This is a genomic window from Mesorhizobium sp. M0601, assembly GCF_040320845.1.
Lineage (GTDB): Bacteria > Pseudomonadota > Alphaproteobacteria > Rhizobiales > Rhizobiaceae > Mesorhizobium.
On sequence record NZ_JAMYQK010000006.1, the window covers coordinates 112,831 to 218,223 of the forward strand.

The 105,393-nt window shown below is 62.7% G+C and carries 90 protein-coding genes and 2 pseudogenes (1 of these 92 only partly in view); 47 read left to right on the forward strand and 45 right to left on the reverse strand.

What is annotated here, in order from left to right; translation table 11 throughout:
* The 4 genes from NKI41_RS08900 to NKI41_RS08915 form a co-directional block, all read right to left on the reverse strand.
* Window positions 1-1,061, reverse strand: partial view of a nickel/cobalt transporter gene (locus tag NKI41_RS08900; RefSeq protein ID WP_352682650.1) — the 5' portion only. 85 nt of this gene lie to the left of the window's left edge; 1,061 of the gene's 1,146 nt are visible here — the first part of the coding sequence; the start codon lies at window positions 1,059-1,061; its stop codon lies beyond the left edge, outside the window.
* On the reverse strand, window positions 1,058-1,726 hold the full coding sequence (locus NKI41_RS08905) for a DUF1007 family protein (protein ID WP_352469555.1): 669 nt from the start codon (window positions 1,724-1,726) through the stop codon (window positions 1,058-1,060). Before NKI41_RS08905 ends, NKI41_RS08900 begins: the two co-directional genes overlap by 4 nt.
* Before the next feature lie 86 nt (window positions 1,727-1,812).
* Window positions 1,813-2,712, reverse strand: coding sequence for a LysR family transcriptional regulator (locus NKI41_RS08910; protein ID WP_352469556.1), 900 nt, complete (start codon window positions 2,710-2,712; stop codon window positions 1,813-1,815).
* Between the two features lies 1 nt (window position 2,713).
* On the reverse strand, window positions 2,714-3,913 hold the full coding sequence (locus tag NKI41_RS08915; protein ID WP_352682544.1) for an amidase: 1,200 nt from the start codon (window positions 3,911-3,913) through the stop codon (window positions 2,714-2,716).
* Window positions 3,914-4,476: 563 nt separating this feature from the next.
* On the opposite strand from NKI41_RS08915, the gene odc2 reads away from it, so the two are divergent.
* Entirely contained in the window at window positions 4,477-5,610 is a 1,134-nt protein-coding gene (odc2, locus tag NKI41_RS08920; protein ID WP_352612858.1) for an ornithine/lysine decarboxylase, read from the forward strand.
* Between the two features lie 208 nt (window positions 5,611-5,818).
* Window positions 5,819-6,421, forward strand: coding sequence for a GNAT family N-acetyltransferase (locus NKI41_RS08925; protein WP_352682652.1), 603 nt, complete (start codon window positions 5,819-5,821; stop codon window positions 6,419-6,421).
* 286 nt (window positions 6,422-6,707) lie between these two features.
* Here the strand turns inward: NKI41_RS08925 and NKI41_RS08930 are convergent, their stop codons facing one another.
* Window positions 6,708-6,992 carry an SCP2 sterol-binding domain-containing protein gene (locus tag NKI41_RS08930; RefSeq protein WP_352612856.1) on the reverse strand — a complete coding sequence of 95 codons (285 nt, stop codon included), beginning with the start codon at window positions 6,990-6,992 and terminating at the stop codon, window positions 6,708-6,710.
* A 202-nt stretch (window positions 6,993-7,194) separates the two neighbouring features.
* Between NKI41_RS08930 and NKI41_RS08935 the strand changes: the two are divergent.
* Window positions 7,195-7,395 (forward strand): annotated as a pseudogene (locus tag NKI41_RS08935) (chloride channel protein); the annotation flags it as partial.
* 249 nt (window positions 7,396-7,644) lie between these two features.
* On the opposite strand, the pseudogene NKI41_RS08940 reads toward NKI41_RS08935, so the two are convergent.
* Window positions 7,645-7,983, reverse strand: a pseudogene (locus NKI41_RS08940) (nucleoside recognition domain-containing protein); the annotation flags it as partial.
* Between the two features lie 51 nt (window positions 7,984-8,034).
* Here NKI41_RS08940 and NKI41_RS08945 point away from each other — a divergent pair.
* Window positions 8,035-8,490 (forward strand): hypothetical protein, encoded by a 456-nt coding sequence (locus NKI41_RS08945; protein ID WP_352682546.1) that lies wholly within the window; start codon window positions 8,035-8,037, stop codon window positions 8,488-8,490.
* 82 nt (window positions 8,491-8,572) lie between these two features.
* Window positions 8,573-9,025, forward strand: coding sequence for an Lrp/AsnC family transcriptional regulator (locus NKI41_RS08950; protein WP_352682548.1), 453 nt, complete (start codon window positions 8,573-8,575; stop codon window positions 9,023-9,025).
* Window positions 9,026-9,110: 85 nt separating this feature from the next.
* On the opposite strand, the gene NKI41_RS08955 is transcribed toward NKI41_RS08950, so the two are convergent.
* From NKI41_RS08955 to NKI41_RS08980, 6 genes are all read right to left on the reverse strand, one after another.
* Window positions 9,111-9,356: a MoaD/ThiS family protein gene (locus tag NKI41_RS08955; RefSeq protein ID WP_023675441.1), complete on the reverse strand. Its 246-nt coding sequence runs from the start codon at window positions 9,354-9,356 to the stop codon at window positions 9,111-9,113.
* Complete coding sequence (locus NKI41_RS08960; protein WP_352682654.1) at window positions 9,356-11,620, reverse strand: xanthine dehydrogenase family protein molybdopterin-binding subunit; 2,265 nt, start codon at window positions 11,618-11,620, stop codon at window positions 9,356-9,358. The genes NKI41_RS08955 and NKI41_RS08960 overlap by 1 nt, the downstream gene beginning before the upstream one ends.
* Window positions 11,621-11,622: 2 nt before the next feature.
* On the reverse strand, window positions 11,623-12,099 hold the full coding sequence (locus NKI41_RS08965; protein WP_352682550.1) for a (2Fe-2S)-binding protein: 477 nt from the start codon (window positions 12,097-12,099) through the stop codon (window positions 11,623-11,625).
* Window positions 12,099-12,959, reverse strand: coding sequence for an FAD binding domain-containing protein (locus NKI41_RS08970; RefSeq protein WP_352682552.1), 861 nt, complete (start codon window positions 12,957-12,959; stop codon window positions 12,099-12,101). Before NKI41_RS08970 ends, NKI41_RS08965 begins: the two co-directional genes overlap by 1 nt.
* A 137-nt stretch (window positions 12,960-13,096) precedes the next feature.
* On the reverse strand, window positions 13,097-14,740 hold the full coding sequence (locus NKI41_RS08975; RefSeq protein ID WP_352682554.1) for an MFS transporter: 1,644 nt from the start codon (window positions 14,738-14,740) through the stop codon (window positions 13,097-13,099).
* 206 nt (window positions 14,741-14,946) lie between these two features.
* A complete protein-coding gene (locus NKI41_RS08980; RefSeq protein ID WP_352682557.1) occupies window positions 14,947-15,978 on the reverse strand; it encodes a histone deacetylase family protein in 1,032 nt (343 codons plus the stop codon).
* A 141-nt stretch (window positions 15,979-16,119) separates the two neighbouring features.
* Here NKI41_RS08980 and NKI41_RS08985 point away from each other — a divergent pair, with 141 nt between their 5' ends.
* The 15 genes from NKI41_RS08985 to amaB all read left to right on the forward strand — a co-directional run bounded on the left by NKI41_RS08985 (window position 16,120) and on the right by amaB (window position 38,786).
* Window positions 16,120-17,787, forward strand: coding sequence for an amidohydrolase (locus NKI41_RS08985; RefSeq protein WP_352682559.1), 1,668 nt, complete (start codon window positions 16,120-16,122; stop codon window positions 17,785-17,787).
* Between the two features lie 139 nt (window positions 17,788-17,926).
* A complete protein-coding gene (locus NKI41_RS08990; protein WP_352682561.1) occupies window positions 17,927-19,021 on the forward strand; it encodes an ABC transporter ATP-binding protein in 1,095 nt (364 codons plus the stop codon).
* Entirely contained in the window at window positions 19,021-19,941 is a 921-nt protein-coding gene (locus NKI41_RS08995) for an ABC transporter permease (RefSeq protein ID WP_352682563.1), read from the forward strand. The genes NKI41_RS08990 and NKI41_RS08995 overlap by 1 nt, the downstream gene beginning before the upstream one ends.
* Window positions 19,934-20,734 (forward strand): ABC transporter permease, encoded by an 801-nt coding sequence (locus tag NKI41_RS09000; RefSeq protein ID WP_352469567.1) that lies wholly within the window; start codon window positions 19,934-19,936, stop codon window positions 20,732-20,734. Before NKI41_RS08995 ends, NKI41_RS09000 begins: the two co-directional genes overlap by 8 nt.
* A gap of 23 nt (window positions 20,735-20,757) precedes the next feature.
* A complete protein-coding gene (locus NKI41_RS09005; protein ID WP_352682565.1) occupies window positions 20,758-21,792 on the forward strand; it encodes an ABC transporter substrate-binding protein in 1,035 nt (344 codons plus the stop codon).
* A gap of 150 nt (window positions 21,793-21,942) precedes the next feature.
* Window positions 21,943-23,124, forward strand: a complete 1,182-nt coding sequence (locus NKI41_RS09010) for a serine hydrolase domain-containing protein (protein WP_352682567.1) — start codon at window positions 21,943-21,945, stop codon at window positions 23,122-23,124.
* 119 nt (window positions 23,125-23,243) lie between these two features.
* Window positions 23,244-25,556 carry a Tex family protein gene (locus NKI41_RS09015; RefSeq protein WP_352682569.1) on the forward strand — a complete coding sequence of 771 codons (2,313 nt, stop codon included), beginning with the start codon at window positions 23,244-23,246 and terminating at the stop codon, window positions 25,554-25,556.
* Between the two features lie 241 nt (window positions 25,557-25,797).
* Window positions 25,798-27,003: an acyl-CoA dehydrogenase gene (locus NKI41_RS09020; RefSeq protein WP_352682571.1), complete on the forward strand. Its 1,206-nt coding sequence runs from the start codon at window positions 25,798-25,800 to the stop codon at window positions 27,001-27,003.
* 443 nt (window positions 27,004-27,446) lie between these two features.
* Complete coding sequence (locus NKI41_RS09025) at window positions 27,447-30,809, forward strand: transglutaminase family protein (RefSeq protein WP_352682572.1); 3,363 nt, start codon at window positions 27,447-27,449, stop codon at window positions 30,807-30,809.
* Window positions 30,810-30,815: 6 nt separating this feature from the next.
* Window positions 30,816-33,227 carry a circularly permuted type 2 ATP-grasp protein gene (locus NKI41_RS09030; protein ID WP_352682574.1) on the forward strand — a complete coding sequence of 804 codons (2,412 nt, stop codon included), beginning with the start codon at window positions 30,816-30,818 and terminating at the stop codon, window positions 33,225-33,227.
* A gap of 7 nt (window positions 33,228-33,234) precedes the next feature.
* Window positions 33,235-34,119 carry a transglutaminase family protein gene (locus NKI41_RS09035; protein WP_352448166.1) on the forward strand — a complete coding sequence of 295 codons (885 nt, stop codon included), beginning with the start codon at window positions 33,235-33,237 and terminating at the stop codon, window positions 34,117-34,119.
* A gap of 118 nt (window positions 34,120-34,237) precedes the next feature.
* On the forward strand, window positions 34,238-35,356 hold the full coding sequence (locus tag NKI41_RS09040) for a DNA topoisomerase IB (protein WP_352682576.1): 1,119 nt from the start codon (window positions 34,238-34,240) through the stop codon (window positions 35,354-35,356).
* An 86-nt stretch (window positions 35,357-35,442) separates the two neighbouring features.
* Window positions 35,443-35,817 (forward strand): YciI family protein, encoded by a 375-nt coding sequence (locus NKI41_RS09045; RefSeq protein WP_254817007.1) that lies wholly within the window; start codon window positions 35,443-35,445, stop codon window positions 35,815-35,817.
* The gene (locus NKI41_RS09050; protein ID WP_352448164.1) at window positions 35,814-37,088 is read left to right on the forward strand and encodes an RNA polymerase sigma factor; all 1,275 of its coding nucleotides are present in this window, start codon (window positions 35,814-35,816) and stop codon (window positions 37,086-37,088) included. The genes NKI41_RS09045 and NKI41_RS09050 overlap by 4 nt, the downstream gene beginning before the upstream one ends.
* A gap of 183 nt (window positions 37,089-37,271) precedes the next feature.
* Window positions 37,272-38,786 (forward strand): L-piperidine-6-carboxylate dehydrogenase, encoded by a 1,515-nt coding sequence (gene amaB, locus NKI41_RS09055; RefSeq protein ID WP_352682656.1) that lies wholly within the window; start codon window positions 37,272-37,274, stop codon window positions 38,784-38,786.
* Window positions 38,787-38,845: 59 nt separating this feature from the next.
* Here amaB and NKI41_RS09060 read toward each other — a convergent pair whose 3' ends face one another.
* Entirely contained in the window at window positions 38,846-39,709 is an 864-nt protein-coding gene (locus NKI41_RS09060) for a hypothetical protein (RefSeq protein ID WP_352682578.1), read from the reverse strand.
* Between the two features lie 721 nt (window positions 39,710-40,430).
* On the opposite strand from NKI41_RS09060, the gene NKI41_RS09065 reads away from it, so the two are divergent.
* Together NKI41_RS09065 and NKI41_RS09070 are read left to right on the forward strand one after the other, a co-directional pair.
* Window positions 40,431-41,243: a nucleotidyltransferase family protein gene (locus NKI41_RS09065; protein ID WP_352539322.1), complete on the forward strand. Its 813-nt coding sequence runs from the start codon at window positions 40,431-40,433 to the stop codon at window positions 41,241-41,243.
* Window positions 41,236-41,988: a metallophosphoesterase family protein gene (locus NKI41_RS09070; protein WP_352469581.1), complete on the forward strand. Its 753-nt coding sequence runs from the start codon at window positions 41,236-41,238 to the stop codon at window positions 41,986-41,988. The genes NKI41_RS09065 and NKI41_RS09070 overlap by 8 nt, the downstream gene beginning before the upstream one ends.
* A gap of 320 nt (window positions 41,989-42,308) precedes the next feature.
* Here NKI41_RS09070 and NKI41_RS09075 read toward each other — a convergent pair whose 3' ends face one another.
* A complete protein-coding gene (locus tag NKI41_RS09075; RefSeq protein WP_352539321.1) occupies window positions 42,309-43,922 on the reverse strand; it encodes a DHA2 family efflux MFS transporter permease subunit in 1,614 nt (537 codons plus the stop codon).
* A complete protein-coding gene (locus NKI41_RS09080) occupies window positions 43,919-45,094 on the reverse strand; it encodes an HlyD family secretion protein (RefSeq protein WP_352682580.1) in 1,176 nt (391 codons plus the stop codon). Before NKI41_RS09080 ends, NKI41_RS09075 begins: the two co-directional genes overlap by 4 nt.
* 268 nt (window positions 45,095-45,362) lie before the next feature.
* On the opposite strand from NKI41_RS09080, the gene NKI41_RS09085 reads away from it, so the two are divergent.
* Window positions 45,363-45,794: a hypothetical protein gene (locus NKI41_RS09085; RefSeq protein ID WP_023675469.1), complete on the forward strand. Its 432-nt coding sequence runs from the start codon at window positions 45,363-45,365 to the stop codon at window positions 45,792-45,794.
* A gap of 286 nt (window positions 45,795-46,080) precedes the next feature.
* On the opposite strand, the gene NKI41_RS09090 is transcribed toward NKI41_RS09085, so the two are convergent.
* The 3 genes from NKI41_RS09090 to NKI41_RS09100 form a co-directional block, all read right to left on the reverse strand.
* On the reverse strand, window positions 46,081-47,271 hold the full coding sequence (locus NKI41_RS09090; protein WP_352501918.1) for an NADH-quinone oxidoreductase subunit D: 1,191 nt from the start codon (window positions 47,269-47,271) through the stop codon (window positions 46,081-46,083).
* 66 nt (window positions 47,272-47,337) lie between these two features.
* Window positions 47,338-47,763: a hypothetical protein gene (locus tag NKI41_RS09095; protein ID WP_352682582.1), complete on the reverse strand. Its 426-nt coding sequence runs from the start codon at window positions 47,761-47,763 to the stop codon at window positions 47,338-47,340.
* Window positions 47,764-47,910: 147 nt separating this feature from the next.
* On the reverse strand, window positions 47,911-48,585 hold the full coding sequence (locus tag NKI41_RS09100; RefSeq protein WP_352682584.1) for a DUF2161 domain-containing phosphodiesterase: 675 nt from the start codon (window positions 48,583-48,585) through the stop codon (window positions 47,911-47,913).
* Between the two features lie 341 nt (window positions 48,586-48,926).
* On the opposite strand from NKI41_RS09100, the gene NKI41_RS09105 reads away from it, so the two are divergent.
* From NKI41_RS09105 to apnL, 7 genes are all read left to right on the forward strand, one after another.
* The gene (locus NKI41_RS09105) at window positions 48,927-49,754 is read left to right on the forward strand and encodes a phosphogluconate dehydrogenase C-terminal domain-containing protein (RefSeq protein ID WP_352469587.1); all 828 of its coding nucleotides are present in this window, start codon (window positions 48,927-48,929) and stop codon (window positions 49,752-49,754) included.
* Between the two features lie 265 nt (window positions 49,755-50,019).
* Window positions 50,020-50,961: a D-ribose ABC transporter substrate-binding protein gene (locus tag NKI41_RS09110; protein WP_352682586.1), complete on the forward strand. Its 942-nt coding sequence runs from the start codon at window positions 50,020-50,022 to the stop codon at window positions 50,959-50,961.
* A 113-nt stretch (window positions 50,962-51,074) separates the two neighbouring features.
* Complete coding sequence (locus NKI41_RS09115) at window positions 51,075-51,728, forward strand: DUF2291 family protein (RefSeq protein WP_352682588.1); 654 nt, start codon at window positions 51,075-51,077, stop codon at window positions 51,726-51,728.
* The gene (locus NKI41_RS09120) at window positions 51,725-53,269 is read left to right on the forward strand and encodes a sugar ABC transporter ATP-binding protein (RefSeq protein ID WP_352469590.1); all 1,545 of its coding nucleotides are present in this window, start codon (window positions 51,725-51,727) and stop codon (window positions 53,267-53,269) included. The genes NKI41_RS09115 and NKI41_RS09120 overlap by 4 nt, the downstream gene beginning before the upstream one ends.
* Window positions 53,266-54,330: an ABC transporter permease gene (locus NKI41_RS09125; protein WP_352682590.1), complete on the forward strand. Its 1,065-nt coding sequence runs from the start codon at window positions 53,266-53,268 to the stop codon at window positions 54,328-54,330. The genes NKI41_RS09120 and NKI41_RS09125 overlap by 4 nt, the downstream gene beginning before the upstream one ends.
* Window position 54,331: 1 nt before the next feature.
* The gene (locus NKI41_RS09130; protein WP_352682593.1) at window positions 54,332-55,366 is read left to right on the forward strand and encodes a Gfo/Idh/MocA family protein; all 1,035 of its coding nucleotides are present in this window, start codon (window positions 54,332-54,334) and stop codon (window positions 55,364-55,366) included.
* Window positions 55,363-57,270 (forward strand): D-apionate lactonase, encoded by a 1,908-nt coding sequence (gene apnL / locus NKI41_RS09135; RefSeq protein ID WP_352682595.1) that lies wholly within the window; start codon window positions 55,363-55,365, stop codon window positions 57,268-57,270. The genes NKI41_RS09130 and apnL overlap by 4 nt, the downstream gene beginning before the upstream one ends.
* 76 nt (window positions 57,271-57,346) lie before the next feature.
* Here apnL and NKI41_RS09140 read toward each other — a convergent pair whose 3' ends face one another.
* Together NKI41_RS09140 and NKI41_RS09145 are read right to left on the reverse strand one after the other, a co-directional pair.
* Window positions 57,347-58,315 (reverse strand): GlxA family transcriptional regulator, encoded by a 969-nt coding sequence (locus NKI41_RS09140; RefSeq protein WP_352469593.1) that lies wholly within the window; start codon window positions 58,313-58,315, stop codon window positions 57,347-57,349.
* Window positions 58,316-58,623: 308 nt separating this feature from the next.
* Window positions 58,624-59,337 carry a transcriptional regulator NanR gene (locus tag NKI41_RS09145; protein WP_352682597.1) on the reverse strand — a complete coding sequence of 238 codons (714 nt, stop codon included), beginning with the start codon at window positions 59,335-59,337 and terminating at the stop codon, window positions 58,624-58,626.
* Window positions 59,338-59,518: 181 nt separating this feature from the next.
* On the opposite strand from NKI41_RS09145, the gene oiaX reads away from it, so the two are divergent.
* On the forward strand, window positions 59,519-60,781 hold the full coding sequence (gene oiaX / locus NKI41_RS09150) for a 3-oxo-isoapionate-4-phosphate decarboxylase OiaX (RefSeq protein ID WP_352539313.1): 1,263 nt from the start codon (window positions 59,519-59,521) through the stop codon (window positions 60,779-60,781).
* 4 nt (window positions 60,782-60,785) lie between these two features.
* Window positions 60,786-62,120, forward strand: a complete 1,335-nt coding sequence (locus NKI41_RS09155; protein WP_352682599.1) for a four-carbon acid sugar kinase family protein — start codon at window positions 60,786-60,788, stop codon at window positions 62,118-62,120.
* Window positions 62,121-62,229: 109 nt separating this feature from the next.
* On the opposite strand, the gene NKI41_RS09160 is transcribed toward NKI41_RS09155, so the two are convergent.
* The gene (locus tag NKI41_RS09160; protein WP_352682601.1) at window positions 62,230-62,727 is read right to left on the reverse strand and encodes a hypothetical protein; all 498 of its coding nucleotides are present in this window, start codon (window positions 62,725-62,727) and stop codon (window positions 62,230-62,232) included.
* Between the two features lie 278 nt (window positions 62,728-63,005).
* Between NKI41_RS09160 and NKI41_RS09165 the strand changes: the two genes are divergently transcribed.
* The 3 genes from NKI41_RS09165 to NKI41_RS09175 all read left to right on the forward strand — a co-directional run bounded on the left by NKI41_RS09165 (window position 63,006) and on the right by NKI41_RS09175 (window position 66,785).
* Window positions 63,006-64,523, forward strand: a complete 1,518-nt coding sequence (locus NKI41_RS09165) for a S10 family peptidase (protein ID WP_352469598.1) — start codon at window positions 63,006-63,008, stop codon at window positions 64,521-64,523.
* A 148-nt stretch (window positions 64,524-64,671) separates the two neighbouring features.
* On the forward strand, window positions 64,672-66,114 hold the full coding sequence (locus NKI41_RS09170; protein WP_352682603.1) for a sensor histidine kinase: 1,443 nt from the start codon (window positions 64,672-64,674) through the stop codon (window positions 66,112-66,114).
* Window positions 66,111-66,785 (forward strand): LuxR C-terminal-related transcriptional regulator, encoded by a 675-nt coding sequence (locus NKI41_RS09175; protein ID WP_352682605.1) that lies wholly within the window; start codon window positions 66,111-66,113, stop codon window positions 66,783-66,785. The genes NKI41_RS09170 and NKI41_RS09175 overlap by 4 nt, the downstream gene beginning before the upstream one ends.
* A gap of 39 nt (window positions 66,786-66,824) precedes the next feature.
* Here NKI41_RS09175 and NKI41_RS09180 read toward each other — a convergent pair whose 3' ends face one another.
* The gene (locus NKI41_RS09180; RefSeq protein WP_352682607.1) at window positions 66,825-67,283 is read right to left on the reverse strand and encodes a hypothetical protein; all 459 of its coding nucleotides are present in this window, start codon (window positions 67,281-67,283) and stop codon (window positions 66,825-66,827) included.
* An 894-nt stretch (window positions 67,284-68,177) separates the two neighbouring features.
* On the opposite strand from NKI41_RS09180, the gene NKI41_RS09185 reads away from it, so the two are divergent.
* The 5 genes from NKI41_RS09185 (at window position 68,178) to NKI41_RS09205 (ending at window position 73,615) form a co-directional block, all read left to right on the forward strand.
* On the forward strand, window positions 68,178-69,182 hold the full coding sequence (locus NKI41_RS09185) for a LacI family DNA-binding transcriptional regulator (protein ID WP_352469815.1): 1,005 nt from the start codon (window positions 68,178-68,180) through the stop codon (window positions 69,180-69,182).
* Window positions 69,183-69,255: 73 nt separating this feature from the next.
* On the forward strand, window positions 69,256-70,611 hold the full coding sequence (locus tag NKI41_RS09190) for an ABC transporter substrate-binding protein (RefSeq protein WP_352682609.1): 1,356 nt from the start codon (window positions 69,256-69,258) through the stop codon (window positions 70,609-70,611).
* A 21-nt stretch (window positions 70,612-70,632) separates the two neighbouring features.
* A complete protein-coding gene (locus NKI41_RS09195) occupies window positions 70,633-71,559 on the forward strand; it encodes a carbohydrate ABC transporter permease (RefSeq protein WP_031211400.1) in 927 nt (308 codons plus the stop codon).
* A complete protein-coding gene (locus tag NKI41_RS09200; protein ID WP_352682611.1) occupies window positions 71,552-72,394 on the forward strand; it encodes a carbohydrate ABC transporter permease in 843 nt (280 codons plus the stop codon). The genes NKI41_RS09195 and NKI41_RS09200 overlap by 8 nt, the downstream gene beginning before the upstream one ends.
* A 24-nt stretch (window positions 72,395-72,418) precedes the next feature.
* Window positions 72,419-73,615, forward strand: coding sequence for a glycoside hydrolase family 172 protein (locus tag NKI41_RS09205; RefSeq protein ID WP_352448135.1), 1,197 nt, complete (start codon window positions 72,419-72,421; stop codon window positions 73,613-73,615).
* A gap of 76 nt (window positions 73,616-73,691) precedes the next feature.
* On the opposite strand, the gene NKI41_RS09210 is transcribed toward NKI41_RS09205, so the two are convergent.
* Complete coding sequence (locus NKI41_RS09210; protein ID WP_352469607.1) at window positions 73,692-74,117, reverse strand: VOC family protein; 426 nt, start codon at window positions 74,115-74,117, stop codon at window positions 73,692-73,694.
* A 693-nt stretch (window positions 74,118-74,810) separates the two neighbouring features.
* Between NKI41_RS09210 and NKI41_RS09215 the strand changes: the two genes are divergently transcribed.
* The gene (locus tag NKI41_RS09215; RefSeq protein WP_352448133.1) at window positions 74,811-75,251 is read left to right on the forward strand and encodes a DUF2267 domain-containing protein; all 441 of its coding nucleotides are present in this window, start codon (window positions 74,811-74,813) and stop codon (window positions 75,249-75,251) included.
* Window positions 75,252-75,263: 12 nt separating this feature from the next.
* Here the strand turns inward: NKI41_RS09215 and NKI41_RS09220 are convergent, their stop codons facing one another.
* The 12 genes from NKI41_RS09220 to NKI41_RS09275 form a co-directional block, all read right to left on the reverse strand.
* Window positions 75,264-76,259 carry a LacI family DNA-binding transcriptional regulator gene (locus NKI41_RS09220; protein WP_352682613.1) on the reverse strand — a complete coding sequence of 332 codons (996 nt, stop codon included), beginning with the start codon at window positions 76,257-76,259 and terminating at the stop codon, window positions 75,264-75,266.
* Window positions 76,260-76,327: 68 nt separating this feature from the next.
* Window positions 76,328-77,662: a sulfatase family protein gene (locus tag NKI41_RS09225; RefSeq protein WP_352682615.1), complete on the reverse strand. Its 1,335-nt coding sequence runs from the start codon at window positions 77,660-77,662 to the stop codon at window positions 76,328-76,330.
* A 22-nt stretch (window positions 77,663-77,684) separates the two neighbouring features.
* Window positions 77,685-78,500 (reverse strand): carbohydrate ABC transporter permease, encoded by an 816-nt coding sequence (locus NKI41_RS09230; protein WP_352682617.1) that lies wholly within the window; start codon window positions 78,498-78,500, stop codon window positions 77,685-77,687.
* A gap of 7 nt (window positions 78,501-78,507) precedes the next feature.
* Entirely contained in the window at window positions 78,508-79,461 is a 954-nt protein-coding gene (locus NKI41_RS09235) for a carbohydrate ABC transporter permease (protein WP_352682619.1), read from the reverse strand.
* A gap of 3 nt (window positions 79,462-79,464) precedes the next feature.
* Window positions 79,465-80,712, reverse strand: a complete 1,248-nt coding sequence (locus NKI41_RS09240) for an ABC transporter substrate-binding protein (RefSeq protein ID WP_352682621.1) — start codon at window positions 80,710-80,712, stop codon at window positions 79,465-79,467.
* A 201-nt stretch (window positions 80,713-80,913) separates the two neighbouring features.
* A complete protein-coding gene (locus NKI41_RS09245) occupies window positions 80,914-81,726 on the reverse strand; it encodes an SDR family NAD(P)-dependent oxidoreductase (protein WP_352448128.1) in 813 nt (270 codons plus the stop codon).
* Window positions 81,723-82,724, reverse strand: a complete 1,002-nt coding sequence (locus tag NKI41_RS09250; RefSeq protein ID WP_352682622.1) for a sugar phosphate isomerase/epimerase family protein — start codon at window positions 82,722-82,724, stop codon at window positions 81,723-81,725. Before NKI41_RS09250 ends, NKI41_RS09245 begins: the two co-directional genes overlap by 4 nt.
* A 37-nt stretch (window positions 82,725-82,761) precedes the next feature.
* Window positions 82,762-83,535, reverse strand: a complete 774-nt coding sequence (locus NKI41_RS09255) for an SDR family NAD(P)-dependent oxidoreductase (protein WP_352682624.1) — start codon at window positions 83,533-83,535, stop codon at window positions 82,762-82,764.
* Window positions 83,536-83,539: 4 nt separating this feature from the next.
* Window positions 83,540-84,637 (reverse strand): ABC transporter ATP-binding protein, encoded by a 1,098-nt coding sequence (locus NKI41_RS09260; RefSeq protein WP_352682625.1) that lies wholly within the window; start codon window positions 84,635-84,637, stop codon window positions 83,540-83,542.
* 10 nt (window positions 84,638-84,647) lie between these two features.
* Window positions 84,648-85,550, reverse strand: coding sequence for a carbohydrate ABC transporter permease (locus NKI41_RS09265; protein WP_292660005.1), 903 nt, complete (start codon window positions 85,548-85,550; stop codon window positions 84,648-84,650).
* Window positions 85,543-86,481 (reverse strand): carbohydrate ABC transporter permease, encoded by a 939-nt coding sequence (locus NKI41_RS09270; RefSeq protein ID WP_352682626.1) that lies wholly within the window; start codon window positions 86,479-86,481, stop codon window positions 85,543-85,545. Before NKI41_RS09270 ends, NKI41_RS09265 begins: the two co-directional genes overlap by 8 nt.
* A gap of 57 nt (window positions 86,482-86,538) precedes the next feature.
* On the reverse strand, window positions 86,539-87,804 hold the full coding sequence (locus tag NKI41_RS09275; RefSeq protein ID WP_023675509.1) for an ABC transporter substrate-binding protein: 1,266 nt from the start codon (window positions 87,802-87,804) through the stop codon (window positions 86,539-86,541).
* Between the two features lie 143 nt (window positions 87,805-87,947).
* On the opposite strand from NKI41_RS09275, the gene NKI41_RS09280 reads away from it, so the two are divergent.
* Window positions 87,948-89,144, forward strand: a complete 1,197-nt coding sequence (locus NKI41_RS09280) for an ROK family transcriptional regulator (RefSeq protein WP_352682628.1) — start codon at window positions 87,948-87,950, stop codon at window positions 89,142-89,144.
* A 68-nt stretch (window positions 89,145-89,212) separates the two neighbouring features.
* On the opposite strand, the gene NKI41_RS09285 is transcribed toward NKI41_RS09280, so the two are convergent.
* Complete coding sequence (locus NKI41_RS09285) at window positions 89,213-90,172, reverse strand: DMT family transporter (protein WP_031211408.1); 960 nt, start codon at window positions 90,170-90,172, stop codon at window positions 89,213-89,215.
* Window positions 90,173-90,570: 398 nt separating this feature from the next.
* On the opposite strand from NKI41_RS09285, the gene NKI41_RS09290 reads away from it, so the two are divergent.
* The gene (locus NKI41_RS09290) at window positions 90,571-91,902 is read left to right on the forward strand and encodes a PQQ-dependent sugar dehydrogenase (protein ID WP_352682630.1); all 1,332 of its coding nucleotides are present in this window, start codon (window positions 90,571-90,573) and stop codon (window positions 91,900-91,902) included.
* A gap of 127 nt (window positions 91,903-92,029) precedes the next feature.
* Here NKI41_RS09290 and NKI41_RS09295 read toward each other — a convergent pair whose 3' ends face one another.
* The 8 genes from NKI41_RS09295 to NKI41_RS09330 form a co-directional block, all read right to left on the reverse strand.
* Entirely contained in the window at window positions 92,030-93,538 is a 1,509-nt protein-coding gene (locus NKI41_RS09295; protein ID WP_352682632.1) for an aldehyde dehydrogenase family protein, read from the reverse strand.
* A gap of 161 nt (window positions 93,539-93,699) precedes the next feature.
* Window positions 93,700-94,044, reverse strand: coding sequence for a cupin domain-containing protein (locus NKI41_RS09300; protein WP_352469622.1), 345 nt, complete (start codon window positions 94,042-94,044; stop codon window positions 93,700-93,702).
* A gap of 23 nt (window positions 94,045-94,067) precedes the next feature.
* Window positions 94,068-94,415: a cupin domain-containing protein gene (locus tag NKI41_RS09305; RefSeq protein WP_352682634.1), complete on the reverse strand. Its 348-nt coding sequence runs from the start codon at window positions 94,413-94,415 to the stop codon at window positions 94,068-94,070.
* The gene (locus tag NKI41_RS09310; protein WP_352682636.1) at window positions 94,412-95,686 is read right to left on the reverse strand and encodes a glycosyltransferase; all 1,275 of its coding nucleotides are present in this window, start codon (window positions 95,684-95,686) and stop codon (window positions 94,412-94,414) included. The genes NKI41_RS09305 and NKI41_RS09310 overlap by 4 nt, the downstream gene beginning before the upstream one ends.
* Window positions 95,687-95,703: 17 nt before the next feature.
* Complete coding sequence (locus NKI41_RS09315; protein WP_352452933.1) at window positions 95,704-96,777, reverse strand: ABC transporter ATP-binding protein; 1,074 nt, start codon at window positions 96,775-96,777, stop codon at window positions 95,704-95,706.
* The gene (locus NKI41_RS09320; protein WP_352682638.1) at window positions 96,774-97,568 is read right to left on the reverse strand and encodes an ABC transporter permease; all 795 of its coding nucleotides are present in this window, start codon (window positions 97,566-97,568) and stop codon (window positions 96,774-96,776) included. Before NKI41_RS09320 ends, NKI41_RS09315 begins: the two co-directional genes overlap by 4 nt.
* On the reverse strand, window positions 97,561-98,403 hold the full coding sequence (locus tag NKI41_RS09325; RefSeq protein WP_352539482.1) for an ABC transporter permease: 843 nt from the start codon (window positions 98,401-98,403) through the stop codon (window positions 97,561-97,563). The genes NKI41_RS09320 and NKI41_RS09325 overlap by 8 nt, the downstream gene beginning before the upstream one ends.
* 106 nt (window positions 98,404-98,509) lie before the next feature.
* Window positions 98,510-99,574, reverse strand: a complete 1,065-nt coding sequence (locus NKI41_RS09330; protein ID WP_352682640.1) for a polyamine ABC transporter substrate-binding protein — start codon at window positions 99,572-99,574, stop codon at window positions 98,510-98,512.
* Window positions 99,575-99,805: 231 nt separating this feature from the next.
* Between NKI41_RS09330 and NKI41_RS09335 the strand changes: the two genes are divergently transcribed.
* Genes NKI41_RS09335 through NKI41_RS09350 form a run of 4 tightly spaced genes read left to right on the forward strand, consistent with a single transcriptional unit; the run spans window position 99,806 to window position 104,727 of the window.
* Window positions 99,806-100,744, forward strand: coding sequence for a GntR family transcriptional regulator (locus NKI41_RS09335; RefSeq protein WP_352682642.1), 939 nt, complete (start codon window positions 99,806-99,808; stop codon window positions 100,742-100,744).
* A 5-nt stretch (window positions 100,745-100,749) separates the two neighbouring features.
* Window positions 100,750-102,045, forward strand: a complete 1,296-nt coding sequence (locus NKI41_RS09340; protein ID WP_352682658.1) for a nucleotide disphospho-sugar-binding domain-containing protein — start codon at window positions 100,750-100,752, stop codon at window positions 102,043-102,045.
* Window positions 102,038-103,423 (forward strand): glutamine synthetase family protein, encoded by a 1,386-nt coding sequence (locus NKI41_RS09345; RefSeq protein WP_352682644.1) that lies wholly within the window; start codon window positions 102,038-102,040, stop codon window positions 103,421-103,423. Before NKI41_RS09340 ends, NKI41_RS09345 begins: the two co-directional genes overlap by 8 nt.
* Entirely contained in the window at window positions 103,423-104,727 is a 1,305-nt protein-coding gene (locus tag NKI41_RS09350) for an NAD(P)/FAD-dependent oxidoreductase (RefSeq protein ID WP_352682646.1), read from the forward strand. The genes NKI41_RS09345 and NKI41_RS09350 overlap by 1 nt, the downstream gene beginning before the upstream one ends.
* A gap of 174 nt (window positions 104,728-104,901) precedes the next feature.
* On the opposite strand, the gene NKI41_RS09355 is transcribed toward NKI41_RS09350, so the two are convergent.
* Window positions 104,902-105,159 (reverse strand): hypothetical protein, encoded by a 258-nt coding sequence (locus tag NKI41_RS09355; protein ID WP_352682648.1) that lies wholly within the window; start codon window positions 105,157-105,159, stop codon window positions 104,902-104,904.
* Window positions 105,160-105,393 lie beyond the last annotated feature (234 nt).

A 105,393-nucleotide genomic window follows, 5' to 3' on the forward strand; every position in this document is an offset into this window, starting at 1 on the left:
ATGCGGTTGCCCATGCGGCCGTCGCCGGCGAAATACACCGCCCAGTTCTTCGCGGTCACCGCAAGAGTCGCCAGAGCCGAGACGGTGATTGCGGTGCCGAGGGCCATGGCCAGCACCGACAGGATGCCGCCGAACCATAGCCCGTTCAGCAGGGCGAAGCTCAGCACGATCAGCGCGCCGGAACAGGGGCGGATGCCGACGGCAGCGACAGCCGACCAGGCCGTGCGCCAATCGAAGCGATCACCGGAAAGCAGCGCCGGGTCGGGCGCATGCGAGTGCCCGCAGGTCTCGCAGACCTCGCCCGCCGCATGGCTGTGGTGATCGTGCGCAGCATGGGCGTGGTCGTGGGCGCCGTGGTCATGCGCATGATCGTGGTGGTCATGCGCATCAAGCGCGTGGGAATGTGCCGCATGGGCATGCGCGGAATGTGAATGGCCGGCATGTGAATGGCCGGCATGGGCAGCCGAGAGGCTGTAGCCCGGATTTGCGCCGAACACGCGAAGGATGGCCGGGCCGGCCTTGCGCCACAGCAGCCAGGCGCCGAACAGAGTGACGAAGACATAGCTCATGATTTCGAGGAACCATGCGGCGTCTGTCATCGAGACAGCAGTGCCGCGCAGCAAGAAATAGGCGACCAGCATCACCACGATCGCGGTCAGCGCCTGCAGCAGGGCCGAGACGAAGGACAGCATGATGCCGCGCCGGAGCGCCACTTCATTGGCCACCATGTAGGAAGAGATCACCGCCTTGCCGTGACCGGGGCCGGCGGCGTGGAAAATGCCATAGGCAAAGGACAGGCCGATGAGCAGCCACAACTTGCTGCCGTCCTGGCGCATCGCCTTCATCGCGCCGGCAAGCGCATGATAGAATTCCTGCTGGCGCAGATTGATCCACATCAGGATGTGGGCGAACGGGCCGGTGGCGGTTGGAGCCATGCCGTCATTGGTGCCGATGCCGAGTGAACTCTGGGCGTGGGCGGAGCCGAGAAAGTGCGTCATCACAAAGGCGACGGCCAGAAGACCGAATGCCAAACGCAGGGACGGTTTGGTCACTGGATCTATCCTTCCGGCTGACAGGTCAGTTCAAGTTTGGTGGCAAAGATCTTGCTCATGTCGGTGCCTGTCGGATCATTGAAGAAGGCCTCGGTCAGGGTCTTCTGGTTCTGGGCGATCGCCTCGTCCGGGTTCGGGCGGACAACCTTGCTGGTGCAGGTCGGCGGCAACCCATCGACCTGCAGATTGGCATCCTCGGTGAAATCGATCGCGGTGTAGAAGGTCGGGTCGTAGACGCCGATATCTATCTTGCCGCTCAGTTTGATCGGTACCTTCGGTTCAGATTCAAACAGGATGATCAACTGGTCATTGTCGAAATTGGCCATCAAATGCGGCGGCGGGGTCATTGCCACGTCCTTGCCGTCGACGGTGACGAGCTGGAAATAGTTGAATTCGGCAAGCGAGGCATGGACGGTGTCGGCGACATCCTTCAGCTCCTTGTCGTCGAGTTTCAGGTCGGAATTCTTGTCGAACTCCATCATCACCGTGCTCGAAAATAAATCGTCGAAGCGCCAGACATGGCGCAATGCCTTCACAGTTTGGTGATCCGGGCCGAGGACCACTTCGAGGCGGGCTTCGGCGAAGACGTGGGGATGCACCTCAGCCGGTCCGACGGCGGCAAACGTCGCGGTCAAGGCCGAAGCCAGCATGATTGCTTGCCGTTTCAGGTGCATTCTCGGTCGCGATTCAATCGACTTCGGTGAATTGCCGACAGTTACCAGAAAGCGGGCGAAAATGGGACCGCAACGCGGCTGAAAGCTCATGCGTTGTCCAGCGTCTTGAACCACTGCACCAGGAAGTCGACGAAAACGCGAACTTTTGCAGGCAGATAGCGCCGGTGCGGATAGACGGCAAAAATGCCGCCGCCGGGCAGAATGCGGTCATCCAGCGCAGTCAGCAGCTTGCCGCTTTCGATGTCGGGCGCGGCGATGAAATCCGGCAGGACGGAAAATCCCAATCCAGCCACGGCAGCGGCCCTTGCCGCCATCGGGCTGTTGACCTCGATCGGGCCGGAAACCGAAACGCTCACCGTATCGCCGCTGTCGCCTTTGAACGGCCAGTTGGTGAGCCAGCGCCCATTGGTGTCGATGATGCAAGGCACGCGGGCAAGGTCTTGCGGCCTGACCGGCATGCCGTGCCTGGCGATCAGTTCAGGAGACGCGCAAAGCCGTACCGAAAATGGCGCCAGGCGTCTGGCGATCAGTGAGGAATTTTCCAGCCGCGAAATGCGCACTGCCAGATCGAAACCCTCTTCGACCAGATCGACGAAGCGGTCGTCGAGATGAATGTCGAGCACGATGTCGGGATGCTGCTTGGCGAAGTCGATCAGCGATTGGCCGATCGGCGCGTCGGCAAAGGTGCGCGGCGCCGACAGCTTGATCCTGCCGCGCACGTCGCCGGAGGATTCGCGCACCGCATCGGCAAGGCTGTCGACCTCGCGCACGATCTCCGAGGCGCGCCGGTAATAGGTGTGGCCGGCCTCGGTCAGGGAAAACTGCCTGGTGGTGCGGTTGAGCAGCAGCGCGCCGAGCTCGTCCTCCAGCTCGCGCACATATTTCGACAATAGCGCCTTCGAGCGGCCGATCTTGCGCGCCGCCGCCGAAAATCCTTCGGCCTCGACCACGTCGATGAAGGCGCGCATGCGGGTCAGCGTATCCATGTCATGCGCCTCCTTGGTGGGCCGAAAGGATGCGGGCGGCCAGCGCAATCAGCTGCCGGTCGCTGTTCTTCGGACCGAGCAGCGAAAGGCCGAACGGCGCCCCGCCGGTCTTGCCGAGCGGCAGCGTGATTTGCGGAAAGCCGGACAGGCCGGAAAGGCAGAGCAGTCTCAGCGCCCGCTCGCGATAGGTCTGCAAATCGTCGAATGACGCGGCCTTGAGCGGCGCGGCACCAGGAGCGGTCGGAAGCACAAGAACGCCGTCGTCGCCAAGCAGGCCGGCCAGTTCGAGGCGAAACGAAACGCGACGTTCCGTTTCACATTGCGCGGTTGCCGCGTCGATTGTCGCGCCGTGCTCGAAACGCTCCTTGACACCGGGTCCCAGCATGCGGTCGCCGCCGGCGATCCAGGCGCCGTGACTTTGCCAGGCTTCATAGCCTTGCAGCTTGCGGAAGCACCAATAGAGATCGTCGGTCGAATGCGACAGCGGGCCGACGCTGCGCGGTGCGCCCAGCACCGAAGCGACACTGCGGAGCATGGCGCGATATTCGTCGGCCTCGTGCGGGCCGAGCACGAGGCCGTCCAGCGCAGCGAGAGTGACGGGGCGTCTCAGTTCATGGGAATGCGGATCGTCGCCGAGCAGCACCGTGCCGACCTTTTCGTAGATGACGATGTCGCTTGCGAACCAACCGAATGTGTCCAGCGAAGGCGCCAGCGGCATGGCGCCGTCGAGCGGGATACGGCCATGCGTCGTCCTGAGGCCGATCAGGCCGCAGAAGCTTGCCGGCGCTCGGATCGAGCCGCCGGTGTCCGATCCGGTTGCAATGTCGGCCAGCCCGCCGGCGACTGCCGCGGCAGAACCGGAGGACGAGCCGCCGGTGACGCGGTCGGGTGCTGCCGGGTTGATGGGCGACGGGAAATGCGCGTTCAGCCCCAGCAGGGAAAATGCGAGCTCGTCGGTCTGCGTCTTGCCGACGAAGCGGGCGCCCGAATCAAGCAGCGCCTGGACGGCCGGCGCGGTCGCCATGGCCGGTGAAGCGTCCCGGTATTTCTGCGGATTGCCGCAGCCGGTGCGGTAGCCGGCGACGTCGAAGATGTCCTTTACGGCAAGCCGCAAGCCGGCAAGCGGGCCGGATTGCGCATTGGTAACAGGGACTTGATCAAGATCGAGAAAAGCGTTCAGCGGGCCGCGAGTGCCTGTCATGCGTTCGATATCCGGATGTGCTTGCCGCAGCATTGTTCTTCTGGTTGCCGCAGCATTGTTCGATGCCACAAATTTTACAACCTGCCATACGATTTTTATTGATTGTGAAATCTTTCGATCTTATATCGCGCTTGCCCAAAGTCGCACGTGCCTGTGGGTGTCCGCCGATCCTCGAATGGTGAGGGTAATCGGTAAGGTAACTGGAGCCAACCCCTCCAGTCGGTTTAGCGGCCAACCGCCAACCGAGGACACCTTGAAGCAACGACGGTGCGGGCCTTTCTGGTGTTCTGCCGGTCGTCCAAAGACCGGGGTTACTGAAGAGGCACACCTTCATTGCCGGCAGTGCGGACGGGTCTCCCATCCAAGCCAAGGCAGACAAAGCGAACCGAGGCCGGGCAAGGCCAAGGTTCACCGCCGCGAGACGGCGCTTCATGGTTCCGGGGTCTCCACCGGCTGGTTCCATGGATTTGACGTCCCGCCTTTGTCCACCGCGTGTTCGCGAGGTCGAGAGCCCGCGTCCGCAAGCCTTTGTGCGCGCCGCAAGGCGCTGATGGAGAGACCCGATGGCTACTCAGCGCATCCTTGACTTTCTCGCCACCCGACGTCCGAACGGCCCGTGCCTGGTCGTCGACCTCGATGTCGTGCGCGACAATTTCCGCGCCTTCGAGAAGGCGCTTCCCGATTCGAAAATCTACTATGCGGTGAAAGCAAATCCGGCGCCGGAAATCCTGCGCCTGCTTGCTGCGATGGGCTCGTCCTTCGACACCGCTTCCGTTGCCGAAGTCGAGATGGCGATGGACGCCGGTGCGCCGGCGGACCGCATCTCCTTCGGCAACACCATCAAGAAGGAGCGCGACATCCAGCGCGCCTACCAGCTCGGCATCAAGCTGTTTGCGGTGGACTGCGTCGAGGAGGTCGAGAAGATCGCTCGCGTCGCTCCCGGCGCCCGCGTGTTCTGCCGCGTCCTGACCGACGGCGAGGGCGCCGAATGGCCGCTGTCGCGCAAGTTCGGCTGTGTGCCGGCGATGGCGGTCGACGTGCTGCGCCATGCCAGGGCGCTCGGTCTCGATGCTTATGGCGTGTCGTTCCATGTCGGCTCGCAGCAGACCGACCTGACCGCCTGGGACCGCGCGCTGGCCGACGCCAAGAAGGTGTTCGCGACGCTGGCCGACGAAGGCATCGTGCTGAAGATGGTCAATATGGGCGGCGGCTTCCCGACCCGCTATCTCAGGGATGTGCCGGTGGCGCAGGCCTACGGCCAGGCGATCTTCTCGGCGCTCAGGAAGCATTTCGGCAACGCGATCCCCGAGACGATCATCGAGCCGGGCCGCGGCATGGTCGGCAATGCCGGCGTCATCAAGTCGGAAGTCGTGCTGATCTCGAAGAAAGCCGATAACGACAATGTGCGCTGGGTGTTCCTCGACATCGGCAAGTTCGGCGGTCTCGCCGAGACGATGGACGAGGCGATCCGCTACCCGATCGTCACCGCGCATGACGGCAGCGAGACCGCGCCTTGCGTGCTCGCCGGCCCGACCTGCGATTCGGCCGACGTGATGTACGAAAAGACGCCGTACCCGCTGCCCCTGTCGCTGACCATCGGCGACGAGGTGCTGATCGAGGGCACCGGCGCCTACACGACGACCTACGCCTCGGTCGCCTTCAACGGCTTCGAGCCTCTCCGATCCTACGTGATCTGAGGGCTCGCAAGAGTTGCTCAGATCATCCCCGGTGGGCGCCTGTCGCCCGCCCGGGCTCGCCTGTGGAACAATCCGCTTGTGCAGGATCGCGGAAATGAACATTGCAGATCTCATTGTTGAAGGCGTGGGAATCTCCCCCCTCGAGGGGGAGATGGCCGCGAAGCGGCCAGAGGGGGTCGGTTCGACTGGACTCGGCCTCCTGCCGCAGATGGAGGCCGGCGCTTCACGCGCGACAACCCCCTCTGTCGCCTTCGGCGACATCTCCCCCTCGAGGGCGGAGATTGCGGTCGTCGCCGAAACCGCCGCCGACGTCCCGGCGCGCGAGGCTTTGCTCGATCGCGCCATGGGGCCGAAGCGCCGGAAGAAGTCGTCGGAAAAGCTGCGGCGCGGCCGCCGGCCTTCGGAGGGCCTGGCCTTTGTCGCGCGCGACGCGTCGGGCACTGTTGCCGGCACGGTGCGGCTGTGGGACGTGGTGCTGGGCGAGGGCGGCAAGGCAGCGCTGCTGCTCGGCCCGCTTGCGGTCGACCCGGCGCTGAAAAATGCCGGCATCGGCTCGGCGCTGATGCGCCATGCGGTCACTGAGGCCGAGCGGCTTGGCCATGCGGCGATCCTGCTGGTCGGCGACGCGCCCTATTACGAGCGCTTCGGGTTTTCGGCCGCAAAGACCGGCTCGCTGGCCATGCCGGGGCCTTACGAGCGGCACCGCCTGCTGGCGCGGGAACTGGTCGTCGGCGCGCTCGACGGCGCGCAAGGCACGCTGAAGCCGGCCGGGCGCAAGCTGAAGGCACAGAGGCTGCCCCTCGCTGCCTAGAGGGGGCGTGATGCTCAGAGGACCGAGCCGGAGTGGGAGGGCGGTTTCGCCTCCATTGCCCGTTCCGGACGCCGGCGCTGCCCCTCACCTGCCTGCCGGCATCCTCTCCCCGCATAGTGACGGGGAGAGGGGCGCTCTCATCGACGATTTCGCCACTCGCCAGCATTGCAAGAAGGGCGCCGACGTTGCGGCCAGCCCCTTCTCCCCGTCACTATACGGGGAGAAGTGCCCGGCAGGGCGATGAGGGGCGGCGCCGAGGTCGACCATTGGCGCTTTGCTTGGCCGATCAGCCGATCAGCTGGTTGAGCGCCATGGCGACGCTCATGTCGCCTTCGACCTTTATCTTGCCGGACATGAAGGCCATGGTCGGGTTGAGGTCGCCTGATATCAGCGAGTCCAGATCGTCGAGCGACAGCTTTATGGTGCAATCGGCCGGCGCATCGGTGGTCGAGACATCGGCGCCGTCGATGACGATGACGCCGTCGCTGCCGGTGTCGAATTTCACGGAGCGATCGAACCCGGCACTCGCCACGCGCGACCTGATGTTGTCGGCAATCTCCTGAACGCTCATGGCGGTTCTCCTCGTCTGCTTGCGTTTGTCGCGCGCCGGCGCTTCGATCTGGCCGAAGCCGCTTGCCTGGTTTTACAGCCACGGCCGCCGGCGCATATAGCTTCGGGTTGACGTTTACGTCAACGCAGTTCCCCGAGGTGAAGATGGGCTTTATCGCCGCAGCATCACGCGGGCATGGTTGCCGGTGCTGTTCTTCGCCAAATTCAGGGATGCTGTGCTGGTGCCGAGCATGAACGTGCAATCGGCGGCCGAGACCTTCCAGCGCGCCGGCGCCGAGGAATTGGCGGTGGTCGAGGATTTCACCGACCGCGAGGTGGTCGGTCTGCTGACCGAAGGCCACCTGATGCGGCGCTATGCCGAAGAACTCGACAAGGCGCGGCGCGATCTGTCGGGCGAGGGGTAGCCGCGTCCTGTCCCGATAGCGATGCGACACACATGCTGCGTAAGGAGGGCACGTCAACGGCCCGCTAATCGCCGGCTCCGAAATCCGATTGCGCGGACTGTCTTCTTCCTTGTGGAAGAGTGTCTTGAAGAAAAGAGCGTCGGGAACCGCCTTGATTACTTTTGCGATCACGGCGGTCGCGAGCACGGCAAACGCTAGGCGACCGAGAAGCACGCTCGTGACATCGGCGCCAAGTGTGACAACGACCAACGTATCCTCAATGAGGCTATGGGCAAAACCCATGAACACGCAGGCAAGGAATATCTGACGCGGCTCCGCGCTAGGCGTGCGCGCCTCGCGGATCAGCAGTCCTGCGCCATAGGAAATCCCGAGAAACAGGCCAACAGCGGCGAAAGGTACCGTCTGCTTTTCGATGCCGGCGAGCCGAAAGAGCGGTGCAAGCCCTCTGTTCATCCACTCCAAAATGCCCGACATCTTGAGAAGCTCGATCACCCAGCTCAGCGCAAGCAGAACAACGAGCATGATGCCCAGGGTTTTGAGCGTACCCAGGAGAAAGCCGCCCCAGTCGGTGCTTTCATTTGTCGGCATCCACGCCGGCTTCACCGGTCCTGACAGCCATCCGGTCACGGCGAATATCTGATGCAGAAGGACAGCAAAGACCAAACCCCCGCCAATACGAAGCGCCGCGGTGACCAGGAAGCTCGGCCCGGCCCTCTTAATGATCCGTTGCTCGATCGGAATAGCATGTGCAAACAGCAAGAGAGCCGAAAGAACCGTCATGTCGGCAGTGCTGAGCGCCGAAACCGGAACCAAGGTGAATACGATCACAAGCGCGCCCCAGATCCCGACCAGCAATCCCGTCAGCCAGGCAAAGGCGAGTTCAGGTGGCAACCCCACCTGCAACATGAGCGGGGAGAAGAACGGAGAAATCGCCTGGATGACGCCAAGGTCCTGCAGCAGCCGCGTGGCAATCGCAACCGGAACGATCACGCGAACCAGTTCCCAATAGATTTCAAGCGTCTCCAATGTCTTGCGATAGAAGGCGGCGCAAATTGCCATCATGCTGCTCCATCATCCCTGGAGCCATCTGAGTAGCGTGAGACGCTTCGCATTTGTGGTCAAAGTTTGCGATTCCGTGCAATAAAATTGCAACGCACCGACGCTGAGCGCGACCGACATGGACAAGATCGACAGAAGGCTTCTCAACCTGCTCCAGGATGATGCCTCACGAACTAACGCCAAACTGGCGGGGTTAATCGGGCTTTCCCCTTCGAGCTGCCTGCGCCGCATACGACGACTGAAGAAAAGCGGTGTCATCAGCCGCGTCGTCGCGCTTCTCGCACCGGCAAAGGCTGGCCGGGGCTTGAAGGCGATCGTCACCGTCGAACTGGAGCGTCATGGTGAGCAGTATATGCGGGACTTTCTCGAGTTGGCCGCCCAGGAACCGGCCGTCACTCAGGCCCACAGTGTAAGCGGCGAAACCGACGCCGTCCTCATGCTCCGCCTGACGGATATGGAAGAGTTCGATGCGCTGTGCGAGCGACTGTTCCGAGACCGAAGCAACGTCGCGCGGTACCACACGATGTTCGTGATCCGAACGGCCAAAGAAGTGACCGCAATTCCACTGTAGATGTTAGGTTGCGATAGACTTGCTAGGCCGCGAATTCATAAACGAGCATTGGCCGCACGGAGCGCGGCTTGAGCTCGAGCCCAAATCATCCCCCGGCAAGGCGCGGCAGCAGGAAAATCTCCGCCCCTTCCGGCAGTTCCTTCGACCAGGTGTCGCGGTAGATCGTCCCGTCGATGGCGACGGCGATGCCGCGATCGATGTAGGGCTCGAGGCCGGGATACTGCTCAGCCAGTTTCCTGAACAGCTCCCGAATATCCTTCGCCTCGATTTCGACCTTGCTCTTGCCTCCGGCGATCGCGCCGAGCGACCCCCAGAGCGTTACTTCGACCATCAGCCTCCCCGTTCCGCCTCGATCGCCGCCAGGATGCGCGGCGGCGACATCGGGATATGGGTCATGCGCACGCCCGCGGCGTTCGACACCGCATTGGCGATCGCCGCCAGCGGCGGCACGATCGAGGTCTCGCCGACGCCGCGCACCCCGTAGGGATGGTTGGGATTGGGGATCTCGAGGATCTGCGTGTCGATCATCGGCAGGTCCGAGCAGACCGGGATCCGGTAATCGAGGAAGCCAGGGTTCTGCAGCCGCCCGTCCTTGCCGTAGATATACTCCTCGTTGAGCGCCCAGCCGATGCCTTGTGCGGCACCGCCCTGGTATTGCCCCTCGACATAGGTCGGATGCACCGCCTTGCCGGCGTCCTGAACGACGGTATAGCGCAGCACCCTGGTGGAGCCGGTCTCGGGATCGACCTCGATATCGCAGATATGGGTGGCGAAGGAGACGCCGGCGCCGTCGGCGACGAGCTCGCTATGGCCTGCAATCGGTCCCCCCGTCTTCCCTGACGCGGCTGCGATCTCCTTCAGCGACAATGCTGCAAGGTTGCCGTATTTCTCGCCCTTGGCAATCGCGTGACCTTTTTCCCAGACCACGTCGTCGACGGGTATGTCCCACATCTGCGCGGCGCGTTCTCGCAGGATCTTGATGGCGTTGCGGGCGGCCGAGATCGTCGCCATGGAGGAGGAGAAGGTGCCGCGGCTGCCGTCCGTCATGTCGTTGTAGCCGAGGCTGGAGGTATCGGCGACCACCGCCTTGACCTGCTCATAGGGAATGCCGAGCTCCTCCGCCGCGACCAGCGAAAGCGACGCGCGGGAACCACCCACATCGACCGTGCCGACGGCAAGCGAGACCGAGCCGTCCATGCCGATGTTGAGGTCGGTGCAGGTCTGGCCACCGAAATTGAACCAGAAGCCGCAGGCCATTCCGCGGCCCTGGTTCTTGCCGAGCGGCGCCTTCATGTGCGGATGATTCTTCACCGCCTCCAGCGTCGGCCCGATGCCGATCGGGCCATATACCGGTCCATAGGACGATCTGGTGCCTTCCTGCGCCGCGTTTCTGATCCGGAACTCGACCGGGTCCATGCCGATCTCCTTGGCCAGCTCGTCGACCGCACTTTCCACCGCAAACGCCGCCATCGGAGCCGACGGCGCGCGATAGGCCGCGGTCTTGGGCCGGTTGACCAGCACTTCGTAGCCGACCGTCCTGACGTTCTCGAGCTTGTAGCAGGCAAAGGCCGTCATGGCGCCGATCTCGGCCCACGTGCCGGCATAGGGGCCGCAGCTATAGCGCAGCGTCGCCTCGGCCGCCGTGATGGTGCCGTCCTTGCGGGCGCCGATCCGAACGTCGATCGAGGTGGCGCTGGTCGGGCCGGAGGCGCGGAACACCTCGTCGCGCGTCATGACCAGCTTGACCGGCCGCCCGGCCTTGCGTGACAGCGCCAGTGCCACCGGCTCGGCCCAGACATGGGTCTTGCCGCCGAAACCGCCGCCGATCTCCGAGGAGGTGACGCGCAGCTTCGAGGCTTCCATGCCAAGCAGTTGGGCGCAGTGTTGGCGGTAGACAAAATGGCCTTGCGTACAGACCCACAGGTCGGCGGTGCCGTCGGAGCTGACATTGGCCACGCAGGCATGCGGCTCGATATAACCCTGGTGCGTCTGCTCGGTCTTGAAGGAGCGCTCGACGACGAAGTCGGCCTGGCCGAAACCTACGTGGATGTCGCCATGGCCGTACTGGGTGCGCTTGGTGACATTGGAAGGCTTGCGGGGCTTTTGCTCGAGGCCCTCGGTGAAGATGGCGTCGTTGACCAGAGGTGCGGAGTGCTTCATCGCCTCGTCGACGTCGGTGACATGCGGCAACACCTCATAGTCGACCTCGATCAGCTTCAGTGCCTGCCTCGCCGTGCGGGCATCGACCGCAGCCACCGCGGCCACGGCATGGCCGTCATAGAGCGCTTTCTTGCGCGCCATGCAGTTGTCGAGGATGTCGTACATGGCGGCATCGCCGTCGGTGAGGTCGGGCAGGTCGGCCGCGGTGATCACGGCCTTGACGCCGGCGAGCTTCTCCGCCTTCGACGTGTCGATCTTCCTGATCGTAGCATGCGCATGGGGGCTTCTGAGAACGCGCCCGACCAGTTGCCCGGCCATGTTGAAGTCGGCGCCATAACGTGCGCGGCCCGTCACCTTGTCGACGCCGTCGGGACGGATGGGACGCGTGCCGACAGAGGTGAAATTGCGTCCGGAGTAACGCGGATCGAAATTCATCGTCATGCTCCCTTCATCACGCAGGCCGCGTCCTGAACGGCACGCACGATCTTGTCATAGCCGGTGCAGCGGCAGAGGTTCCCGGCGAGGCCGAAGCGGATCTCCTCCTCGGTCGGATCGGGGTTCTTGGCCAAAAGGTCCTTCGCCGCTATCAAAAAGCCCGGCGTGCAGACGCCGCATTGAAGTGCGGCGTGCTCCAGGAATTTCTGCTGCAGCGGATGCAGCCTGTCGCCATGCGCCATGCCCTCGATGGTTTCGACGTGCCGGCCCTCGGCTTCCGCGCCGAGCACCAGGCACGAGCACACCAGCCGATCGTCGAGGATGATGCTGCAGGCCCCGCAGTCGCCGGTGCCGCAGCCTTCCTTGGCGCCCGTCAGCCCCAGGCGATCGCGCAGGACATCAAGCAGCGTCTCGTCCGGCTGGCAAAGGAACTCGACATTGTCGCCGTTGATTGTCGTTGATACTGCCACACCAGCCATCATTTGCCTCCTGCGCGTGCATAGGCGGTCGTGGCGGCCCGCTTGGCCAGCACACCCGCGACTTTCCGTCTGAATTCGATGGTGCCGCGCTTGTCGTCGATCGGGCGGCAGGCACCCGAGCAGACCTTGGCGAGCCTCTCCAGCGTGGCTTCGTCCAGCTTGGAGCCGATGAGAACCTCGGCGGCCTCCTCGACCAGAATTACCGTCGGCGCCACGGCGCCCAACGCCAGACGGGCGGATTTGACGCGACCCTGCTCATCGAGCGTCAAGTTCACGCCGGCGCTTACCACCGCTATGTCCATCTCCGTGCGCGGAATGAAACGCAGATAGGCATCGCCCGAACGCGGCAGACGGCTGTCGAGCAGGATTGCCTCGATGATCTCGCCCTTGGCCAGCGACGTCTTGCCCGGCCCAGTCGGCACCGCTTGCACGGCAATCGTGCGCCTGGTTCCCGGGCCGACGATCACAGCCTTGGCGCCAGCGGCCACCAGCGCCGGCACGCTGTCGGCGGCCGGCGAGGCGTTGCACAGATTGCCGACGATGGTGCAGCGTCCCTGCACCTGCTTCGAGCCGATCAGCTTGGCCGCTTCGACGACGCCGGGCCATGCCTTCTGCAGGGCCGTGTTCTCGCCCAGCACGGCGCAGGGGACCGCCGCGCCGATGCTGAAGCCCTCGGCTGTTTCCCTGATCTCGCCAAGCCCGTCGATCGCCTTGATGTCGACGATCAGGTCGGGTTCGATAAAGCCGCCTTTCATTCGCACCAAGAGGTCGCTGCCTCCGGCGAGGATGGCGGCCGTGCCGGCTGAACCGGCCAACAGGCCGGCGGCGTCTTCAATTGAAAGCGGACGTATGTAACGCATCGTCTCCCCTTAGTGGTCATAGTCACACCAACTGATATAACCGTCTCTCCACAATGGCCATCCTGTTCGTGCATTCGCGGATTGGGCCAGGCGCCGCAATTTCATTTTGCTCGTCCAACTGGACGCACCGCCAGCCGCTAATGCTCGATCGGACCCTTCGGCATGACCAGCGCGGTGCCGGCTGTCGTCGGGCGCTCGATCATGCGGCGGACGCGCGGTGGCTCGTTGCCGCTGTGCAGCGCCCTTATGCGCTCGCCGATGACGGCGTCGGCGTAGGTGGCGCGCCGATTGTGGCGGATATATTCGACCCAAGTCGGCGTGTGGTAGTGCTCGATCCATATCGACGGATTTTCGAGATCGCGGGCCAAGGTCCAGTTGCGGGCGCCGTCACGGCGGCGGATGCGGCCGCGCTCGGCCATGGTGGCGAGGAATTCCGGTACGTCCTCGTTGCGGATGACATATTCGATCATGATGGCGATTGGACCGCTGCGCGGCTTGAGATCAAGCGCCAGATGCGGCTCCTGAAAACGGTTGAGCGGGTCGAGGTTGAGCACCGCCTGCTGCGGCAGCGGCAGCAGCAGGCCGATGGCGCCTCCCGCCAGCATGGCGACGCTGGCCGCCATCAGGGCGACTTCGGCGCCATGCGCGCCGGCAACGACACCCCAGACCCAGCTGCCGAGCGCGATGCCGCCGAAGGTCGCGGTCTGGTAGACCGAAAGCACGCGGCCGACCACCCAGCGCGGCGTCGACATCTGCACGGTGACGTTGAAATGCGACAGCGCGGTCACCCAGCAGGCGCCGCCGAGCAGCAGGCCGAGCGACGTCTGCCAGGCATGATTGCTGACGGCGGCGTTGAAGGCGCAGACGGCGAAGCCGGCGAATGCCATGCGCACCATGGTTTCGCTGGACAGCAGCTGCCGCAGCCTGACGCTGGTCAGCGCGCCGCCGACGGCGCCGATGCCGAAGGCGCCGAGCATGATGCCGTAGCTCAAGGCATCGCCCTTGACGACGTCGCGCGCGACCAGCGGCAGCAGCGCCAGGACGGCGCCGGCGCTGAAGCCGAAAGCCGAGCTCCTGACCAGCACCTTGCCGATATTGGGCGACATGGCGACATAGCGCAGGCCGGCACCCATGGCGGCGCCCAGCGTCTCGCGCGGCAAGGTCGATGCCGGCAGTTCCGGCTTCCAGCGGGCCAGCACGACGATGAGGCCGACATAGCTCAGCGTGTTGACGGCGAAGGCCGCGGCAGCGCCTGCCGCGGCAACGATGATGCCGCCGATCGCCGGGCCGACGCTGCGCGTCAGGTTGAAGCCCATCGAGTTGAGCGCGATCGCCGCCGGCACCTTGGTGCGAGGCACCATGTCGCCGACCGAAGCCTGCCAGGACGGACTGTTGAGCGCGGTGCCGCTGTCGATCAGGAAGGTGAAGGCGAGCAGCGTCCACGGCGTCATCAGGTCGAGATAGGTGAAGACGGTCAGAAGAGCCGAGACGACGAGCATGAAGATCTGGGCGATCAGCATGACTTTGCGCCGGTTGAAGCTGTCGGCGATGGCGCCGGCCAGCAGCGCGAAGAGCATGATCGGCAAGGTGGTCGAGGCCTGGACCAATGCCACCTGGTAGGACGAGGTGGCGATCGTCGTCATCATCCAGGCGGCGCCAACGCCCTGGATGAGGCCACCGAAATTGGAGACGAGGCTGGCGGACCACACCGCCCGGAAGATGCCGTGCCGGAACGGCGCCAGCGCCGAGGCGCTTTCGCTTTCCGGTGTGTCGTCGTTCATAAATGCTTTCCCGGGCTCAAACGCGTTTTGTTCTTCCGATGAATCGGCCCCTCAAGCCATGGATTCAAAAAATAGAACATCATGTCGCAAAGGGCGAACGCATTCTCGACAAAGATCATGGTCCAACAACGAGATAGCGCGCCTGCCCGCCATAGCGCTTGCCGCGCCGAGCGCTGCCATATGATTTGTGGGCACCGGCAGCGCCTCTAGCGGTCCTCGAAGCCGGTCAGCACGCCGACGGCGTTGATGCCGATCTCCTCGACGGCGTAGCCGCCTTCCATGACGAACAGCGTCGGCAGGCCGAGCCTGGCGATGCGGCGGCCGATCCTGGGGTAGTCGGGTGTCTTCAGCTTGAACTGGCTGATCGGGTCCTTCTCGAAGGTGTCGACGCCGAGTGAAACCACGACGACATCAGGAGCATAAGCCGAAAGCCTCGTGCAAGCGTCCTCGAGTGAGGCGTTCCACACGTCCCAGCCGGTGCCGAAGGGCATCGGGTAATTGTCGTTGAAGCCTTCGCCGTCGCCCTCGCCGCGTTCGTCGGCATGGCCGAGGAAGAAGGGATATTCCGTCATCGGATCGCCATGCAGGTTCAGCACCTGAACGTCACCGCGGCGATAGAATATCTCCTGGGTGCCGTTGCCGTGGTGATAATCGATGTCGAGGATCGAAACGCGCCCGGCGCCATGGTCGCGGAACCATTGCGCGGCGACGGCGGCGTTGTTGATGAAGCAATAGCCGCCCATGAAGGCCGCCCCTGCATGGTGCCCTGGCGGGCGGCACAGCGCGAAGGCGGAAGGCTCACCGGCCTTGACCAGCGCGGCGGCGGTCAACGCGACGTCATAGGACGACTTGATCGCATCCCATGTGCCTTTGACGAACGTTGCGCCACCGTCGAAGGAGTAGAAGCCGAGCAGCGCATCGATGCCTTTCGGGCGCACGTCGCCGCGCAGGCCGCGCGTCGGCCAGGTGAAGGGAATGGCCGAACCGCTGCGGCCCGACGCTTCCCAGAGCGGCCACACGGTCGGCAGGAAATCGATGTAGTCGCTGGCATGCACCTTCCTGGCGGCGGCGAGGTCGTGGCTTTCCGGCGGCAGGATCGGACCGAGCTTCTCGCTCTCCACCCGCGCCCTGATGAACTCGGCGCGCGACGGCTTTTCAAAGGCCGGCACGATGGCGCCGGCGATCAATTCGACATTGCCGGAATGGCCGGCATGGAAAGGCGAAAAAACAGTCTTCATGAAATTGTTCCGTGGTGAGACGCGGCGACCCTAACCGTCCTGCACTGCCTTTCACAAGGCGCTGGGCCAACCAGCCATGGCTTGCTGGCCCGGCAGCCGGTCGTCTAGCCTGCCGGCAGCGCAACCGACCTGCGGGTAATCATGAGTTCAAATGCCGACCTGATCGTCACCAATGCCCGTGTGCTGACCATGGACGAAGGCAATCCGACAGCCGAAGCGGTGGCGATAAAGGACGGCAACATCCTGGCGGTTGGCGATCGCCGGACGATCGAGGCGCTGAAAGGGCCGGCCACGAAGATCATCGATGCGCAAGGCGGTTCGGTGGTGCCGGGCTTCATCGAAGCGCATATGCACCTTTTCGGCGGCGCCGCCGAACTGGACAATCTACACCTTCAGGGCGTGCATGGCTTCGATGCGCTGAGCGACGCGATCCGCGCCTACGCTGCGGCACGGCCGAACGCCAAATTGCTGCTTGGGGCCGGCGTCGACTATACGATCCTTTCCAAGGAAGAGCCGGTCACCCGCCATCATCTCGACCGCATCATCGCCGACCGGCCGTTCGCCATGTCGGCTTCTGATCACCACACGATGTGGGCCAACACCAAGGCGCTGAAGCTGGCTGGCATCCTGCACGGCAAGCAACTCGGCCCCGGCAACGAGATCGTCATGGGTGCCGACGGCCTCGCGGCCGGCGAATTGCGCGAGGGCGAGGCGTTTGGGCCGATCCTCGAGCTTTCCGGGCAGAACCGCGTGCGGCTCGGCCTTGCGACAGGCGGCGAGCCCGAACCGTACCCTTCCGCAGCCGAAGTCGCGGCCGATCGCGACCTGATGCATCGCGGTCTGGAATGGTGCGCCCGCCACGGCATCACCTCGATCCAGAACATGGACGGCAATCTCTACCAGCTCGAACTGCTTGCCGGTTTGGAGCAGGAAGGGCGGCTGCTCTGCCGCACCAAGATACCTTTTCATTTCAAGAACTTCATGACGCTCGACAAGCTGGAAAAGGCATCGAGCATGGCCAACTCCTATCGATCGGAATGGCTGTCGTCCGGCATGGTCAAGATGTTTTACGACGGCGTGCTGGAAGGCTGGACCGCGGTCATGGTCGACGACTATGCCGACCGGCCGGGCTGGCGCGGTGAGCCGCTGTTCACGCCAGAGCATTTCGCCGAGGTGGCAGTGGAGGCCGACCGGCGCGGCCTGCAGATCGCCGTGCATTCGATAGGCGACGGCGCTGTGCGCGCGGTCCTCGACGGTTACGAGGCGGCGCGGCGGAAGAACGGCAGGCGCGACAGCCGTCACCGGGTCGAGCACATCGAGGTCACCACTGCCGCCGACGTGCCGCGCTTTGCCGAACTCGGCGTCATCGCCTCGATGCAGCCGCCGCACCCGCCCGGCGCCATGGACTTCCCGCTGGAGCCGACGCTCTCGCGCATCGGCCGCGAAAGATGGCCGCTCAGCTATGCCTGGCGGACGCTGAAGCAGGCGGGCGCGCATGTCGTTTTCGCTTCCGACTGGCCGGTGTCGCGGGTCGACCCGATCCTGGGCATTCAGGCGGCGGTGCTGCGCAAACCTTGGGCAGAGGGCGATCCCGACCAGAGCTTCTCGCTGCTGGAAGCGCTTGCGGGCTATACGGTCGAAGGCGCCTATGCCGAATTCATGGAACACCGTAAGGGCCGGCTGAAACCAGGCTATCTGGCCGATCTGGTGGTGCTGTCGGCCGATATCGAGGCAACTGAACCGGCTTCCTTGCACAAGGTGCGTCCGGTCAGCACCATCTGCGGCGGCAAGATCACTTACCGGGGTTGATGATGGCGCTGACTATGGCATGGGGCTTGCGTTCTGAACCGAGATCCAGATGCATGGTTGCCAAGCCGACCGGCATATGCTGACAATCGAATGGGAACTGGATCCGCCATCAAGAGCGGACATGAAAATGGGGTAATGCGTGCCGGATCAACCGGGTAAGAGTGCAATCGAGGTCCGCGGCGTCCGCAAGGTGTTCGGTACCGGGGACGCACAAGTCGCCGCTCTCGACACGGTTTCGGTGTCGATCCGCGAGAACGAGTTCTTCACGCTGCTCGGGCCGTCGGGCTGCGGAAAGACGACGCTGCTCAGGCTGATCGCCGGCTTCGATTTTCCCAGCGAAGGCGAAATCCTGCTGCACGGCCACGACATCGCGCCGCTGCCGCCGTTCAAGCGGCCGGTCAACACCGTCTTCCAGTCCTATGCGCTGTTCCCGCACATGACGGTGGCCGAGAACATCGGCTTTGGGCTGGAGATGCTGGGCAAGCCGAAGACCGAAATCAAGGCGCGCGTCGCCGAGATGCTGAAGTTGGTCAAGATGGAGGCGCTGAGTGCCCGCCGCACCAGCCAGATCTCCGGCGGCCAGCAGCAGCGCGTCGCACTGGCCCGCGCGCTGGCGCCGCAGCCGAAAGTGCTGTTGCTCGACGAGCCGCTGTCGGCACTCGACTACAAGCTGCGCAAGGAAATGCAGATCGAACTGAAACGGCTGCAGCACCAGACCGGCATCACCTTCATCTTCGTCACCCATGACCAGGAAGAAGCGCTGACCATGTCCGACCGCATCGCCGTGATGTCGGCCGGCAAGATCCTGCAGGTCGGCACGCCCTGGGACATCTATGACAAGCCGGCCGAGCGCTTCGTCGCCGACTTCATCGGCGAAACCAATTTCCTGACCGCGGCCATCACCGGTATCGGCAACGGCAAGGCGCGCGCGACACTAAAATCCGGCGCGACGATCGACGCGACGGTGGCTGAGGGCTTCCAGCCGAAGGAGAATGCGACGCTGGTGGTCAGGCCGGAACACGCCAAGCTGACCGGCGGCAAGGGCGATCTTTCCGGAACCGTCGAAAACATCGTCTATTTCGGCACCGACACGCATATTCATGTCCAACTGGACAGCGGCGAAGCCTTCACCGTGCGCCAGCAGAACACGCGCAGCGCAGGCTGCGGTTTCGAGCGGGGCGACAAGGTCGGCGTCTCGATCGGCAACGACGCCGCGCAAGTGCTGAGGGATTGATGGCGAGCGCGGAAGAAGTCGCCAAGGCGGCCGAACGGCGCGACATCCGCGACCGCTGGCTGCTGTCGGCGCCGGCCCTGCTGATCATCTTCCTTGCAGCAACCGGTCCCTTGCTGATCGTGCTGGTTTATTCGTTTTTGACGCCCGGCCCTTATGGCGACGTGAAGTGGCAATTCTCGCCCGAGGCCTGGACATCGGTGTTCATGGAACGCGACATCTTCGACGACACGCTTTCCATTGCTGCCGCCCATGTCACTATCTTCTGGCGCTCGATCAAGCTTGCCATCGTGACCACGATCGCTACTTTGGCACTTGGTTTTCCTACTGCCTATTTCATGGCGACGCGCAGCGAGAAGACGCGCGATCTCTGGCTGTTCCTGATCACCATACCGTTCTGGACCAACTTGCTGATCCGCACCTTCGCCGTGCTGCAGATCATCCGCAACGAGGGTCTGATCAACACGGTGCTGCTCAAGCTCGGCATCATCTCGGCGCCGATCCAGCTACTCTTCACGGATACAGCCATCCTGATCGGCATGGCCTATGTCTATCTGCCGCTGATGGTGCTGCCGATCTACGCCAGCATGGAAAAACTCGATTTCCGGCTGGTCGAAGCCGGCTACGATCTTTATGCGACACGCTTCCAGGTGCTCAGGCGTATCATTTTCCCGCTGGTCAAGCCGGGCGTCATCGCCGGCTCCATCCTGGTGTTCATTCCGGCGCTCGGCGCCTATGTCACACCGGTCCTATTGGGCGGCGGTAAGACCATGATGCTTTCCAACCTGATCGAGCTGCAGTTCGGGCAAGGCCGCAACTGGCCGCTCGGCTCGGCGCTGTCGATCGCCGTCATGGTCATCGTCATGGTGGCGCTGCTCGCCTATGTGCGTAACACCGGCCGGTCGGAGATGCGTCATGGCTAGCAGCTTCGCAATCAAGCATCAGCCGGGATTCACCGCGATCGCCGCGACCTGCTTCGTCGTGCTCTATCTGCCCATCGTCGTGCTGGTCGTCTATGCCTTCAACGCCGCGACCTCGACGTCGGAATGGGGCGGCTTCTCGCTCAAATGGTTCCAGTCGGCGTGGCAGAACACGCAAGTCATCGACGCCACCGTGCGCTCCTTCCAGATCGGCGCCATCGCGGCGATCCTGGCCACGATCTTCGCCACCATGGCGGCGCTCGCCACCACGCGCACGCCGCCCTATCCCGGCCTGACCTTCAAATATGCCGCCATCAACCAACCTCTGATGGTGCCGGAGATCGTCACCGGCGTGGCGCTGCTGATCTTTTTCTCGCGCATCAAGATATTCACCGGCTATTCCGGACTCGGCTACCTAATCGCGGCGCATACGGCCTTTTGCATTCCGTTCGCCTACCTGCCGATCCGGGCGCGGCTGGAGAACATGGACCTGACGCTGGAACGGGCCGCCGCCGATCTCTATGCGACGCCGTGGAAGACGTTCCGCCGCATCACCCTGCCGCTGCTTTGGCCCGGCATCCTGGCCGGATTGATGCTGGCCTTCGTAATCTCGCTCGACGATGTCGTCATCACCGAGTTCGTGAAATCGGGCGGCCAGGACACGCTGCCGACCTACATGCTTGGCCAGATACGTCGAGGCATAACGCCGGAGATCAACGCGATATCGACCGTGTTCCTGCTCTTGTCGGTCGCCATCGTGACGTTGTTTTTCTTCATCAGCAGGAAACGGGACTGAAAATCGAAAATGGGAGCTAAAACATGAACTGGAAGACATCAGCGACCGCCGTCGGGTTGGCGCTGCTCGCCTCGACAAGCGGCGCTTTCGCGGACGGCGTTTTGAACATCTACAATTGGGGTAATTACACCAGCCCCGACGTGATCAAGAAGTTCGAGCAGAAATACAACATCAAGGTGACCATCACCGATTACGATTCGAACGATACGGCGCTGGCCAAGGTTCGCCAGGGCGGCACCGGCTTCGACATCGCGGTGCCTTCGCAAACCTTCGTGCCGATCTGGATCAAGGAAGGCCTCGTTCAGGAGACCGATCCCGGCAAGATGGAGAACTTCAAGAACGTGGCGCCGGAATGGGCCAATCCCGATTTCGATCCCGGCCGCAAATATTCCGTGCCATGGGCTTGGGGCACGGTGGGCATCGTGGTGAACACCGATGTCTACAAGGGGCCGTCGGACAGTTGGGGCATTATCTTCAACACACCCGACGAACTGAAGGGCAAGGTCAACGTCGTGCCGGAAATGAACGACGTCATGTTCGCGGCGACCAAATATGTCGGCGCCGCGCAATGCGCCAGCGATAAGGAAACGCTGAAGAAGGTGCGTGACACTCTGGTTGCTGCCAAGCCGAACTGGATCGCGATGGAATACAATACCATCGAGAAAATGGGCGCCGGAGATTTCAAGGCGACCAGCGACTGGAACGGCTCGGCCTTTCGCCAGCGGCTGGCGAACCCCAAGATCCACTATTTCTATCCCAAGGAAGGTTTTGGCCTCTGGAGCGACAATGTCATGGTCCTGAAGGACGCCAAGAATGTCGAGAACGCCAAGCTGTTCCAGAACTTCATCATGGATCCGGAAAATGCCGCCGGCCTATCCGCCTTCCACCGCTACGCCAACGGCATTGCCGGTTCCGACAAGTACATGCCGGCCGATATGAAGGATGCGCCGGAAGTCATCATCCCGGAAGACGTCAAGGCGCATGGCGAGCTGCAAAAATTGTGTTCCGAGGACGTGCAGGCAATCTACAGCAAGATCTGGACCGAACTGCAGAAGTGACCGCATCGTGATGGACCCGGCGGCAGGCGCCCGCCGGGTCCGTTTTGTCCGCATTTTTTTAACGTCGCCTATCGGTGGCGACACTGAAAGCCGTGCACGCCATCGCCGCGGCGCTCGCCTAGAACGCCAAAGACCCGGAAGGAAGCGGCTATGGCCGGCAAGACCGCGTTCGAGACCAGGTATGGCTTTGCCCGCAAGGAGGTGCTGCTCGGCAATTGGCGGGAAAGCCCGTTCAGCCGGTGGTCGTTCCAGAATGTCGGCGAGCTGGTGCCGAGCGCTGCCGTGGCGGCACAGCCGGGCAGCAGCGAGGCGCCGGAGCAGGATTTCGGCGGGCTACTTGGCGAAAAGGTCGCTCTTGCAGGCGGCGCGGAGACTGTCGCGGCGTTTCTCGCGCGCTCCGATACCGACGCGCTGACGATCATGAAACGCGGCAAATTCGTCGGCGACTGGTTCGCGCCGCATATGGAGTTTGGGGCGCGCCACATCGTCTTTTCGATCAGCAAGTCGCTGACCGCCATTGTTGCCGGCATATTGGAAGGCGAGGGGATTTTCGATCCGCAGGCTCCGGTAAGCCGCTATCTGCCCGAAGCCGCCGGCTCGGCCTATGGCGATGCGCGTGTGCGGCACGTGCTCGACATGAGTGTCAGCCTCGATTTCGAAGAGGCCTATCTCGATCCGGAAAGCGCCTTCGCCCGCTACCGCCGCGCCATGCTGTGGAATCCAGGCGGGGGCATCGAGAGCCTGGCCACTTTCCTCACGACGCTGCAGGGCCTGGCCGAGCCGCATGGCCGGACGTTCCGCTACCGTTCGCCCAATTCCGACCTGCTCGGCATCCTGCTCGAACGTGCTTCTGGCCGGCGTTTCGACGATCTGATGCGCGAAAAATTATGGGAGCCGCTCGGCGCCGTCGGCGACGCCTCGGTGACAGTCGACACGGAAGGAACGGCGCGCACCGCCGGCGGCATTTCGGTGACACCGCGCGACCTTGCACGCGTCGGCGAGATGATGCGGCAAGGCGGCGCAGCCAATGGCCGCCGCGTCGTGCCGGAAGCCTGGGTGCGCGACACGACCGAAACTGGCGGCGACGCCGAGGCCTGGCGGCGCGGCACGATGGCGTTCCTGTTTCCGCGTGGCCGCTACCGCAACAAATGGTACCAGACGGGCGCCGCAAGCGGCGCCTTCTGCGGCATCGGCATCCACGGCCAGTGGCTTTACGTCAATCCGAAGGCCGAAATTGTGATCGCAAAGATGTCGTCGCAGCCGGTACCGGTCGACGATCCGCTCGATCTGGATATGATTTCCTTCTTCGAGGCGCTGAGCCGGATGGTCTGATCCATCCAGGCAGCCCGACCTTTCCTGTGGACCTCTCGCCGGGTTGAAAATGGCGCAGTTGGCGCGGCAGTACTCTGCGCCTATGGTCGCCGCTCGTTTCGACCAGCGACAGGTACGACATGGCAGCCGACATCAAGCGCATCGCGACCATCATAGCCGCCGAGATCGCCGCGCGGCCCGAACAGGCTGCGGCGGCGATCGGCTTGCTCGACGACGGCGCGACCGTGCCGTTCGTGGCGCGCTACCGCAAGGAGGTCACCGGCGGCCTCGACGACACGCAGCTGCGCGACCTCGCCGAGCGGCTCGCCTATCTGCGCGAACTCGACGCGCGCCGCGACACCATCCTTGGTTCGATCCGCGAGCAGGGCAAGCTGACCGAGGAGCTCGAGGCAAAGATCGCTGCGGCCGGCACCAAGGCCGAACTCGAAGACATCTATCTGCCTTACAAGCCGAAGCGCCGGACCAAGGCCGAGATCGCACGCGAGCGCGGGCTCGCGCCTCTGGCGGAAGCTATTCTCGCCGACCGTACGGCTGTACCCGCCGAGCTGGCGCTGGCCTACATCAGCGAAGACGTCGTCGATACCAAGGCGGCGCTCGAGGGTGCGCGCGACATCCTGTCCGAACAGTTCGCCGAGAATGCCGACCTGGTCGGCAGATTGCGGACCTACATGAAGGAACGCGCCTTCCTGCGCTCGCGCGTCGTCGACGGCAAGCAGGAGGCCGGCGCGAAATTTTCCGACTATTTCGACCATGTCGAGCGCTGGGCCAACGTGCCGAGCCATCGCGCGCTGGCCATGTTGCGCGGCCGCAACGAGGAGGTTCTGTCGCTCGACATCGAAGTCGATGCCGATGACGCCTCTCCGGTGAAACCGGTTGAGCGGATGATTGCCGACGCCTACGCCATCGGCCGCCAGTTGCCGGGAGACCGCTGGCTGATGGAGGTCGCCGGCTGGACCTGGCGCATAAAGCTGTCGCTGCACCTGACGCTCGATCTGATGCGCGATCTGCGCGAGCGGGCCGAAGAAGGAGCCATCCATGTCTTCGCCCGCAATCTCAAGGATTTGCTGCTTGCCGCCCCTGCCGGCTCACGGCCGACGATGGGGCTTGATCCGGGCATTCGCACCGGCGTCAAGGTGGCGGTGGTGGACGGCACCGGCAAGCTGCTGGCGACGACAACGGTCTATCCGTTCCCGCCGAAGAACGATGTCCGCGGCACGCAGGCCGAACTGGCCAAGCTCATCCGGCTGCACAAGGTCGAGCTGATCTCGATCGGCAATGGCACCGGCAGCCGCGAGACCGAAAGGCTGGTGGCCGACATGCTGGCTGATATGCCTGCCGGGTCCGGGCCGAAGCCGCTCAAGGTGATCGTCAGCGAAGCCGGTGCCTCGGTCTATTCCGCCTCGGCAGCGGCGGCAGCTGAATTTCCAGGCCTCGACGTGTCGCTGCGCGGGGCGGTGTCAATCGCGCGGCGCCTGCAGGATCCGCTCGCCGAACTGGTCAAGATCGAGCCCAAGTCGATCGGCGTCGGCCAGTACCAGCACGACGTCGATCAGTACCGCCTCGGCCGCTCGCTGGAAGCGGTGGTCGAGGATGCGGTCAACGCCGTCGGCGTCGATCTCAACACGGCGTCAGCGCCGCTTCTGGCGCGGGTTTCGGGTCTCGGCGCATCGCTGGCCGAGGCGATCGTTGCGCATCGCGATGCCTCCGGCCCGTTCGCCAGCCGCCGCGAACTGTTGAAGGTCTCCCGCCTTGGACCCCGCGCGTTCGAGCAATGCGCCGGCTTCCTGCGCATTCCAAACGGCAGCGAACCCCTCGATGCCTCGGCCGTGCATCCGGAAGCCTATGGCGTTGCCAAGAAGATCGTCGCGGCCTGCGGGCGCGACGTCCGCTCGCTGATGGGCGACAGCGCCGCACTCAAGGCGCTCGATCCGCGCGTCTTCGTCGATGAGCGCTTCGGCGTGCCGACGGTGCGCGACATCCTGGCGGAGCTGGAAAAGCCCGGCCGCGATCCGCGCCCCGGCTTCAAGACCGCGACCTTTGCCGATGGCATCGACGACATCAAGGATCTGAAGCCCGGCATGCAGCTTGAAGGCACTGTCACCAATGTCGCGGCTTTCGGCGCCTTCGTCGATATCGGCGTGCACCAGGATGGGCTGGTGCACGTCTCGCAACTGGCCGATCGGTTCATCAAGGACGCGCATGAGGTGGTCAAGGCCGGCGACGTGGTCAAGGTGCGTGTCGTCGATGTCGATATCAAGCGCAAGCGCATCGGCCTGTCGATGCGCAAGGATGGTGGCGGTGGCGCACCGAAGCCGCGCGACAATGGCGGCAGGCCGGTGCCGCGCGCGCCCGCGCCCCAACGCCAGCCGGAGCGGCCGGTGCAGCAGGGCGCGTTCGGCGCCGCTTTGGCCGATGCGTTGAAGCGGAAGTAATTTCGCGAGCCGGGCTGCGCCGCCAGGTCAGACGGCGGCGCTCGACATTGATGATCCATCACCAATGCTCATGGATCGGCGAAGCTATTTCGTTTGATTTTTTCAGGACGGGAGCCGATAAGCCGCGCGTTTCAAGATTTCTGTTTCGATGCATGTCGTTATCCCAAGCTGCGGAACACCCTCGGGTCAGGCCCGCGGGCAAGCTTTGGGCGACATGCATGAGTTTGGGAGACCGAGAGCCATGGCCGCCGACAAGAACGCATTCGTCTGGGATGATCCTTTCCTGATCGAGGACCAGCTTTCGGAGGACGAGCGCATGGTGCGCGATGGCGCCGCGGCGTTTGCCGCCGACAAGCTCGCTCCGAAGATCGAGGAAGCCTATCTCGAGGAGAAGACCGACGCCGGGATCTTTCGCGAGATGGGCGAGGCCGGACTGCTCGGCATCACCATCCCCGAGGAATATGGCGGGCTCGGCGCCAACTACGTCACCTACGGGCTGGTCGCGCGGGAAGTGGAGCGGATCGACTCGGGTTATCGCTCGATGATGAGCGTGCAGTCGTCGCTGGTGATGTATCCGATCCATGCCTATGGCTCGGAAGAGCAGCGCAAAAAATACCTGCCGAAGCTGGCGTCGGGCGAATGGATCGGCTGCTTCGGCCTGACCGAGCCGGATGCCGGCTCCGATCCGGGCGGCATGAAGACGCGGGCCGAGAAGACCGCGAGCGGCTACAGGATCTCCGGCTCGAAAATGTGGATTTCCAACGCGCCGATCGCAGACGTGTTCGTCGTCTGGGCAAAGTTGTCCGACGAAAGTGGGGGCGCGCATGGCAACGAGATTCGCGGCTTTGTCCTGGAAAAGGGCATGAACGGGCTGTCGGCGCCGAAGATCGGTGGCAAGCTGTCGCTGCGAGCCTCGATCACCGGCGAAGTGGTGATGGAAGGCGTCGAGGTCGGCGAGGACGCGCTGCTGCCCAATGTCTCGGGTCTCAAAGGGCCGTTTGGCTGCCTCAACCGGGCACGCTACGGAATTTCCTGGGGCGCCATGGGCGCGGCTGAGGATTGCTGGCACCGCGCCCGCCAGTATGGCCTCGACCGCAAGCAGTTCGGCAAGCCGCTGGCCGGTACGCAGCTTTTCCAGAAGAAGCTCGCCGACATGCAGACCGAGATCGCGCTCGGCCTGCAGGGCAGCCTGCGCGTCGGGCGGCTGATGGATGAAGGCAAGATGGCGCCGGAGATGATCTCGCTCGTCAAGCGCAACAATTGCGGCAAGGCGCTCGACATCGCCCGCCAGGCCCGCGACATGCATGGCGGCAATGGCATCCAGATCGGCTACCACGTCATGCGCCACGCCCAGAACCTGGAAACCGTCAACACCTATGAGGGCACGCATGACGTGCATGCGCTGATCCTCGGACGGGCGCAGACCGGGTTGCAGGCATTCTTTTAGGGTTCAGGCTCCGCTTCCAGGATTTCCGTGCCTGGTATCTCCCCTCGCAAAGCGGGAGATCGGCAACTTTCGTCGACCATGCCACATTTTGTTCTTGCTTTGTGCCGGCAGCTATGCTACTAATCTGGGTATGGTGCTAATTGGCTCCAACGACCCGCCCGCCGAGGCGGGTTTTTCTTTTCCGCTCTTTTCGACCAAGCATCGCGTGTGCTGCCGATCATCGATATCGGCGGGAAGCGCCCGGTGCTGACCCGCCGGACTTCGGCTCTGCAGCGTTGCAACGTCTTGCCGCCACACTGCGGAATCCCGGGGTCGGCGCTCCGTTTCGTGAGCTATGAAAGCTGCTTGATTTAGGTGCAGCGCAACATCTCTGCTTGGAGAATGGTCAGCATTCGTGTCAGGGTTCAGCGAACTCCTTTTGAAACGCCGACTTCAGGGGCACCATGGCAATTCTGGCAGCCGTCTATCACCTGACCCATTACAAATACGACCGGCCGGTCGTATTAGGCCCGCAAGTCATAAGGTTGCAGCCTGCGCCGCATTCCCGCACCAAGGTGCTCAGCCATTCGCTGAAGGTCGGGCCGGCAAATCACTTCGTCAATCTGCAGCAGGACCCCTACGGCAATTTCCTGGCCCGCTTCGTCTTTCCCGAGCCGGTGACGGAACTGAAGATCGAGGTCGATCTCGTTGCCGACATGACGGTCTACAATCCGTTCGATTTCTTCGTCGAACCGTCGGCCGAGACGTTTCCATTCGAATACCCCGAAGAGATCCGGGACGATCTGACCATCTATCGAACGCCGGAACCGGCGGGGCCGCTGTTGGAGGGATTCCTGAAAACCATCCCGCGCCACCCGACCAACACCGTCAATTTTGTCGTCGACCTCAATGCGCGGCTACAGCGCGAGATCGCGTATATCGTGCGCATGGAAACCGGCGTCTTCTCGCCCGAGGAAACGCTGGCCGCCGGCAAGGGGTCGTGCCGGGATTCGAGCTGGCTCCTGGTGCAGATACTGAGGAACCTCGGCATCGCTGCGCGCTTCGTCTCCGGCTATCTGATCCAGCTGAAGCCCGACCTCGTCGCTCTTGACGGGCCGCCCGGCACGGCGACCGATTTCACCGACCTCCATGCCTGGTGCGAGGTGTATCTGCCGGGCGCCGGCTGGATCGGCTTCGACCCGACCTCCGGCCTGCTCACCGGCGAAAGCCATGTGCCGCTCGCGGCAACGCCGCATTTCCGCAATGCCGCGCCGATTTCCGGCATGGCGAGCTTCGCCAATGTCGAGTTCGGTTTCGACATGCGGGTCGACCGCATCGCCGAGCATCCGCGCATCACCAAGCCGTTCTCCGACGAGAGCTGGCAGGCGCTCGACGCGCTGGGCGTCGAGGTCGATGCAGCACTCCAGGCCGGCGATGTGCGGCTGACCATGGGCGGCGAGCCGACCTTCGTCTCGATCGACGATTTCGAGGCTGCAGAGTGGAACACCGCCGCCGTCGGGCCGACCAAGCGAGAAAAGGCCGACGCGCTGATCCGCCGGCTACGCGAACGCTTCGCGCCGGGCGGCTTCCTGCATTACGGGCAAGGCAAGTGGTACCCCGGCGAAAGCCTGCCGCGCTGGACCTTCTCGCTCTACTGGCGCACCGACGGCGAGCCGGTGTGGAGCGACCCGTCGCTGATCGCGCATGAAAAGAGCGAGGCGGATGTCGGACCGAAGCAGGCCGAAGGCCTGCTGACGGCGATCGCCGACGAACTCGGCATCGACAAGACGATGGTCAGCGAAGCCTACGAGGATCCGGCCGAATGGCTGCTCAAGGAAGGCAAGCTGCCTGACAACGTCGATCCTTCCAATTCGAAGCTGGAGGACCCTGAGGAGCGCAGCCGCATGGCGCGGGTGTTCGAACGCGGGCTGACCAAGCCGTCGGGCTATGTGCTGCCTGTCCAGCGCTGGAACAGCCAGGCATCAGGACCGCGCTGGCGCTCGGAGAAGTGGAAGACGCGGCGCGGCCGGCTGTTCCTGGTGCCCGGCGATTCGCCGGTCGGCTACCGCCTGCCGCTCGGCACGCTGCCCTATGTGCCGCCGGCGCAGTTCCCCTACATAGTCCCGGTCGATCCATCGCTGCCGCGCGGACCATTGCCGGCGCGTGAGGCGATCTTGCCCGGTTCTGCTTCTCCGGCCGAGCTGGAAGGCGGCGACGAAATGGCGCGACGCCAGCAGGCGGTCTCCTTCACGGCCGTTACCGGCCAGCAAGACCGCGTCGAACAGGAGATCAGCGAGATCGGCGGCGCTGTGCGCACAGCGCTTTCGGTCGAGCCGCGTGACGGACGGCTTTGTGTGTTCATGCCGCCGGTCGAGGCGCTGGAGGACTATCTCGAACTGGTCGCGGCGGCGGAGAACGCTGCCAAGGCGATCGGACTGCCTGTGCATATCGAGGGCTACGGCCCGCCGCACGATCCGCGCCTCAACGTCATCCGTGTCGCACCCGATCCCGGCGTCATCGAGGTCAACATCCACCCCGCCGCGAATTGGCAGGATTGCGTGGCGACGACCACGGCGATCTACGAAGAGGCGCGGCAGACGCGGCTTGGCGCCGACAAGTTCATGATCGACGGCCGCCACACCGGCACCGGCGGCGGCAACCATGTCGTCGTCGGCGGCGCAACGCCCAATGACAGTCCGTTCCTGCGCCGCCCCGACCTGTTGAAGAGCCTGGTGCTGCAATGGCAGCGGCATCCGTCGCTGTCCTACCTTTTCTCCGGCCTGTTCATCGGCCCCACCAGCCAGGCGCCGCGCTTCGATGAGGCGCGCCACGATACGCTCTACGAACTCGAAATCGCGATGGCGCAGGTGCCGCATCCGGACAAGGGCGCGGCACCCCTGCCGTGGCTGGTCGACCGGCTGTTCCGCAACCTTCTGACCGACGTGACCGGCAATACGCATAGATCGGAAATCTGCATCGACAAGCTGTTTTCGCCGGACGGGCCGACCGGCCGGCTCGGGCTGGTCGAATTCCGCGGCTTCGAGATGCCGCCCAACGCGCGCATGAGCCTGGCGCAGCAATTGCTGGTGCGCGCCATCATCGTCCGGGCCTGGAAGAACCCGCTCGACGGCCGCTTCGTGCGCTGGGGCACTTCGCTGCACGACCGTTTCATGCTGCCGCATTATGTCTGGGCTGACTTTCTCGATGTGCTGGACGACCTCAAGCTGAACGGCTTTGCGTTCCGTCCGGAATGGTTCGATGCCCAGCTCGAATTCCGCTTCCCGTTCTGCGGCGAGGTCCAGCATGCCGGCGTCAAGCTGGAGCTCAGGCAGGCGCTCGAGCCGTGGCACGTGATGGGCGAGCAAGGCGCGATCGGCGGCACCGTACGGTTTGTCGATTCCTCCGTCGAAAGGCTGCAGGTGAAGACCGAGGGGCTCAACCCGGAGCGTCACGCCGTCGTCTGCAACGGCCGCGTCGTGCCGATGAAGGTGACCGACAACCGCGAGATCGCGGTGGCCGGCGTGCGCTTCAAGGCCTGGCAGCCGGCGTCGGGCCTGCATCCGGCGCTGCCGGTCAACACTCCGCTGGTCTTCGACATCTATGACCGCTGGTCGGGCCGCGCGGTCGGCGGCTGCGTCTACCATGTGGCACATCCCGGCGGGCGCAGCTATGACACCTTCCCGGTCAATGGCAACGAAGCGGAGGCGCGGCGGCTCGCCCGCTTCGAGCCACGTGGCCATACGCCGTCCAGCTATGTGCTGCGCAACGAAGAAGCCTCTGAAGATTTCCCGATGACCCTTGACCTTCGGCGGCCGCAAAGACTCTGATCAGCCATGGCGAAGGGGAATCACAAAAGGGTGCGCAGCAAGCCGCAGACCCACAGTCTGCTGGAGCACTATCAGCCGATCGACGGCGTCGTCGACGAGATGGTCGATGCGTCGGGCAATCCGCGGCCGGCCTGGCGGCACTTCATCGAGGCGCTGGAGGACCTGGGTCCGGAAAAGCTTGCCCAGCGTTTTGCCCGCGCCGACCAGTACCTGCGCGATGCCGGCGTCTACTACCGCGTCTACGACAAGGCCGGCGCCAACGAGCGCGAATGGCCGCTGGCGCATGTGCCGCTGCTGATCGAGGAGCAGGAATGGGCTGACATCAGCGCCGGCCTGGTCCAGCGCGCCGATCTGTTCGAGGAGACCATCGCCGACATTTACGGGCCGAACCGGCTGGTCGAGAAAGGCATTCTGCCGGCCGGATTGATCGCGGCCAGCCCGGAATATTTGCGGCCGGTCGTCGGCACCAGGCCGGCCAGCGGCCATTTCCTGCATTTCTGCGCCTTCGAGCTCGGTCGTGGCCCGGACGGCCGCTGGTGGGTGCTTGGCGACCGCACACAGGCGCCGTCGGGCGCCGGCTTTGCGCTGGAAAACCGCGTCGCCACCACGAGGGCGCTGTCCGACATCTACGGCGAGATGCATGTGCACCGCCTGGCCGGCTTCTTCCGTCGCTTCCGCGACGCGCTGATCGGCATGGCCAGGCAAGCCGGCGGCCGTGTCGCCATCCTGACGCCGGGACCGCTGAACGAAACCTATTACGAACATGCCTATATCGCCCGCTATCTCGGCATCATGCTGCTCGAGGGCGAGGACCTGACCGTCTCCGGCGGCAGGCTGATGGTGCGCACGGTTTCGGGGCTGATGCCGGTGAGCGTCTTGTGGCGGCGGCTCGACGCCGCCTTCGCCGATCCGCTTGAATTGCGGCCGGACTCGCAGATCGGCACGCCGGGGCTGGTCGAAGCGGTTCGGCAAGGGGCGGTTTCGGCCGTCAATGCACTGGGCTCCGGCCTGATGGAGACGCGCGCGCTGCTCGCCTTCCTGCCGAAGATTTCGCGCGCCCTGCGCAATGAGGAACTGCTGTTGCCGACGGTCGCGACATGGTGGTGCGGGCAGGAGACGGAGCGTGAACATGTGCTCGCCAACATCGATAGCATGGTGATCGGCCCGGCGCTGTCGACGCGGCTTGCCTTCGAGGACGACGGCTCGACCAAGCTCGGGTCAGCGCTGTCGGTCGAGGAACGGGCCGAGCTCGTCGCCAGGATCGAACGGGACGGCGGCGACTTCGTCGGCCAGGAAGCGGTGACGCTGTCGACCACGCCTGTCTATGTCGGCGGCTGGCTGGAGCCGCGGCCGGCAAGCCTGCGCGTCTATCTGGCGCGGACGCCGGAAGGCTGGACGGTGATGCCGGGCGGTTTTGCCCGTGTCGGCTTTTCGCTCGACCCGACGGCCATTGCCATGCAGCGCGGCGGCCAGGCGGCGGATGTCTGGGTGGTCAGCGACAGGCCGGTCGAGCGCGAGACGCTGCTGCCGCAGGAGCACGACAGCTTCACCCGAACCTTGCCGGGCAGCCTGCCCAGCCGCGCGGCTGAGAACCTGACATGGCTCGGCCGCTATATCGAGCGGTCGGAAGACACGGTGCGCATCCTGCGCGCCTACCATGTGCGGCTGGCCGAGACATCCGATCCCGAGATGCCGCTGCTCGCCGATATCAGCGACTATCTCGCGCCGTTCGGCATCGACGTCGAGACGGCAATCCCATTGGGGCTCATCGGCATGCTGGACAGCGCCGTTTACAGCGCCGGGCAGATCCGCGACCGCTTCTCGCCCGATGGCTGGCTGGCATTGAAGGATCTGTCGAAGACCATCCATCAATTTGCCGCGACAGTGGCGCCGGGTGACGACGCGACAAGGGCAATGACGGTCATCCTGCGCAAGCTGGCCGGGTTTTCCGGCCTGCTGCACGAGAACATGTACCGCTTTGCCGGCTGGCGTTTCCTGGAAATCGGCCGCAGGCTCGAACGCGGCATCCAGATCGCCCGCACGCTCGCCCGGCTGACCGGAGCCCAGGCGCCGGAAGGTGCGCTCGACATGATGCTGGAGATCGGCGACAGCGTCATGACCCACCGTCGGCAATATCCGGTGCAGGCGGGGCGGCGCACCGTGGTCGACCTTCTGGCGCTCGATCCGCTCAACCCGCGCTCAATCCTTTTCCAGCTCGAACGGCTGAAAGCCGAAATCGCGCTGCTGCCCGCTGTCGGCGCTGAAGGCCATATGTCGCCGGCGGCCAAGGAAATCCTGCAGCTCAACACGTCGATCGCCATCAAGGAGCCCTCGGACATGACGGCCAAGGCCCTCGGCGATCTCGCCAATGAAATCGGCGGGCTCTACAACAGCCTCGCCAAAGCCTATTTCGGGTAGAGACAGCATGCTCTACGACATCAGGCTTCACCTGCGTTACGACTATGATGCGGCGGCCGGCGGTGGCCGCCATCAGGTGCGCGTGCTGCCGCCGACCATCCCTGGCGTGCAGCGCGTCATCGCCGCTTCACTGTCTTTTGTGCCGGCGCCCAGCGAACGTTCCGACTTTTCCGACTTTTTCGGCAACAGTGTCACCTCGATCGCCTTTCGTGACGCGCATGATGCGCTCGACATCAGGATGAGCGCGCGTGTTTCAGTGTCGCGGCCCGAACCCGGACTCGACGTATCGCCGGACATACGCCGGCTGAGGGAAGAACTCGGCGCAGTGCACTCGCTGGCGCCGGCTTCGCCGCATCACTTTCTGGCCGCCAGCGATCATGCCGGCATCGACGCGGCAATCACTGCCTATGCGAAAGGCAGTGCCGGCAGTTCGACAGTCGGCACGGCCATGGCTCTGTGCAACCGCATTCACCGCGATTTCACCTATGACGGCGAGGCGACCACCGTGCAGACGCGGGCCAGCGACGCCTTTGGCCTGAAGCGCGGCGTCTGCCAGGATTTTTCCCACATCATGATCGCCGGCCTGCGCGGCCTCGGTATTCCCGCGGGCTATGTCAGCGGGTTCCTGCGCACCATCCCGCCGCGCGGGAAGCCGCGGCTCGAAGGCGCCGACGCCATGCACGCCTGGGTCAAGGTGTGGTGCGGGCGCGATGCCGGCTGGCAGGAATTCGATCCGACCAATGGCATGCGGGCTAGCAACGACCATATCACGGTCGGCTATGGCCGCGATTACTCCGATGTGGCGCCGATCGTCGGCGTGCTGAAAACCACTGGTGGACAGGTCGGCGAGCAGGCGGTCGACGTCATTCCGGTCGTGCTCGAGAAGGCGTGACGACGCACGTCTTCGACGCACGGCGACGTCGATAGGCTGTTCCGGGACCAAGAGATCAAGAGGCGTTGGAACCCGCAGCCGGCAAGCGGCTTATCTACGGAAATTCCGTGGAGAGGACATGCTGGACAAATCCGGGTCGTCGTCTGGCCAATCGGCTGTGAGGAAAGCTGCACCAAAAAACGCGGTGCCGCACAACGGAGCGCTGGAGAACGGCGCGCAAGCCTCGGCCGTTCGGGCCTCGCTCAACTATGTCACCGACACTGAACCCGGTATTCGCCGGCTGCGTTCGGGCAAGGGGTTCTCGTACAAAGGACCCGACGGGCGGACTGTCGACGGGGAGGCGCTGGCACGCATCAAGGCGCTCGCCATTCCACCGGCCTGGACCGATGTGTGGATCTCGCCGGATGCCGACGGTCACATCCAGGCGACCGGTCGGGACCAGCGCGGCCGCAAACAATACCGCTATCACCCGCACTGGGCGGAGGAGCGTGACGGCGTCAAATATTCGAGCCTGATCGCCTTCGCCGAAAGCCTGCCCGAACTGCGGCGGCAGATCGACGTCGATTTGCGCCGTCACGGCCTGCCGCTGGAACGCGTCGTTGCGGCTATCGTCTGGCTGCTCGACAACACGATGATCCGTGTCGGCAATGCCGCCTATGCCCGCGACAACAAGAGTTTTGGGCTGACCACGCTGCGCGACCGCCATGTCGACATCAAGGGCTCGAGCCTGCGTTTTGCCTTCATCGGTAAATCCGGCAAGGAATGGAGATTGAAGCTTGTCGATCGCCGGATTGCCAAGGTCGTGCGTGGAGCGCAGGACCTGCCGGGGCAGAAGTTGTTCCAGTATCTCGACGAGGACGGAAACAGGCGTCCGGTGCGCTCAGACGACGTCAACCGCTATATCAGGGAAAACGCCGGAGCGGAGTTCAGCTCCAAGCACTTCAGAACCTGGGGTGGCACCATCCATGCGGCGTCGCTGTTTGCGCAAACCGAACGTCCGGAAAGCCAGGCGCAGCAAAAGCGGGTGATGAACAATATCATCGACAAGGTTGCCGAGCGGCTCGGCAATACGCGCGCGGTTTGTCGCCAATGCTACATCCATCCGGAAGTGTTCCGCGCCTGGCCCGAAGGACGGCTGCTGGACGAAATGGCGGATGCCAACCAAGGCAAGCGCTCGATCGCCGGGCTCGACGACGAGGAGGCCTTGGTCTTGAGATGGCTGAAGGCGAGGGAATGACGCCGGGACCGGAGCGTATTTTTTTGTCGACGCCATGTCGGCATCGGCCCTAGTGTTTCGTCCTTTGACAGAGAAAAGGACGACCCATGCTCTACGCGATCCTCTGCTATGCCTCCGAAGACGTCGTCTGCTCCTGGAGCAAGGAGCAGGACGACGCCGTCATGGAAAAACTTCTGGGTGTGCAGGAAAAATATGCCCAGGCGGGCCGGCTTGGCCCGGTGGCGCGGCTCTTGCCGACGACCGCGGCGACGACGCTGAGGAAGGTCAAGGGCGAATCGATCGTCATCGACGGCCCGTTTGCCGAAACCAAGGAACAGTTCCTCGGCTTTTACACGCTCGAATGCGCCGACCTCGATGAGGCCGTCGACTTCGCGCGCGAGCTTTCCGAGGTCAACCCGAGCGGCGGCTCCTACGAAATCCGGCCGGTCTCGCTGTTCAATCCCGCCAAGGTTTCCGCATGACCGAACTCGCCTGGATCAGCACGGCAATCAGCACCGCTCGCCCGCAGGCGATGGGGGCATTGCTGCGCTACTTCCGCGACCTCGACGCGGCGGAGGAAGCATTCCAGGACGCCTGCCTGAGGGCACTGAACAACTGGCCGAAAAACGGTCCTCCGCGCGATCCGGCAGCCTGGCTGATCTTCGTCGGCCGCAACAGCGGCATCGATGCGGTGCGCAAGCGCGCCAAGCAGGCGCCCCTGCCGGAGGAGGACCAGATCTCCGATCTGGAGGATGCCGAGAGCGACGTCGCCGAGCGGCTGGACGGGGCGCATTACCGCGACGATATTTTGCGGCTGCTGTTCATCTGCTGCCATCCCGACCTGCCGGCCACACAGCAGATCGCGGTGGCGTTGCGCATCGTCTCCGGCCTGACGGTCAAGCAGATCGCCCGCGCCTTCCTCGTCGGTGAAAGCGCAATGGAGCAGCGTATCACGCGCGCCAAGGCGCGTATCGCCGACGCCGGGGTGCCGTTCGAGACGCCGGGAGCGGTCGAGCGCTCCGAACGGCTCGCCGCCGTCGCCGCCATGGTCTACCTGATCTTCAACGAAGGCTATTCCAGCAACAGCGGCGAGGCTTCGGCGCGTGCGCCGCTTTGCGAAGAGGCGATCCGGCTGGCCCGGCTGCTGCTCAGGCTGTTCCAGACCGAGCCGGAGATCATGGGGCTGACGGCGCTGTTGCTGCTGCAGCATGCACGCTCGCCGGCTCGCTTCGACGAGAACGGCGAGATCGTGCTGCTCGAAGACCAGGACCGCAGCCTGTGGAGCCGCAAGATGATCGATGAAGGCCTGGCGCTGGTCGATAAGGCGTTGCGCCATCGCAAGCCGGGTCCCTACCAGGTGCAGGCGGCGATCGCCGCACTGCATGCGCGGGCGGAAAAGCCCGAGGACACGGACTGGAACGAGATCGACCTGCTCTACGGCCTGCTCGAGCAGATGCAGCCGTCGCCGGTGGTGACGCTCAACCGCGCCGTCGCGGTCTCCAAGGTGCGTGGACCGGAAGCCGCACTCGCCATGATCGAGCCGCTGGAGGGAAGGCTTTCCGGCTATTTCCATTTCTTCGGCCTCAAGGGCGGACTGCTGATGCAGCTTGGCCGCGGCGAGGAGGCGCGCGTCGCTTTCGACCGCGCCATCGCGCTTGCCAATACGGCCGCCGAGGCAGCGCATATCCGCATGCATATCGACCGGCTGATGAAAGAAAGCGCCGTGCGGGAAACCGCCAAGACGGCACACTGATTCGCTCTATCTGGCTGGTTCAACAGTCGGACGCCGGCTTGGACCATGCCGGGGTGGCGATTTCTCCCTGAAACGCGTAATGCCACGCCATGACAGCGCCTGGTGTGCCGACCGGCAGGGAGTGGGTATGGCGCAAGGCTCGGACCGACGCCATATGAGCGACGGGATCTGAAAGGGATGAAAATGACGATTGCGAAGGAAACGGCCGGGCTTCTGGCGAAACTGGGCGTTGCCGAGCGCGCGCTTACGGGCGGCGATCTTATCGTGCGCAGCCCGGTGACCGGCGAGCAGATCGCCGCGCTGAAGACCATCTCGCCGGCCGATGCGGCAACGACCATCGACAATGCCCACAGAGCTTTCCTGGCGTGGCGGCAGGTGCCAGCTCCCAAGCGTGGCGAACTGGTGCGGCTGCTCGGCGAGGAATTGCGCACACACAAGGCCGAGCTTGGCCGGTTGGTATCGATCGAAGTCGGCAAGATCCCATCCGAAGGTCTTGGCGAAGTGCAGGAGATGATCGACATCTGCGATTTCGCCGTCGGTCTTTCCCGGCAATTGTACGGCCTGACCATCGCCACCGAGCGTCCCGGCCATCGCATGATGGAGACCTGGCATCCGCTCGGCGTCGTCGGCGTCATCTCGGCCTTCAACTTTCCGGTCGCGGTGTGGTCGTGGAACGCAGCACTTGCGCTGGTCTGCGGCGACGCGGTGGTGTGGAAGCCGTCGGAGAAGACACCGCTGACGGCGCTCGCCTGTGAGGCGATTTTTGCACGCGCGGTAAAGCGTTTCGGTGCTGACGCGCCGCAGGGACTGGCGCCCGTGCTGATCGGCGATCGCGCCGTCGGCGAGATCCTGGTCGATCATCCCAGGGTGCCGCTGGTCTCGGCCACCGGCTCGACGCGCATGGGCAGGGATGTCGGCCCACGGCTGGCGAAGCGCTTTGCCCGTGCCGTGCTGGAGCTCGGCGGCAACAATGCCGGCATCGTCTGCTCGACGGCCGATCTGGACATGGCGCTCCGCGCTATCGCCTTCGGCGCCATGGGCACGGCCGGCCAGCGCTGCACGACGCTCAGGCGCCTGTTCGTGCATGAGAGCGTCTATGACCAGCTCGTTCCGCGCCTGAAGAAGGCTTATGAGAGCGTCTCGGTCGGCAATCCGCTGGAGACAAGCGCTCTGGTTGGCCCGCTGATCGACAAGGCTGCCTACGAGAATATGCAGAAGGCGCTGGAGGAGGCGGCTTCGCATGGCGGTAAGATAACCGGCGGAATGCGGGTCGAGAACGGTCACCCCGACGCCTACTATGTGCGTCCGGCGCTGGTCGAAATGCCGCGGCAGGTTTCGCCGGTGACAGAGGAAACCTTCGCGCCCATCCTCTATGTGATGAAATATTCGGACTTCGACACCGCGCTAGAAGAACACAATGCGGTGGGAGCGGGGCTGTCATCCTCGATCTTTACCCGCGACCTGCAGGAATCCGAGCGCTTTCTTAGCGTCGACGGATCGGACTGCGGTATCGCCAACGTCAATATAGGCACGTCAGGGGCCGAGATCGGCGGTGCCTTCGGTGGCGAGAAGGAAACCGGCGGCGGCCGCGAGAGCGGCTCCGATGCCTGGAAGGCCTATATGCGGCGCGCCACCAATACGGTGAATTATTCCAAGGCGCTGCCGCTTGCGCAGGGCGTGTCGTTCGACATCGATTGAAATGCCGGACCTCCGTCGCGGCGGCGCCAAGGCTGCCACGACGGCGGTCGGCTCGCGGTTCAGCTGGCTTGCGAAGTTACAACACAGTTATCGAAGGCTGCATCGATGATGGCGAGCTTGACCGCCTGGGCGGTCATGTATTCCTGATAGAACTCGCTCGACACCCACATGACCGAGTGACCGCGCTGGCCCAACCAGCCGACGCTGCCGAGTTCTTCGGCATCGCCCAATTTGCGTGACAGGTGGGTCCGGGAAAGCTTGAGCCAGTTCGCGAAATCTCCGATTGAGACGACACCGGTCGGGATTCGGTCCAGGTCGGCATGATCGGGGTCGACGCCGGACATCAGCCAATCCATGACGATGCCGCCATTGTCGAGCCAGGTGAACAAGGAAAAGGTCTGTCTCGGCTCGCGCACGGCATGCGACGAAAGCAGGCCGTCGGCCACCAGCGGCTGCAGTTTGGCGAGCATGTCCGGTTGTGCGACGAATGCAGCCAGTCGAAATCCGCTGTCCAGGCTGTCCAGCGTTCTGAGATGAGCCATGACCCAGCCGGCAACCGTCTCCAGAGTGCCCGCGGTCGGCTCAAAGGGGCGGATGCGCCCATATTTGATCGGCAGATGCCGGATGAAGCCGTAATGCAGCATCTCCTTCAGGAAGGCGTCGGCGGTGTTGCGGCTGGCCACCGAATGCCGGCAGATGTCGTCCATGAACCGTGCGGACGTAAGTCCCTTGCGATGATCGTCCGGCTCTCGATTGAAATACAAGGCAAGGCCGATATGGGCCATCAGCCAACGTTGTTGGGTGGCGAATACGGAGGCCAGCCGCGGGTTCGCTTCATAGGTCTGGAGAAGCGTCCGCGACTGAGCCTGGACATGGCGACGCAGCGCCGGATGGCGGGCAATGTCTTCAGAAACCAGCGCCATCCCCGCCGAGCCCAACCAAATTTGCAACTGGAAATGCGATCACAATTTCAGCCTTCGCGGGTCGTGTCCAGAGCCGGCGCATCAGGATACGAGCCGAATCCCGCCGGCTGGTAGCTGAATTCCGCCACTTGATCGCCGAAGCTGATCTCGCGAGGCGCTGATCTCGCTGCAGAAGGCTAGCCTGCTCGAACCCGCCAATGATGGCCTCGCCCCGTCCAGCCCGTGCTCCCGCCGATGGCGACGCCGGAACCAACACAAGCTTTGCTCGTTGAAGAACGCTGATTTGGACTGAGACTGTGAGGAACTACAAAATGGAGAATGGCCTTTTCGCCACGCCGCCTGCAGCGTTCCGGAAAACAGAGTCGGTTTGGCTACGGGCGCTCAAATGGCTGTTGCGCCGGGTGCGCAGCGCCTCCGACAGCTCCGGAACCATGTTGAAGCCAATCCTTTCCGGACCTGAGGATGATAGCGGGCCTACTCCGCCTCGACGCGCTTGAGGCTGACCGCGCTGCGATCTTGACGCCAAAAATGACCGCTCACATATCCTTTTAGGGCCGCGCCGCAGCCGACAACCATGACCGCTTCGAAGGCCTGCCACGGCGGCGTGTCCGCCTGATGCAGCAGGCGAGAGCGGCAGTGCCGCGTAACGGCGGGAACCATCGGGCGTGCTTGGCTATTAGATACAGGCGGCTGCTGGTCTGCCGGGCCAGGAGCCATAGCCATGATCATTAATCCCCCACCGGAAAGCGCCATCCCGGCATCCGTTCCGTCGGTCGATCCAAAAGCCGCCCCGACGCCTCGCAATGCCGAAGCGGAGGTCTTTTATATCGAGGCGATCCGCGAGCTTGTCACGACCGGCATCCCCTTTCTCGTCGCCGGCACCTATGCCGTAAGCGCCTATACCGGGATCACCCGCCTGACCAAGGATCTCGATATTTTCTGCAAGGCCGGCGACTGCCCGCGCATCCTCGCCCATTTCAAGCGGATCGGTTACGCCGTCGTGGTCGAGGACGACCGGTGGCTCGGCAAAGTGTTCAAGGGCACGCATTTTTTCGACGTCATTTTCGCCTCGATGAACGGCACAATGCCCGTCGACGACCTGTGGCTGGAGCACGCCCGCCAGGGCGAATTGCTGGGCAGCCAGGTGCGGATCATCGGCCCAACCGAGCTTATCTGGTCCAAAAGTTTCATCCAGGACCGCCGCCGCCACGATGGCGCCGACGTCGCGCACACCATCCTCAAGGCGCACGACCAGATCGATTGGCAAAGGCTGCTTTCCTACATGGAAGTCCATTGGGAAGTCTTGCTGATGCATCTCTTGAACTTCCGATGGATCTATCCGACGGAGCGAGACCGTGTGCCGGCGTGGCTGCTCGACGAATTGCTCGACCGGCTGGCCAAACAGCGCGAACTGCCGCCCTCCCGGATGCGGATCTGCCGCGGGCGCATGCTTTCACGAACCGACTATGAGATCGACGTCAAGGAATGGGGCTTTGCCGACGTCGGCGGTGAAGGAGAATATAGCGATGGCTGACGAACTCAAACCTGCTTCGGCAAAGGCGGAAAACGGCGGCACACTCAAGATCGCCGCCATCGGCGATCTGCATGTCGGCAAGGAGGACCAGGCGTCGTACCGCGATCTTTTCGGCGAGATGTCGCGCGAAGCCCAGGTTCTCGTGCTGACCGGCGACCTTACCAATCTCGGCAAGCCTCGGGAGGCCGAAATCCTTGCCGAGGAACTGCGTGCCTGCACGATCCCGGTCGTCGCCGTACTTGGCAACCACGACTATGAGTCAGGCGCCGTCGAGCAGGTCACCGACATTCTGCGCCAGGCGGGCGTTCATCTGCTCGATGGCGAGGCGACAGAGATTCACGAGGTCGGGTTCGTCGGGGTCAAGGGTTTCGTTGGCGGTTTTGGATCGCGCATGCTCGGCTCCTTCGGCGAACCGGCCATCAAGTCGATGGTGGCGGAAAGCGTGAACGAAGCGATGCGGCTTGAAAACGCGATGCGGCAGGTCCGCGCCAAACGCACGCTTGTCGTTCTTCACTACGCGCCTGTCGTCGAGACGGTCGAAGGCGAGCCGCTGGAGATCTTCCCGTTTCTCGGTTCGTCACGCCTGGCCGAAACAATAGACCGGTTCCAGGTCAGTGCGGTGGTGCATGGTCATGCGCATCGCGGCGCCTACGAGGGCCGTACGCCGGGCGGGGCGTCGGTCTATAACGTTGCCATGCATGTCGCCAAGCCGACTGGCCGCCCCTACGCCATGCTCGAAATCTGACAGGCAGCGCCACTGGCGCAAGCAATCGCCCGTGCACGCTGCAGAACGATCATGGCAATTGCCGGTTAACAGCCATCCGCTTCGGTGGAATGTCGTTTTCATCCGGGTTGGGAACGGGATCCTCGTCGGGGAGCCTGTCGGGGTCCGGCTCACGCACGGGCTTGGGATCGGGGATGGGAGGCGGTGGCACCGGGGTCGGTGTTGGCTCGGGTGTGGGAATAGTGGCCATCGTAATCATCTCCTCTTGGCGCAGAACAACGCAACGGGTCGGCTGGTTCCCGGCTTGCCCGTTTTTGGAACTACACCGTCGCGCCTGCGGGTCAGCCCATCTCCGGATTCGGCTGGCTGCCGCCTGACTTGCTTGACCGCAGCAGCAGCGCCAGCGGAACGAGCAGGGCGGTTGCCACCGCGCAGTAGCGGAAGACATCGACATAGGCGAGCAGCGTGGCCTGGCGAGCGATCAACTGACCAAGCCAGGCGATCGCCTGCTGCTTCGCCTCGACCATTGGCGAACCCTGGGCGACGAAATGCTCGGTCGCCTGCCGAAGCGCCTGCTGATAGGCGGGCGACGACTGCACGGTGTGGCCGACCAGATTCGATTGATGGATCTGGGAGCTTTGCGCAATGACGGTGTTGGACAGCGAGACGCCGATGCTGCCGCCGATATTGCGTGCAACGTTGATCAGCGCAGATGCCTGGTTGGTCTTCTGCGGGGGCAGGCCGACATAGGCCGCGGTCGAGATGGGAATGAACAGGAACGGCAGCCCGACCATCAGGAAAACACGGGCAAAGGCAAAGAAGCGGAAGCTGGCGTCCGGAGTAAGCGAGGTCATATGCCAAAGGGCCACTGCGACCACCGACATGCCCATCATGATCAGATATTTGGGCTGCACGATGCTGCCTACAAATCCGGACACCGGCATCAAGATCAACATGGCGATGCCGCCCGGCATCATCGAAAGGCCCGAGAGCGTCGCGGTGTAGGCAAATGTCGTCTGCTGCAGCTGAGGCACGATCTGGGTGGTGCTGAACAGGATAGCACCGACCGCCATCATGACCAGGAACGCCGTGCCGAACTGGCGCGTGAATAATAGGCGCATGTCGACGACCGGATCGCTGCGACTGAGTTCCCATGGGATAAGCAGCAGGAACGCGATCGCGGAAATCACTGCGAAAGTGGTGATGAAATCCGAGGCGAACCAATCGTAGCGCTGGCCCCGGTCGAGAAAAATCTCCAGGCACCCCAATGCCGTCGCTACCAGGACGAACCCGATCCCGTCGATCTTCAGGCCGCCTTTCAGCCGTTCCTTGCGTTCGCGTTCGAGTACGTCCGGTTCGACCAACAGCCATTGCACCAGGGCCAGCGACAGGATGCCGAACGGCACGTTGATGAAGAAGATCCAGTGCCAGGAGAAATGGTCGGTCAGCCAGCCGCCGATCGTCGGCCCGACCGTCGGTGCCACGATGACGGCAATGCCGTAAAGCGCGAAGGCCTGCGAGCGCTTTTCTGGCGGAAAGGTATCGGCAAGGATCGATTGCTCGCTTGGCGCCATGCCGCCGCCGCCGAGTCCCTGAAGGACCCTGAACAGGATGAGCAGTTCCAGGTTGGGCGCCAGTCCGCACAGCAGCGACGCGACGGTAAAGGTCGCAACGCAGAGCATGTAGTAGCGCTTGCGGCCGATGACGCTTGCCAGCCAGCCGCTGACCGGGATGATCACCGAGTTGGCAACGAGATAGGTGGTAATCACCCAGGTGCTTTCGTCCATTCCGGCCGCCAGGCTGCCGGCGATGTTGCGCAGGGCGACATTGGCGATCGAGGTGTCGAGCACCAGCATGAAAGTGGCGATGGAGACGACGACGGCGATAAGCCAGGGATTGTGCGTCCCGGCGGCGGATCGGCTTTCACCCTGATTTCTGGCGGTTTCGCCGCTCATCGCACCTTGACCGTCGGCACCACCGACAGGCCTGGCCCGAGAAGCACATCCGGCGGCTTGTCGAAGACGATCTTGACCGGCACGCGCTGCACCACCTTGACGTAATTGCCGGTGGCATTTTCGGCCGGCAGGAGGCTGAAGGCGGTGCCGCTGCCGGCCTGAATACTGTCGACGCGACCATGGAAGGACTTGTCCGGGTAGGCGTCGATATCGATGTCGACCGGCTGTCCCTGCCGCATCAGATCGAGCTGCGTCTCCTTGAAATTGGCCTTCACCCAGACCTCGTCGGGAACGAACATCATCAATACCTGGCCAGGTTGGGCGTAGGTGCCGTTAGCCGCAGAAATGCTCGTTGCCCGCCCGGCTGCGGGTGCTGTGATAGTCGTGCGTGACAGCGTCGTGCGGGCTTGCTCCTGGCTGGCCTTGGCCTGCTCGAGCTGCGCCTCGGCACTCCTGGCCTGTGCCTGCAAGACCGAAACCTGGCTTTTTGCCGAGGCGACATTGGCCTCGGCGCTGTCCAGCGCAGCCTGGTCCTGACGCAACGTCGATGCCGCCTGCTGCGCCTGCTGCTGCGTTGCCGTGCCCCTGGCCAGGAGTTCGCGATTGCGTTGATCCTCGGCCTTGGCGAAATCCAGCGCTGCCTTGGCCTGTGCAACCTGCCTCTGGGCAGCGTTTACCTTTGCTTTTTGAGCCTCGATCTGGGCGGCGACATTGACGATTTCGGCCTCGGCCGCGGCGACGCCGGCGTCGGCCTGCTTCAGGTTTGCCTGATAGTCGCTGTCGTCGATACGCAGGAGGACATCGCCCGCCTGTACGTGCTGATTGTCGGTAACCGCCAGCTCGGTAATGCGGCCGGCTATTTGCGCACCGATCGTCACTATGCGCGCATCTATGAAGGCGTCGTCGGTCGATTCGTACTGGCGAGCGTTCAGCCACCAGATCGCGATGCCTGCCACGACGAGCAACAGCGCAAGCGCGATGGCTGCGGCCGCATAGGGATGGCGCCTGAGAAAGCCGAGCAGACCGGCCTTTCGTTGCGAGGCATTCTCGTCGGGTTTTTCCTGCCGGGGCTCTGCCGATCGCTCACGAGATTCTCGAACCGGGGCCGGTTGCTCCCGGGTTTCATTTACAGGCTCGACGTCTTGCTCGACGCGTTGAGGCTTCGTGTCCAACGGAATTGCTTTCAAGATTGATATTGCAGCCGCCGAAGCGGACGCAAAGCCAAACGGCAAGCTTCCGCAAAAGTTCCTGTCCGGAAACGGGTTCGGTTAACGGGTCGACATCGAACACAGGCGGGGGCGCGTCGGAATTCGAGCGCCGCTTCACCGGGCAGGTGATCCGTACGCCTCATGTTGCGGCGGTCCGGCCTTGTCAGCGCTCCATGGCGCGATAATTGCTCATATAGGCGTGGGCGAATTCACCTGTCGACAGGAGCCGACCATGAAACATCAAACACTCGACCAACTGCAGGCCGTCGCGGAAGTTGAGTCCTTCGCGGCGTATCCGGCGATGACTCGAACCCAGCGGATTGAACGTTGGGCGGAACTTCTCGAACAAAACCCGACGCGATGCCTTGGGGCGCTTCCAGGCACCGAATATATGAACAGGGAAGCGCGCGACAGATCGCGTGGCGCTGGGACGCCGCTCACTGTCGCCTTCGAGGATCCGGTTCTGCGTGCCATGGGCCTCAGCGATGATACCTATGGTGAGGCAAAGCGCTTCTTCGAACTGAGCGACCGGCAGTTGCACCAAATCGTCTGCCATTGCCATGTCGGCGCTACGATGCAAGCGAGATGGGCCGCTGCCAGGGTGCGCGGGATAGTTCGCGGCAACAGATTTGTTGCCTGGATGAAGGGCTTGATCGTGCATTGAGGCGGTACGAGGAACGGCGGAACACGCGTTCTTTCCGCGCCGTGGAGAGCGCTTCCGAACTTGGAAGGGCTCGTGCGCCGTCGGGCCGCGCAGATTGTGAAACTCCTCGACGCTTGGCTGCGCCTTGTCGCGGCCATGCGTCCGTCTTTGATGTGAGAATTTGAGCTGGCCCGCCACAGGTGAGAGCCTTCGTCTGACCGGCGGTCGAGCGCCGTCCAGGCCTGCCTGCGCGGCTACTAACGACGAATGATCCTGCGATCGGGGAAGATCCTGCGACCTGGCTAAACTAGCGATCGATTTCTCCGAACACGATGTCGAGCGAGCCGATGATCGCGGCAACATCGGCGATCATATGGCCTCGGGACAGGAAATCCATCGCTTGCAGGTGGGCGAAGGAAGGTGCGCGGATCTTGCATCGGTAGGGAACGTTGCCCCCGTCCGACACGAGGTAGACGCCGAATTCACCCTTCGGCGCCTCGACGGCGGCATAGACTTCACCGCTCGGCACGCGAATGCCTTCGGTATAAAGTTTGAAGTGGTGGATTGTCGCTTCCATCGAGCGCTTCATCGTGGCACGCGGCGGCGGCGTGATCTTGTGGCTCGGAATCGCGACCGGTCCCTGGCCTTCTGGTGAGCGCAACTTTTCCAGACATTGCCGCATGATCCGGACCGACTGGCGCATTTCCTCCATGCGGACGAGATAGCGGTCGTAGCAGTCGCCATGCTTGCCGACTGGGATATCGAAATCCATCTCCGAATAGCATTCGTATGGCTGCGCCTTGCGCAGGTCCCAGGACGCGCCCGATCCGCGCACCATCACGCCGGAAAAGCCCCAGGCCCAGGCATCATCGAGGCCGATCACCCCGACATCGACATTGCGCTGCTTGAAGATGCGGTTCTCGGTCAACAGCTCTTCGAGATTGTCGCAGACCTTGAGGAACGGATCACAGAACTTCCAGATGTCGTCTAGGAGTTCCGGCGGCAGATCCTGATGCACGCCGCCGACCCTGAAATAATTCGCGTGCATGCGGGCGCCGGACGCGCGCTCATAAAAGACCATCAGCTTCTCGCGCTCGGCGAAACCCCAGAGCGGCGGCGTCAGCGCGCCGATGTCCATGGCTTGCGTGGTGACGTTGAGGAGGTGCGATAACAGCCGGCCTATTTCGCAGAAAAGCACGCGGATGAGCTGTCCGCGTTTCGGAACCGATATTTCGAGGAGCTTCTCGGCGGCGAGACAGAATGCATGCTCCTGGTTCATCGGCGCGACGTAGTCGAGCCGGTCGAAATAGGGCAAGGCCTGCAGGTAGTTCTTGTACTCGATGAGCTTTTCGGTGCCGCGATGCAGCAGGCCGATATGGGGATCGGCGCGTTCCACGATCTCGCCGTCGAGTTCAAGCACCAGCCGCAGGACGCCGTGAGCGGAGGGATGTTGTGGCCCGAAATTGATGGTGAAGTTGCGAACTGCAGCCTCGGCCATGACAGTCCTCCGCGATCAAGCCGGCTTTGGTTCCGTGCCGGAGCCGGCTTGTCCGCTTTCAGCCGCTCACGTCGTCGTCTGGATGATCAGCGTCAGCGTGCCGTCGCCGTCGATATTGGCTGCGACGACCTGCGTGGAATTAAGCCCGTTCGCCGCCAGCGCCGATGCCGCCTGCGGCGATGCATCGATCGAACTTTGCAGGATGCGCAAATCCTCGGCGCTGGTCTGGGTGACGACGGCCTCCGCCTGTGCCTTGATTTCAGGAGGCAGATCCTCCATCGCCACGATTGTCACAGCGGTGAAATTCTGGGCGGAGAAGGCTTGGTCAGGTGTAGCCTGATCGGGAGTGGTCCCTTCGGGCGTGGCTTGCTCTGGCAGGGTTTGCGGGGCCGTCGGCGGGACAGGGGCAAGTCCTGGTCCCACGGATTGCGCATAGACCGGCGAGGCAAGGGCCAGTGCCGAAAGTGTGGCAATTGTCGTCGATAGGCGCATGGCCGTTCCTTCCGTTTGCTTAGCGGACGATCAATTCGGTGACGACAAAACCATCGTGTCGAAATATGGTTCCGTGAGCGAGGTGATGTCTTGCCGGAAGCCGTGATTGTCGCGGAAAGCAGGGCGCGAAATCCGGCGTTGCCTGTTTCAGGCAGCGGTGTGGGTGCGATCGGGCTGCGGCCAGCGCTGCAACGCCTCATGGCCCTGGGCGGTCAGTTCGTAGATCCCGCGATCGGTGCGTGCGAACCAGCGATACACATTGTGCAGCAGAATCTTGGGCGCGTTCGGCAGGTTGGGCTTCAAGTCACGCGGCCGCTTTGGGCCGTCGGCGAGTGCTGCGGCGCATGCCAGTGCCTGCTGGCGATAGGCGGTCATGATCGGCGCACGCGAGCCGCCGCCGGCGACAGGATCTCCCTGCCGACGCCGATGTTCGTCAATTAGCTTCGAGCGGCGCCGGGGATCCCGACGCGGAGCCAATGCCGTCGGGCTAAGCAGCACCTGAACTTCGCCGTTCGGTCGCACGCCAAGCAGGCCAAAGCCGAGCCGACGGCAGAGATTGCGGTATCTCACATCGCTCTCACGGCCCTTGCCACGGGCCGACATGCATGCCGCTAGCCAGACCTCGTCGCTCGCCGCCATACGGTCGACGCCCTGGAGGACCAGTTCGAGGTTGAACTTCAGCTTCAGCTCGCAGATGACGACGATCGGTGGAGAGTCGGCACTCAGCGCCAGCAGATCGCAGCCGCCGATCTCGCCCTTGACCATGAAACCCAGGCCTTCCAGGAAGGCCTTGACCGGGCTGTAGAGTGACGTTTCGAGCATGGGCCTTTGTCGGCTGCGAATCATCCCGCCGATCGGCGGTTCAGCGCGATGATCGCTCCTTGCCGTTGAACAGGAGGTAAACGACGGCCAAACAAGTGGTCAGAGCCGTGCCATGGCCGCTTGCCAATTTGGTATGCTGGTATAATGTGTACCTGAGATAGCATGCTCCGCGTAGCTGCGCTGTGCTGGACATCCGGGCGCCCGAGACATCGTCCATGGCATCGTCATTTGAGCGGCGGCTCCCCTGCGTTCTCTAATCCGCCAACCGGCGGCAATGTGCATACAAGTCAATGGGATGACGATCGGCAGGGCCATCGTTGGAATTCAGGAGTAACGGACACATGACAACGATTGCGCTGTTTGGTGCGGGCGGCAAAATGGGTTACCGTCTGTCGACCAATTTTCGCGGATCTCCCTATACGATACGCCATGTCGAGGTCAGCGACGCCGGCCGCGAGCGGCTTAAGTCGGGCCTCGGCATCGATGCCGTCAGCGCCGATGAGGCGCTTGATGGCGCCGATGTGGTGATCCTGGCGGTGCCGGACACGCATATCGGCAAGGTCGCGGCGAACATCGAAAGCAAGCTTGCATCAGGCACGATGGTCGTCGTGCTCGACGCCGCGGCACCTTTCGCCGGGCATTTGCCGAAGCGGCCGGACCTGACGTATTTCGTCACCCACCCGTGCCATCCGCCGATCTTCAACGACGAGACCGACATGGCGGCGAAGAAGGACTATTTCGGCGGCGTCAAGGCCAAGCAACACATGGTCAGCGCCTTGATGCAGGGACCCGAGGAAGATTTCGCCAAGGGTGAGGCGATCGCCAAGATCATCTGGGCCCCGGTCATGCGCTCGCATCGCGTCACCGTCGATCAGATGGCGCTGCTCGAGCCCGGCCTTTCGGAAACGGTATGCGCTTCGCTGCTCGTCGTCATGAAGGAGGCCGTTGACGAGGTGGTGGCGCGCGGGGTCGACAAGCAGGCGGCGCTCGACTTCCTGCTTGGTCATATGAACGTGCTTGGCGCCGTCATCTTCGGCGAGACCAAAGGCGTGTTCTCCGACGCCTGCAACAAGGCGATAGAGTTCGGCAAGCCGGTGCTGATGCGCGACGACTGGAAGCGGGTGTTCGAGCCGGAGGAGATTGCCGCGAGCATTCAGCGCATCACTTGAGGGCAGCGACGCGTTCTCCGGAACATGTCACCTGAAATTGTCATTGACTCATTATACCAGTTGGCTTAGCTGTTCGATGGATCGGACCGTCAAGCTTCGCAGCAGGATCAGGCGCTGGATGAGTGGAGGATAGGGGGAGCGATCCGTCGAGGTGAAGCCGGCCAAGGGCTTGTGAATCTGACGCGACCCGCCGCCTACGGCCGGCTAACGAAATCGAATGCATATAGCCTTGGGATAAGGCACGGATTTTCAACGGGAGGAATACATGAGACTGACACGCAGAATGACGCTTGCGGCTTTTGCCGGCATGCTGGCGCTTGGCACCGCCGCACCCGCCTATGCGGCGGATTTGATCGCCATCATCACGCCCTCGCATGACAATCCGTTCTTCAAGGCGGAAGCTGTCGGCGCGGAGGCGAAGGCCAAGGAACTCGGCTACGAGGCGTTGGTGCTCGTCCATGACGACGACGCCAACAAGCAGTCCGAATTGATCGACACGGCGATTGGCCGCGGCGCCAAGGCGATCATCCTCGACAATGCCGGCGCCGACGCCACCGTCGCCGCGGTGCAGAAGGCCAAGGACGCAGGCGTTCCTTCCTTCCTGATCGATCGCGAGATCAATGCCACCGGCGTTGCCGTCGCGCAGATCGTCTCCAACAATTATCAGGGCGCCCAGCTCGGCGCGCAGGAATTCGTCAAGCTGATGGGCGAGAAGGGTAATTTCGTCGAGCTCGTCGGCAAGGAATCCGACACCAATGCCGGCATCCGCTCCAAGGGTTACCACGACGTCATCGACGACTATCCGGACCTGAAGATGGTGGCGCAGCAGTCGGCCAATTGGAGCCAGACCGAGGCCTATTCAAAGATGGAATCGATCCTCCAGGCCAATCCCGATATCAAGGGCGTGATCTCCGGCAACGACACGATGGCGATGGGCGCTCATGCGGCACTTGCCGCTGCCGGCCGCAAGGACGTCATCGTCGTCGGCTTCGACGGGTCGAACGACGTGCGCGACTCGATCACCTCCGGCGGCATCAAGGCGACAGTCCTGCAGCCGGCCTTCGCGCAGGCGCAGATGGCGGTCGAGCAGGCCAACGACTTCATCAAGAGCAAGAAGTCTCCGGCCGAGGAAAAGCAGTTGATGGACTGCGTCCTGGTCAATGGCGACAATGCCGCCAAGCTGGAGACGTTCGCGCTCACCAACTGAGCCGGCGTAACATCAAGCAGCAAGGGACGAGCCTCCGGTTCGTCCCTTGCTTCCATTTCGCCCTTGCCTCCATTTCTCTGGGTGCTCCTGACCGCCATGCCGAACGAGCCGACATGTTCAACACGCTGACCCGGCCGATCCTTGTCGCGTTGTTCCTCGCAGCAATAGGCAGCCTGACCGCCTGCAAGATCCTGCCGACGCCGTCGGCGGAAAACGGCGGCACTGGCTCCGCATTCGATCCCGACAAGATGGTCGCGGACATCTGGGCGGCGAAAGTCATACCCTATCTGCAGCAGAAGGCCGGGCCGTTTGCCGAGGTTCACACCTTGGCCAAGACCGATCCCGCCGCTGCCGGCGCCAAATACGGCAACCCGAAGAAGCAGGCGAATTCGCCATGGACCTTCGCCGTTCGGCTCGAGGGCAAGGTCGTGGCAGCCAACACACAGTCACGCGCGGCGACGATGGACGTCGATGCCGACGGCGACGGCAAGGCGGACGCGCGGGTGCAGATCGGACCCGCAATGCGCGGAACCGCGCTACGCGACAGCCTCGACTTCATCCAGTTCAACGATTTCACCAACCAGATCGACTTCGCCCAGTTCGGCAAGGCTTTCAACGCCTATGCCGACAAGACCGTGCTTTCCAAGCTGCCGCGCGAGGCACTCGAGGGCCGCAGCGTCGAGGTACTTGGCGCCTATACGCCGGGCAGTGGCCAGGACCTGCCGCTGGTGACGCCGGCGGAGGCAAAGATCGGGCCGAAGTCATGAGCGGCGATCAAGATGTCATCCTGAAGCTGGAGGACGTCTCGAAAGTCTATTCCGGCACCGTCGCGGTCAAGCGGGCGAATTTCGAGGTGCGCAAAGGCGCGGTCAACGTGCTGGTCGGCGAAAACGGAGCCGGCAAATCGACGCTGATGAAGATCATCGCCGGCGTCGAGCAACCGACGCTCGGGCGCATCCTGCTGGACGGCGAGGAGGTTTCATTCTCGTCTTCCGGTGATGCCGTGAGCCGCGGCATCGGCATGGTTTTCCAGGAGCTGAATCTGTTCGGCAATCTGACTGTCGCCGAAAATATTTTCGCCACCCGCGAGATCACCAACCGCTTCCGCAAGATCGACCGCAAGGAGCAGGAGCGCCGCGCGGCGGAGTTCCTTGAACGCCTGGAAGCCGGCATCCGGCCCGACATGCTGGTCGAGGATCTGCGCATCGGCCAGCAGCAGCTGGTCGAGATCGCCAAGGCGGTTTCGCTCGATGCGCGCATCCTGATCATGGATGAACCGACCTCGGCGCTCAGCGCGGCGGAAGTCGAGATCCTGTTCAAGGTGATTGCCGACCTCAAGGCACGCGGCGTGGCAATCGTCTACATCTCGCACCGGCTCGAGGAACTGATCCGCATCGGCGACACCATCACGGTGCTGCGCGACGGCCGCATCACCGGCCAGGCGGAGATGAAAGACGTCGACACCCAGTGGATCGTGCGGCAGATGATCGGCTCGGATGCCAAGGACTTCGCCAAGGCCGACGGCCATGTGCCGGGCGAGGAAATATTCCGCGCCGAGGACATCTGCCTGCCGCGCGTCACCGGCGGGCTTGCGGTCGATCACGTCTCGCTGTCGCTGCGCGCCGGCGAAATTCTCGGCATCTATGGCCTGATGGGCGCTGGACGCAGCGAGCTGTTCGACTGCATCATGGGCCGCCACGGCCATTCGACGGGCACGATATTCATTGCCGGCAAAAAAGTGCACGAGCGCGACACGACGCGGCGCATCCGGCGCGGCCTGGCGCTGATCCCCGAAGACCGCCAGCGCGAAGGGCTGGTGTCGATCCTCTCCGTCGCCAGCAATCTGACGCTGGCCAGCCTGTCGCGGTTCGTGCGCCTGTTCCACATTCGTGGTGCCGCCGAACGACAGGCGGTGGCCCGGACGGTGCGCGAACTGGCGATCAAGGTCGCCGATCCGGCGCAGGAAGTCTCGTCGCTGTCAGGCGGCAACCAGCAGAAGGTGGTGATCGGCAAGGCGCTGCTCACCGGGCCGAAGGTGCTGTTGATGGACGAGCCCAGCCGCGGCATCGACGTCGGCGCCAAGGCCGACGTGTTCCGCACCATGCGCAAGCTGTCGCGCGACGGCCTGGGGATTCTGTTTGCCACCTCCGATCTCGACGAAGTGATGGCGTTGTCCGACCGCATCGCGGTGATGAGCAATGGAAAACTGACCGGCATGTTCGACCGCGCCGAGGCGACGGAGGCCGCACTCGTCGCTGCCTCCGCCTTCGGCCACGGACCGGTCCCGCACGGAGAGCAAGACGCATGACTGACATCCCAGCCAAGGCGGCGGTCAACTCCATGTCGGGCGGCTCGGTCCTGCTGACGCTGATGAAGGCGAGGACGTTCATCGCGCTGATCGCCGTGCTGTTATTCTTCTCGATAGCCGCCCCCAATTTCCTATCGGCCGCCAATCTTATCCTGATGTCGAAGCATGTGGCGCTGAACGCATTCCTCGCAATGGGCATGACCTTCGTCATCATCACCGGCGGCATCGACCTGTCGGTCGGCTCGATCGTCGGCCTGTGCGGCATGGTGGCCGGCTATCTCGTGCTCAACGGCATCGACCTGCAGGTCGGCTATATCATCTATTTCAACGTCTTGGAGATCGCGCTGATCACGCTTGCCGTCGGCATATTGATCGGCGCCGTCAACGGCTTGCTGATCACCAGGCTCAACGTTGCGCCGTTCATCGCCACGCTCGGCGTGCTCTATGTCGCGCGCGGCCTGGCGCTGCTGTCGTCCGACGGCCGTACTTTCCCCAATCTCGTCGGCAAGCCGGAGCTCGGCACCACCGGATTCGGCTTTCTCGGCGCCGGCCGGTTGCTCGGCCTGCCGGTCGCGCTCTGGATTTTGCTCGTCGTTGCGCTAGGGGCGGCCTATCTCGCCAAATACACCCCGCTCGGCCGCCACATCTTCGCGGTTGGTGGCAATGAACGGGCGGCGCGGATTTCGGGCGTCCGCGTCAATATGGTGAAGATGTTCGTCTACATGTTCTCCGGCTTCTGCGCGGCGATCGTCGGGCTGATCATCTCGTCCGAACTAATGGCCTCGCATCCGGCGACCGGAGAGAGCTTCGAGCTCAACGCCATTGCCGCGGCGGTGCTCGGCGGCACCTCGATGTCGGGCGGTCGCGGCACGATCGGCGGCACCATTGTCGGCGCCTTCGTAATCGGCATCCTTTCGGACGGGCTGGTGATGATGGGAGTGAGTTCGTTCTGGCAGATGGTGATCAAGGGCCTCGTCATCATCGTCGCCGTCGTCGTCGACCAGGCACAGCGCCGGCTGCAGAGCCGTGTCACGCTGATGCAGATGGCAAAGGCCGGCTGACATGGCGGAACTGCGTGGAGCGCTGATCGGCTGCGGCTTCTTTGCCATCAACCAGATGCATGCCTGGCGCGACATAGAGGGCGCCTCGATCACCGCCATCTGCGACCGCGATCCGGACCGGCTACGGATCATTGGCGACCAGTTCGGGGTCGCACGGCGCTATACCGACGCGGCGGCGCTGTTTGCCGGCGAAAGGCTGGATTTCGTCGACATCGCCACCACCGCACCAAGCCACAGAATGCTCGTGGAGATGGCGGCGCAGCACGGCGTTTCGGCAATCTGCCAAAAACCGTTTGCGCCGACGCTTGCCGACGCCAAGGCGATGGTAAAGGCCTGTGCTGACGCCGGCGTGCCGCTGATGGTGCATGAGAATTTTCGCTGGCAGTCTCCGATCCAGGCGGTGCGTACCGTGCTCGACAGCGGCGAAATCGGCACCCCCTTTTTCGGACGGATCTCGTTTCGCTCTGCCTATGACGTGTTTTCCGGCCAGCCTTATCTGGCGACGGGAAAGCGCTTCATCATCGAGGATCTGGGTATCCACATCCTCGACATCGCCCGCTTCCTGCTGGGCGACGTCTCGACCGTCACTGCGCGAACGGCGCGCATCAATCCCGGCATTGCCGGCGAGGACGTTGCGACGATGCTGATGGACCACACGGGCGGCGCCACTTCCGTGGTCGACTGCAGCTACGCGAGCAAGCTCGCTACCGAGCCGTTTCCGGAGACGCTGATCGAGATCGACGGCAGCGACGGCACGATCCGGCTAGCGCAGGGCTACCGCCTCACCGTCACCGGCAGGAGCGGGACAGCCGTGAGCGACGTCTCGCCACCGCTGCTGGCCTGGGCATCACGGCCGTGGCACAACATCCAGGAAAGCGTCGTCGCCATTCAAAAGCATTGGGTCGATTGCCTGACCAAGGGAACCGAGCCCGCGACCTCGGGCGCGGACAACCTCAAGACACTAGCGCTGGTCGAGGCTGCGTACGCTGGCGCCGCAAGCCGGGAGCCGGTGCAACTCGACGCCTTGCTGAAATGACAGCCGACGCCTTCCTCCTCTACGGCACACGTGCCGTTGAAGCCGAACCGGTCAGGCTGCGCGCCGGCGCGCTGACGGCGGACTTCGTCAACGGCAATCTGCGCACCATCCGGCATGGCGGCACCGAGGTTCTGCGCGCCGTCGCCTTCATCGTCAGGGATCGCGACTGGGGCACCTACGAGCCGGCGCTCACCGATTTAATCATCGACCAGGGCGATGACGCTTTCTTCGTCAGCTATTCGGCAGGTTGTTTCGGACCAGAGGGAAGCCGGCTCGACTTCCGTGCGACCATCAAGGGCTCGGCCGATGGCCAGCTGATCTTCGACGTGAGCGCTCTTCCCGACAACGATTTCGAGACCAATCGCTGCGGCTTCTGCATCCTGCATCCAATTGCCGGGCTGGCCGGCAGCCCGGTCACGGTCGAGCATACCGATGGCAGCGTGGTCGCGACGCGGCTTCCGGAGCTGATCGAACCCTGGCAGCCTTTCAAGGATCTGCGGGCGATCACCTATGAGGTCCGGCCAGGCGTCACCGCCGAATGCCGGATGCAAGGCGACATTTTCGAGATGGAGGACCAGCGCAACTGGTCGGATGCCTCCTACAAGACCTATGTCCGGCCGCTCGCGCTGCCATGGCCCTATGTGCTGCCTGCCGGCAAGACCTTCCGCCAGACCACTAGTTTGCGGATAGAGGGTCGCGGGAAAGTGCCGGCCGCTGCGGCAATCGCGGAACCAATTCGCGTCACGCTCGGCCAAGCCGGACCGGCGCTGCCGGATGTTGGCGTGATCATCTACCCGGATGAGGTCGAGGCGGCGCTGGGCAAGCTGCCGATGCTGTGCGAGCTTGGTCCGCAGCAATTGATGTTCCACTACGACCCGACGCGTGGCCATGGGCTCGACACCTTGCGATCCTACGCCCGGCTCGCCGCCGCCTATCCGGTCCGGACAACGCTCGAATGTGTCATTGCCGGCGACGGCGATCTCGACGCCGAGCTTTCAGGCGTCGCCGACAGGGTGCGCCAGGCCGGGCTCAAGCTTTCGGCCATTGCCGTCTCGCCCTCGGTCGACCGGCAGTCGACGCCACCGGGCAGCGCGTGGCCGCACTGCCCGCCGCTCGAAGACGTCTACGCCGCGGCGCGGCGCTCCTTTCCCGACAGCCGCCTCGGCGGCGGCATGTTCAGCTATTTCACCGAACTCAATCGCAAGCGTGTGCCGGCCGACCCGCTCGATTTCGTCACGCATTGCACCTGCCCGATCGTGCACGCCGCCGACGATCTCAGCGTCATGCAATCGCTGGAAGCATTGCCTTTCATCACGGCGTCAGTACGAACGATCTTCGGAACAATACCTTATCGGGTCGGGCCGTCGACCATTGCCATGCGCCAGAACCCTTATGGCGGCGCGACCAAGGCCAATCCCGACAATCAGCGCATTGCCATGGCCGACCGCGACCCTCGCCATGCCGGGCTGTTCGGGGCCGCATGGACGATCGGCTATGCGGCGCGCGTCGCGCCGGCCGGGCTCGAAATGCTGACGCTCTGCAGCTTCACCGGACCACTCGGCGTGCTGGCCTCGTCGGGCGAACCTGTCAAAGAAGGTACACCCCGGCCGATTTTCCACGCGGTGAAAGGACTTTGCGATCTGGCCGGCCATGCGCATGTGGCGGCGACAACGACCGATGAGACGCGGGTGCTGGCACTGGCCGGCCACTCCCAGACAGGCAAGATCATCGTCTGGCTGGCGAACCTTACTCCGGACGACCTTCCAGTCGATGTTTCCGGGCTCGGTTCCGATCAGGGTTTTCTGAATATCTGGGATGGACGAACGTCACGCCAGATTCAGCGCGACGCGTCGGGCCGAGACCGTCTTGTCATGACGCCCTACGCAATCGTCCGGATTGGCTGAAGTCACGCCGGGGTTCATGAATCGCCGCAGTTCCGCAGCGGTTGCCCGTAGCCGCAGCACTTCCGCTGCCGACTTGTCACCGGACTTGCTTTCGAAACTCGCCTGGTGCCATTCCAGTTGTCTTGGAAAAAAGACGGCTGAACGAAGCGACGTCCTGATATCCCACCCGATAGCAGATTTCTGAGACGCTCAGTTTCGTTTCCTCAAGCATGGACCTTGCCAACTCCAGCCGCCTTTCCTGGATCCATTTTCCCGGCGTTGTCTGGAGCTCGTCGAAAAACCTGCGAGACAGGGTTCGCGAAGACATTGCCAATTCGGTTGCAAGAAATTTCAAATCGATTTCTGACATCTTGTCTTTCGAGAGCTCGCGCAGCTTGTTCTCGAATGGGCTGGCGTCGTTCGAAATTTTGTCGAGAGGAAATTCGTAGGGACTCTGGAATTTGCGCGGCGGAGGAAGAACCAGAAGTTTTCGAATGATCCGTTCTTCCTTCTCGAAGCCCAGATCGATCAGCAAAGCCCTGGCGAGTTCGAGTCCGGAAAACCCGCCTCCACATGTGTAAAGGCGGTCCTGGCGAATGAGCAGGCGGGAAGCGTCCCATCGCACTTGCGGAAACCGGCGGCTTGCCTCGTTCTTCAGCCACCAGGATATCGTTGCGCGCTTGCCGTCCAACAATCCCGAAGTGGCGAGCAGATAACACGCGCCGCAATGTGCTGCGATGATTGCGTCCTGCTGCTGCGCGAGCGCGATCAGCGGTTTTGAATGCTCACTCTCCTCGTCGAGCGAGCGCAGAAGCTCCGGAATCTCGACACCCGGCATGGCAATGAGAATCAGGACATCCATTTTCCGGGATGGTTGAGCCTTTGTCGGGAAGGAAATTCCGGTGCTCGATGCCGACGGCGCGCTCCTTGAAACGAACTCACAGGAGAGAACCTGCGAACGGCAGACGTCATTCACAAGCTGAAACATTTCCACGAGCGTCGAGACGACGGCCGAATAGAAATTCGACGGCAGCCAGATCACAACGTGGAGGCCCCTGTCAGCCATTGCGGTACTCCAGTGTCGTTCTCGGGTGGCAAGCCTAGCATAGTCTTTGCAAGAATTGCCAGTCCCAGAACAAGCTGGGCGCCTCCAGGAGGGCCTATGCGGGCTTGCTGACGAAAGCGGGCCGCGGAAATCCATGGCTGGGAAGATGCAAATGCCGAAATCGTTGAATGAAAACACGCGGCACACACATACATCGGATTCAGACGCAACAGAAAACTGCGTCGGTCCGGGCTCAGGCTGATCTGTGGTCAGTCAGTAGGCCGAGAGCAAGGTGCCGGCCGCTGCGGTCGGGACCTTGCTCTTGATTTTCAGCTGCCGGAGTTCATCACGTAAAGCGCACGCGAGCGTTCGAGGTGCTTGATCATCGCCTTCTCGGCGCCATCCGCATCCTTGGCCTCGATGCGTCCGATGATCTCTTCGTGCTCGGTCAGCGTGAACTTTTCCTTGCCGGTCCAGATCAGCATTTCGGTGTGGTATTCCTTTAGCCAGCCAAGCATTGCGTCGCTGACGGCGACATAGATCGGGTTGCCGGATATTGCCGCGATCTGGGTGTGGAATTTCATGTCGGCGGATATAAAGGCTTCCGAGTCGCCACGATGGCTGCGTTGCTCGGCAACCGTTGCCCGCAACCGCTGCACGTCCTCGCCGGTTGCCTTCTCCGCGGCTTCCCTGACCATGCCGCGCTCGAAGAAGATACGCGCGTTCTTGAGGTGCTCCAGCGTGTCCTTCGACGACGACAGGATGATCTTGGCGGCGCCGTCGACCTGTTTGATGATCGACTTGGCGGTCAGCTGCAGCACTTTCGCCCGCTCGCCATGCGAGATCGCGACGAGGCCCATATTGCTCAACGCCTGCATTGCCTCGCGGATCGCCGGCCTGCCGACCTCGAAGCGCTCCATCAATTCGCGCTCCGACGGCATGTCGTCACCCGGCAGCAATTCGCCGCTGGTGATCAGGCGCTTCAGTCTCAAGAATACTTCGTCGGAAAGCTTGCGCCGGACGATCGGCTCCGAACGGTTCATCGTCGCGAATCACTCCTTTGACCGCCCCTATCTAGCATTTCCGCCGTGAATTCCGGAACGCCTGCTGCCGGCTCGCCGTTACCGCCAAGTCGGATAGGGCTTGCAAAGCTTATGTACTCATTATACCAGATTTCAAGGGCCAAGGAACCTTTTTCGAACCACCCCGGCAGGCCGCGCGAATATGATTGTTCTCACCTATCGCATCGAAACGCCGGGCAATATCGAGGCGCTGGCGGCCAAGATCGCAAGCGACCAGTCGACCGGAACCTTCGTCGCGCTGGCCGGCGAGACCGAAGAGCTCAAGGCCAGGGTCGCAGCGCGAGTCCTGGCGATACGGCATCTGCCGGATGCGGATCGGCCGTCTCTTCCCGAAACCGGTCCCGAAGCGCGCAACGGCCCGGTCAAGCGCGCCGACGTCGACATCGCGTTTCCGCTGGACGCCATCGGTACCGACTTGTCGGCGTTGATGACCATCACCATCGGCGGCACCTTTTCGATCAAGGGCCTGTCCGGTATCCGGGTCGTCGACATGAGGCTACCAGAGGAGTACCGGCGCGCGCATCCGGGCCCGCAATTCGGCGTCACGGGCAGCCGCAGGCTGACCGGTGTCGCGGATCGTCCGATCATCGGGACCATCGTCAAGCCGGCGCTGGGGCTCCGCCCGCCCGAGACGGCCGCAATGGTGCAGGAGCTGATTGCCGCCGGCGTCGACTTCATCAAGGACGACGAGAAGCTGATGAGCCCGGCCTATTCGCCGCTGTCGGAGCGGGTGAGGGCAATCATGCCGCTGATCCTCGACCACGAGCAGAAGACCGGTAAGAAGGTCATGTATGCCTTCGGCATTTCACATGCCGATCCCGACGAGATGATGCGAAACCACGATCTGGTGGCAAAGGCCGGCGGCAATTGCGCGGTGGTCAATATCAATTCGATCGGTTTCGGCGGCATGGCTTACCTTCGAAAACGCTCCAGCCTTGTGCTCCATGCCCACCGCAATGGCTGGGACATTCTCACCCGTCATCCCGGCCTTGGCATGGATTTCAAGGTCTGGCAGCAGTTCTGGCGGCTGCTCGGCGTCGACCAGTTCCAGATCAACGGCATCGCCTCAAAATACTGGGAACCCGACTGGTCCTTCGTCGAATCCTTCAAGGCGGTGACCACGCCGATCTTTTCGCCGGCCGATTGCGCATTGCCGGTCGCCGGCTCCGGCCAGTGGGGCGGGCAGGCGCCTGAAACCTTCCAGCGAACCGGCCGGACGGTCGATCTTCTCTATCTCTGCGGCGGTGGCATCGTCAGCCACCCGGACGGGCCGGGCGCCGGCGTGCGCGCCGTGCAGCAGGCCTGGCAGGCGGCGGTCCAGGACATTTCGTTGGCGGATTATGCTTTGAGCCATGTCGAGCTGGCGCGGTCGATCGAGAAGTTCGGCGGCGGCGAGGCGGCCTGACGCCATGCAAAACCTGCTTCTGAGTTACTATGGCGATGACCTGACCGGCTCGACCGACGTTATGGAGGCGCTCGAGCTCGGCGGCGTGCCGACCGTCCTGTTCATGCGCCAGCCGGACGAGGCGCTGCTTTCGCAATTTGCGCATTGCCGCGCCCTTGGGCTGGCCGGCACCAGCCGCAGCGAGACGCCGCAGTGGATGGACACGCATCTGCGAGATGCCTTCGCCTGGCTGAAGACCGTCAACGCCGAGATCTGCCACTACAAGGTCTGCTCGACCTTCGATTCCAGCCCGGCAATCGGCAGCATCGGCCGGGCGATCGAAATCGGCCGCTCGGTTTTCCGGCAAGAGGGCGTGCCGCTGGTGGTCGGCGCGCCGCAGCTGAAGCGCTACACCGCCTTCGGTCATCTGTTCGCGGCCTATCGCGAAAAATATTTCCGCATCGACCGCCATCCCGTGATGAGCCGCCATCCGACCACGCCGATGGACGAATCCGACCTGCTGATCCATCTGTCGCGCCAGACCAGCCTCGCCTCGGGCCTGGTCGACCTGGCGACGCTGCAGTCTGCGTCGCGGTCGAAAGCATTCGACCGGCTTGTGGAGAATGGCTCAGGTATTGTGCTTGTCGATGTCGATAGCCTGGAAACCCAGGCACTTGCCGGCAAGGAGATTTGGCGCGCTCGCAAGCCGGGCGGTTATTTCGTCGTCGGCTCTTCAGGCATCGAATATGCCTTGCTGGTCGAATGGGCAGCGAACCGGATCGTGGATACCAAATCCGCCTTTTCGCCGCCGGGCGCTGCCGACAGGATCGCCGTGGTCTCGGGGAGCTGCTCGCCGACGACGGAACGACAGATCCGTTATGCTCTGGCCGACGGCTTCGACGGGATCGAGCTCGACCCAGTCGAACTGGTTTCTGAGGCTTCGAACGACGCGATTGCGCGCGCGGTGGCAACCGGCCGCTCCAGCCTACGGGCCGGGCGCAGCGTCATCCTCTACACCGCGCTCGGGCCTGCGGCCGACCGCGGTGCAGAAATCGATCTCCGGGAAGGCGCCCGCCATAAGCTCGGCCACGGCCTTGGCGAGGTTCTCCGCGAACTGACGCTTCAAGAGAAGCTACTGCGCGTGGTCATCGCCGGCGGCGACACGTCGAGCCATGCACTTGCCCAGATGGGCGTCGACGCGCTGACTGTGCGAATGCCGCTGCCGGCATCGCCGGGCTCGCCACTTTGTGTGGCGCATTCAAGCATTAAGGCGATCGATGGGCTGGAAATTGCCCTCAAGGGCGGGCAGGTCGGAACCGACCGCTATTTCTCCACTATTCGCGATGGGGTCGGCGGTTGAGAGCGGGGAATGTCAGGTCAAATCGGTGATGCTCGATCGGGATCGAGGATACTAGCCGGCAAACCAGAAATCTCAGGCGTTCAGATCAGCGGCAATGCCACTCATCCCGCTATCTGCCCATTGTCCTGCCTGGATGATACTGACGGGCGTAGGCGACACAGGCGTCTACCGTGCTGACACAGAGCGCATCGCGGTTGTTCGGCAGGTTGTTGTCGCCGGCGTAGGCAACCTCGGCAACATGACCGTCAACCATTCGAATTTGCGTGTTGCAATAGCCGCCGGGGGCGACGTTGACGGAACCCCCCAGCGCCGGGACGGGGCCAATGGCCACGGTCGGAACGACAATGTTGAGATTGCCGCGTTGAACGACGCGCTGATAGGTCCAGATCTGGCCGGATTTGCCGACATCGGCAGTGGCGGTAGGAAAGCCGGCGCACATTCGAACGTCCGCCTCGCTAAGGCCGACCATCTCCCTGCGGGCTGCCGCCGCCGTGGCGTCTTCCTTCGCAGTGCTCGACGTGTCGTCGGGCATGACGCAGGAAGACAGGATGGTGGCGCTTGCCGATAGAAGGAGAAGGGCAAGCTTTCGGGTGTGGAAAGATGTCATACCAACTTCGGATTGCACGGGAGCCCCGAATGCCAACCTAGGAAGTGGGCCAATCGAGTCAACCGGCAGAAAATTCACGAAGTCGTTGGTCCGCCATTCCGCCGCACGCATCTGCTGGAAGAGGTTAGGCTGCCGCCGTGACCCTCGCGCCCTATCTTCCGCCTGGGCATTGGATTTCCAAATTCGACCCCTTCTTGTCAGATGTACTGGCGCACGGTGCTGTGACTTTGGTTCGGCCGACGGTGTGCTAGTTTCCAGCCAATTGCTCCGGAGACGTCATGCCTATCAAGCTGCAAGAAATCGCCCTCGCTCTTCTGCTGTTGGTTGCCGGAACTGGGTTCGGTCATGCGGAGACGGCCCAGCGGCCGCCGCCCACAGGCGGGGTTCTCTCGCTCCTGCCACCGCCGCAGACTTCCGATCATTCGATCGTCATTGCCGGACGCACGCTCGATTACGAGGCCAAGGCCGGTACGCTGTCATTGCCGTCCGGCAAAGGCGATATCACCGCCGAGATTTTCTATGTCGCCTATGCTCTGCACGCAGGGAAAGAAACGGGACCGGATCCGCGTCGCCCGATCACCTTCGTGTTCAATGGCGGTCCGGGAGCAGCTTCCGCCTATCTCCATCTCGGCGCGCTCGGTCCGCGGGTTCTGGCGACAGCGGCCGATGGAAGTTTCCTGCCGTCGCCGCAGAGGCTGTTCGATAACCCCGACACCTGGCTCGACATGACCGACCTGGTCTTTGTGGACCCTGTCGGAACCGGTTACAGCCGTGAAGCGCCCGGCACGGAAGCACACAGCTTCTGGGGCGTCAGCCAGGACGCCGCGTCGATAGGCGCGTTTATCCGACTCTATCTGGCGCAGACGAACCGTACGGCATCGCCTGTCTTCCTGGCTGGCGAAAGCTATGGCGGCTTTCGAGCAGCATTGCTCGCCAGGAAGCTTCAGGAAGACATCGGCATCAGCCCGAGTGGTGTCGTGCTGATTTCGCCGGCGCTCGAATTCACGCTGGTGCGCCCGGACGAGTTCCAGCCGCTCCACTGGGCGCTGGAACTGCCGTCGCTGGCGGCAGTGCGCCTACACAGCGAAGGCGTTTCCGGCCCGGCCCTGCAGGAGCGGCTGGCGGAAGTCGAACGCTATGCGCTCGGCGATTATCTGGCCGCGCTGGCCGGTGGGCTGGAGCAGGGTGGACGCCTGGCGAGCCAGCGTGTCGCCGCAATCACCGGTCTGCCGCTCGATCTCGTCCAGCGGCACTTTGCACGCATTCCCATAGGGCTGTTCGCCAAGGAGTTTGCACGGGCAAAGGGCAATGTTCTCAGCGCCTATGACGGCAACATCGCGACAGCGGACGTGGCGCCAGAGAGCCTGGGAGTCGAGGGTCCCGATCCGGTGCTCGACCGAAGCGTGCCGGCGCTCACCTCCGCTTTCGTCGGCTATGTGCGTGATGAATTGAACTTCCGCACGGATATCAGCTATCGGCTTCTCAACCGTGAAGTCAGCGGCAATTGGGACTATGGGACGAGCGCGACGCGTCAGGGCTATGCGGGTGTCATGGACGACCTTCAACAGGCGCGCGTGCTAAACCCCAGCCTCGGCGTGCTGATCGTCAACGGCTACAGCGACCTGGTGACGCCGTACATGGGCTCGCGCTACCTGCTTGGTCAAATTCCTTCGCTTGCCGGCGCAAAGCCCATTCGCACCGAGGTGCTGGAGGGCGGGCACATGATGTATCTGAGGCCGGATGGACGGGCGGCACTGAAGCAGGCCGCGTCCGAGCTTTACCGAACGACGCAATGAGACGGTTTGCCCAAAAAAGCGCCGGATACGCTGTTCGCCCTCTCATCAGGCCCTAGTTCCATCGCGATTGATCGGTTACACACCTAGGATGGCGTCTTTCAGCGACGTTCGACAACGGATTAGCCGGCTCTCCAGAATCGCGCCACTGGTGCGGCGTGCTGCCGAGCAGGCCATTCGGAACACCAAGCCACACAGGCTGACAAGCCTTGTTGACCGTTGGAATGCGCTGTCGCTGGCAACGCAGTTCCTGCTCGCGGGCGGTCTATTTTCCCTGTCAGCCATGGTGGTGGTCGGGATTTCCGTCACGAACCATATAGAAACCGTGGTCACGCAGAATTCGGCTTCCGCGACGGCTCTTTACGTGGACAGCGTTATCGCGCCGCTGCTTCCGGATATGCGCAAGAGCGAAGTGCTCGACGAGAGCGTCGCCCATGCGCTCGATGAAACGCTGGGACAAGGGGCACTCGGCACAAGGCTCGAATCCTTCAAGCTCTGGCGTCGCGACGGAACCATCCTGTATTCGACCGACAAGACATTGATCGGCAAGCGCTTTGAACCCAGCGACAATCTCCGGGCGGCATTCGCAGGCCAAATGGTCTCGGAGTTCGACAAGCTCGACGATCCGGACAGCGAGGCCGAAAGGGCCAGCGGCTTGCATCTTCTCGAGATCTACAATCCGGTGCTGCAGCCATGGTCGGGGGAAGTGGTGGCCGTTTCAGAATTCTACGAGGTCGCCACTGATTTTGAAAGAAACCTGCATCAGGCACTCATTCGAACCTGGCTGGACGTTGCCGCCGTCACAGCGGCCTTCTTTCTCGGGCTGTCGGCAATCGTGTTCCGTGGCAGCCGCATGATCAGTTCGCAGAGCCGCTCGTTGAAGCAGCGCATTGCCGAGCTTTCCGATCTGCTTGCGCAAAACAGACTGTTGAGGCTGCGGGTGCAGCGTGCCTCGCAGCGTGCCACCGCACTTAACGAACGCTATCTCAGGCGCATCGGTGCGGACTTGCACGATGGCCCGGCGCAATTGGTTGCTCTCGCGGCGCTGGGGATCGACAGCCCCGTCATTGCCGATCCCGCTACGCCGCAATCGAAGCGTGCACAGGAATTGCTGGCCATCAAAGCACATCTGGACGATGCCATGCGCGAGATCAGGAGCATCAGCAAGGGCCTTGTCCTGCCGCATATCGAGCATGCCGAACTGGGTGAAATTCTCCAGCTTGCCGTACGGGCGCACGAAGAACGAACCGGCGTCAAAGTGACACTATCGATGACCGGCGGCCATGCGCCGTTGTCGCCGGCGGCCAAGATCTGCATCTTCCGCTTCGTCCAGGAGGCGCTGAACAATGGATTCCGTCATGCCGGAGGTGAAGGTCAGTCGGTCGAGAAACATTTCGACGGCGAGCGCGTTTGTATCGAAGTGGCCGACGCCGGCGCCGGCTTTGACCCGCAAATCGTGCGTCCCGAGAGGCTGGGACTCGTAGGGCTGCGCGAGCGTGTGGAAAGCCTCGGGGGCCAGTTTACCGTGACTTCCTCACAGAGTGGCACAGTCGTAAGAATGGCCCTCAACATCGTTGAAATGGGGCAGACATGACAGTAGCCATCAAGCTCGCCATCGTCGACGACCACCCGCTGTTCAGGGAAGGCGTTGTGCGCACGCTCGATCAGATCGGCGGGTTCGAGATCGTCGGTGAAGGAAGCAGCAGAGACGATGCCCTGCGGATAATCGAAGACCAGCGGCCCGACATTCTGCTGATGGACATCTCGGTTCCTGGAGGTGGCCTTGGCGTGATCGGACCGGCCCTTGAGCGGCATCCGGCACTGAAAATTGTGATGCTGACCGTTTCGGAAGAAAACCAGCACGTGATGACCGCGTTGCAGAGCGGGGCCAGGGGCTATGTTCTGAAGGGGGTCGGGTCGAGGACGTTGGCTGCGATCCTGCGCACGGTAGCGTCGGGCGAACGATATGTCTGTCCACAATTGTCGGCGCGCCTGTTGGCCGATCTGTCAGCTCAATCAAAAGAGCCGGCGAAAGCTGACGGACTTGCCGACCTCACCAGCCGTGAAAGGGAGATCCTGACGCTGGTTGCCGCGGGACTGAGCAACAAACGGATCGGGCTTCGGCTGAACCTGCATGAAAAGACGATAAAGCACCACATGACGCGAATCCTGGCCAAGCTCAACGTCAGCAACAGGACCGAAGCCGCCATGACCTTGCGCGATGCGACTGAGCACCGGCATCCGCCTGTTCGCGATCATGCTTGAGCCGAAATTGCCGCACGGCGCGGCCATGTGAACTGGCCCTCAGTCGATCATTTCAAGCAACCTGTCCCGATCGGAACGCGTCGCCAGGCGCCGAATGATGGTGCGGCCCTTGGCGTCCCGCATTTCGTATTGGCCCCTGTCGATGCGTTCGCTGAGTCCATTCGAATGCACCACGCCAATGCTCGGGCCGCTCACCTCGACCCGGTCTCCTGTGGATGCGTTGACAAAGAGTTTTGGCTTGCTATCGGGGTTTACCGCAGGGGCGGGATCAGGGGGATTGTCGTCCTGCGACTTTGCTTTGCCCTTGCCGGCACCAGCATTCGAGTTCGAATTGCCGGAGTTTCCACCCGAATTGCCCGAATTGCCGTTCCCATTCCCGTTCCCGCCATTGCCGTTGCCGTTCCCGCCATCTTTGGCCCAGACAGCCTGCGGGCCGAGTGGCTGCGATGATCCATCGAACAAGACGCGATAGGGGCTTACGACGAGAATGAAGGTCAAGGCGACTACAGAAATGCCGACACGACGTCCTCGTGAAGATCCGGTCCTTCGTTTCCGGGTCGTCATCAATGAACTTGTCAGTCGCATGTCGGAACTCCCCTTAATCATACGGCTCTGTCGTACTGCCTCCTGTTCGAAATTCGTGTGATGCTTAAAACAATGGTTTGCGTCCGGAACGTCAAGACCCACCAGTCCCACGATGGTAACTGGTGGGTCTCGCTAGCGCAGGAAGGGACTATTTACTGCGCAAGTCTTTTGCCTTCCTTTGGTTGCGTCTCTCCGCGGTAGCGCCGACTTCCACCGTCAGCCAACAATAAATCCAATGGCCGCGACCCCGAAACACAGGCCAAATAACGGAAAAAGCAGCCAACGTGCCTGGTGAATGCTCGGGTCCATGGCGGCCTCCTGTAACAGTCGGCATCGCAACGGGGCTCCTCGGAACTCAGTTCCTGAAACTCTCGCATTTCGGGCTTTTGCGATAGCAGCCTCGGACCAAAGTTTGGCTGTGCGGGTCCTTGGTCGATAGGCTTACAGACTGAAGTCCCTATGCCAGGAGCCCGCCCTGCATTCGGCGACCTTTGTGTCCAACTGGCAGCTGCGATCCACCGCCCCTTCGAATGCTTTGCGTTTCTGGCTCTATGGCAGCAACGCCGTTGGTCTACTGCCGCATCGTTGAAACGCCACCAATGCAGACCCATATGCGAATTGCGTCGGATGTCTCCTCCCATTGCGTCCGGCGCGTTCCCCTCTGGAGGTTATAGACCTTCACACTTGGCCGGGCTTAACAACCCGGCCTTTTCTTTTGGCATTTGTATAATCGCCTGATGGCCCTAATTTGCGAGACATCGGTAAAATCGATTTGCAAATGCATTCAAGTGCCCATAGCCTGTCACCATGAGCACGATTTCCAAAGTTGCCACGCGAGCGGGCGTGTCGCGCACGACCGTGTCGCATGTCATCAACCATGCGGACCGGGTATCGAAATCGCTGCGTGAGCGCGTACAAGCGGCGATCGACGAACTCGGCTACACCCCGAACCCGCAGGCGCAGAGCCTGCGCACCGGCCGTACCAACATTATCGCGATGCTGATCCCGGACATCCGCAACCCGTTCTATCCGGAGCTGGTGAAAACGGCGCAGTCGACGCTCGAAGTGGTCGGCCTCGACATGCTGATCTTCAACACCGACGTGCCGGGCGGACATTCACAGGATCACGGCCGCGAGTATTTGCGCCAGATCGGGCGCAAGCGGGTCGACGGCGTCATCGTTGCCGACTTCGCGCTGCACGGCATGCACAGCGAACTGCTCAGCCTCGATCTGCCCGCCGTCTTCATCGGCCATCTGCCGAACCATGCTGTCGACAGCGTCCAGCTGGACGATTTCGGCGGCGGCTATCTGATGGGCGAGTATCTGGCGAAGAGGGGCCATCGCCGCATCGCCCATGTCACCGGGCCATCCTTTTTCAAGGAGGCGATGGCGCGTGCCGCCGGTTTCGAAAAAGGGCTCGCCGACAATGGCGTGCCAATCTCCGCCGATCTGCGGTTTGAGGGAAGCTATCTTGCCCCGTCAGGGCGGGAAGCGGTCACCTGGCTCAGGGAGAAGCACGGCGGACACCTGCCGTCGGCGATGTTCTTCGCCAATTATCTGATGGCCTCCGGTGCGCTGACCGAATTCTACGACCATGGGATCAATATCCCTCAGGATATCGCCATCGCAGTCTTCGATGACCTGCCTCAACTGGAATATGTCAGGCCGAAGCTGACCTGTGTCGGCAACAGTCCGACAATGCTTGCCAAGCGCGCCACGGAAATGCTGCTCGAACGGCTGGGTGGCAAAGTCGAGGGCGCGCCGCGCACCGAAGTGATCCCATGCGCGTTGAGCCCATTCGACAGCGCGTGACGCCAGATGCCGGCAAAGGGAACGGAGGTCCCTTCGCCAACGTTCGACCGAACAACATCCAAGGGAGGAATTGATGACTGACAAAACGACCCGCGACCGGCCATTGGCCAGCCTGAATCGCCGTCGGCTGATCCAGGGCGGCGCCACTTTCGCTGCCGCCGGCCTCACAGGCTTCCCGTTCATCAACAGGATGGCCGTGCGCGCTCAGGAAGCGCCGCTGAAATTCTGGCAGTTCTATGCGCCTGGCGGAGACGTGAAGCCGCAGGTCCAGTGGTTCGAGAAGCTGGTGGCCGACTGGAACGACGGCCACGACCAGAAGGTCGAGCTCGAATATGTCGTCAACAGCGAGTACATCTCCGGTTCCAAGCTGGCAACGGCCTTCGCGTCGGGCGAGGGTCCTGACATCTTCCTCATCAGCCCCGGCGATTTCCTGCGTTATTACAATGGCGGCGTGCTTGCCGACCTGACGCCGCATATCGAGGATGCCGCCCAAGCCGATTTCCCGGAAAGCGTCATCGCCAACCGCATGGTGGACGGCAAGATCTACGGTGTGCCGATGGAAGTCGAGCCGATGGCCTTCTACTATTCGGTCAAAGCCTTCGAGGATGCAAAGCTCAACGAGAACGACGTACCGAAGACCTGGGACGAGCTGTTGGCGGTCGCCAAAAAGCTGACGACGCCCAGCCGCTACGGCGTGCTGTTCGAAACGACTCCCGGCTATTACCAGAACTTCACCTGGTATCCGTTCCTGTGGCAGGGCGGCGGCGAATTCCAGGGCAAGGACGGCAAGAGCGCCTTCGATTCGCCGGCCACCGTCCAGGCGCTGAAACTCTGGCAGGATGCCATCAATACCGGCGTGGCGCCGCGTCAAGTGGTCGGCGGTGGTTTCGACATAGTCGCCAATCTCGGGGCAGGGCTGTGCGCCATGCAGAACTGCGGCATCTGGGGCATTTCGGCGATGGACAACAACGCCAAGGATGTGCCCTACGGCATCTTCAAATTGCCGACGCCGGCCAATGGCAAATACGTCACTGTCGGCGGCGGCTGGGCCTTCGTCGCCAATGCCGGGGGCAAGAACCCGGATGCCTCCGCCCAGTTCTGCGCCTGGGCGCTGGCCTCGATGGACCAGGCCTCGATCGACCGTGTCGTCAACTGGTGCACGGTCGCCAAGAGCGACATGCCGCCGCGCAACAGCGCGCTGAAGGCCGGCGCCGATGTCTTCAGCACGGGCAAGTTCGGCACCTTCGCCAAGGAGATCCACCCGGGAACGCGTGCCGAGCCGCGGGTTCCGCCGGAGGCGTACAAGATCATCTCCGACGCCATCCAGTCGGCACAGCTTGGCGGGGTTGATGCCCAGCAGGCGGCGACGACGGCCAGTCAGCAACTCGATGCGTTCCTCGCTTCCTATTCCGGCGCGCCGATCCTTTAGGCCCTTTCCAGCATGGATCAGATGAAACCGCCAGCCGCGGGCGCGAATTCCGCCCGCGGCCTCACCGCCAAGCAAAGGGAGCGTTGCGCCGCATGGCTGTTCGTCCTGCCCGATGCGCTTGGCCTGCTGGTGTTCGTCGGCGTACCGATGCTGCTGTCGCTCGTAGTCGGGTTCTTCGAGGTCAACGGCTTCGGCGGCTACAGGTTCGTCGGGTTCGGCAATTACAGGCGCATGTGGGGCGACCCGCTGTTCTGGTCGTCCGTGAAGGTGACGGTAGCCTATGCCGTCATGCTGGTGCCGGCGCTCTACGTCGCCGGACTGGGACTGGCGCTTCTGGTGCAGAAGACCAACCGCTTCAACGCGGTCATGCGCTCGATGTTCTTTGCGCCGCAGATGGTCAGCCTGGTCGTGGTGGCGCTCGTGTGGCAGCTCATGCTGGTCGAAAAGGTCGGCATCGTCAGCCGGCTGGCGCCGCTCGTCGGTCTCGGCGGAATTTCGCTGCTCGGCGATCCAAATCTGGCGCTGTTCACGCTGGTGCTGGTCAGCGTCTGGTTCCTGATGGGTTTCTACATGCTGATCTTCCTCGGCGGGCTCCAGGACATCCCGGCAGAGTACTACGAAGCCGCAAAGATCGACGGTGCCGGGCCGGTGACAAGCTTCTGGTACATTACTTTGCCCTTGCTCAAGCCGACCAGCTTCTTCGTCCTCCTGGTCTCGCTCGTCGCGGCTGTCGCCGGCGGCCAGGTCTTCGACCTGATCTATGTGATGACCAAAGGCGGGCCGGTCAATTCGACCTCGGTGCTGATCATCTACATCTACAAGCAGGCGTTCCAGTTCGGCGCCTTCGGCTATGCATCGGCAATGGCATCGCTGCTGGTGCTGGCGCTGATGCTGGTCACGGTCTTCTTCTTCGTGCTGACGCGCGGCGGACGTTTCGAGCATGACTGACGGCCGAACTCATTCCGGCCGTTCGCAGATACGAGCGGCGAGGCTTGCCTGGATGCTGGCGACCGCAGCGCTTGGCCTGATGACGGTGTTCCCGCTTGTCTGGATGCTGGTCATCTCGCTCAAGCCGGCGAGCGACGTCTTCACGCCGAGCCTCATTCCGGAACGGCCGACGCTCGGCAATTTCCTCTATGTGCTGACCGAGGTGCCGTTCCTGCGCTATCTCTTCAATTCGTTCTTTGTGTCGGCCACAGTAACCGTCGCTGCGCTGTTCTTCCATTCGATGGCCGGCTATTCGCTCGCACGGCTGCGTTTTCCGGGCCGCGACATTCTGTTCCTCGCCATGTTCTCGACCTTCCTGGTGTCGCTGCCAGTAATCATCGTGCCGCTGTTCATTTTGACGCGGACGCTGCACATGTTGGACAGCTATGCCGGGCTGATCATTCCGGCGATCTTCAACGCGTTCGGCATCTTTCTGCTCAGGCAATACTACCTGTCGCTGCCCAGGGAACTGGAAGAAGCCGCGATCATGGACGGCGCCGGCTACTGGCGCATCTATTGGAGCATCATCCTGCCGCTCAGCCGGCCGATCCTGTCGGCACTGGCGATCCTGTTCTTCCTCGCCAACTGGAACGCTTTCCTGTGGCCGTTGACGATCACATCGGACCTCAACCTCTGGGTGGTGCAGGTAGCCATTGCGAACTTCAAGAGCCAGTACGCCGCCGCCTGGAATTATGTCATGGCCGCCTCGACCATCGTCGCCGTGCCGATGCTGGTCCTCTTCGTGATCTTCCAGCGCCAGATCATGGAATCCATCAAGACAAGCGGCCTGAAATAACCGCTGAAGCAAGAGGAGAAACACATGGATAATGCCGGCCTGTCGCCGCTTCGCGGGCTCGCCAAATTGCGCGACGCCAAAACCCGCCGGTTCTCAAGCTACGACCGCACCGGCGGCAATGACGACCGGCTGCACATTGAACCCGGCCAGACGGTGGTGATTGCCGAGCATGACGGTGCCGGCATCGTCACGCATATCTGGGCGACGCTCGCCTGCGAGAGCGAGGCGTTCCTGCGCAAGATCGTATTGCGCGCCTATTGGGATGGTGAGGCACATCCGAGCATCGAAACGCCGATCGGCGATTTCTTCGGCATGGGCCATGCCCGCACCCGCAATTTTGCCAGCCTGCCGGTGCAGGCAAGTCCAGAGGATGGCAAGGCCTTCAACTGCTACTTTCCGATGCCGTTTGCCAGCCACATGCGCTTCACCGTCACCAATGAGGCTGAGGACGACCTGCTTTTCTATTACTATGTCGATCTCGAACTGCATGAGGAACTCGAGGAAGGCCTGGGCCGCTTCCACGCCCAATACAGGCAGCAGCGACCTGACGGCATAGACGAGACGGGGCTGGCCAACGAGCAGGTCCTGTTTGGCGGGGAAAACACCGACGGGAACGGCAACTACACCATCCTGGAGGCGGAAGGTCACGGCCACTATGTCGGCGTGCTCTATTCCGTCTATTCGCGGCGGCGTTCCGCACTATGGGACTGGTATGGCGAGGGCGACGACATGATCTTCGTCGACGGCGAGCCGGGCATTTCCGTGCCGGATACAGTGCGCAAGCCCGATCCGCGCATCGGACCGAAGGCCGAACTGATCGACGATCGCGGCGAGACCGGCCCCGGCGTCAACGATGCCTGGCCGCCGACGCTGCACGGCACCGGCACGGAAGATTATTTCAATACGGCATGGTGCCCGACACAGGACTACAGCGCGCCCTATCACGGCATCATCGCCGCCGGCGGGCCGAACTGGACCGAGCCGGTTACGCTCTATCGCTGGCACATAGAGGACCCGGTCATCTTCCACAAACGCATCCGGGTGACCATCGAGCACGGTCACGCCAATCGCCGCTCGGACGACATTTCGTCGGTCGCCTTCTGGTATCAGGCCGAACCGCACAAACCGTTCGAAGCGCTTGTCGATGTCGAGGACCGCATCCCCACCTATCGCGCGCCTTATCACAATTGGAATGCCGCCTTCGACGAGAAGAGGCGTTAGGCCGGGATGCGTTCGAATTGAACCGTGCATCCCGCGCTATCTGTGTCGGGGCACGACCCTGCCGCAGCGTGCCGCCTCAGCTGCGAGGTGGAAGTTGCTGGACAGACCAGGTGTTGCCGTCGGGATCCTCAAAGAAGACAAATCTGCCCCAGGGAAAATCCTTGATATCGCTGACCTCGATACCTTGAGCGGCCAGGTACCGGTGAGCCTCATCGATATCGGGCACGACGAGTTGCAGGCCCCTTATGGATCCCGGGGGGCTGTCGACGAGGCCCTTGCCCATGGCAATCGAACAGGCCGAACCGGGCGGCGTCAATTGCACGAAACGTATCTCGTCGCTTACGGTGTGGTCGTGATCGAGATGAAAGCCGACCTTCCCAACATAAAAGGCAATTGCTCTATCGACGTCCGATACGGGGACCGGGACCAGCTCCAGCTTCCAATCCATGACAGCCCTTTCGCAGCTTGATCGCCAAGTGGTGCCGAACACCGTGGGCGCCATCCCGCCATCTTCCCAATGCCATTGTCGGCGCGGGCCGCTCAGTCAGTCAAGAGATACCCGGGCTCGGGCAACGTGAGGACTGGTCTCATTGCTGAGACGGCGTTCGGAACCGATGAGCACAAGCTCAGTTAGGCGGAGGACAACCACCTTTCGGATCAGCAAGGCCGACTTTAATGATCGGAACGCAGGCGCCGAATACAACTGTGGGAAGGTTGAACGGGCGTCGTTGACGCGCGAAGGGATTGCTTGGAAGCGACGCTCGCCGAAGCTGGCGAGATCGTCGGACGGCGAAGCCGAAGCGCAATTATGCCGTGAATGCCTACGATTCGGCCTGCCTTCTCCTTGCCGCGATCAAAGACGCCAGCACTGTATCCAAGGGGACATCCGAGCCGGCGCGACGTTCTGGCGGCGGTGCACAATATCCGTTTCAAGGGAATCGCTTATCGCGAGCCCGTTCGGTGGGATGAAAAGGGTGACAATCTGGCCGCTGTGACTGCACTCAACGGGGTGGAAAACGGCCGCTTCCGACAGATCGCCGAAATCCAGCAGATGCAGAGTGTCGAGCAGACCTGACGCCGACAGGCTCTCCGACCGAACCGGTTTCCGCCGCTTTGCCAGGACGATTTTCACAGGACCACGAAACAATAATCTCCGGTCGCCGTTTCGCCCGCAGAACCTTTCGAGGAGGCGACGATGAGCGCAACCGGCTTGGACGTTTTCGACAAAACGCTGCAAATAACAAACATCTGGCTTGACGAGATCATGGCGGATCTTGGTCCGGATCGACACGTCGCCTGGCATACATTGGGCGCCGTTCTGCGAACCCTTCGCGACAGGCTGCAGATCGGACTGGCGGCCAAATTGGGAGCGGAACTGCCGCTGCTCGTGCGCGGCGCCTACTATGATCGCTATCGGCCGGCCGACATGCCCGACAAGACACGCTCGCTCGAGAAATTCCTGCAACACATCGCCGATGAATTGAAATCGACCCGTCCTGTCGATCCCGAGGATGCGGCACGCTCTGTGCTGCGTGTGCTTGCACGGCATATCGACCTTGGCCAGTCGGCAAAGGTGCGGGATGCGCTGCCAAAGGAAATCCAGGTCCTCTGGCCTGAAAGCGTGGGCGTCAAATAGCGGCGATCCTGCTCATGCGGACGCGCGACGGACCAACTGCCACGAAACGCTGAAAAGGGTAGGTATTGCGCCCGGTGTTGCCGAGATCAATGAGATCAGATGATCGGCAAGATGGTCGTAGTGGGCAGTTTCGGGGCCGATTGTCGTCAATGCCGGATGACTGAATTCGCCCTCGTCGATATTGCCGCAGCCGATGACTGCAATGTCGCCGGGCACGGAGAGGCCGGCCTCCTCGAATGCGTGCAGGGCGGTCACGGCGGCAAGATCGGATTCGACGAAAAGCGCGGTCGGCCGATCCTTGCGGGCGGCCAGCGCCGTAGCATTGGCAAATGCAGCCTTGCGCGCCTCTGCACCGCCGATCACCAGGTCGTCTCGCAGCGGAAGGCCGCGTGCTTGCAGGAAGCTGCGATAGGCGGCGAGACGGCTCCCGTCCACCGCTTGCTCATGCACCATATAGGCGATGCAGCGATGGCCGGCTCGGTAGAGGTAGTCGAGTGCCTCGAAGACGGCCCTGCCGGTATGCTGGCGCACAACCGAGAAGCCTGCCGGCTCGATGGTCGGATGGAAGATCACCGCTGGCCGGCCCGCGGCCGCCAAGCGCGCGGCCAAGAGCATCACCTCGGGCTCGGAGAGATGCTGCCAGTCGGCGATAATGCCGTCTGCCAGCCCGCTCTCGATTTCCCTCACGATCCGGTCGGTTCGTTCGAACGTGTCTCCCGCGGTGATAATTGTCGAAAATCCCCTCAGCGCCGCTCCAGATTGGATATCCTGCGCGATCCGGTCGCTGAACGGCACGCCGAGACGAGGCAGTACAAGGCAGATTCGCTCGGCCTGCTGGCGGCGCAGCTGCCGCGCGGTGCGGTTTTGCACATAGTTGAGCTCAGCGACGGCCTCGAGGATGCGCTGCCGCGCCTCCTTGCCGACGAACTTCAGGCGCGTGCTGTCGCCGCTGAGCAGGTAGGACACGGCAGCGGTCGATACATTGGCGCGCCGGGCGACATCGGCCATGGTCGGCGCCTTTCTGCGATCGGGACTTCTCTCGTGCATTGTTGGATCCGCTGCGCGACGTGACATGATCAGCTGTCGCTCAGCCGGATTTCATTCCAGCTTCCATGCCCGGCGGCAAGGATCTCGGGCCTTGCCTCGCCGGCCTCCTCCATCAGGGCAACGATGCGGCCTCGCAGCCATGCACGCGTCTCTGCGTGATCGGGCGAAGCTATGAGATTGGTTAGTTCGTTTGGATCGGCATCGAGGTCGTAGAGCCTCGCCTCGACATAGAAATCGCTGCCGGAATCCCGCCAGCCGTCTTTTCCCGGTGCCTCGACCTCATATTTCCACCGTCTGGTGCGCAAGGCGCGGCCGACATGGTGCTCGCTGATTTGAATGAATATCTCGTCGCGCGGCGGCCGTTCGCCCTGCAGTGCGTCGAGCAGCGAGACGCCCTGCATCGAACTGGGCACTTTCAGGCCGGCCGCGGCGAGCAGGGTCGGCGCGAGATCGACGAGGCTGACCAGGCCTTCATATGTGCCGATGCGCTGGAAGCCGGGGCCGTGGAATAGCGTCGGCACGCGGATCGACGCCTCATGACAGGAACGCTTGTATTCGTTGTTGCGGGTCTTGAAGTGACATCCGTGGTCGGAGGTGAAGAGGATGATCGTGTCGTCAAGCCGGCCAAGGCTGTAGAGCGCCTCGATCAGCCGTCCAAACGCCTCGTCGAGGCGTGCGACCATGCCCAGATAGCCGGGGAAATGTTCCGCTGTCGTGCCGCCAAGTGCGGCGAGATCGCCGGGAATGGCGAGCTTCTTGCGGATCCTGTCCTCGTATCCGAGCGGGGCAGGGTAGTTGTCCGTCTGGTTCTGGTGATGCGGCTCGAGGAAGGACAGGAATAGAAAGAACGGCTCGTCTCCCCTCGATGCGACATAGCGGATTGCAGCGTCGGTTAGGGCATCGACGCGGTATCCCGGCAGCTTCACCGCCTTGCCGTCATTGTCGTGGACGACGGTGTCGAAGGGGCCGGAAGTGAACTCCAGGATGTTGGAGGCCAGCCAGTAGCGATAGCCGCCGCGTTGTTCCTGGGTGACCGGCTCGGCGGACCCCAGGTGCCACTTGCCGATGTAGGCGGTGTCATAACCTGCCGCGGTGAAATGATGCGCGAGCGTACGCTCGCTCTTCGGCAGCGGGATGTCGTTGCGGTAGCAGCCGGTGATGGTCGGGTACCGCCCCGTCTGGAATACGGAGCGGGCGGGTCCGCAAACGGGCTGGCAGGTAAACGAATTCGCCACGAACGTGCCGGTCCCGGCGAGGCGGTCGAAATTTGGCGTAAGCTCGAGCGGATTGCCATGGACGCCAACGGTGTCCCAACGCTGCTGGTCGGTGAAGAAGACGATTACATTCGGTCGGCGGGACGTCATAGGGTGCAATGCCTTCGAATGGTCATTTCATGCCTGCCAGCATCACGCTGCGGACGAAGTAGCGCTGCGTGAAGAGGAACAGCAGCAGGCTCGGGATGAAGAGAATGATCCCGCCCGTCGCCGTCAGGTTCCACTGGGTGAAGAATTCCTGGTTGAAAAGCGTCAGTCCCGTCGTGATCGGCCGCATTTCGGTGGTGTTGACGGCGACCAGCGGCCAGAGGAATTCGTTCCACTGGAACACGAAGGTGAGGAGGGCCAGCGTCGCCAGTGCCGGACGGACCTGCGGCAGCACGATGCGCCAGTAAAGGCCGAGTTCCGAGCAGCCGTCCATCCGTGCAGCGTCAAGCAACTCGTCGGGAATTGGACGGATGAACTGCCGCATCAGGAAGATTCCGTAGGCGCTCATGGCGAATGGAAGGATAAGGCCCTGATAGGTGTTGAGCCATCCCATCCGCGCGGTGAGCACATAGAGCGGGATCATGCGGATGAAGAATGGGATCATCAGCGTCGACAGCACCGCGACAAACATGACGCGCTTACCGGCGAATTCCATCTTCGCGAAGACGTAGCCGATCAACGGATCGAAGATCAGATGGAGGAAGGTAATCCCGCCGGCGATGATGAAGCTGTTGAGCGTGAAACGCGCGAACGGCGCCTTCTGCCAGATGTCGATGTAATTCGTGAATTGCCACGTCTCGGGGATCAGAATCGGAATGCCGCTGAAGACGTCGGCATCGCTCCGCAGCGACAGCGAAAGCATGTAGAGGAACGGAAAGATCGACAGCGCCACGCAGAAGAGCAGCAGTAGGTAGGACGGGAGCGTTTTTGCCAATGTCATGCCAACCTCAATAGGTGGTTTCGCGGTTGAGCAGGCGGAACTGAACGAAGGTGATGGCCAGGATCAGCAGGAACATCAGGAAAGACAGCGCCGAGGCGTAGCCGATGTTGAGCTCGAAGAAGGCTGCCTCGAGCACGTGCAGGCTGAAGAACCGCGTCGCGTCGGCCGGTCCGCCCTTGGTTATCAGGTAGGCCGGCGCCAGCTCCTGCAGTTGGCTGATCGTGCTGACGACCGCGATGAACAGCGTGGTCGGCGTCAACAACGGCCAGGTCAGATAGCGGAATTGCTGCGTCGGCGTGGCGCCGTCGATGGATGCGGCATCATAGAAGTCGGACGGGATCGACTGCAACGCGGAGAGGTAGATCAGCATGGCATAGCCGACATCCTTCCAGACCGTGATGGCGATGAGGGTCGGCAACGCGGTCGAGGTGTCGCCGAGCCAATTCTGGGTCGGCAGCCCAAGCTCGGCAAGGAAGCTGTTCAAGATGCCAGTGTAGGGATCGAGAATTGCCTGCCACATCAACGCGACGATCACGAAGGAGGTGATGTAAGGAAAGAAGATGATTGCGCGGATCAGAGTGCGCCCCGGGATCGGCCGGTTGAGCACGACCGCCAGTCCGAGGCCAATGGCGATGCTGGCCGCGGTGACGCCTATCGCGAAGGCCAGCGTCACGAAGAGCGACTGCCGAACGCGCGCGTCGCCGAGCGCAGCAACGTAGTTGTCCAATCCGGCGAATTGGCTCTCGCCGATCAGCGGCTGGCCGCTGTACAGGCTCGCCCAAAACTCTAGTCCGATCGGATAGAAGAAATAGACCGAGAAATAGAGGATTGCTGGCGACAGCAGCAGGTAAGCGAGAAGCGTTTGCCGGGTGCGCCGGCTGAAGCGGCCAGTTCGCCGGGTCGGCATCGCGCCGACGCGAATGTCCGTATCGGCCGTATTGGTGCTGCCGCTGACGATCATCGGCTAGTTGTTGGCCAGGATGACGTTGGCCTCGGCCGCGAATTTCGGCATGATCTCGGCTGCTGGCTTCTGATTGTAGATGATATCCTCGAGCGCGCTTTGCAGGAGCTTCTCGATTCGCGCGTGCTTGCCGGTGAGGCGCAGCTCGGCGGTGACGTCTTGCGCGTAAGGCAGGCATTTGCTGAAGCTGCCGATGACCGGATCGGCCTGAACCTCGGCGTTTTTGGCCCAGGATTTGCGCGGCATCGTCATGCCCGCTTCCTTGGTAGCCGCCAGTTCCGTGTCGAGCGCGACGAGCCGCTTCAACAACTCCCAGGCCTCCTTCGGGTGCTTGGCGTCCTTAGGGATCATCACGCTGACGCCGCCCGCGAACGTCGCCTGCACCTTGTGCTTGAGTGATGGCGCAACCGCCCAGTTGAGCTTCGGGTTGCCCGAGCGGATCGGCTTCACGTCCCACGGACCGGTTATGATCATGGCGACCCGGTTGGCCGTGAACAGCTTTTGCGGACCCTCATAGTCAGCACCCGCCGCCGGCTTGGTCGCTGCTTTTTCCTTGTGGATCAGGTCGGCGAGGAACTGGATCGCTTCGATCGCCTCTGGACTGTCGAGATTGACCTTGTTTGTCTTGGGATCGTAGTAGGTCACGCCGTTCTGCAGCAGCCACGACGAATAATATCCGATGCTCGGGTTGGGAGCGAAGCCGAAGCGGGCGCCGGCCGTCGTCGCCTTGGCAACCTTCAGGAACTCCTCCCAGGTCGCAGGCGGCGCGTCGAAGCCCGCCTGCTTCAGCATATCGACGTTGTAGACGAGGGTGGCGCAGGTGAGGTGGATCTGGACGCCATAGTACTGGTCGCCGAGTTTGTTGCGCTCGACGGAATAGGCTTGCCAATCGTCGGGATAGCCGATCGCCTTGCCGTCTTGTTCTATGAAGTCGTTCAGCGGCCGCAGCAGATTCCGCTGGCCGAATTCCTGCACCCAGCCGCCGGGTTCGGCGACGAGATCGGGCGGGCTCTTCGCAGCAAAATCCGCCACCAGCTTAGTGCGCATATCCGGCCACTGGAATTTCTCCCACTGCACCGACCATCCGGGATGATCGGCCTCGAACTTTGCTATTGCATCGGCATAAGCTTGATAGGCGTGGCCGGCGTTCCAATAGAGCGTCAACGTCTCGGCATGGGCCGCAGTCGCGGTCGTCAGGGCCACGCCCAAAACCATGCCGTGCAGGAATCCGACTGACTTGTAGCGGCTCATCTTGGTCTCCTCCCTGGTTTGCCACCCGCCTTCCTCACAATGGAATGGCGTCATATTATTCGATTAATGTACCCGCTATACCGCAGTTTTTGTCAAGCTCCGACTGCAATGCAGTGCATAGTTCTGGCCGAACTCGGGCGGAGCTATCTACAGCGCGCGATGGCGAAGTTGCTTCCGGTACCCGGTATGGACGATCGCGGCCTAACCTGGAAAGATCGTGAAACCGCCATCGACTCGGATTACCTGCCCGTTGATGAAGCGCGCGCGCGGACCGGCTAGGAAGGCCACCGCTTCGGCGATCTCTTCAGGCTCCGCGTACCGGTTCAGCGATTTCTTGCTCGAATCCATGCGCTGCGGATCGACCACGCGGCTCGCCTGGAACCGTGCCGTCTTGGTGGCACCGGGGCTCACCGCATTGACGCGTACGCCATCGTCGATCAGTTCCTTGGCGAGGCAGCGCGTATAATGGACGACAGCCGCCTTGAGCGTCGAGTAGACCACCTCAGGCGAGCATCCGATATGCGCTGCCGCCGAGGCGATGTTGATCACCGAGCCTGAGCCACGCTTGACCATCGGCGGAACGAACGCCTGGCAGACCAGCATCGTGCCGATGAGGTTGTTCTCGGTTAGAACCTTGATGTCTTCGTAGTCGATGTCCAGTGCGTTGTTGGGATTGGGCTTTACGCCCTTGGCGCCGATGTCGCCGCCGGCGCAGTTTACCAAGACGTGCACGTCGCCGAGCTCCGCCTCGATCTTCCTCTTCATTTCCGCGACAGCTTGCTTGTCGCCGATGTTGCCGGTGACCGCGGTGATGCGCGTCCCGTGCTTCTCCAAGCCCCTGGCAGAGTCGCCGAGGTCCGCGAATTCGCCATATTGAGATGGCCGGGCCCAATCGAGGTCGTGGACCGCGACGTTTGCGCCAAGTTCGGCCAAGCGGTCGGCCATCACGCGGCCGAGGCCGCGTCCCGAGCCGGTGACGAAGGCGGTCAGGCCGCTGAGTTCTCGGGCAGTCATGCTGATTTCTCCATTGCAATGAAATCGAATTTCATCAGGTTGGCGGCGCTGCGCCGGATCATGTCGAGCTCGTACGAAACGAGCGCACCGTCATCATCGCGCTCCCATGGCGTGCGGTAGTCGGCGTCGTCCGCAAGGCGGTTCAGGCGCGCGGCACTCAGGCAGGCCGCGAATTCGCGGGCGGTCTTCGGCGCATATCCGTTCCACCAGTCGTCGGTGAGACAGCGAACGTGACGGGCCTCCAGCGCGCCGGGCTCAAGCACCGCCGTCAGCGTGTCGTGGTGCTCGCCAAGGATGGCTGCCAGTTCGGCGAAAGGCACGGCGCCGTCGCCGATCGCGCAGCGGACCAGGCGGTAGCCCTCATCCGTGAACTGGACGCGATAGTCCTTGAGGTGAACGTGGCGGACATGGGGCGCGATCCGGCGCGTGAAGGCAAGCGGCGCCTCGCCGACAGGAAAGGTGTTGCCGGTGTCGTAGGTGATGCCGACACCCGGCCCGCCAAGTTCGCAGAACGCAACCAGTTCGTCGCTGCCGAAGTCCTGATGGTTCTCGATGCCGAGCACGCGTCCCTCGGCCGCCGCACGCGGCCCCCATTCCGTCAAGGCAGCGCGAATCGTTGCGTTGAACTCGCTCCATTTCGGACCCCACGCATTGCGGTCGCCGCACAGGACAGGCGTCAGTGCGATACGGATCGTCGTCGCCTCGAGCAGGCGCGCAGCCCGGAAGGCGGTGTCCAGCGGATCTGCGATCAGCAGTCCGCCGCTCACCACCGGGACGATGTCCAGCGCGGCAAGACGCCTGCGCAGCGCGACGATTTCGGCGTCAGTCAAGTCGGTCAACCAGGGTTCGTAGATCTCGAGCGTGCGTGCGCCCAGTTCCTGCCCCAGCGTGATGAAGCCTTCCAGCCCCGCGCCGTCCGGATTGTGCCGCGGCGTGCCGCGGCCCTGCAGTCCGAGATGATAGGTCAGTCCGTAGGGGTTGAGGCCGAGACGAAGCATCAGCTTGGCGGTTCCAATGGAGAGCGGAGAGGCGTCACTAGCGCAGACCAGCATCGACGGTAATGGACTGTTTGGTGATCATGCGGCTGTCGTCGGCTGCCAGGAAGAGCACCGTGCGTGCAATCTCCTCGCCCAGCAGGACGCGGCGGATCAATTGCCGCTGCACCGTCTGGTCGACTGCCTCCTGCGTCTTGAACCACAGCTCGCGCTGCCGCTCGGTCATGACGGCGCCGGGTTCGATCGCATTGACGCGGATGTTATCCGGTCCGAACGACCGCGCCAACGCACGCGTCAGCGCCACCACGGCCCCCTTGGCGGTGGCATAGGCCACCATCTGGTCCGCTCCGAACCGCCAGGCAATGGAGGAGAAGTTTATGATCGAGCCGAAGCCGAGTTCCTTCATATGCGGATGCACTGCCTGCGCGGCGAAGAAGTGATGCCTCAGATTGACATCGAAGCTGCGGTCCCAATAGTCGGCCGTTACCGCGTCGATGGGATGGCGCCGATCATTGGCTGCGTTATTCACCAGGACGGCGACCGGACCAAGCCGCGCACGCACGCCTGCTACCGACGCCTTTAGCGCATCGACGTCGGTCACATCGCAATGGAGATATAACGGAGCCTGCCCGGCGGCACCAGCGAGCTCGCGCACCAACGCCTCCGCTGGTTCGTCCTGCACATCGAGAAAGGCTATCCGGGCGCCGTTCGCCACGAAGGCGCGGACTATATCGGCGCCAATGCCGGAGGCGCCGCCGGAGATCAGCACGACCCGATCGGTCAAGCTCGGATAAGTCGCGAATTGTACGGACATCAAACTACAGAAGCGCCTTGGTTGTTGGATCGAACAGACAGGCGCGCGACATGTCGATGCCGAGCGTTATCGTCTCGCCCATGACGGGAGCGTCATCCGGCTCGAAACGGCCGGTGATCTCCAGGTCACCCAGCCTGAGCACGGCAAGCGTCTCGGCCCCGGTAGGCTCGACCAATTCGACCGGCGCCTGCATGGACGCCACGGCAGGTTTGCGCGACTTCAGATCGGTCGTGAAACGGTAGATGTGTTCCGGCCGGATACCGAGCACGACGTCCTTTGGCGCACCGGCGGGCATCGGCGCGGCAAGGGCGAGGCTGGCGTCGCTGCCGTCAGCGGCGCGTACCGAGATGCTGGTCGAGCCCGTAAGCCGGGCGGGAATGAAATTCATCGCCGGCGATCCCATGAAACCGGCAACGAACATGTTGGTCGGCCGGTCGTAGATCCGCTTCGGCGTGTCGAACTGCTGTACCGAGCCCCGGTTCATCACCGCAATGCGGGATGCAAGCGTCATCGCCTCGACCTGATCGTGGGTGACATACACCGTGGTCTTGCCGACGCGATGGTGAAGCTTCTTGATTTCGGTACGCATGTCGACGCGCAGCTTGGCGTCGAGGTTGGACAAGGGCTCGTCGAACAAAAACAGCTTCGGGTCGCGCACGAGGGCACGCCCCATCGCAACGCGCTGCCGCTGGCCCCCCGAGAGCTGGCCGGGCTTGCGTTTAAGCAGCTGTTCGATCTGCAGGAGTGCGGCAACCCGCTGGACAGCTTCCGCCTGCGCCGCTTTTGGCACGCCGCGGCTCTCCATGCCGAAGGTGATGTTCTGGCGCACCGTCATGGTGGGATAGAGGGCGTATGACTGGAACACCATCGCAATATCGCGGTCCTTGGGTTGCACCGAGTTCACCAGCCGGTCGCCGATCCATATCTCGCCCGACGTGACGGTTTCCAGTCCGGCGATCATGGCGAGCAAGGTTGACTTGCCGCAACCCGACGGGCCGACAAGGGCGACGAATTCTCCGGTCTTAGCCTCGAGATCGATGCCGGCAAGAATCTCGAGCGAGCCGTAGCTCTTGTGAAGGTTGCGGATCATCAACGCGGACATGGGCGACGCCTCATTTTATGGCGCCCTGGGTGAGGCCGCGCACGAAGTATTTTCCACCAAACAGATAGATCAGCAGCGGAGGCAACGCGCCGATCAGCACGGCTGCGCTCATCACATCGTAAGCACGCGCGGTCGTGCCGCCGGCCGTGAGCGCGACCAACGCCGCCGTAATCGGCTGCTGCTGGCCCGATGTGAAGACGACGCCGAACAAATACTCGTTCCAGATGCCGGTGAACTGCCAGATGACGGTGACAATCAGAATCGGCGGCGACAGGGGCAGGATGATCTTGCGGAAGATCCGCCAGAAGCCGGCGCCGTCGATGCGTGCCGCCTTGATCAGGTCGTCCGGTATGCTGACGTAGAAATTGCGGCAGAACAGGGTGGTGAACGAGATGCCCTGGACGACGTGGATCAACACCAGCCCGTATGTGGAATTGGTCAGGCCGAGCTTGCCGAGCAGGAACGCCCACGGCATCAACGAAATCTGGCCGGGCATGAATACGCCGAGCAGCATCAGATTGAAGATCAGTTCGGAACCCCTGAAGCGCCATTTGGAGAGGATGTAGCCGTTCATGGCGCCGAGAATGGTCGAGATGATGGTGGCGGGGATCGTCATCGCCAGCGAGTTGAAGAAATTGCGCTTCATGCCCTCGCAGGTACCGCTGACGCAGTAGGATCCCCAGGCCTGCGCCCACGCATCGAACCGGAAGCTGCGCGGTACGGAGATGAGGCCGTTGCGGGCAATCTCCGACTGCTCGCGCAATGAGTTGAAGATCACCACCAGCAATGGCACGAGATAGACGACCGCGAAAAGCGTCAGCACGGCATAGACAAGGAAGCGACTCCAGAAATGCCGGCGCGTGGCAGCGGCTTCTTCCGGATCAAAACGGGCATTAGGGGCAATTTCAGCCATTGCGGCCCTCCGCCCGCCGGCGCCAGACGATCCACAAGGAGTACGGCACCAGCACCACCGCGACCGCCGCGAGCATCATCATCGCCGCGGCGGCACCCTCGCCGATTTGCCCGCGCTGGAACATCAGGTCGTAGACATAGATGGCGGGGAAGGTGGTGGACACACCTGGGCCGCCTCGCGTCAACGCCGCCACCAGGTCGAAGGTCTTGATGGCGAATTGTATCTGAATGACCGCCACCGCCAGGAATATCGGAGCGATGGTTGGCAGGATGACCTTCCGATAGGTCCGGAAAACCGACGCACCGTCGATTTGCGCGGCTTTGACGAGATCCGGATCGACTGACCGCAGACCGGCCAGGAAAAGTGCCATCGCGAAGCCGGACGACTGCCAGATACCGGTTATGATCACCGCATAGATCGCAGTGTTGCGGTTGGCCGTCAGGGCGAAGCTGAAGTCGGTCCAGCCAAGCCCGCGAACGAAGGCCTGGATACCGTCGACAGGATTATAAAGCCAACTCCACACCGTACCGGTGACGATGAAGGACACCGCCAACGGGTAGAGAAAGATGGTGCGCCAAGCCGCCTCGCCGCGGACGCGCTGGTCGATCGCGATCGCGAGCAGCAGGCCAACGGCCATCGAGCCAACGATATAGAAGCCGCTGAACAGGAAGAGATTGGTATAGGCGATGTTCCAGCGCCGGTTTGCCCAGAGCGAAGCGTAATTGTCCAGGCCGACGAACCCATAGGTCGGCAACAGCGACGAATTGGACAGCGAGATGTAGAGCGTCCAGAGCGTGAAGACGAAAACATAGATGAAACTCGCCGCTATCGACGGCGCCAGCACCAGAATGGGCACCATCGTGCCAAGGCGCTCGCGCCACGGACGGGCCGCGGCAGCTGCGGCTGGTACAATCAGATCATGGGTGGACATCGGGCTGCTCCGGCGAGGTCTGGCCGGGAGCTTCGCCCCCGGCCATCATCGGCAGCGTCACTTCTGCGCTTCGGCCGCATCCGCCATCGCATTGGCCGCGTCCTGCGCACTCATATCCGGCGTTGCTACAAACTCCGTGATGCTATCCATTATTGCGCCGCGGACCTTTTGCGGAACCGTCATGTTGTGCGCCATCGAACGGACGAGCGTGCCGGCGGCGATCGAGGCTTGCAGATCCTTTTGCGAGAGTTGCTGGCAGGGATTGAAGCCGTTCGAAAGATCGACGTCGAGGCGGGCCGGAATGGACCCTTTGGTCTGATTGAAAATGGTCTGGAATTCGGGCGACAGGATGATGCTGGCAAGCAGCTTCTGTCCCTCGATATAGTCCGGGTCCTTCTGCTTGAAGAACACGACCGAGTCTGAATTCAAGATGAAACCGGGCTTGCCCCAATCGGTCGGCGCCTGAGCGCAGACATAGTCGGTGCCCTCCTTGAAGCCGCCGGCCGTCAGCAGGCCGATCGTCCAGTCGCCCATGATGTGGAAGGCGGCCTCGCCGCGGCCGACGAGATGCGACATGGTATCCCAGTCACGCCCGTTCATGCCGGGGTCCATGTACTTCGAGGTCATGGTGCGAAACTGCTCGAAGGCCTTGACCATGCCGTCGCTGCGCATGGCATCGACGTCGCCCTCGACGAAAGCTTTCTTGTAGAGATCGAGGTCCTGACCGTACACGACCACTTCGAAGACGGTCGAGTCGGTCCAGTCGGCGGTCGAGTGCGAAATGCAGATCTTGCCGCTGGCCACGATCTTGTCGCAGGCGGCGTTGAATTCCGCCCATGTCTTCGGCATCTCGGTGACGCCCGCGTCCTTCATGACCTTCGGCGATGCCCACAGCCAGTTGATGCGGTGGATGTTCATCGGCGCGGCCACCCAATTCCCGGTCGGCTTCATCACCGGCAGCAATTCGGGAGCGACGACCTTCTCCCAATTTTCCGCCTTCGCCAGGTCGTCGAGATTGGCTGTCATGCCCGTCTCGTTCCATTCGGCGATCTCGGGGCCCTTTAGCTGCACAGCGGGAGGTGCGTTGCCGGCGATCACATCAGCACGCAGTTTGGCCAATGTATTGGCCGTATGGCCTGCGATGGAGGTCTGCTGCCAGGTGCCACCCTTGGCGGTAAACATCTCGCCGAGCTTGGCGATAGCCTGGGCGTCCGATCCGGTGGCCCATTGATGCAAGAGGTTGGTCTTCGGCTCCGCGAGGGCTGTTCCGGTAATCAAGGTGAAGGCGGTAGCGGCCGCAAAGGCCGTCCTCAGGTATTTCATCGTTTCACTCCCATATGTGATGCACGGTTCGTATCGACCGCTTGTGGCCCGCGATTTGAGGTCGTGGCCGGCGAGATGCAGTAATCTCCGTTCTTTCCAAGATGACATATCTGGGCTATCAGTCAACGTGCTTTGTGCCCATCATGAACAAACCTTCGCTTAGAAATTGGCTGATCGACAGGCCGTCGGCGTCGCCGGAGAGCCTGATCGTCCGATGCCTGCGCGAGCGCGGCGTGCTTTCTGCGTCGCAAATTACCCGCATTACCGGTTTGGCGCGGTCGACGGTTTCAACCGCGCTCAACGGCTTGAGAAAGTCAGGGATGGTGATCGAATCCCCGGCCCATCATGACGCGGCCAGGGGTATCGGCAGGCCTGCCACGACATTGACGCTCAATCCCGCTGCGGGCACCTGCGTCGGCATCCATCTGGGCCTCGACGAGATGCGGTGTGTCGTCGCTGACGTCTCGCATTCTTTCGTTGCCGAACAAACTATCCCCATGGGCCTGGACTACCAGCCGCAACAGGCGGCCCAGCTCGCCAAGTCAGTAATTGCCCGATGCTACGAAGAGAACGGTCTGCCGATGGCGGGGCTCCTGGGGGTTGGGGTCTCCGTCTCGGGCCCAGTCAGCCGCGAAGGAGTGGTGCTGCGCGCGAGTATCGTTCCGACCTGGGCCGGGGTCAACATCCGCGATGTGTTCGGGCCGGTCCTTGAACAGCCGATCTTCGCCGACAATGAGAGCAACTGCTCGGCCATTGCCGAGCTGATGTGGGGTGCGGCCGTCGGCCAGGACGATTTCGTGCTGTTCAAGGTCGATCTGGGCGTCGGCGGGGCCATTGTCCAGCACGGTCGGCTGGTGAGCGGCATCGCCGGCGGCGCCGGCGAATTCGGGCACATCAGCATCGATCCCGGCGGCGACCTTTGCCGGTGCGGCAATCGAGGATGCCTGGAGCTCTATGCCAGCTTTGCCGGACCGCTCGAGCAGATTTCGCGCATCGTGCGGCGGCCGGTCACGATGGACGACGTGATCATGATGGCCGAGGAGGGCGACGTGAGGGCGCTGCGGATGATCGAGGACACCGCCGAGTTCGCCGGCCGTGGCCTTGGCCTGATCGGTTCGGTTCTCAATCCGCCGCTCATCATCATCAGCGGCCGCATGGCCCTGGCGGGCGACATTCTCCTGGCGCCACTGATCGCATCATATGAACGCCACACGCTCATCAAGTCCCGCGATGTGGCGCCTGCGCTGCGCACGCGGATAATCGTTGGCAAGCACACGGAGAACGACGCATTGCTCGGCGCGGTCGGCCTCGTGCTGCGCCACAACAGCCGGCTTCAGTGACCCGGCTTGCTTCGGGTGGCGCTCTGATTTTGCGAGCTGCTCGCCGAAGCAGCGGAACTGATGTTTGCCTACGCGACACGCACCGTGCGCTGCCTCGGCTTGATCGCGGTGGCGAGCAGCAGGCCGGCGATGATGAAGGCGGCGCCGGCGAGATCGTAGTCGTGCAAGCTTTCGCCAAGGACCAGATAAGCGAGAACGGCGACGAAGGCGGTCTGGAGATAGAGCAGCATGCTCGCGCGCCCCGCACCAAGTGTCTCGACGCTACGGTTGTAGAGATAGTACATCAGAGCGCCGCCGGGGCCGGCAACATAGGCGAGAGCCAGAAGGCCGTTCGCATGCAGCGCCGAACGATCCCCGGAAAACAGTTCCCAGAGATAGAAGGGCAGTGCGGCCAGCGCGCCGGCTCCCAGCAGCAGGACCACCATCGGCAGAAGCTCGATAGCGAATTTGGCGCGACGCAGCAGCACGGTGTAGAGGCCCCAACAAAACGCGCTGCCGACGATCCACAACTCGCCGGGATTGAACTGCAGCTGCATCAGCGCGGCAAGGTCGCCGCGCGCCACGATCACCACCATCCCGGCCAGAGCGACCAGCGCTCCAAGCGCTTTCCAGATACCGAGGGGCTCGCCGAGCACGAAGCGGGCAAGCACCATAGTCATGATCGGCGACAGCGCCATGATGATGCCGGCGGTTGTCGCGTTGGTGTAGTTGAGGCCCGTGTAGATCATGCCCTGACACAAGGTTAGCCCGATAGTGCCGATGACCAGCACCTCGATCACCCGGGATTGGATCAGCACGAGCATCGCCCCGTGATGACGATGGACGATAGGCAGCAGGATCGCGCACGCGAGCGTCAGCCGCCAGAAGCAGAGCGCCCAAGGCGGCATCTCGGGGGCAACCCACTTGGCGGCGATATAGACGCCGGCCGACAGGAGCCAGCAGAGCGTCGCGAGGGAATAGGCGAGCGGAAGTGATGCGCCGGGTGTCGCCTTCGCTACACTTGGATGTGCTATCGGCAGCGATTGGATATCCGTCTCCTCCCACCGCAGACTTTAGCAGATTTGCGGCGTCTTGCTAAGCAGCAACAACAGCTGTTTCACCAGCTGGTGCAATCGGTGGGTCGTTGTGGGTCCCGCCGTTCACGGTCTCCTTCCATTCGAACGCATGTTGGCCCATGAGCAACTCGATACCGAAAAGCGCAAGCCGTACCGATTTCGCGCGATACAAATGTGAGATTTATATTGCGCGACAGATATTCGCGCGGTTGCCACAATCTTCTCGCGCCATATTTCTACCGAGCGCAGATCTGTCGCGAATTCCTGGCCCTCGGATTACGAGCGCCGCTGTTTCGAAGCAATTGGAAGAATAAGCCACTGACTTCCGTTTGCACAAAGAGCGCGACACAAATCCATGCGGAGGACGTCCGATGCATGCCGGCTTCCCAGGAAGCGTACTCGTAGCGGTGTTGGGCACCGTCATGGCAAGCTGCGCTGGCATTCCGGCGCAAAAAACCGGGGCAATATCCGGCTATGGCCCCAACCCCACATTACCGAAACCAAGACCGACGCTGATCCCGACTGTTAACATCGCCGAGGCGAAAGGCTGGCAGAAAGAAGGTATGCCGACCCCGGCGAAGGGGCTGACAGTGAACGCCTTCGCCACCGGCCTCGACCATCCGCGCTGGCTACATGTGCTTCCGAACGGCGACGTGCTGGTTGCTGAAACCAATGCCCCTGCCAAGCATGACGAAGGCTCCAGTCTTAGAAAGGTCTTCATGGACCTGGCTATGAAGCGGGCTGGCGCCGCGACCAAAAGCGCCAACCGCATCACGCTCCTGCGCGACACCGATGGCGACGGCATTGCGGATGTGCGCACGACGTTCGCGGAAGGCCTCAATTCGCCCTTCGGCATGACGCTGTCCAAAGGCAAGCTCTATGTCGCGAATACCGATGCGCTCGTCGCTATCCCCTACTCCAATGGCCAGACCCGAGTCAGCACGTCGCCGGAAAAGATCATCGACTTGCCGGCCGGGGACCTCAACCATCATTGGACCAAGGACGTGATCGCAACTCCGGATGGACGCAAGCTCTATGTCACCGTTGGTTCCAACAGCAACGTTGGAGAAAACGGCATAGCCGCGGAGAAGAACCGCGCCGCTGTCCTTGAAGTGGATCGGTCTACCCGCCGCACTCGGGTCTTCGCCTCGGGCCTGCGCAACCCGAACGGGCTCTCCTGGAATCCTGAGACTGGCCAGCTTTGGGTCGCCGTGAACGAGCGTGACGAGATCGGCGACGACCTTGTGCCGGATTACATGACCTCGGTTCGTGACGGCGCTTTCTACGGCTGGCCCTACAGCTACTACGGACAGAACGTCGACAAACGCGTCAAGCCGCAGCGCCCCGATCTCGTGGCGGCAGCGATCAAGCCCGATTACGCCCTGGGCTCTCATACCGCCTCGCTGGGACTGACCTTCTCCAAAGGCGCGCAACTCGGTCCGGCCTACGGCAACGGCGCCTTCGTCGGCCAGCACGGCTCGTGGAACAGGAGTGTGCGCAGCGGTTACAAGGTCATCTTCGTGCCGTTCCGTGGGGGCAAACCGAGCGGTCTCCCGAAGGATGTGCTCACCGGCTTCATCGGGCGGAATGGCGAGGCGATGGGCCGTCCGGTCGGCGTCGCTATCGATCAGACTGGCGCACTGCTCGTCGCCGACGACGTCGGTAATGTCATCTGGCGGGTCCGCCGGGCGAACGGCCGTTGAGCGCAGGTGGCCTTTCTGATTCCGATCTCACCAGCCTTCGGCTACAGCGCCACGCCCGATATGGCTGCATTCGGCGGAGACGGATATCCTAAACAATTAGCTAGCAGCACGCCCGAAGATAGTCGTGTCAAACATGCTTGCGCCCGCCTGCCTCGCGGAACCAGCTGTCAGGATAGGGATACCACCAGCCCTGAATCTCCGGTCTGTGGTCGATGATGACCATCTTCGAGCGGCGGAATGCATCCAGACCCTGGCGGCCGAGCTCGCGGCCGAGGCCCGAAGCCTTCCAGCCCCCGAACGGCAACGCGTCATTGTCTATCAGCGGATTGTTGACCCAGACCATGCCGGCCTCGAGCCGCTCCGCGGCCTCATGCGCTTCGGCAAGATCGGTGGTGAAGACCGAGGCGCCGAGACCGAAGGGGCTGTCGTTGGCAAGCTCTATCGCCTCGTTGAAATCCTTGACCCGGCAGATTGCGGCGACCGGCCCGAAACACTCTTCGCGCACGATTGCCATATCGGCGGTGATGCCGGTCAGGATGGTCGGCTCGTAGAACCAGCCTACATTATGTGCCGGCGGAATGCGTCCGCCGGTGATCGCTTTGGCACCGCTGCGGATCGCACCGTCGACCAGCCGGATGACCTTCGCACGCGCGGCCTCGCTGACCAGCGGTCCGATCTCGGTTTTGTCGAGGCCGTTGCCGATACGCAGCGCGCGCGTTTTCTCGGCAAACAGATCGACGAAGCGGTCGTGAACGGCATCAACCACGAAGAACCGTTCGGCCGAAGTGCAGACCTGGCCAGTGAGATGGAAGGCAGCCGTGACGCTGCCGGCAGCCGCCACGTCCAGTGGGGCGTGTTGGCTGATGATCAGGGGATCGCTGCCGCCGGCCTCGATAACGCAAGGCTTCATGCGCTCTGCACATGCGACGGCGACAGCCTTGCCGGCGGCGATCGAACCGGTGAAAGCAACCGCATGCGTGCGGTCCGAGGCGATCAGCGCCTGCGCCGTTGCTGCTCCGCCTGGCATGCAGGAAACCAGGCCCTCCGGCAGGGAGCGGAACACGGTCATGTAATCCAGCGTCGACAATGTTGTCGCTTCGGCGGGCTTGATCACGCAGGCATTGCCGGCGGCAAGCGAGGCGGCGACGGTCCAGCACATCAACAAGATCGGAAAATTGTAAGGCATGATGTGCACCGACGTGCCGTAGGGCTCGTAGCGGGCATACTGGAACGAACCGGCCTGCGTCGTGCCGGCGATCTTGCCGGCGTCGTCACGCGCCATTTCGGCGTAATAGCGGAAGATCGGCGCGCAATTGGCGATCTCGCCGATCGCCTCCGGATAGGGTTTGCCCATCTCGCGCACCATCAGCTCGGCGCAGTGCGTGAAGTCGGCCGCCTCGATGGCGTTGGCGACGGCGTGCAGATGCCGGGCACGGCTCTTGGCGTCGAGCTTTTTCCAGGCCGTTTGCGCCTTGGTCGCTGCGGTGAGCACGGCGTCGATCTCGCCGTCGCTGGCTGCGGTGATCGCGCCGACGGTTTCGAGCGTCGCCGGATCGATCACCGGTTTTGCCGCACCGGTCATTGGCCGATAATCCGGATTGACGAAGAAGGTCGGCCGGTCAGGTGAAAAGTCCATTCTGTCCTCCCGTGTGCACGGAACCTTTTTGAGAATTCACCCTGCCGAGACAGGCGGCGTGGTTTTCGAGAACCGAAGCGGAGCGGAGATTAAAGTCCATGAGCATCGGAAGCGGAGAAAACGGCGTCAGGTGTCCGGTAGGGTAGAATTATCGAGAAGGTTCAGCGGATCATGTAGACTTTCTTGATGGTCTCGTGGACGGTGCAGACGCCTTTCCAGTCCTGCGGAAAGAACGCTGCGGTGTCCGGTTCGATCTCGATCACCTCGCCGGATTCGTGGACATAGGTGCAGCGTCCCTCGAGGAAATGGCAGAACTCATCGCGGGTGACGTGGCAGTGCCATTTGCCCGGCGTGCAGACCCACAGTCCGCATTCGGAGCGGCCCTCCGGCCCCTTGTGCAGCAGCTTGCCGGAAGTGCGGGATTCGCCGTCGATCAGGGTGGGGATGACGCCCCAGTCGACCAGGTCGGTGAGGGCGAGCGGCGATTTCATGATCGGTGTCGGCATGTCGGGAGCTCCAGTGGCCGGCTTTAGGCCAGCATGTAAACGTTGCGGATGGTCTCGTGGACGGTGCATTCGCCGGTCCAACCGGCCGGGAACATGACAACCGTGGCGGCGGATACCTCGATCACCTCGCCGTCGACCGATCTGTAGGTCGCACTGCCGGCAACGAAATGGCACAATTCGTCGCGCGGAATCGCCAGCCGCCAGCGACCGGGCGTGCAGACCCAGATGCCGGATTCCGGCTGGTTGTTCCGCCCTTTGTGCACCAGCCTGCCGGTGGAGTGCGAAGCGCCTTCCAGCGCGTCGGGCTGGGTGCCCCAGTCGACGAGGTCGGTGCGGGTCGAGGCTTGGTGGAGGTGTGGGGCAGAGATCACAGCAATTTCTCCAGCAAAGCAGCCGCTTTCTCCGGGCCGTTCTGCGACTGCATCTGGGCCGACGTCTTGGCCAGCTTGGCCCTGATTGCCGGGTCGGTCAGGCAGGTTTCGATCCTGGCGATGAGCTCGGCGTCGCTCCAGTCGTAGCGCGGCATGCCGAAGCCGTGGCCGGTCTCCTCGACCCGCGTCGCATTGTCGTGGCCGTCCCAGACGTAGGGCATGATGATCGCCGGCTTGCCGAAATACAGGCACTCGGTGAACGAATTGTTGCCGCCATGATGGATCACCGCATCGACCTGCGGGATGACCGATGGCTGCGGGAACCAGCTCTCGACGATGACGTTTTCGGGCACTTGCGCGTACTGCTCCTTGTAGCCGCCGACATTGACCAGCGCCCGGTAGCGCGTCTTGCCCAACGTTGCGACGATGCGCTTCAGCAGATCGACATCGCCGGCGCCAAGGCTGCCGAAGGAAACATAGAGCAGCGGCCCGTCATTATTCTTCGCAAAAACCGGCACGACGTAGGGCTTCTCCTGCCGCACGCAGCCTTCCAGATATTGGAATTTTGCCGGGTCGAGCGGATAGCGGCGCTTGAACTTCGCCGCCTCGGGATAGAGCAGCAGATTGAGGTACGGCGAGGCCTCGAAGAACTGGCCGATCGGATACGGCGCTTCGTTGTTCGCTTTCAAAAACGCATTGAAGTCGTCATGGATCGGCTTGATGACGGCGTTGAAATGGTCGCGGTAACGCCGATGGCAGGCGTGGTCGTTCTCGCCGCAGCCGGACAGATGTGGCGGGATGTCCTCGTCCTCGATCTCGTTTTCCGAGCAGGAGATGACGCGCACCCAGGGCTTGCCATACTGCTTGATTGCCGGGAACAGGATGACGTTGTCGACGCAGATGACATCAGGCTTGATCGTCGCAAGCACGCCAGGCAGATCCTTCTCAGCCCATTTGGCGCTGTCGACGATCGCCGTCCAGCAATCCTTCACGTAATTGTCGACCTGGTCATAGGGCGATTTGCGGAAGTTCGGGATGTGGCCGTTGATGAAGTCTTCCCAGAACGTGGCCATCTGTTCCGGCGGCATCGGCTCGGACAGGTTCACCGGATGAGCCTCGAAGTCGTAGCCCTTGTAGACGTCGACGAAACCGGGGTCCGACAGGAACACCGCTCTGTGGCCGCGCGCCTCGATCGCCTGGGCTATGCCGACGGAATTGAGCGCGGGGCCATAGGCGGCCTCCGGAAAGAACGCGATCGTCTTCTGCGCCATGAGAGGTTCTCCTTCGATCAATCTGCGAAAATTCTGACGTCAGCCGCATCCCAGCCGAGCTCGACTGTATCGCCCGACGAGACCGGGCGGCGGTCGGCGGCGTCGGCGGTGACGCGCACCAGGAACGGCTTTGGCGACAGGGCGGTGCGGACGTGCAGCTGCAGATCGAGTCCCTGATAGGCCAGCGCCTCGACCGCGCCGAAGATACGGTTGGCCGTTTCTGCCGACGGGAACAGCCGGATGCGTTCGGGCCGCACTGAAGCTACCGCCGCAGCGCCCGGCGAAATTGTTGCGGGAACATCGCCGGCGATCCGCACGCCGTTGCTTGCCAGCACGCCGTCGCCGGCGGCTTTGCCCGGTACGAAATTCATGACGCCGATGAAGTCGGCGACGAAACGGTCCCCCGGATGCTCGTAGACCGCATGGGGTGTATCGCATTGCAGCAGCTTGCCGTCCCTGAGCACTGCCATACGGTCGGCCATGACGAGCGATTCCTCCTGATCATGGGTGACGATGACGAAGGTGATGCCGACCTCGTGCTGCAGCCGCTTCAGCTCCAGTTGCATGGCCCCGCGCAATTTCTTGTCGAGCGCGCCAAGCGGTTCGTCGAGCAGAAGCAGCCGTGGTCGCTTGACCAGCGCTCGGGCAAGCGCGACGCGCTGTTTCTGGCCGCCGGACAATTGCTCCGGCTTGCGGTCGGCGAAGGCAACGAGTTCGGTCGTCGCCAAAATGGCGTCGACACGGGAGCGGATTTCCTTTGCAGGCAAGCGTTCCATTTCGAGGCCGTAGGAAACATTGGCCCTGACGCTCATATGCGGAAACAGCGCATAGGACTGGAACATCAGATTGACCGGCCGCTTATTGGGCGGGGTCCTGGCGATGTCGCGGCCGTCGAGCAGGATGCGCCCGTCATTGGGCGTCTCAAAGCCGGCCAACATGCGCAGCAGCGTTGTCTTGCCGCAGCCCGAAGGTCCAAGCAAGGCGAAGAACTCGTTCTCGCGGATATCCAGCGAAATGCCGTCGACCGCCGTCACCCGGCCGAACTTCTTCGACACGTTGTCGATCGCCAGCAGCGTGCGGGGCTCGTTCATTGGCCGATCACCCCACGGTTGAACCGCTGCGACAGGGTCAGCGCGGTGATTGAGACCGCCATGACGATAGTCGCCAAGGCATTGATCTCCGGCGTGATGCCGAAGCGAATCATCGAATAGATCTGCATCGGCAGCGTGGTCGAGGCGCGGCCGGCGCCGGCGGTGAAGAAGGCGATGATGAATTCGTCGACCGAAAGGGTGAAGGCGAGCAGCGCGCCGGCGACAACGGCAGGCAGGATCACCGGCAACGTCACCCGCCGAAATGTCGTGAGGGCGGAAGCACCGAGATCGGCAGAGGCCTCGACGATCGACCAGTCGAAGCTTTTCAGCCGCGCGCGCACCACGGAGCAGACGAAGGCGAGATTGAAGACGACATGGGCGAGGATGATGGTGTGCAGGCCCAAGGTGAGATCAAGCATCGAGAAGAAGCTGAGCAGCGCGATCGCCAGCACGATGTCGGGAATGATCATCGGCGCAAAGATCAGCGCCTCGAGACCTTTGCCGTGTTGCCGGCGTATTTCGACGCCGATCGCCAGCAGCGTGCCGAGCAGCGTGGCGATGGCGGTCGAGACAAGCGCCACGATCAGTGTGTTGAGCGCGGCAGAAAGGATTGCGGCGTTTCCGATTAGCGAGACATACCATTTCAGCGAAAAGCCCGACCAGACGGTCGGCAGCCCGCCTTGGTTGAACGACAGCGCCACCAGCACGGCGATCGGGATGTAGAGGAAGGCCAGGACCAGTGAAAGCACGAGCCAGAGCGCGCGCCTCGTGGCGAGGGAGCGCTCACCCATCGGCGCCTCCTCTCGCTTCGGCGGCACGGCCCGAGGCGCGATCAGCAGCCAGGGCCTGCGCCGTCAGCACCAGCAGCATGATGGCGATCAGCACCATTGCCAGTGCCGCACCGAAGGGCCAGTCATTGGCGGTCAGGAACTGCTCGTAGACGACATTGCCGATCATCTGGAAGCGCCCACCGCCGAGCAGAGCAGGGGTCACGAAATTGCCGATCGACAGCACGAAGACGAAAACAGCGCCGGCGGCGATACCCGGCACGGTCAGTGGCAGGATGACCCGGCGAAATGTGGTCACGGCCGACGCGCCGAGATCGCGTGAGGCCTCTGCGAGCTCCGGATTGAGCCGCGACAGCGGCGCGTAGCAGGCCAGGATGACGAAGGGCAGATAGTTGTAGACCAGACCGGCGATGACGGCGCCTTCGGTATAAAGCATCGACGGCGGCTCGCCGGTGTAGCCGAACCAGCGCAGCAGTTGTGTGATCAGCCCTTCGCGGTTGAGCAGCACGATCCAGGCATAGGTACGGATCAGGTAGTTGGACCAGAAGGGCAAGACGGCAAAGAACAGAAACACCGGCTGCAGTTGCCGGGGTGCTGCCGCGATCGCATAGGCGGCGGCATAGCCGATCACCACCGCGACCAGGGTTGCCGTGCCGGCAATGCGCGCCGAATTGAGGAAGATGCCGGCATAGAGCGGGTCGAACACCAGCCCGAAATTCTCCAGCGTGAAAGTGTAATCGATGCCGCCATAGATGCCGCGCCGGAAGAAGGCGAGCGCCAGCACCAGCGCGCATGGCACGACCATCAAGGCGGTGAGCCAGGCCAGCGCCGGCGTCATCAGCAAGAATGAGCGAAGTCTTGTTTGGGACAAGATTGCGGTACCGCATTCAACGGTCGGCGGCGAAAACCCCGCCGTCGACCGGGATCTCTGATTTTGATGTCGGTTATTGCGCGGCCTTGATTTCGCTGACGATCTTCGAGTAGTCGCGTTGGGCATCGCCGACATCGCGCAACTGCTCGAACTTGACCAACTCTGCCACCGGCATGCTCATATTGGGAAATTTGGCGAGAAAATCCGCCGGCAGGCTTTCCATAGCCGGCTTGTTCGGTACCTTGTAGTCGATGTTCTGGGCCGCCCAGGCGTGGTTCTTGGCGTCCAGCATGAAGTTGATGAACTGGAAGGCGGCGTCCTTGTTGGCCGATGCCTTCATCACGACCATCGTATCGACCCAGAGATCCGAGCCTTCTTTCGGTATGGTGTATTTAATTTGTGGATTCTCGGCGATCCCGTAATTGCACCAGCCATCCCAGGCCTGAACCATCAGCGCCTCGCCCGAGACCAGCTTTGAATAAAAGGTCGTGTCGTCATAGGCCAGCAAAGTCTTCTTGGCCGAGATCAGCAGGTCCTTGACTTCGCCGAGCTTTGCCGGATCGGTCTCGTTCACCGAATAGCTCTTGGCGAGTTGGCCGGCGGCAAGCAGCCAGCGGTCGGTCGCCAGCATCGTCGTCTTGCCCTTGAGCGCATCGGACGGGGCGAGAAGGTCGTTCCAGCTGACCGGCTCCGCCTTCACCAGATCCGAACGGTAGCAAAGGCCGGTGGTGCCCCAAGTGTAGGGCACGGAAAAATTGTTGCCGGCGTCGTGCGGCAGCTTCGCCGCCTCGGGATAGAGATTAGCGAGGTTAGGGATCTTGGCATGGTCGATCGCCTCGATCAGGCCGAGCTTGTTCAGCACTTCGGCGAAGGGCGAGGAGACGAAGACCACGTCATAGCCCTTGCCGCCGGACGCGACGAGCTTGCCCATGATCTCCTCGTTAGTGGCGTGAACCACGACTTCACCGGAGACACCGGTCGCCGCCTTGAAAGCTTTCATGGCATCCGGCGCCATGTAGCCGTCCCAGTTGGAGATAACGAGGTCGGAGGCAGCCGCCGGCGCTGACAGCGCCAGGCCAAGGCCAAGTGCGATCAAGGATTTCCTTAACGGACGGTGCCGCAGGGTGGTGGTGGTCATGACAGACTCCCATTCTGGTTGATCATCGAACTTAGTCGTCGGACCAGCGCTTGCAGCCGTAGCCGCTTTGATCCTGTTCCCCGGTCTTTTTATTGCCGATTGATCTCACAGTACTATTGCAGAAAAAAGTACGTCAATCCATAATTTGTCAAACTACGGTGAATCCCGGCCGATCGCATCCGCAAGGGCAATCGGCCAAACCTCCGCCGCCCGTCCTTCATGAGAATTGCCATGCAAGTTGCAGCCCGACGTCCCCGCACCAACCATCTCGACCTCGCACAGCGCATTCTCGATGTGGCCCGGAAACGCGGCTTTGAACCCGGCGCTCATCTCCCGGAGCAGCAGATCGCTTCGCTCTGCAATGTATCCCGAACTCCGGTGCGGGCCGCGCTGCGTCTGCTCACTGAAAAAGGCGTAGTTCAATGGGAGGCTGAGTCCGGCTATCGCTTGGCCGTAGACCTCACAAGCCAGGCGACCGTCGCCGCCGACCTGCCGAGCGCCGAGGAGGATGAACTTGCCGACATGATCCTGCGAGACCGCTCGGCGCGCCGGCTGGACCAGAGGGTCACCGTCGGCGCGCTGATGCGACGGTATAATGCCGAGCGCAGGACGGTACTAAAATCTCTGAAGAAACTGGCCGAGGAAAATCTTCTGGACCGCGCGCCGGGGCAGTCCTGGCTTTTCAGGAGAGCGCCGGACGATCTTGGCGCACAAGGGGAGAGCTATGAATTCCGGCTGTTGCTGGAACCCGCCGCCCTTCTGGCGCCTGGATTCCGGCTGGATGGGACGCGCGCGGCAGCCTTGCGACAGGGCATGGAAATGCTGCTGGCTCTGCCCGACGCGGCATTCGATTCCAGAGAGTTCCAACGGCTGGACATTGATTTTCACGGGATGATCGCCGGTGGCTCCGCCAACCGCTTCGTCGCCGAGGCGTTGGCCGATCATCTCAGGCTGCGCCGGCTGCCGGGAACGTATGCCGGCGTCAATGTCTTCCGGCTGAAGCAATCATTGCGCGAGCATCTGACCATACTCGACCATCTGGAGAGCCAGCAGTACGAGGTTGCAGCCGATCTGCTTCGGGTCCATCTGCGGCTTTCACGCAGCCAGCGACCGCAGGCGGCTAGTCGCGGGGCGCCCGCGCTGTTCGGCATGATCAGCCGGCCGGAATAACGAGGATCATGCGCAAAGGCAGCCCGACCATCGCACTGTTTCCGGAAGCGAGCTTCGGCGCTGCGCTGAATTGCGTTGGCATAGCGCAGGCCCTGCGCGCTCGTGGCGCCCGCCCGGTGTTCATCTGCCATGCCGGCTTTTCTGGCGTGTTCGCCGACTATGGGTTTCAGGAATACCAGTTGCCGACTGACGACCCGTTGACCGACAGCGAACGCCAGAGCTACTGGCAGGCCTTCGTGCGCCGTCATCTGCCGCATTTCAGGCTGAGCCCCATCGATCAGCTCGAAACCTACGTTGCCCCGACCTGGCAAGCAATCGTAGACACTGCGGTCAACGCCGAGGCGCCGCTGCGCCAATTGCTGGCGCGGCTGAAGCCGGACGCCGTGGTGCTCGACAACGTCGTCATGTTCCCGGCATTGGCGACCGCCGGCTGCCCGTGGGTGCGCGTCGTCTCCTGCGCCGAAACTGAGCTTCCCGATGCCAATGTGCCACCCTATCTGTCCGGTCTCGCCGCCGACGACCCGAGCCGCGCGGCGTTCGAGGCGCGCTACCTGGCAGCGGTCGCTCCGGCCCATGACCGCTTCAATCGGCTTCGGACCGACGCCGGTCTTGCGCCCTTGCCGACGGGTCTTTTTCTGGAACCTTCGCCCGCCCTCAATCTGCTGCTGACCCCAACGATTGTGCGAAGGCAGCGCGCCGAGCCGCTCGACCCTGCCAGCTTCGTCTATCTCGAAGGCTGCGTTCGCTCGGAAGGGCCGTTCGACGTGCCGGTCTTTCCGCGCAATGACGGACCGCTGGTTTATGTCAGTTTCGGTAGTCTTGGCGCCATGGATGTCGGCCTGATCCAGCGCATGCTCGCCGTTTTCGACAGGCTGCAGGCCCGCTTCATTGTCAATGCCGGAGGTCTGCGCGACAGCTATCGCGCCGTTCCGGACAATGTCTATCTCGATGCCTGGTTTCCACAGCCTTCGGTCGTGGCGAAATGCGACCTCTTCATTCATCATGGTGGCAACAACAGCTTTTGCGAAGCACTGCGTTTCGGCGTGCCGTCGCTGGTCATGCCTTATTGCTGGGACGGGCATGACAATGCGCAACGTGCCGAAGAAACCGGCGTCGGGCGCCACATCAGCCGCGATGGCTGGACGGAAGACGAATTGGAGCGAAGCATTCTCGGCCTGATGGCCGATGCTGCAATGCGCGCACGCCTCCGGGAGAATGCAGTGCATATGGCGCTGACACCCGGAACCGACGTGGCTGCCGAAGCCATTCTCGCTCTCGCAAGGACCCGACCTGATGCTTGACACCACAACAACGGATGCCTCGACCATGAACGGCACCAACGACCCGAAAGACTGGTTGGCCGCTCACGCTGTCAGCGAGGTCGAGTGCCTGGTGCCCGACATGAACGGCGTGCTGCGCGGCAAGGCCCTGCCAGCGGCCAAGTTCCTCAAGGCGATCGAGGACCGAGCACTCTATCTGCCGAGCAGCGCGTTCCTGGTCAGCATCGACGGCCGCTATTCCGGTTCCGTCGACGAGGGGTTCGCCTACCAGGACCCCGACATGCGGATGGTGCCGGATGTCGCAACACTCTGTCTGGCGCCCGGTGGCGGGCCAGGCAAGGCCTATGTCTTCGCCGATGCGTTCCACATGGACGACCGGCCGTGGATGGCTTCGCCGCGGCACGTGTTGCGGGCCGTGCTCGATCTATATCGCCGGCGCGGCTGGCGGGCGGTGGTGGCGCCGGAGCTTGAATTTTATCTCACCGCGCCCAATCCCGATCCCGACAGACCGGTGATGGCGCCGGTCGGGCGCAATGGCCGCTCCGAAAGCGTGCAGCATCCCTATGACATGGCGGCACTGGAGCAATTCGAGCCGGTGATCCGGCGCCTGTATGGCTATGCTGCGGCAGCCGGACTGCCGCTCGACACGCTCATCCATGAATCGGGCACGGCCCAACTGGAGATCAATTTCCTGCATGGCGACGCGCTGCCGCTGGCAGACAAGGTGTTGCTGTTCAAGCGAATGACGCGCCAGGCCGCGCAGGAAGGTGGCATGCAGGCGACCTTCATGGCCAAACCGATAGCCGCACAAGCCGGCAGCTCAATGCATCTCCATATGTCTGTCGTCGACGAGGCCGGCAACACGCTGTTTGCCGGGCGTGACGGCGCCGACACCGAGATGTTCGGGCATTTCATCGGCGGCCTGCAGAAATACATTCCCGAGGTGATGCCGCTGTTTGCGCCGAACGTGAATTCGTTCCGCCGCATCCGGCCGAACCACAGTGCACCCGCCAACATCGAGTGGTCGCACGACAACCGCTCCTGCGGCCTGCGTGTGCCGGCCGGCGGGCCCACCGCGCGGCGCGTGGAAAATCGGCTGCCCGGCGCCGATGCCAATCCCTATCTGGCGATAGCCGGCTCGCTGCTTTGCGGTTATCTCGGCGTCGAGGAGAAGATCGCTCGTTCGACGGAAGCGTCGGGCAATGCCTATCGCAGCAGGAGCACGCTGCCCAAAACCATGGAAGAGGCGCTCGACCGCTTCGCTGCGTGCGATCCGCTTCGGGCGGTGCTCGGGGAGGATTTCTTCCAGACCTATTTGCGCGTCAAGAGCGTTGAGCTCGACCTGTTCCAGAGCGTCGTCACCTCTTGGGAACGCGACCATCTGCTGCTCAAGGTGTGATGATGGGCTTCAATTCTGGGGGCTTCAACTCCGGCCTGGATATCGGCAAATCCTACTATGTCGCGACGGCCAATCCGGCTCCGGACCATCCGGCGCTGCAGGGCGACGTCGACGCCGATCTGGTGGTGGTCGGCGGCGGTTGTACCGGCCTCTCCGCAGCCTTTCATGCAGCCGAACGCGGCCTGAAGGTGGTGCTGCTCGAAGGCGGCAAGATCGGCTGGGGGGCGTCGGGGCGCAATGGCGGCCAGATGATCCCCGGCCTGCGCAAGGGCGCCAAGGGGCTGGTCAAGCTATATGGGCCGGAACGGGGGAGGGCGCTGTTCGATCTCGCCTTCGAGGCGCGGGCCCTCGTGCTCGGTCTGATCGAGCGCCATGCCATCGATTGCGACCTCAGGCTCACCGGCCATCTGGCTGGTGCGGTCAACGGTTCCGACCTGCGCGACCTCGAAGAAGAGGCCGAGTGCCTTTCTACGGTGATGAACTTTCATGATGTCGAGATGCTGTCGGCAGCGCAGGCGCGCGGAATGGTGAACACACCTTATCACGGCGCGATGTACGAGAAGCTCGGTGGCCATATGCATCCGCTGAACTACACGCTCGGTCTTGCTCGCGCCGCGGCTGCGGCGGGCGTCACCATCCACGAGAATTCGGTGGCGCTGCGGCTGGAGCGGGAAGCTTCCCCCCGGGTTTCGACGGCCAAAGGCTCGGTCCGGGCCAGGCATGTCGTACTGGCCGGCGATGCGCTGCTCCACGGGCTTGAGCCGCGCGTCAACAGTCGCATTATGCCGGTCGGCAACTACATCATCGCCACCGAGCCGCTGGGCGACACGAGCGACGTCATCCCAAGCAATGTGGCCGTCTCCGACACGCGCTTCGTCGTCAATTACTACCGGCTGTCGGCGGATGGACGCCTGCTGTTCGGCGGCGGCGAGCGCTATACGCCGTCGCCGCCCGCCGACATTGCCGGCTTCGTGCGGCCGCACATGGAAAACACCTTTGCGCAATTGCGCGGCCGCCGCATCGATCACGCCTGGGGCGGGCTGGTCTCGGTGACGACATCGCGCCTGCCGCACGTCGGTCGCTATGGCGACGTCTATTTTGCGCATGGCTATTCGGGCAAGGGGGTGATCCTGTCGACGCTGTCGGGCAAGCTGCTCGCTGAGGCGATCACCGGTGATGCTTCGCGGCTCGATCTGTTTTCGACCCTAAGCCCGCTGCCGTTCCCCGGCGGCACGGCGCTGCGCGGCCCGCTCTATGTGCTCGGCATGCTTTGGTACGCAATGCGTGACCGCATCAAACATTGAGCGCAGGCATGCGTAATGAGGCCGAGCGCCGCCACCAAGCGATTAACGGCTGATTTCGCGGCGGCGTCCGACTTGATCGATGCTTGAATATCGTCCGCAGGCCATGGCCGCGAGTCGGTTCGTGCCCTGCTCCCGAAGCCTGAGCGCCGATAGAACTGCCTGTTATTTCCTCAGCTAATAGATCGATATGATTGCAGGATTGACAGTTTCATAGCCCAGGCGCGGCTCCGATTTGTCTTTCGAAATCGGGCTGGAGACAGTTCCGGTTGAACTGCAATCCAATTTTGTTTCCCTGTTTTTCTTGATCGTGCTGCCCGACAGGTCGGCACAGCACGACGTTACTGGTGTACTGACCACCCTCTTTTTCTCGTGTGCAACGGCGGCGGTGGATACGGCCATCACAATTGCCGCACAAATAATCGTCAATCTCATTGATTTCCCCCTTAGAGCACCGCAAAAATGTGGTCGACTGCCTTGAGACGCCGGCGAAGACGGTACTCGCGCTTAGCCGGCCCATGCAGCTTCCGACTGCACAAGATTGTAACTACATTAGCTGCAGCGCAAGTAACCATTCCGGACTAGTCGACCGTGAACTATCCGCAAGCCGTTGATCTGGCATGTTGATTGAGGCGGATAGCGGCTTTTGGATTGCAGGATTAGCGGTTT

Coding starts and splice junctions, on each gene's coding strand:
- NKI41_RS08905 (WP_352469555.1), bottom strand. CDS start 1,726: ATGCACCTGAAACGGCAAGCAATCATGCTGGCTTCGGCCTTGACCGCG.
- NKI41_RS08910 (WP_352469556.1), bottom strand. CDS start 2,712: ATGGATACGCTGACCCGCATGCGCGCCTTCATCGACGTGGTCGAGGCC.
- NKI41_RS08915 (WP_352682544.1), bottom strand. CDS start 3,913: ATGACAGGCACTCGCGGCCCGCTGAACGCTTTTCTCGATCTTGATCAA.
- odc2 (WP_352612858.1), top strand. CDS start 4,477: ATGGCTACTCAGCGCATCCTTGACTTTCTCGCCACCCGACGTCCGAAC.
- NKI41_RS08925 (WP_352682652.1), top strand. CDS start 5,819: ATGGAGGCCGGCGCTTCACGCGCGACAACCCCCTCTGTCGCCTTCGGC.
- NKI41_RS08930 (WP_352612856.1), bottom strand. CDS start 6,992: ATGAGCGTTCAGGAGATTGCCGACAACATCAGGTCGCGCGTGGCGAGT.
- NKI41_RS08945 (WP_352682546.1), top strand. CDS start 8,035: ATGCAGAAGGACAGCAAAGACCAAACCCCCGCCAATACGAAGCGCCGC.
- NKI41_RS08950 (WP_352682548.1), top strand. CDS start 8,573: ATGGACAAGATCGACAGAAGGCTTCTCAACCTGCTCCAGGATGATGCC.
- NKI41_RS08955 (WP_023675441.1), bottom strand. CDS start 9,356: ATGGTCGAAGTAACGCTCTGGGGGTCGCTCGGCGCGATCGCCGGAGGC.
- NKI41_RS08960 (WP_352682654.1), bottom strand. CDS start 11,620: ATGAATTTCGATCCGCGTTACTCCGGACGCAATTTCACCTCTGTCGGC.
- NKI41_RS08965 (WP_352682550.1), bottom strand. CDS start 12,099: ATGGCTGGTGTGGCAGTATCAACGACAATCAACGGCGACAATGTCGAG.
- NKI41_RS08970 (WP_352682552.1), bottom strand. CDS start 12,959: ATGCGTTACATACGTCCGCTTTCAATTGAAGACGCCGCCGGCCTGTTG.
- NKI41_RS08975 (WP_352682554.1), bottom strand. CDS start 14,740: ATGAACGACGACACACCGGAAAGCGAAAGCGCCTCGGCGCTGGCGCCG.
- NKI41_RS08980 (WP_352682557.1), bottom strand. CDS start 15,978: ATGAAGACTGTTTTTTCGCCTTTCCATGCCGGCCATTCCGGCAATGTC.
- NKI41_RS08985 (WP_352682559.1), top strand. CDS start 16,120: ATGAGTTCAAATGCCGACCTGATCGTCACCAATGCCCGTGTGCTGACC.
- NKI41_RS08995 (WP_352682563.1), top strand. CDS start 19,021: ATGGCGAGCGCGGAAGAAGTCGCCAAGGCGGCCGAACGGCGCGACATC.
- NKI41_RS09000 (WP_352469567.1), top strand. CDS start 19,934: ATGGCTAGCAGCTTCGCAATCAAGCATCAGCCGGGATTCACCGCGATC.
- NKI41_RS09005 (WP_352682565.1), top strand. CDS start 20,758: ATGAACTGGAAGACATCAGCGACCGCCGTCGGGTTGGCGCTGCTCGCC.
- NKI41_RS09010 (WP_352682567.1), top strand. CDS start 21,943: ATGGCCGGCAAGACCGCGTTCGAGACCAGGTATGGCTTTGCCCGCAAG.
- NKI41_RS09015 (WP_352682569.1), top strand. CDS start 23,244: ATGGCAGCCGACATCAAGCGCATCGCGACCATCATAGCCGCCGAGATC.
- NKI41_RS09020 (WP_352682571.1), top strand. CDS start 25,798: ATGGCCGCCGACAAGAACGCATTCGTCTGGGATGATCCTTTCCTGATC.
- NKI41_RS09025 (WP_352682572.1), top strand. CDS start 27,447: ATGGCAATTCTGGCAGCCGTCTATCACCTGACCCATTACAAATACGAC.
- NKI41_RS09030 (WP_352682574.1), top strand. CDS start 30,816: ATGGCGAAGGGGAATCACAAAAGGGTGCGCAGCAAGCCGCAGACCCAC.
- NKI41_RS09035 (WP_352448166.1), top strand. CDS start 33,235: ATGCTCTACGACATCAGGCTTCACCTGCGTTACGACTATGATGCGGCG.
- NKI41_RS09040 (WP_352682576.1), top strand. CDS start 34,238: ATGCTGGACAAATCCGGGTCGTCGTCTGGCCAATCGGCTGTGAGGAAA.
- NKI41_RS09045 (WP_254817007.1), top strand. CDS start 35,443: ATGCTCTACGCGATCCTCTGCTATGCCTCCGAAGACGTCGTCTGCTCC.
- NKI41_RS09050 (WP_352448164.1), top strand. CDS start 35,814: ATGACCGAACTCGCCTGGATCAGCACGGCAATCAGCACCGCTCGCCCG.
- amaB (WP_352682656.1), top strand. CDS start 37,272: ATGACGATTGCGAAGGAAACGGCCGGGCTTCTGGCGAAACTGGGCGTT.
- NKI41_RS09060 (WP_352682578.1), bottom strand. CDS start 39,709: ATGGCGCTGGTTTCTGAAGACATTGCCCGCCATCCGGCGCTGCGTCGC.
- NKI41_RS09065 (WP_352539322.1), top strand. CDS start 40,431: ATGATCATTAATCCCCCACCGGAAAGCGCCATCCCGGCATCCGTTCCG.
- NKI41_RS09070 (WP_352469581.1), top strand. CDS start 41,236: ATGGCTGACGAACTCAAACCTGCTTCGGCAAAGGCGGAAAACGGCGGC.
- NKI41_RS09075 (WP_352539321.1), bottom strand. CDS start 43,922: ATGAGCGGCGAAACCGCCAGAAATCAGGGTGAAAGCCGATCCGCCGCC.
- NKI41_RS09085 (WP_023675469.1), top strand. CDS start 45,363: ATGAAACATCAAACACTCGACCAACTGCAGGCCGTCGCGGAAGTTGAG.
- NKI41_RS09090 (WP_352501918.1), bottom strand. CDS start 47,271: ATGGCCGAGGCTGCAGTTCGCAACTTCACCATCAATTTCGGGCCACAA.
- NKI41_RS09095 (WP_352682582.1), bottom strand. CDS start 47,763: ATGCGCCTATCGACGACAATTGCCACACTTTCGGCACTGGCCCTTGCC.
- NKI41_RS09100 (WP_352682584.1), bottom strand. CDS start 48,585: ATGCTCGAAACGTCACTCTACAGCCCGGTCAAGGCCTTCCTGGAAGGC.
- NKI41_RS09105 (WP_352469587.1), top strand. CDS start 48,927: ATGACAACGATTGCGCTGTTTGGTGCGGGCGGCAAAATGGGTTACCGT.
- NKI41_RS09110 (WP_352682586.1), top strand. CDS start 50,020: ATGAGACTGACACGCAGAATGACGCTTGCGGCTTTTGCCGGCATGCTG.
- NKI41_RS09115 (WP_352682588.1), top strand. CDS start 51,075: ATGTTCAACACGCTGACCCGGCCGATCCTTGTCGCGTTGTTCCTCGCA.
- NKI41_RS09120 (WP_352469590.1), top strand. CDS start 51,725: ATGAGCGGCGATCAAGATGTCATCCTGAAGCTGGAGGACGTCTCGAAA.
- NKI41_RS09125 (WP_352682590.1), top strand. CDS start 53,266: ATGACTGACATCCCAGCCAAGGCGGCGGTCAACTCCATGTCGGGCGGC.
- NKI41_RS09130 (WP_352682593.1), top strand. CDS start 54,332: ATGGCGGAACTGCGTGGAGCGCTGATCGGCTGCGGCTTCTTTGCCATC.
- apnL (WP_352682595.1), top strand. CDS start 55,363: ATGACAGCCGACGCCTTCCTCCTCTACGGCACACGTGCCGTTGAAGCC.
- NKI41_RS09140 (WP_352469593.1), bottom strand. CDS start 58,315: ATGGCTGACAGGGGCCTCCACGTTGTGATCTGGCTGCCGTCGAATTTC.
- NKI41_RS09145 (WP_352682597.1), bottom strand. CDS start 59,337: ATGAACCGTTCGGAGCCGATCGTCCGGCGCAAGCTTTCCGACGAAGTA.
- oiaX (WP_352539313.1), top strand. CDS start 59,519: ATGATTGTTCTCACCTATCGCATCGAAACGCCGGGCAATATCGAGGCG.
- NKI41_RS09155 (WP_352682599.1), top strand. CDS start 60,786: ATGCAAAACCTGCTTCTGAGTTACTATGGCGATGACCTGACCGGCTCG.
- NKI41_RS09160 (WP_352682601.1), bottom strand. CDS start 62,727: ATGACATCTTTCCACACCCGAAAGCTTGCCCTTCTCCTTCTATCGGCA.
- NKI41_RS09165 (WP_352469598.1), top strand. CDS start 63,006: ATGCCTATCAAGCTGCAAGAAATCGCCCTCGCTCTTCTGCTGTTGGTT.
- NKI41_RS09175 (WP_352682605.1), top strand. CDS start 66,111: ATGACAGTAGCCATCAAGCTCGCCATCGTCGACGACCACCCGCTGTTC.
- NKI41_RS09185 (WP_352469815.1), top strand. CDS start 68,178: ATGAGCACGATTTCCAAAGTTGCCACGCGAGCGGGCGTGTCGCGCACG.
- NKI41_RS09190 (WP_352682609.1), top strand. CDS start 69,256: ATGACTGACAAAACGACCCGCGACCGGCCATTGGCCAGCCTGAATCGC.
- NKI41_RS09195 (WP_031211400.1), top strand. CDS start 70,633: ATGAAACCGCCAGCCGCGGGCGCGAATTCCGCCCGCGGCCTCACCGCC.
- NKI41_RS09200 (WP_352682611.1), top strand. CDS start 71,552: ATGACTGACGGCCGAACTCATTCCGGCCGTTCGCAGATACGAGCGGCG.
- NKI41_RS09205 (WP_352448135.1), top strand. CDS start 72,419: ATGGATAATGCCGGCCTGTCGCCGCTTCGCGGGCTCGCCAAATTGCGC.
- NKI41_RS09210 (WP_352469607.1), bottom strand. CDS start 74,117: ATGGCGCCCACGGTGTTCGGCACCACTTGGCGATCAAGCTGCGAAAGG.
- NKI41_RS09215 (WP_352448133.1), top strand. CDS start 74,811: ATGAGCGCAACCGGCTTGGACGTTTTCGACAAAACGCTGCAAATAACA.
- NKI41_RS09220 (WP_352682613.1), bottom strand. CDS start 76,259: ATGGCCGATGTCGCCCGGCGCGCCAATGTATCGACCGCTGCCGTGTCC.
- NKI41_RS09225 (WP_352682615.1), bottom strand. CDS start 77,662: ATGACGTCCCGCCGACCGAATGTAATCGTCTTCTTCACCGACCAGCAG.
- NKI41_RS09230 (WP_352682617.1), bottom strand. CDS start 78,500: ATGACATTGGCAAAAACGCTCCCGTCCTACCTACTGCTGCTCTTCTGC.
- NKI41_RS09235 (WP_352682619.1), bottom strand. CDS start 79,461: ATGATCGTCAGCGGCAGCACCAATACGGCCGATACGGACATTCGCGTC.
- NKI41_RS09240 (WP_352682621.1), bottom strand. CDS start 80,712: ATGAGCCGCTACAAGTCAGTCGGATTCCTGCACGGCATGGTTTTGGGC.
- NKI41_RS09245 (WP_352448128.1), bottom strand. CDS start 81,726: ATGACTGCCCGAGAACTCAGCGGCCTGACCGCCTTCGTCACCGGCTCG.
- NKI41_RS09250 (WP_352682622.1), bottom strand. CDS start 82,724: ATGCTTCGTCTCGGCCTCAACCCCTACGGACTGACCTATCATCTCGGA.
- NKI41_RS09255 (WP_352682624.1), bottom strand. CDS start 83,535: ATGTCCGTACAATTCGCGACTTATCCGAGCTTGACCGATCGGGTCGTG.
- NKI41_RS09260 (WP_352682625.1), bottom strand. CDS start 84,637: ATGTCCGCGTTGATGATCCGCAACCTTCACAAGAGCTACGGCTCGCTC.
- NKI41_RS09265 (WP_292660005.1), bottom strand. CDS start 85,550: ATGGCTGAAATTGCCCCTAATGCCCGTTTTGATCCGGAAGAAGCCGCT.
- NKI41_RS09270 (WP_352682626.1), bottom strand. CDS start 86,481: ATGTCCACCCATGATCTGATTGTACCAGCCGCAGCTGCCGCGGCCCGT.
- NKI41_RS09275 (WP_023675509.1), bottom strand. CDS start 87,804: ATGAAATACCTGAGGACGGCCTTTGCGGCCGCTACCGCCTTCACCTTG.
- NKI41_RS09280 (WP_352682628.1), top strand. CDS start 87,948: ATGAACAAACCTTCGCTTAGAAATTGGCTGATCGACAGGCCGTCGGCG.
- NKI41_RS09290 (WP_352682630.1), top strand. CDS start 90,571: ATGCATGCCGGCTTCCCAGGAAGCGTACTCGTAGCGGTGTTGGGCACC.
- NKI41_RS09295 (WP_352682632.1), bottom strand. CDS start 93,538: ATGGACTTTTCACCTGACCGGCCGACCTTCTTCGTCAATCCGGATTAT.
- NKI41_RS09300 (WP_352469622.1), bottom strand. CDS start 94,044: ATGCCGACACCGATCATGAAATCGCCGCTCGCCCTCACCGACCTGGTC.
- NKI41_RS09310 (WP_352682636.1), bottom strand. CDS start 95,686: ATGGCGCAGAAGACGATCGCGTTCTTTCCGGAGGCCGCCTATGGCCCC.
- NKI41_RS09315 (WP_352452933.1), bottom strand. CDS start 96,777: ATGAACGAGCCCCGCACGCTGCTGGCGATCGACAACGTGTCGAAGAAG.
- NKI41_RS09320 (WP_352682638.1), bottom strand. CDS start 97,568: ATGGGTGAGCGCTCCCTCGCCACGAGGCGCGCGCTCTGGCTCGTGCTT.
- NKI41_RS09325 (WP_352539482.1), bottom strand. CDS start 98,403: ATGACGCCGGCGCTGGCCTGGCTCACCGCCTTGATGGTCGTGCCATGC.
- NKI41_RS09330 (WP_352682640.1), bottom strand. CDS start 99,574: ATGACCACCACCACCCTGCGGCACCGTCCGTTAAGGAAATCCTTGATC.
- NKI41_RS09335 (WP_352682642.1), top strand. CDS start 99,806: ATGCAAGTTGCAGCCCGACGTCCCCGCACCAACCATCTCGACCTCGCA.
- NKI41_RS09345 (WP_352682644.1), top strand. CDS start 102,038: ATGCTTGACACCACAACAACGGATGCCTCGACCATGAACGGCACCAAC.
- NKI41_RS09350 (WP_352682646.1), top strand. CDS start 103,423: ATGATGGGCTTCAATTCTGGGGGCTTCAACTCCGGCCTGGATATCGGC.
- NKI41_RS09355 (WP_352682648.1), bottom strand. CDS start 105,159: ATGAGATTGACGATTATTTGTGCGGCAATTGTGATGGCCGTATCCACC.